At 53.7% G+C, this 115,343-nt stretch carries 74 protein-coding genes and 2 pseudogenes (1 of these 76 only partly in view); 29 read left to right on the plus strand and 47 right to left on the minus strand.

Going from position 1 to position 115,343, the window contains the following annotated elements:
- Positions 1-199: 199 nt before the first annotated feature.
- From F1728_RS22450 to deoC, 3 genes are all read left to right on the plus strand, one after another.
- Positions 200-622: a hypothetical protein gene (locus F1728_RS22450; RefSeq protein WP_155365944.1), complete on the plus strand. Its 423-nt coding sequence runs from the start codon at positions 200-202 to the stop codon at positions 620-622.
- 204 nt (positions 623-826) lie between these two features.
- The gene (locus F1728_RS22455) at positions 827-1,750 is read left to right on the plus strand and encodes a sugar phosphate isomerase/epimerase family protein (RefSeq protein WP_155365945.1); all 924 of its coding nucleotides are present in this window, start codon (positions 827-829) and stop codon (positions 1,748-1,750) included.
- A 5-nt stretch (positions 1,751-1,755) separates the two neighbouring features.
- A complete protein-coding gene (gene deoC, locus F1728_RS22460; RefSeq protein ID WP_155365946.1) occupies positions 1,756-2,454 on the plus strand; it encodes a deoxyribose-phosphate aldolase in 699 nt (232 codons plus the stop codon).
- 25 nt (positions 2,455-2,479) lie between these two features.
- Here deoC and F1728_RS22465 read toward each other — a convergent pair whose 3' ends face one another.
- The 6 genes from F1728_RS22465 to F1728_RS22490 form a co-directional block, all read right to left on the minus strand.
- Positions 2,480-2,647, minus strand: coding sequence for a hypothetical protein (locus F1728_RS22465; protein WP_155365947.1), 168 nt, complete (start codon positions 2,645-2,647; stop codon positions 2,480-2,482).
- 183 nt (positions 2,648-2,830) lie between these two features.
- Positions 2,831-3,757: a DUF1559 family PulG-like putative transporter gene (locus tag F1728_RS22470; protein WP_155365948.1), complete on the minus strand. Its 927-nt coding sequence runs from the start codon at positions 3,755-3,757 to the stop codon at positions 2,831-2,833.
- 604 nt (positions 3,758-4,361) lie between these two features.
- Positions 4,362-4,529, minus strand: coding sequence for a hypothetical protein (locus tag F1728_RS22475; protein ID WP_155365949.1), 168 nt, complete (start codon positions 4,527-4,529; stop codon positions 4,362-4,364).
- Between the two features lie 164 nt (positions 4,530-4,693).
- The gene (locus F1728_RS22480) at positions 4,694-5,635 is read right to left on the minus strand and encodes a DUF1559 family PulG-like putative transporter (protein ID WP_155365950.1); all 942 of its coding nucleotides are present in this window, start codon (positions 5,633-5,635) and stop codon (positions 4,694-4,696) included.
- Positions 5,636-6,180: 545 nt separating this feature from the next.
- On the minus strand, positions 6,181-6,348 hold the full coding sequence (locus F1728_RS22485; RefSeq protein WP_155365951.1) for a hypothetical protein: 168 nt from the start codon (positions 6,346-6,348) through the stop codon (positions 6,181-6,183).
- A gap of 120 nt (positions 6,349-6,468) precedes the next feature.
- The gene (locus tag F1728_RS22490; RefSeq protein ID WP_155365952.1) at positions 6,469-7,434 is read right to left on the minus strand and encodes a DUF1559 domain-containing protein; all 966 of its coding nucleotides are present in this window, start codon (positions 7,432-7,434) and stop codon (positions 6,469-6,471) included.
- A 587-nt stretch (positions 7,435-8,021) separates the two neighbouring features.
- On the opposite strand from F1728_RS22490, the gene F1728_RS22495 reads away from it, so the two are divergent.
- The 3 genes from F1728_RS22495 to F1728_RS22505 all read left to right on the plus strand — a co-directional run bounded on the left by F1728_RS22495 (position 8,022) and on the right by F1728_RS22505 (position 10,861).
- A complete protein-coding gene (locus tag F1728_RS22495) occupies positions 8,022-8,246 on the plus strand; it encodes a FeoA family protein (RefSeq protein WP_145042658.1) in 225 nt (74 codons plus the stop codon).
- Between the two features lie 110 nt (positions 8,247-8,356).
- A complete protein-coding gene (feoB, locus tag F1728_RS22500; protein ID WP_228030295.1) occupies positions 8,357-10,609 on the plus strand; it encodes a ferrous iron transport protein B in 2,253 nt (750 codons plus the stop codon).
- 60 nt (positions 10,610-10,669) lie between these two features.
- Positions 10,670-10,861 carry a hypothetical protein gene (locus tag F1728_RS22505; protein WP_145042654.1) on the plus strand — a complete coding sequence of 64 codons (192 nt, stop codon included), beginning with the start codon at positions 10,670-10,672 and terminating at the stop codon, positions 10,859-10,861.
- A gap of 67 nt (positions 10,862-10,928) precedes the next feature.
- On the opposite strand, the gene F1728_RS31350 is transcribed toward F1728_RS22505, so the two are convergent.
- Both F1728_RS31350 and F1728_RS22515 read right to left on the minus strand, forming a co-directional pair.
- The gene (locus tag F1728_RS31350) at positions 10,929-13,265 is read right to left on the minus strand and encodes an aminotransferase class III-fold pyridoxal phosphate-dependent enzyme (protein ID WP_194242473.1); all 2,337 of its coding nucleotides are present in this window, start codon (positions 13,263-13,265) and stop codon (positions 10,929-10,931) included.
- Positions 13,243-14,091 carry an HpcH/HpaI aldolase family protein gene (locus tag F1728_RS22515; RefSeq protein WP_155365954.1) on the minus strand — a complete coding sequence of 283 codons (849 nt, stop codon included), beginning with the start codon at positions 14,089-14,091 and terminating at the stop codon, positions 13,243-13,245. The genes F1728_RS31350 and F1728_RS22515 overlap by 23 nt, the downstream gene beginning before the upstream one ends.
- Positions 14,092-14,309: 218 nt before the next feature.
- On the opposite strand from F1728_RS22515, the gene F1728_RS22520 reads away from it, so the two are divergent.
- Positions 14,310-14,984, plus strand: coding sequence for a FadR/GntR family transcriptional regulator (locus F1728_RS22520; protein ID WP_145442247.1), 675 nt, complete (start codon positions 14,310-14,312; stop codon positions 14,982-14,984).
- A 300-nt stretch (positions 14,985-15,284) separates the two neighbouring features.
- Here the strand turns inward: F1728_RS22520 and F1728_RS22525 are convergent, their stop codons facing one another.
- Positions 15,285-16,979, minus strand: a complete 1,695-nt coding sequence (locus tag F1728_RS22525) for a FecR family protein (protein WP_155365955.1) — start codon at positions 16,977-16,979, stop codon at positions 15,285-15,287.
- The gene (locus F1728_RS22530) at positions 16,976-17,524 is read right to left on the minus strand and encodes a sigma-70 family RNA polymerase sigma factor (protein WP_145042644.1); all 549 of its coding nucleotides are present in this window, start codon (positions 17,522-17,524) and stop codon (positions 16,976-16,978) included. Before F1728_RS22530 ends, F1728_RS22525 begins: the two co-directional genes overlap by 4 nt.
- A 415-nt stretch (positions 17,525-17,939) precedes the next feature.
- Here F1728_RS22530 and F1728_RS22535 point away from each other — a divergent pair, with 415 nt between their 5' ends.
- Together F1728_RS22535 and F1728_RS22540 are read left to right on the plus strand one after the other, a co-directional pair.
- Positions 17,940-18,554: a hypothetical protein gene (locus F1728_RS22535; RefSeq protein ID WP_155365956.1), complete on the plus strand. Its 615-nt coding sequence runs from the start codon at positions 17,940-17,942 to the stop codon at positions 18,552-18,554.
- Between the two features lie 148 nt (positions 18,555-18,702).
- A complete protein-coding gene (locus tag F1728_RS22540; protein ID WP_155365957.1) occupies positions 18,703-19,047 on the plus strand; it encodes a hypothetical protein in 345 nt (114 codons plus the stop codon).
- Between the two features lie 91 nt (positions 19,048-19,138).
- Here F1728_RS22540 and F1728_RS22545 read toward each other — a convergent pair whose 3' ends face one another.
- The 5 genes from F1728_RS22545 to F1728_RS22565 all read right to left on the minus strand — a co-directional run bounded on the left by F1728_RS22545 (position 19,139) and on the right by F1728_RS22565 (position 26,581).
- Positions 19,139-19,873: a hypothetical protein gene (locus F1728_RS22545; RefSeq protein WP_155365958.1), complete on the minus strand. Its 735-nt coding sequence runs from the start codon at positions 19,871-19,873 to the stop codon at positions 19,139-19,141.
- Positions 19,870-22,689, minus strand: coding sequence for a DUF4175 family protein (locus tag F1728_RS22550; protein WP_315853535.1), 2,820 nt, complete (start codon positions 22,687-22,689; stop codon positions 19,870-19,872). Before F1728_RS22550 ends, F1728_RS22545 begins: the two co-directional genes overlap by 4 nt.
- A complete protein-coding gene (locus F1728_RS22555) occupies positions 22,575-23,594 on the minus strand; it encodes a hypothetical protein (protein WP_155365960.1) in 1,020 nt (339 codons plus the stop codon). The genes F1728_RS22550 and F1728_RS22555 overlap by 115 nt, the downstream gene beginning before the upstream one ends.
- A gap of 44 nt (positions 23,595-23,638) precedes the next feature.
- Complete coding sequence (locus F1728_RS22560) at positions 23,639-26,047, minus strand: hypothetical protein (protein ID WP_155365961.1); 2,409 nt, start codon at positions 26,045-26,047, stop codon at positions 23,639-23,641.
- A gap of 72 nt (positions 26,048-26,119) precedes the next feature.
- Positions 26,120-26,581, minus strand: coding sequence for a hypothetical protein (locus F1728_RS22565; protein ID WP_155365962.1), 462 nt, complete (start codon positions 26,579-26,581; stop codon positions 26,120-26,122).
- Positions 26,582-27,005: 424 nt separating this feature from the next.
- Here F1728_RS22565 and murC point away from each other — a divergent pair, with 424 nt between their 5' ends.
- Positions 27,006-28,457: a UDP-N-acetylmuramate--L-alanine ligase gene (gene murC / locus F1728_RS22570; protein WP_155365963.1), complete on the plus strand. Its 1,452-nt coding sequence runs from the start codon at positions 27,006-27,008 to the stop codon at positions 28,455-28,457.
- Positions 28,423-29,301 carry a UDP-N-acetylmuramate dehydrogenase gene (gene murB, locus F1728_RS22575; protein ID WP_155365964.1) on the plus strand — a complete coding sequence of 293 codons (879 nt, stop codon included), beginning with the start codon at positions 28,423-28,425 and terminating at the stop codon, positions 29,299-29,301. The genes murC and murB overlap by 35 nt, the downstream gene beginning before the upstream one ends.
- A gap of 19 nt (positions 29,302-29,320) precedes the next feature.
- Here murB and F1728_RS22580 read toward each other — a convergent pair whose 3' ends face one another.
- From F1728_RS22580 to F1728_RS22605, 6 genes are all read right to left on the minus strand, one after another.
- The gene (locus F1728_RS22580; RefSeq protein WP_155365965.1) at positions 29,321-30,592 is read right to left on the minus strand and encodes a PQQ-like beta-propeller repeat protein; all 1,272 of its coding nucleotides are present in this window, start codon (positions 30,590-30,592) and stop codon (positions 29,321-29,323) included.
- Positions 30,593-30,638: 46 nt separating this feature from the next.
- Positions 30,639-32,048 carry a DUF1501 domain-containing protein gene (locus F1728_RS22585; RefSeq protein WP_155365966.1) on the minus strand — a complete coding sequence of 470 codons (1,410 nt, stop codon included), beginning with the start codon at positions 32,046-32,048 and terminating at the stop codon, positions 30,639-30,641.
- Between the two features lie 19 nt (positions 32,049-32,067).
- Positions 32,068-35,415 (minus strand): PSD1 and planctomycete cytochrome C domain-containing protein, encoded by a 3,348-nt coding sequence (locus F1728_RS22590; protein ID WP_155365967.1) that lies wholly within the window; start codon positions 35,413-35,415, stop codon positions 32,068-32,070.
- A 197-nt stretch (positions 35,416-35,612) separates the two neighbouring features.
- Entirely contained in the window at positions 35,613-36,977 is a 1,365-nt protein-coding gene (locus tag F1728_RS22595) for a DUF1501 domain-containing protein (RefSeq protein WP_145442220.1), read from the minus strand.
- A 107-nt stretch (positions 36,978-37,084) separates the two neighbouring features.
- Entirely contained in the window at positions 37,085-37,855 is a 771-nt protein-coding gene (locus F1728_RS22600; RefSeq protein WP_145042615.1) for an HpcH/HpaI aldolase family protein, read from the minus strand.
- A 158-nt stretch (positions 37,856-38,013) separates the two neighbouring features.
- On the minus strand, positions 38,014-38,976 hold the full coding sequence (locus F1728_RS22605; RefSeq protein ID WP_145042613.1) for a hypothetical protein: 963 nt from the start codon (positions 38,974-38,976) through the stop codon (positions 38,014-38,016).
- Between the two features lie 524 nt (positions 38,977-39,500).
- On the opposite strand from F1728_RS22605, the gene guaA reads away from it, so the two are divergent.
- Entirely contained in the window at positions 39,501-41,099 is a 1,599-nt protein-coding gene (gene guaA, locus F1728_RS22610) for a glutamine-hydrolyzing GMP synthase (protein WP_194242474.1), read from the plus strand.
- 290 nt (positions 41,100-41,389) lie between these two features.
- Entirely contained in the window at positions 41,390-44,449 is a 3,060-nt protein-coding gene (locus F1728_RS22615) for a PVC-type heme-binding CxxCH protein (RefSeq protein WP_155365968.1), read from the plus strand.
- 96 nt (positions 44,450-44,545) lie between these two features.
- Here the strand turns inward: F1728_RS22615 and F1728_RS22620 are convergent, their stop codons facing one another.
- Positions 44,546-45,808, minus strand: coding sequence for an Lpg1974 family pore-forming outer membrane protein (locus F1728_RS22620; protein ID WP_155365969.1), 1,263 nt, complete (start codon positions 45,806-45,808; stop codon positions 44,546-44,548).
- Positions 45,809-46,635: 827 nt separating this feature from the next.
- On the opposite strand from F1728_RS22620, the gene F1728_RS22625 reads away from it, so the two are divergent.
- The 4 genes from F1728_RS22625 to F1728_RS22640 all read left to right on the plus strand — a co-directional run bounded on the left by F1728_RS22625 (position 46,636) and on the right by F1728_RS22640 (position 65,865).
- The gene (locus F1728_RS22625; protein WP_155365970.1) at positions 46,636-56,502 is read left to right on the plus strand and encodes a beta strand repeat-containing protein; all 9,867 of its coding nucleotides are present in this window, start codon (positions 46,636-46,638) and stop codon (positions 56,500-56,502) included.
- 71 nt (positions 56,503-56,573) lie between these two features.
- Positions 56,574-64,091 carry a choice-of-anchor Q domain-containing protein gene (locus F1728_RS22630; RefSeq protein WP_155365971.1) on the plus strand — a complete coding sequence of 2,506 codons (7,518 nt, stop codon included), beginning with the start codon at positions 56,574-56,576 and terminating at the stop codon, positions 64,089-64,091.
- Positions 64,092-64,316: 225 nt separating this feature from the next.
- On the plus strand, positions 64,317-65,102 hold the full coding sequence (locus F1728_RS22635; RefSeq protein WP_155365972.1) for a hypothetical protein: 786 nt from the start codon (positions 64,317-64,319) through the stop codon (positions 65,100-65,102).
- The gene (locus F1728_RS22640) at positions 65,074-65,865 is read left to right on the plus strand and encodes an endonuclease/exonuclease/phosphatase family protein (RefSeq protein WP_228030296.1); all 792 of its coding nucleotides are present in this window, start codon (positions 65,074-65,076) and stop codon (positions 65,863-65,865) included. The genes F1728_RS22635 and F1728_RS22640 overlap by 29 nt, the downstream gene beginning before the upstream one ends.
- A gap of 90 nt (positions 65,866-65,955) precedes the next feature.
- Here F1728_RS22640 and F1728_RS22645 read toward each other — a convergent pair whose 3' ends face one another.
- Positions 65,956-66,321 (minus strand): hypothetical protein, encoded by a 366-nt coding sequence (locus F1728_RS22645; protein ID WP_155365973.1) that lies wholly within the window; start codon positions 66,319-66,321, stop codon positions 65,956-65,958.
- A gap of 545 nt (positions 66,322-66,866) precedes the next feature.
- Here F1728_RS22645 and F1728_RS22650 point away from each other — a divergent pair.
- Positions 66,867-68,189, plus strand: coding sequence for a sulfatase family protein (locus tag F1728_RS22650; protein ID WP_155365974.1), 1,323 nt, complete (start codon positions 66,867-66,869; stop codon positions 68,187-68,189).
- An 89-nt stretch (positions 68,190-68,278) separates the two neighbouring features.
- Here the strand turns inward: F1728_RS22650 and F1728_RS22655 are convergent, their stop codons facing one another.
- Together F1728_RS22655 and F1728_RS22660 are read right to left on the minus strand one after the other, a co-directional pair.
- Positions 68,279-68,599: a hypothetical protein gene (locus F1728_RS22655; protein ID WP_228030297.1), complete on the minus strand. Its 321-nt coding sequence runs from the start codon at positions 68,597-68,599 to the stop codon at positions 68,279-68,281.
- A gap of 267 nt (positions 68,600-68,866) precedes the next feature.
- On the minus strand, positions 68,867-72,565 hold the full coding sequence (locus tag F1728_RS22660; protein ID WP_228030298.1) for a [protein-PII] uridylyltransferase family protein: 3,699 nt from the start codon (positions 72,563-72,565) through the stop codon (positions 68,867-68,869).
- A gap of 340 nt (positions 72,566-72,905) precedes the next feature.
- Here F1728_RS22660 and F1728_RS22665 point away from each other — a divergent pair, with 340 nt between their 5' ends.
- Positions 72,906-74,192, plus strand: coding sequence for a hypothetical protein (locus F1728_RS22665; protein WP_155365975.1), 1,287 nt, complete (start codon positions 72,906-72,908; stop codon positions 74,190-74,192).
- Positions 74,193-74,208: 16 nt separating this feature from the next.
- On the opposite strand, the gene F1728_RS22670 is transcribed toward F1728_RS22665, so the two are convergent.
- The 5 genes from F1728_RS22670 to F1728_RS22690 all read right to left on the minus strand — a co-directional run bounded on the left by F1728_RS22670 (position 74,209) and on the right by F1728_RS22690 (position 80,018).
- Positions 74,209-76,056 (minus strand): alpha/beta hydrolase family protein, encoded by a 1,848-nt coding sequence (locus tag F1728_RS22670; RefSeq protein ID WP_155365976.1) that lies wholly within the window; start codon positions 76,054-76,056, stop codon positions 74,209-74,211.
- The gene (locus F1728_RS22675; RefSeq protein ID WP_155365977.1) at positions 76,053-76,640 is read right to left on the minus strand and encodes a hypothetical protein; all 588 of its coding nucleotides are present in this window, start codon (positions 76,638-76,640) and stop codon (positions 76,053-76,055) included. Before F1728_RS22675 ends, F1728_RS22670 begins: the two co-directional genes overlap by 4 nt.
- A complete protein-coding gene (locus tag F1728_RS22680) occupies positions 76,637-77,068 on the minus strand; it encodes an MJ0042-type zinc finger domain-containing protein (protein ID WP_155365978.1) in 432 nt (143 codons plus the stop codon). Before F1728_RS22680 ends, F1728_RS22675 begins: the two co-directional genes overlap by 4 nt.
- 139 nt (positions 77,069-77,207) lie before the next feature.
- Entirely contained in the window at positions 77,208-77,780 is a 573-nt protein-coding gene (locus F1728_RS22685) for a hypothetical protein (RefSeq protein ID WP_155365979.1), read from the minus strand.
- A gap of 159 nt (positions 77,781-77,939) precedes the next feature.
- Positions 77,940-80,018 (minus strand): ABC transporter ATP-binding protein, encoded by a 2,079-nt coding sequence (locus F1728_RS22690; protein ID WP_194242475.1) that lies wholly within the window; start codon positions 80,016-80,018, stop codon positions 77,940-77,942.
- Between the two features lie 399 nt (positions 80,019-80,417).
- On the opposite strand from F1728_RS22690, the gene F1728_RS22695 reads away from it, so the two are divergent.
- The gene (locus tag F1728_RS22695; protein ID WP_155365981.1) at positions 80,418-81,872 is read left to right on the plus strand and encodes an MATE family efflux transporter; all 1,455 of its coding nucleotides are present in this window, start codon (positions 80,418-80,420) and stop codon (positions 81,870-81,872) included.
- 12 nt (positions 81,873-81,884) lie between these two features.
- Here F1728_RS22695 and F1728_RS22700 read toward each other — a convergent pair whose 3' ends face one another.
- The 4 genes from F1728_RS22700 to F1728_RS22715 form a co-directional block, all read right to left on the minus strand.
- Complete coding sequence (locus F1728_RS22700; RefSeq protein WP_194242476.1) at positions 81,885-82,622, minus strand: lipoate--protein ligase family protein; 738 nt, start codon at positions 82,620-82,622, stop codon at positions 81,885-81,887.
- Between the two features lies 1 nt (position 82,623).
- Positions 82,624-84,006, minus strand: coding sequence for a dihydrolipoyl dehydrogenase (lpdA, locus tag F1728_RS22705; protein WP_155365983.1), 1,383 nt, complete (start codon positions 84,004-84,006; stop codon positions 82,624-82,626).
- Between the two features lie 65 nt (positions 84,007-84,071).
- The gene (gene odhB / locus F1728_RS22710) at positions 84,072-85,265 is read right to left on the minus strand and encodes a 2-oxoglutarate dehydrogenase complex dihydrolipoyllysine-residue succinyltransferase (RefSeq protein ID WP_155365984.1); all 1,194 of its coding nucleotides are present in this window, start codon (positions 85,263-85,265) and stop codon (positions 84,072-84,074) included.
- Between the two features lie 328 nt (positions 85,266-85,593).
- Entirely contained in the window at positions 85,594-86,523 is a 930-nt protein-coding gene (locus F1728_RS22715) for an SMP-30/gluconolactonase/LRE family protein (RefSeq protein WP_155365985.1), read from the minus strand.
- Between the two features lie 217 nt (positions 86,524-86,740).
- Here F1728_RS22715 and F1728_RS22720 point away from each other — a divergent pair, with 217 nt between their 5' ends.
- The 4 genes from F1728_RS22720 (at position 86,741) to F1728_RS22735 (ending at position 91,530) form a co-directional block, all read left to right on the plus strand.
- Entirely contained in the window at positions 86,741-87,922 is a 1,182-nt protein-coding gene (locus F1728_RS22720; RefSeq protein WP_155365986.1) for a M20 family metallopeptidase, read from the plus strand.
- A 386-nt stretch (positions 87,923-88,308) separates the two neighbouring features.
- Positions 88,309-88,641 carry a PadR family transcriptional regulator gene (locus F1728_RS22725; protein WP_145042579.1) on the plus strand — a complete coding sequence of 111 codons (333 nt, stop codon included), beginning with the start codon at positions 88,309-88,311 and terminating at the stop codon, positions 88,639-88,641.
- A 112-nt stretch (positions 88,642-88,753) separates the two neighbouring features.
- On the plus strand, positions 88,754-90,043 hold the full coding sequence (locus tag F1728_RS22730; protein WP_155365987.1) for a hypothetical protein: 1,290 nt from the start codon (positions 88,754-88,756) through the stop codon (positions 90,041-90,043).
- Between the two features lie 41 nt (positions 90,044-90,084).
- Positions 90,085-91,530, plus strand: a complete 1,446-nt coding sequence (locus F1728_RS22735; protein ID WP_155365988.1) for a hypothetical protein — start codon at positions 90,085-90,087, stop codon at positions 91,528-91,530.
- On the opposite strand, the gene F1728_RS22740 is transcribed toward F1728_RS22735, so the two are convergent.
- The 6 genes from F1728_RS22740 to F1728_RS22765 form a co-directional block, all read right to left on the minus strand.
- Complete coding sequence (locus F1728_RS22740) at positions 91,493-94,813, minus strand: DUF7133 domain-containing protein (protein WP_155365989.1); 3,321 nt, start codon at positions 94,811-94,813, stop codon at positions 91,493-91,495. The genes F1728_RS22735 and F1728_RS22740 overlap by 38 nt on opposite strands.
- Positions 94,813-95,721 carry a PA14 domain-containing protein gene (locus tag F1728_RS22745; RefSeq protein ID WP_155365990.1) on the minus strand — a complete coding sequence of 303 codons (909 nt, stop codon included), beginning with the start codon at positions 95,719-95,721 and terminating at the stop codon, positions 94,813-94,815. The genes F1728_RS22740 and F1728_RS22745 overlap by 1 nt, the downstream gene beginning before the upstream one ends.
- 82 nt (positions 95,722-95,803) lie before the next feature.
- On the minus strand, positions 95,804-96,397 hold the full coding sequence (locus tag F1728_RS22750; RefSeq protein ID WP_145042567.1) for a hypothetical protein: 594 nt from the start codon (positions 96,395-96,397) through the stop codon (positions 95,804-95,806).
- Between the two features lie 374 nt (positions 96,398-96,771).
- The gene (locus tag F1728_RS22755; RefSeq protein WP_155365991.1) at positions 96,772-98,259 is read right to left on the minus strand and encodes an AAA family ATPase; all 1,488 of its coding nucleotides are present in this window, start codon (positions 98,257-98,259) and stop codon (positions 96,772-96,774) included.
- Between the two features lie 69 nt (positions 98,260-98,328).
- Complete coding sequence (gene polX, locus F1728_RS22760; RefSeq protein WP_155365992.1) at positions 98,329-100,050, minus strand: DNA polymerase/3'-5' exonuclease PolX; 1,722 nt, start codon at positions 100,048-100,050, stop codon at positions 98,329-98,331.
- Between the two features lie 144 nt (positions 100,051-100,194).
- Entirely contained in the window at positions 100,195-101,397 is a 1,203-nt protein-coding gene (locus tag F1728_RS22765) for a hypothetical protein (protein WP_155365993.1), read from the minus strand.
- 669 nt (positions 101,398-102,066) lie between these two features.
- Here F1728_RS22765 and F1728_RS22770 point away from each other — a divergent pair.
- The 3 genes from F1728_RS22770 to F1728_RS22780 all read left to right on the plus strand — a co-directional run bounded on the left by F1728_RS22770 (position 102,067) and on the right by F1728_RS22780 (position 105,554).
- Complete coding sequence (locus F1728_RS22770; RefSeq protein WP_187781930.1) at positions 102,067-103,086, plus strand: tetratricopeptide repeat protein; 1,020 nt, start codon at positions 102,067-102,069, stop codon at positions 103,084-103,086.
- A gap of 338 nt (positions 103,087-103,424) precedes the next feature.
- On the plus strand, positions 103,425-104,435 hold the full coding sequence (gene folE2 / locus F1728_RS22775; RefSeq protein ID WP_155365995.1) for a GTP cyclohydrolase FolE2: 1,011 nt from the start codon (positions 103,425-103,427) through the stop codon (positions 104,433-104,435).
- 267 nt (positions 104,436-104,702) lie between these two features.
- Entirely contained in the window at positions 104,703-105,554 is an 852-nt protein-coding gene (locus tag F1728_RS22780) for a 3-keto-disaccharide hydrolase (protein WP_155365996.1), read from the plus strand.
- A 914-nt stretch (positions 105,555-106,468) separates the two neighbouring features.
- Here the strand turns inward: F1728_RS22780 and F1728_RS22785 are convergent.
- The 7 genes and pseudogenes from F1728_RS22785 to nadD all read right to left on the minus strand — a co-directional run bounded on the left by F1728_RS22785 (position 106,469) and on the right by nadD (position 113,206).
- On the minus strand, positions 106,469-107,761 hold the full coding sequence (locus tag F1728_RS22785; protein WP_155365997.1) for an NAD(P)/FAD-dependent oxidoreductase: 1,293 nt from the start codon (positions 107,759-107,761) through the stop codon (positions 106,469-106,471).
- A 55-nt stretch (positions 107,762-107,816) separates the two neighbouring features.
- Positions 107,817-108,353 carry a hypothetical protein gene (locus tag F1728_RS22790; RefSeq protein WP_145189307.1) on the minus strand — a complete coding sequence of 179 codons (537 nt, stop codon included), beginning with the start codon at positions 108,351-108,353 and terminating at the stop codon, positions 107,817-107,819.
- Positions 108,354-108,420: 67 nt separating this feature from the next.
- The gene (locus tag F1728_RS22795; protein ID WP_145189304.1) at positions 108,421-109,731 is read right to left on the minus strand and encodes a coproporphyrinogen-III oxidase family protein; all 1,311 of its coding nucleotides are present in this window, start codon (positions 109,729-109,731) and stop codon (positions 108,421-108,423) included.
- 84 nt (positions 109,732-109,815) lie between these two features.
- Positions 109,816-111,057: an outer membrane protein assembly factor BamB family protein gene (locus tag F1728_RS22800; protein WP_155365998.1), complete on the minus strand. Its 1,242-nt coding sequence runs from the start codon at positions 111,055-111,057 to the stop codon at positions 109,816-109,818.
- Entirely contained in the window at positions 111,045-111,716 is a 672-nt protein-coding gene (locus tag F1728_RS32840) for an iron-containing alcohol dehydrogenase (protein ID WP_449267415.1), read from the minus strand. Before F1728_RS32840 ends, F1728_RS22800 begins: the two co-directional genes overlap by 13 nt.
- Before the next feature lie 3 nt (positions 111,717-111,719).
- A pseudogene (locus F1728_RS32845) lies at positions 111,720-112,243 on the minus strand (iron-containing alcohol dehydrogenase); the annotation flags it as partial.
- A gap of 360 nt (positions 112,244-112,603) precedes the next feature.
- A complete protein-coding gene (gene nadD / locus F1728_RS22810) occupies positions 112,604-113,206 on the minus strand; it encodes a nicotinate-nucleotide adenylyltransferase (RefSeq protein ID WP_155365999.1) in 603 nt (200 codons plus the stop codon).
- A gap of 332 nt (positions 113,207-113,538) precedes the next feature.
- On the opposite strand from nadD, the pseudogene priA reads away from it, so the two are divergent.
- A pseudogene (gene priA, locus F1728_RS22815) lies at positions 113,539-114,972 on the plus strand (replication restart helicase PriA); the annotation flags it as partial.
- Positions 114,945-115,343: the 5' portion of a helicase-related protein gene (locus F1728_RS31815; protein ID WP_261344477.1), read on the plus strand. 372 nt of this gene lie beyond the right edge of the window; only the first 399 of its 771 coding nucleotides appear in the window; its start codon is at positions 114,945-114,947; the stop codon falls past the right edge of the window. The pseudogene priA and the gene F1728_RS31815, both read left to right, overlap by 28 nt.

The raw sequence follows: 115,343 nt of genomic DNA on the forward strand, positions 1-115,343 counted from the left end.
TGTTCTTCGGGCCATTTGAACTGGTTGCCTGGTGCAAGGCACAACATCTGAAGCAGTCAGCATAACGGCACACCGTGAAAGAGCATGGCCTTCACAGTGTGTTAAGATGATTCTTTTGTTGAACTGATGCACTACGAGGAAAGTCGTTACGAATTGAAATAAGAACCGGTTCAAAACTTATTTAGATTGAAATCATTTGATGCCTGCCCCTCCCGACTGGCTGAAAACGATGGCAAATCAGGTTGCTGCATTGATGTACGACGTCGATGTACTGGCACCCATTGGTTGTCATTTCTTTCACCACCACAGCCGTGATGAATGGGAAGTCACACTCTTTGCTTCCAACACTGAGATTGTTGGCGGAGAGTGGGATGGCGTGCTTGCGCCTTCCAAGTTTTGCCTGGATATTCTCAAACTCCGTGAAATCTTCGACGAAATTACTGCTCTCTACTGGCAGGCACTCCCCGTCAGCTATGACGATCAGTTAGGGGCTCATGTCTCCGTTGAGGCTGTCTATGAAGGGCATCAGGTCTGGGTGCGAGTCCTGTCTGAGTCGCCTGAAGAATTTGAACCAGGTCGACGGATTGAAGCTTACGAATTCGATTTAAAAGAAATCTGGTAACCTGCCTGATCCCCCCTGAAACTCTTTCCCCAGCACTGAAACTCCACCTGCTCTCTCCCACACGAAGATTGATTCACTCCTCCTGAGCAGAGATTCTGCCCGCTGTTGTAGACCGGCTGGAACGACTCGTTTATGATTTAGGAGTCGGTTCTGTTTCGTGCCGTAGTACCAATGGAAGTGCGAGTTGAGAAGGAGATCAGAGAGATGCAGCTGGGGTTTGTGACTGCGATTCTGCCGGATTACGATTTGAAGCAGGTCTTTCAGGCCGCGTCTGAGATTGGCTACGACTGTGTGGAAGTCATGTGCTGGCCAGAGGGGAAAGACGCACGGCGTTATGCCGGCATCACGCATATCTCTGCCGAAGCGTTTACCGAATCAGATGTGACTACTGTTCGTCAACTCGCTGATGAATATGATATCTCGGTCAGTGCTTTGGGTTACTATCCCAATCCTCTCACGCCGGATCTGGAAGAGGCCGGTAAATATACAGAGCATATTCAGAAAGTGATCTCCGCTTCCCGCATGCTGGAAATCAACCGCATGAATACTTTCATCGGGCGGGACTGGACAAAGTCGGTTGACGATAACTGGCCGCGCTTTCTGGAAACCTGGCCCGACATCATTCAATTTGCCGAACAGCAACAGGTGCGGGTGGGAATCGAAAACTGTCCGATGTCGTTTACAAAAGACGAATGGCCCGGCGGTAAGAACCTGGCCTGCACGCCGGCGATCTGGAAGCGGATGTATGCTGACATCCCCAGCGAGTACTTCGGGTTAAATTATGATCCCTCGCATCTGGTCTGGATGCACATGGATTATCTCGCACCCATTCGCGATTTCGCCGACCGTATCTTTCATGTGCATGCCAAGGATGTACGCGTGGATCAGCACCGCCTGGATCAGGTCGGTATTCTGGCACATCCTCTGGAATATCATACTCCCAAGCTACCAGGGCTGGGGCAGGTTGAGTGGGGCAGCTTCTTTTCCCAACTGAACGAGATTGGTTATCGGGGGCCCGTGTGTGTCGAAGTTGAAGATCGAGCCTACGAGCACTCAACCGAGGCTTGCCTGGCTGCTTTGCGTCAGTGCCATACCTATTTGCGAAACTTCATTCCCGTTGGAAGGTGATTCTCATGGACGAACAGTACCAGAAGATTGCCAAAATGATCGACCACTCACTGTTGAGTCCGATTCTAACCATCCCCGAGCTGGAAGCAGGCTGTCAGCTGGCGCTGGCATATGATGTTGCCAGTGTGTGTATCATGCCCTGCTATCTCAAACGCTGTGCTGAGATTCTGGAGCATTCGACTGTCGAACCGAGCACGACGGTTGGATTTCCACATGGCGGTCATACGATGCTGGTCAAGCTGCGTGAAGCAGAACAGGCATTGGAAGATGGGTGTACTGAGCTGGATGTGGTTGTGAATCTGTCGCGTGTACTCAGTGAAGACTGGAAGTACGTGGAGACGGAGATTGGTCTCTTGACGCGCACTGCGCATCAGGCAGGGCAGAAAATCAAAGTGATCTTTGAAAACTGTTACCTCGCAGATAAGCACAAAATCGAACTGTGTCGCATCTGCAGTGCTGTCAATGTGGACTGGGTTAAGACTTCAACCGGATATGGTACCGGCGGCGCGACGATAGAAGATTTAAAACTGATGCGGGAGCATACGCCGCGTCAGGTCCAGGTGAAGGCTGCCGGCGGAATCCGCACGCTGGATAAACTGCTCGAAGTTCGCGACCTGGGAGTCAGTCGCGTCGGAGCCAGCGCCACCCGCGACATCCTGGATACCTGCCGCGAGCGGTTGAAACTCCCTGCGATTGATTTTTAAGGGTAGGGGACTTACGCCTGTCTGGTCAGCGCATGTCCTGTTTCGCCTGTTTATCGAGTTCTGCTTCTGCGGCGGGATCAATTTCAACAGAGGTGTCGTATTCCCCTTCAACCATTGGTTTTTCTTCGCCACATCCACTCAGTAACGGAGCCATACTACAAAACAGAATAAAAGATAACAGAATCCTGATCATGATGTTTCTTCTTTCATTAAAATGGAAATCTGTTGACAGCGGTGTCACACAGGCTCGAACTGAATGAGTATCCTGCAGCAGACAGAATCTCATTCATTCGAGAGCTAATGAACCATCGCCATCGGAGATGACGTTCCCAATGGCGATGGCTACTGCTGGATGTTTAACTAAGCGAACTCAGGTTTACCATTCGCCCAGTACATTGCCGTCCTGAGGATGCCCCAGGTCTCTCCAGAGCTGGTTATCAATACTGTCAGAACCAAATCTGACTGCCCCGTCGGCCATGAGTACATGAACACCACCCGTGTGTTTACTTCGAGCTGCCAAAAGTGCAGCAGTTGTGCTGGAACCACCGCCGCAGTCCGGTGTGGAACTGTTAGGTCCATACACGGTTCCATAATAATGGGATTCATAAACCTGAGCCCACATCCAGGAAAATCCCTGTTGTGCCCCACCGGTATAACTGGTGCAGGCTGTCGGGCAGACGCCACCGGAAGGTTGCTCAGAGCATAACCGTGCACTGGCAAACGTTTCCGAGACCATCATGGTGTTGGAAGTACCATCTTCAAGGTCGCGAATTCTCATGTTGCTGTTCTGGGCAAAAACAGAGCCATATCGATTTGAAGTTGATGAGGCTCCCGTTCCTCGGCAGGCCATGTAGTTTGTCGGACCATAGGTGGAGGAAGGTTGCCGCGAAGAGTCACTGGGGCAACGAACTACGGGTAGTTTTTCTCTGCGAAGGCTGTTATTGGGGGCGGCACTCACACCGTGTTCCATTTCCCAGTTGATCTTGTTGTAGAGTGGCGCCTGGTCCAGGAAGGGCAGGATACGGGGAATCCAGCCCAACTGACTGGTCGTCCATGATTGGACGCCGGATCCGTAAGTTCTCCGGACGTCACCTGGAGGGAAGGTCCGGAAGTTATCATGGTAATTGTGGAGTGCCAGACCAATCTGTTTGAGATTGTTCTTACACTGCGAGCGACGGGCGGCTTCACGAGCCTGTTGAACTGCCGGCAAAAGTAGCGCGATTAAGATAGCGATGATAGCAATCACCACCAGCAGTTCAATGAGAGTGAAACCTCGTTTTCTGTTGAGCAACATTTTCCTCATGACTTGAATCTCCTAAAATAAAAGATGATTATGACATCGGCGTAGTTCCTGCTACACGAGTATGTGAAGAAACACGGCAATCAGCGTGACGCTCTGCTGTGATTGAATCTTAAACGATCTGAATATTGATTTAATTTACCGCTTCAAATTCAGGCGAAGCGATGTTGCATGTGAATACTGTGAAAGACGGGAGACTTAAGGAATTCGTCGTGGAGATTCCGACAAATTCCCCACTAAGCCCATTATTTTACTATAACGAATCAGTTCACTATTGCCAGATGATTTTCAAAAAATAGAAAAGTGCACAAGCCTGTTTCTAAATTTAAAATAGCAGTGAAAAGGGTAATCAATCAATCCACACAACGGAATTGTGAACACTCAAGAAAAGCTGGTTCATAGTTGTGAGTTATCGGGTGAACTATATTTGAATTTACAGGGATTTCTGCCTCTGAAGCCTGCACCAGGAGGGAGTGGGCAGATCTTAATGATTGAAATTGCGCAACAACTTACAGTCTGCAGAATCTCTCTGAAATGCAGATGATGAGAGCTGTTTTGGCCTGAACTTACAACCTGCCAGACTGAAGTGATCCCAACAGTGATGCAGTTATGTGTCTTTGTTTGCTTCATTGACGGCTTCAGCTTCTGAAGCAGGGTCCAATTCTTCCACCGGATCTGCATCGGTTGCTGGAGTCATCGGTTCATCGCTGCCACAACCAAAGTGGAACGGAGTGAAACTGAGCATGAATAGCAGGGCATAGAGCGCGCGTGGCATGGTATCAATTCTTCCTTTCAAAAATTAACATTTAACAGGGGAAGGCCATGTTGAAAAAGTTGAGCAGAATCGGAAACGATTCCATTGAGTCGGCTGATTCTATAAAACCTCGTCACCAGAATCCGGTGACGAGGTTGTTGTGAACTGAATCAACTCAGAGAGCCTTACCACTCACCGATGACGTTGCCGTCCTGGTGATTACCGAGCTGTCGCCAGGTATTCAGGTCGATGTTAGAAGAGGCAAAGCGAACAGAACCATCGGCAAGCAGTACATGCACGCCGCCGGTATGTTTACTTCGCGCGGAGACTGTCGCCGTCGTCGAGCCACTGCCCGCACCACAGTCGGGTGTTTGAGGGTTCGGCGTGTAAGTCGTACTGTAGTAGTGTGAATGATACTGCTGAGCCCACATCCAGGAATAACCCTGTTGGGCACCTGAGGTGTTACCACCATAGACAGTGGCGCAGACGGTATTACAGGTACCATTGCTGGCAGGCAATTCACTACACATGGGGGCGCTGGCAAACGTTTCCGAGACCATCATGGTGTTTGAGGTTCCATCTTCGATGTCACGAATTCTGACCTTGCTGTTCATGCTGAAAATGGAGTTGGAAGAGTTATTACCCGCAGTCCGGGATTGTCCCCGACACGCCATGTAGTTGGTGGGGCCATAAGTGCTTGAGGGCTGACGGGAAGAATCGCTGGGACAGCGGACAACCGTCAGTTTTTCCCGGCGGAGACTGTTGTTAGGAGCTGCACTCACTCCGTGTTCCATTTCCCAGTTGATCTGATTGTAGAGCGGAGCCTGGTCCAGGAAGGGCAGGATGCGGGGGATCCAGCCTAACTGACTTGTAACCCAGGACTGAACTCCCGATCCATAGGTTCGACGAACATCACCCGGCGGAAAAGTCCGGAAGTTGTCGTGATAATTGTGCAGCGCCAGGCCAATCTGTTTCAGATTGTTTTTACACTGCGAGCGACGGGCGGCTTCACGAGCCTGTTGAACTGCCGGCAACAATAAAGCAATTAAGATAGCGATGATAGCAATCACTACCAGCAATTCGATGAGAGTGAAACCTCGTTTCCTTTTGAGCAACACACTTTTCATTACTTGAACTCCTACTCCTGAAAAAAGAAATGATTAGGACATCTACGATTCCTTAAACAAAAAATTTGTAATGTCAAGGATAAACAGGTGAGCTGAACCCCACCGTCATCTTTGATTAAAATGTCTGGAGTTTGGGTGAAATCAGACTTGTAAAATGAATAGTAAGCCTGAAGTTCGTGAATACTGATTGAGAAGGGCGGGGATGAGATCCCCTGAATATCTTCGAAAATTAACACGATATTCTTAAATGAATCGACGCTTCAATATAACCAATCGAACTGGAAAATCCAAAAAGTATTCAGGAAAAATGCAGAAAAAAGAAGATCTCAAATTCTTCCAGAGCAAGCGTTTAGGTGTACGATGTGCTTCCTGACACTCGAAGCCCTTTGCAAAGTAGTATGAAATGAAAGAGGGCGGTTCAGGCGGAGAGTGAAACAGACGAATCAGACATTCATAGACAATATCTGATTCGTCTGAAAGTGAATTCAGCAATTGCTTTAAGTTTTAATTATGTCAATGACAATCGATCAGACCCTCTGGTCTGCCTACTTGTTTTTCATCGCATTTTTCTGTGCTTCTGCTTCGACTGACGGATCCAGTTCTTCAACGGGGTCGGCTTCGGTTTCTGGTGTCATGGGAGCACCGCCACCACACCCAAACTGGAATGGTGTCAGACAGATTACGAATAAGAGCGAGCGTAGAATTCTGGTCATCGGTTTTCTTTTTCCAATAAGAACATGAATTGAGTGAGTCAATATCGTCAGAGTAAAAAGACCTCGCCACTTTTGACAAGTGGCGAGGTATCGATCACAGTTAAGAATCAAAAGTTAAGCTTACCATTCACCCAGGACATTACCATCATTGTAATTCCCCAGGTTACGCCAGATGTTGATGTCGACGTTGTCCGAAGCGAAGCGGATTGATCCGTCAGCCAGCAGCACGTGCACGCCACCAACGTGTTTACTGCGGGCAGACAGGAGCGCGTTGGTTGAGCTCGAACCGGCACCGCAGTCAGGAATTTTGGTGTTGGGTGTATACACTGTACAATAATAGTGCGACTGGTACAACGAGGCGTAGAACCAGGAGTAGCCCTGCTGAGCGCCGGTGGTATTACTGCCATAAACGGTGGCACAGGTCGCAGCACAACTGTTGTTGGTCGGCAATTCGCTACACATGGGCGCGCTGGCGAAAGTTTCTGAGACCATCATCGTGTTGGTCGTTCCGTCTTCAACGTCACGGATGCGAACGCTGTTGTTCATGCGGAACATGGAATTGACATCCTGGTTTGATCCCGTGATGTTACTCACGGCGGTATCAGAGGTCAGAGCCAGGCTGCGACAGGCCATGTAGTTTGTCGGGCCATAGTTTCCGTCCGGCTGACGTGATGAGTCACTTGGGCAGCGGAGAACCGGCAGCTTCTCTCTGCGGATACTGTTATTCGGAGCCGCGCTGACGCCATGTTCCATTTCCCAGTTGATCTGGTTATAGAGCGGTGCCTGGTCCAGGAACGGCAGAATACGGGGAATCCAGCCCAACTGACTCGTCGTCCAGGATGTGACGCCGGCTCCGTAGGTTCTACGGATATCACCGGGAGGGAAGCACTGAAAGTTATCGTGATAGTTGTGCAGTGCCAAGCCAATCTGTTTCAGATTGTTTTTACACTGCGAGCGACGCGCTGCTTCGCGTGCCTGCTGAACGGCCGGCAACAGAAGTGCAATCAGAATCGCGATGATTGCAATTACAACCAGCAGTTCGATCAGCGTGAATCCACGCTTCTTTTTGAGCAACACTTTTTCCATAAACTGGAACTCCCTGAAAACGAGTAATGAAAAACAACAAATAAGTTTTGTTGAAGAAAATGTTTCAGATATAGGGACTTTCTTCGCAGTTAATCGTCTGGGAAGAAAGCGGGAGCAGGCCTGAGGGCCCTGATAGATTGATTAAATATACTTGTGTTGAATTAGACAGAATTTAACATCGATTTTACATAAAATAAAAAATTCAGTCTGTGAGCCCTGAGCAGGGTATCGATTGAATCTGATGCCCGCGAATCATCACCCCGCTATTTTAAGGTCAGATGAAGGGGAATCACAATCTTAATACATTAAAAATTGACAGGATAATTTATAAGCTTTGTTGTTGTGTGTGTTTATGTGCACACTTCGTTTTGGCCGCAGTCGAGCCAGGGGACAGATTCGGGAGAGTTTTCCTGTCAGGGCAACAATGAGACTCAGAGGAGTGGCTCGGAGAGCGATCTAAGAACCTTTATTTTCCCTGATTTGGGGAGTTGAAACTGAGTCTCAATTTCCTTATATTAGAATGTTCCGAGTGAATCGCAAATCAATCGCATGTTTCTGTATCCCTTTAAGTTGAGACCAGTAAAGAGATGACGTTAAACGAGATCGTAAAAGGCCAGATCGCACGCATTACCAACATTACCGGTGAGGATGCGATTTCCATCCGACTGATGGAGATGGGTTTGATCGACGGTGAGCAGATCCAGTTGCTGGGAAAAGCGCCACTGGGTGACCCGCTGGAATTTGCGATTCGTGGCTATCGACTTTCTTTACGTCTGAACGAAGCCCGGTGTGTCGAGATTGAACTCGTTTAATTCAAGTCTCCCCGTTTCGACGGAAGGCCACCACTCGATCCCTCCAGCCGAAAGCGTCGCTTTCTGATTTTAAGTTCATGATCAACTCCCCTGCTACCTCACAGAAAAAAATGACGGTTGCCATTATCGGTAATCCGAATACCGGTAAAAGTACTCTGTTTAACCTGCTTTCCGGCGGACACGCTCATATCGGCAACTTTCCCGGAGTGACCGTCGAAAAGAAAGTGGGGCACGTACATTGGGAGGGGCGTGAACTGGATCTGGTTGACCTGCCGGGTACCTACAGTCTGGCTCCCCGTTCCATCGATGAGATGGTCGCTGTTGACGTACTGTTGGGACGACAGAAACAGGTCGATCAGCCCGATGCGATTATCTGTATCGCGGATGCCTCTAATCTGGAACGCAATCTGTATCTCTTCAGCCAGATTATGGATCTGACGATTCCGGTAATCCTCGTACTTAACATGTACGACCTGGCCCGCTCGCGCGGAATTGAGATTGATGCTGCAGGTCTGTCAAAGAAGTTAAATGTTCCCGTCGTCTGCACGGAGGCCCATCATGCTGTCGGCATCGCCGACGTGAAACAGGCAATCCTGCAGATTGAACCCGGTCGCCGTCATACGGCACAGCAACTGTTTCCCGAGAATTTTTATGCAGAGCGGAAACTGTTGCAGGAGAAGCTGAAAAACGAAGAGAATCAGACAACGCCCGATTTTTTAATCGACCGTCTGCTGCTGGATGTCGGTGGCTACGTGGAAGCTTATTTCGAGGATCATACTCAGAACGGCCTGATCGATCAGCTGCATGAATCCCGCACCCGCTTGAAAGAGTCGGGGTGTGTTGTTCCCGCCATGGAAGCCCGTGTGCGGTATGCCTGGGCACGAGAGCAGTTAAACGGCGTACTCACGCATCCCCAGGATCATCAGGAGACAGCATCGGACAAGATCGACCGCTGGCTGACTCACCCGGTCCTCGGATTTATGTTCTTTTTCGTCCTGATGTTCTTTGTGTTTCAGTCAGTCTTCACCTGGGCTGGTCCCGCGATGGATTACATCGAGTCAGGTCAGGGCATTGTGGAAGAGACAGCCCAGGCACTGGTCGGTCCCGGTCCCCTGCGTAGTCTACTGGTCGATGGCGTGATTGCCGGCGTGGGAGGGGTGCTTATCTTTCTGCCGCAGATCGTGATCCTCTATTTCTTCATCGCCGTTCTGGAAGACAGTGGTTACATGGCGCGGGCAGCATACATCATGGACCGCCTGATGCGCAGCCTGGGTCTGAGTGGCAAGTCGTTCATTCCACTGATGTCGTCCTTTGCCTGTGCCGTCCCCGGGATTATGGCGACCCGGGTGATCGAGAACCGCCACGAACGTCTTACGACAATCCTGGTTGCCCCCCTGATGAGTTGCTCGGCCCGCTGGCCCGTTTATACACTGTTCATCGCGGCCTTCATTCCAAATATTGTTTACTTTTCGATCGCAGGCAGTCCTCTTGTCTCATTACAGGGAATCGTGCTGTTCGCGATGTCCTCGATTGGCGCTCTGATCGCGATTCCAGTCGCCTGGTTCCTCAAACGGATCTGCTTCAAAGGAGAAGTCGCTCCCTTCGTGATGGAGCTGCCCGGTTACAAGTGGCCTTCTCCCCGACACGTGTTTTATCGTGTCTATAACCGGGCCAAGTCCTTTGTGGTCAAAGCCGGAACGTTGATTTTTGCTACATCGATTCTGATCTGGGCCGCTGGATATTTTCCAGGCGACCACACCGAACAGTTCAAGGTGGAGACCCGACTGGAAACGATTGACGCTTCACTGGCAGAGCTGGAAACACAGATCGCTGATGCTGAGGAACTGGAGCCGGCTGCCGTCAAAGGTCTGCAGGCACGGCAGGCCGAACTCAGTGCAGAACAGGAAATGCTGGCGGAGAAACAGAATCAGATCAGCAGCCAGCTGGTAGAAAACAGTTTTCTGGGACAGGCAGGACATTTCATCGCACCGGTTGTCAAACCGCTCGGCTGGGACTGGAAAATCGGAGTAGGGGTTATCGCATCCTTCCCCGCGCGTGAAGTGATTATTTCGACTCTGGGGACGATCTACAGTCTGGGGGGGGATGTGGGCGAAGATGACGAAGGGCTGATCGGTTCCATTCGTTCCGCGACCTGGCCGGATGGCAGCAAAGTTTTCAATATTCCGGTGGCGATCTCCATCATGGTCTTCTTTGCTCTGTGTGCGCAGTGTGCAGCGACTTTAATGGTGATGAGACGCGAAACCAACAGCTGGTTCTGGCCGGCCGTCTCCTTTACATATATGACCACGCTGGCCTACCTGGGAGCACTGGTCTGCTATCAGGTGGGGATGTTACTGATCTGACGGTGGTGTCTCCGAGGCTCTGCTAAGGTATCAGGTACTCATTTTGAATGAGGTGAAACAATGAATCAGATCGACTGGCAACTGGTGATCGTATTGCTCTGCGTCGCGACAGCCGGATTGTGCATCTTGCGACGGCTGGTGCATTTTTTCAAGCAACGCCCGGGCTGTGCCGGCGGCTCCTGCAGCGGCTGTCCTTCGAGTTCTCAATCTTCTTCCGCACCGAATTTCATTTCGCTCGACCAGTTGAAGTAGGTGAGTGCTCTGACACAGCAGGGGGATCAACTGTGATCCCTTAACCTCACTGCGTCCAGCGGCTGATTCAGCTTTTCGGGCTGGGGGTCAGCCGGGCAAATCCGGAGTGCCGGACCGGAGTACTCAATCGCGTCGTTAAGTCATCCTGGTCAAGTGCCTGCTTCAGTTCGGCGAACACGACGTCCGCGGCCTGAAAGTATGCGTCGACATGCCGCTGCTCATGGGCGAGTGTCGGATAGAAGCCGCTGCCGGTCAGGAAACCGTGATCCAGCATACGGATTGTAAACAGCGTTCCCAGTTCAGCAGCCTGCGGATGGTCGAACGTATGATGCAGCAGCACCGCATGCCCGAAGACTTTGACGGGCAGTTGATGGCGTGCGCCCAACTCGCTCCAGCCGGCACGAAACGCTTCCCCGATCTGGTCAATGTGCTGACGGACATCGACAGACTGCATTTTTTTGATGGTCGCCAGCGCCGCGGTCGGACCGACGCCTTCGGTCCAGTAGGTGCTGGAGATAAAGGAGTTCTCGGCAGCATCCATGACGTTCCGCCTGCCGATAATGGCTGCAATCGGGTGTCCGTTGCCGAGTGCTTTTGCGAATACGGCGATATCAGGCTCAATCCCGTAATGCAGATGCGCGCCGCCCAGCGTCAACCGCCAGCCAGTTGTGATTTCATCAATCACCAACACCGCCCCGCACTCATCACAGATCTCGCGAACCGCTTCCAGGAAACCTGGTTCGGGGTGCGTGTAGCGCGTGGGTTCCATTACCACTGCAGCCAGTTTTGGACCGCGTTCCTTCACAATCTGTTTCAGGGCATCGATATCGTTATAGGTGAAAGGGTGCGTTGTCTCTGCCAGCCCCATGGGAACGCCCGCCGGTTCCAGGCCGGGCAGCAGGTGCTTGTCGAGTGTTGTTCCCGTTTCGGCTGACTTGCGAGGCAGGTTGGTAGCCAGGTACCAGTCACTCCAGCCATGATAGCCGCATAATGCGACCTCATCGCGGCCGGTCGAAGCGCGGGCAATCCGAACTGCGATAGACATCGATTCGCCGCCTGTGCGACAGAAGCGGGCCTGGTCGGACCAGGGATGCAGTTCCGTCAGTAGTGCAGCGAGTTCGACTTCTTCCGGAGCATTCAGCGAACTCATGGAGCCGAGCTGCACCCGTCGTACGACAGCGTCAGTCACATCGGGGTCGCGATAGCCCAGCAGGCAGGAGCCGATTCCGGACGTCGCCAGATCGTGATACTTTCTACCGTCGAGGTCGATCACTTCGCAGCCGCTGGCTTCTCGGTAATAGCCGGGCCAGCAGTCCGGGGCAAACATTTCGGGACGCTTGCTGAGTAACTGTGTGCCGCCCGGAATCAACTGCTTTGCACGTCGATAGGTTTCCTGAGTCTGATTCTGTGGGGAGGCTGTCTGGATGCCCAGCATCTGCCGTGCGTTAGTGCCGAAAATACGTTCGACGTCGGCATCATTCAGTCTGAGTGTGTGGCAGGCCTGTTTGAGGGCCAGCAGGGATTCGAGTCCCACACGCGCCGGTTGGGCAAACTTGGATGTTTCCCAGTTGACGTTCTGATCCCCCAGCCAGAGAAAGCCATCGCCTATGCTCACGCAGCGTCCCGTTAGTTCGCTGACGGAGAAATCGCTTCCAAACATCAGGCGGGTAGTGCCGAACTCGCGGAGGATGGCTTCGAAAGGTTGCGCTTCACAGACGGCGGAGGTGTCGAAGAAGACGTTATCCAGACCGCGCAGAGAGGCGATGCCTTCGGTGGTGTGATTACCACAGAAGCCACGGGCGGCATGCGCCAGGATCAGTTTTGCGTTGGGGTACTGCAGGCAACGGTTGCGGATATAACTCTGGTTGATCGGATCTGCCACCGCGCGGGCACGTACCATGTGCAGCATGATGGCCAGACTATATTGTTCGGACAGTTCCCAGACCCATTCCGGTATGAATTCCTGGGGCTCCGCTTCCAGGGTGTCTGGGCGGTCGGCGTAGACATGATAGACTTTGAATCCGCTGTAGGGGCCGGCTTTGATTTTGGCTTCGACTTCAGCGGGATCATCTGCCGGGGTGACCAGCAGCAGGGCACGCGAACCGGGCTGATCTTTGATTTCATTGAGGACATACTCGTTGGCCCCGTCCCGTTCCAGTTTGGGATTCGGAATCGCAAAGAACAGGCCGGCAGAGGGGCGGAGCGAGCCCATCCAGGGGTCCTGCTTGTCACAGTATTCCTGCCAGCCGGAGAAACCCTGCGCATTTTCAGCAGAGGAGGGCAGTCCGGCGATGGCGTCCTGGGGGCGATAGAAGTGAGCGTGGGCATCGAAGCTGCCCGAGGGCATAAACTGCTTCAGTTGCTGGTCGAAGAGTGTCTTGTCATCGGGAAGCTTGCTGTTCATCACTCTTGCCCTCCAGGTAGGCTGTGGCTGGTTTGTTGAGCTGATTATCGAACGTGAACCCAATCTGGCTGAACTGCTGCTGCATCAGTTCCAGGCCATTCTTGATGAAAATAATGTCCGCCATGTGGAACAACAGCCGGGCACCTTTGCTGAGCAGCAGCTGCGCGTGTTCGGTGTTAAAGGTTGGCATGCCCCAGTGTTTGCCCTGGTTTGCGGCGGCGGCAGCAATGGCGTCGATGGCCGCCTGGAGGCGTGGATGATCAAACTGTCCGGGGAAGCCTTCCAGGATCGAGAAGTCACCCGGCCCCAGCATCAGTGCATCAACCCCCGGGACCGCTGCAATGGCTTCCGCCTGATCGACCGCTGACTGTTCTTCCAGCTGAATGATGATAAATGTATTTTCGTTTGCCTGCTGAATGTACTCCCCGATCGGCATCGTGCAGTAGGGCATGTCCGGATTGCCGCCGTCGAATCCCCGTTTTCCCAGAGGGGCAAACTTGGACCATTTCACCACTTCAGCGGCCTCTTCCGCGCTGCTGCAACGCGGATACATGATGCCCTGGGCACCCGCTTCCAGCATACGTCCCAGTCGCATGAACTCGCCGTTGGCCGGCCGGGCCAGAATGTCAGAACTTCCGATTCGGGCTGCCCGCATTAACTGGTTGGCGGTCTCCACACTGTAGGTGTGATGTTCCATGTCCATCCAGATGCCATCGAAGCCCATCAGGCTGGTCAGTTCGAAGACGCTGGGGTCTAACAGATGCAGCTGGGTAAAGAGGACCGGTTCATTCTGGTTGAGTTTCTGTTTGACGCGACTGATTCGCATTAAGGATTTCCTTTGTCAACGATGGCACGCGGCGGTGGTGAGAAGCTGACGGTGTTAACAATCATAAAATATTGTAGGATAAAAAAAACTGCAAGGCTCATTAGAGGTGAGTCTAAAATGAGTCTAAAATAACATAAATCTATGTTTTACGGGGAGATAGGCAGATCTCCAGGCTGAGATAATTGACATGCGGGTTTTAATTGTATGATAATATCGTAATGAAAACAGATTCTTCGCAAAATACGATGGCGACCCGACTGGCTGAGCAAATCCGTACGCGCATCGTTGAGGAGCAGCTGCCGGCAGGCCATGTGTTTATGACGGAAGGGCAACTGGCAGAAGAATATCAGGTTTCACGGACGATTGTCCGGGAGGCGGTCAGTCGTCTGCGGGCCCTGGGGATTCTGGATGGGAAGCAGCGCAAAGGGCTGGTCGTGAGGAGGCCGGACCTGGTTCAGCTGTTATCGGAAAGCCTGCCGCTGCTCACTGTCTCTTCGCATGAACGTGATGAACTGAAGTTGCTGCGGTATGTATTAGAAATCGGTGCGATCGAGCTGGCGGTCAAGAATGCGACGGAATCACAGATGGACCAGCTGGATGCGCTGGTGGCTGAGATGCAGTCCTGCCTGGAAGATCAGGAATGGGAGCGATCAGTCGAGCTGGATCTGGCGTTTCACTCCCTGGTGCTGGAGATGACCGGTTCCAAATATGTCGCCGGAATGCAGCAGATCCTCGCGGAATATTTTCACAGTCTGCCGGAAATTGACCGACTAGATTCAGGTAGATCAGCGCGGATCGTCTGGGAGCATGCAGAGCTGGCCAGTGCCATTCGCAGGCAGGATCGGGAGCATGCCAGGGTGCTGATTCGACAGCAGTTTGAGGATCTGATCTGATTCTCAAAATATGCTGTGTATCAAATAAGAAGGGGGCCATGCCGTCACGTGCATGACCCCCGCCGTTCAGGGACTAGTGGGATAGTACGAACTCAAACTACCCTTGGATCCACAAAACATTTGCCTGCTGTCAGGTAATTGTTCTGCCCACTTGGAAACCTACTCGGGAAAACAATCATTTTTTAATTTTTTGTGAAAAGAACTGAGTGAGCACAGTGGGTAGGGGATTTATTGCTCACGTGGACACAGGGATTTCCCTCGGTTCGTGTTCGTTGTAGCAAAGGGACTTGATGGGGGGCTCTATTCAGGCAGCTTGTTGGGGTCCTGGAAATTCACGACGGACTCCCAGGAAGACCCGATTCGTAGTTCATCAAACCGGTATTTACTGGATTTGCCGGCATGAATACGAATATGGGGGTAGATGTTGGAATCTTTGAAGGGCGTGGAGACGCAGGTCCAGATCAGCGGTTCCTGGTCGGGGATGGTTTCATCTTCATAAAAGACACGCAGGAAAATCTGGTCGGGGGCATTCTCGCTGGCCACGATTTTCGCTACATAAAAGTAAGTCGTTTCCGGCAGAAGGGGAGGTGCTTTTTCCTGGGTCTGCCCTTTCAGTAGCAGGGTGGGGTAATTCTGGGAATTCACCCCAAACATGATCTTGTCGCGTTGGCCGGTCAGTTTATCGATCTGATCGGACTGCAGCGAAATATTCCCGTAATGGAGTCCTGCCGCCGTTGGTTCTGCAGCCTGCTGGATAAAGAAGCTGAGGTAGTACAGAGCGTCTGTGTCGAGACGAATCGGTTTTTCCAGGGATCGCCAGGCGGTGTTGCCCCGTTCCAGTTCGATACTACCGGTTTGATCTTTGGATTTCTGATCAGGTTGAAGCGAAAGCTGTGGCAGGCTTTTTCCCGGAGCTTCGCTCAGTTTTTGCGCCCGACTGCGCCAGGGGGTTGTCCAGCCGAAACCGGAATTTCGCCAGTCAGAGAAGCGAGCCGGGTCGGCAATTTTCGGAGGGTGAAAACTGTCATAGGCCAGCAGTTCTTTGCGAACCGCGGTCAGGGCCTTGGGTTGGCCGGGAACTTCCCGTTTGAATCGCGTTGGTTCGAGGTTGATTTCCTTATTGGTTTCAGGTTCGATCAGGCGGGCATTTCCCTCATTGACGACCAGGGGAGCTGAAATCTGAGTCAGCTCAATTTCAGGCTGAACGCGAACCGCTCCCTGGAAAACATGCAGCTCGGTTCCCCCATCCTCAGCGACTTTGGCACCATACTCGGTGCCGATGTCATAGAAGCGAGCCTGCGGGGTCACCAGTTCAAACTCGGGAGAAGATTCGTAACCGTGCAGCACCACCGATCCGTAGGCGATTTTCGCACAGGTCGCAGAATCGATGCTGATCGTCGTCGGGCCTTCCAGTACGAGCCTGACGCCGCTGTCAAAGCGGAATTCCGCGATGCCCTGCAGCAGGGTCAGATTCTTGGAGAGCAGTCTCTGGCCGGAAAAGCGGGGCGGATTATCATTTCCCCACTTGCAGTCAAAGGACCGTGAAAGCGTGGCGACGTAAGAATCGCTTAATGCCAGCGGAGGATCTTCACTGGCTTTATTATCAGGTTGTACGACCTGCTCTGGTTGATTCCAGAAGAAGTGGCCGGTCATGATCCATTCTGTCAGCAGAAGGACTGAAACCGAAGCCGCTGCCACCAGGAGAAACGCGATGGCACGCCCGCCGCCACGACTTGACCGTGAGGTAGAACGTTCTTGAGCCGGCTGAGGTGTCTTGATTCCCTGCAGGATCACTCTGTCAAGATCACGAAGTCGATCTGTACGGTTTCTAGCGATGCCGGAATTGACATCCAGCACGTCGAAATAGTAAGTCCGCGCCTGGGGATTCTCCCGCAAGGTCTTTTCGAAAGCGGCAAACTCGTCTGCAGATAGCTCGTCTTCCAGAAACTGATTCAGGAGTTCGTCAAACTCCGGGGGGATTTCCTGCAGGCTCATCTCAGGCTTCCCTCCTGTTTCAGTTTTCGTTTGACGCATTGCGCCAACTCACGTCTGAGTGCGCTGAGACGGTTGTAGAGTGTCTGCACGGTCTTACCCGCTTTGCAGGCAAACTCCTTGATCGATTGTTTTTCCTGGGTGGAATGGATCAGCAGATCCTGGTCCGCCTGGCTCAAGCTGTAGAAACAGTCTTGCAGGAGCTCCAGCCTGAGATTGTAGTTGCTCAGATGTTGCATTCGCTCCTGTGACATCGTTTCAATTAACTCCTGGCTGAAATAGTGCCGATCACGCTGGTTACTTCTCCGAAAGTTACAGACGGTGAAGTATACAATTCCACAGGCCCAGGCAAAGAAGTCGCGATCCTGATCAAACTCGTCGAATTTATTCCACAGTGTCAGGCATACATGCTGGTATACGTCCTCGGCATCAGAATTGTGGGGTACAAGCGTACGAATATAACCGAATATTCGTAATCGCTCCTGCTCCAGCAATGATGTAAACTTCTCTCCGGAGTTTTGATCCGAAGATGAGGTCGTAATGGACATACCTAAGAGGCGCTCCGTTCAGTTGAGTCTGCAGTTCAGCCAGAAGATTAATATACTCGGAAAAATCTGGCATTAAAACAACTCTTGCAAACTTCAGGTAAGAACGGAAAGCCTGACCTGACTCTGATTAAACTCTGCTTCCTGGAAGTAAGTAGTTCTCCCAGCAGGAAAATACCTCAGGTTGCTTATAGAGAGTTGTTCGATGAGCAGTGAGATCTAATGTCAAATTTTTGAAAAACATTTGTAATTCACCAGATTTGTGGTGAATTACAGTTTGAATCGTATTAAATGTGAGCAGAGGAAGTCTGATCGTCGAGATCCACTTGTGGGGATCAAATCAGTCTTACAGATGTAATAGTCCATTGGAAGCAAAATTAAAGCGGGTTTTTCTGAAATATTGGAAAGAGCGTCATCGATGAATCAAAGTGAACTGAAATCCGGGTTTTTATCGCGAGCAGGCCTGCTGTGTCTGCTTCTGTTCACCGTTGGCCTGGGATGTCAGGATCCGCAGGACATTGCCCGGAAGCAGGGAATGGCCGATGGAAATGAAGCCCAGGGGCAGGCACCCGCGGGAGGAGCTGAAGAGATGCCCGCCGCCGCAGAACAGGCGGCTCCCGAACCAGCAGTCCAACCGGCAGGCGGAGACCAGAAGAAGAGCATTCTGCAGAAGACGACTGCTGTCGTGGTGGATGCGAAGAAAGCATTGGAGAATCCCGAGATTATTGTCGTCGACGGGAAGATCAAAGGCGTCGATCCTTTTTCTCAAGCCGGAAGTGCTTATGTCTCAATGTCGTCCCGCGTGAGTACTCTGGGAATGCAACAGGCGATTAAGGCCCACAAGGCTTTGAATGATCGATTCCCCTCTTACGACGAATACATGCAGATGATGAAAGAGAACCGGGTCGAGTTTGCGGCACTGCCCCCCTATAAAATGTACGGCTACGATGCTGAATCCGGGAACATCCTCGTCTTAGAGGATAAAAAGAAAAAAGCAGAGCTCTACAAGGAAGCGGGAATTCCGCTCGACTGATCTCTGTTCGGCATGGGATCTGCGTCTTACCTCTTCTATCCCCCAATTGAAGAGTGAATGTTGATTTAGAGCAACATTCGTTTCAAAACAGAATCAGCGTGTTGATGTTTCGCAACATGCTGATTCAGTGGAGAAAGAGGTAAGTCTCATGAAACACACAGAATCAGTCAGCATCAGAAGACTGGCCGCGAAGTCAATCCTGTTGATTGTTGTCGCCAGTGGCGCTGCCGGATTCAGTCTGAATCCTCAACAGGTTCGTGCTGAAAGCTGGATGTATAATCGATCCTATTACAGCCACCAGCTGCCACCGGAAGTCGCTGCCCGTTATCCACGACCTCAGAGCCGCTCTGCCTATCGAGTGCCTGAACTGGCAACTACACCTGGGTTTGCACTACGGGGCGCACGTCGCTGGAACTATGTGCGACTTTACAGCGGGAACAGCTACGATACGACAATCTTTCGTAGTGATACCTTTAATGTTGTCCCCCCCTAAGATTGGTTAATTCAACGAAAAATAAGCGGCCTTCGATCGACGATCTGAGGCCGCTTTTTTTATGGGGAGGAGCATCAATAGACGAACAGACTCAGCGCTGTTGCCTGTTCTTCTCGGCCAACGCTTCATAATAGCGCTTGACCTGATCCTCGTAGCGGGGAAGAAATTTTTCCGTGTAGATATTTAAGAGCTGCTGCCGCATCGCGGGAGGCAAGTGTCCCCAGGCATCTTTGATATACGCGTTCCGGTCCGCGAGTTGACCTGAGGTCGCTTTTCCCTGATTCTGTCGGTCAGTCGATTTCTTTGCCGGCCCCTGAGAGAGCTGTTCCCCGTTCTGCTGGTTCTTGCCCTGCTGGTCTTTCTGTGCCTGTTTCTGCTCGGATTGTTGAGAGGATTCCGATTCTTTCCGCGAACTCATGCGTTGGATGGTTTTGCCGGGGCTCGACTCGATCAGTTGAATCAGCTCTTCCAGGTTCCGCACCACCTCGCGCTGAATCTGCTGGGTTTCTTTTCCGGTCTTCTGTTCGGAAATCAATTTGCTGGCCCGTTGCATTTCCTTGATGATTGGTTCAACAGGCAACTGGTTTCCGGGTTTGGCTTTGGGGAGCTTATCCGGGTCGGGGAGTTCCAGCTTCGTCTCCGGAAGTTTGAGCTTATTCTCTTTTGGTTTATCCGGAGTTTCTGTCTCAGCCGGTTGAGGTTTGGTTTTCTTTTTTAGTAGTTCATCTGCTGCGTGCAGTTTCGGAGAGTATAGAAAAACGGCGAATCCGGCCAAAGAGAGCAGGCACAGCGTGCGAATTGTCTGTGAAAAGGCAACGCGTTTCATGGGATGGTCTCGGGTAATGGTTCTGTTTCGTCAGACTGGGAGCCTGTGAAAAGTGACATCAGTTCCTGCGACAGCTCTGCCAGGTCGGCCTGATCCTGGGAGAGACGTTTACGCAGTTCCTGTTGCTCGGGTGTCAGCTCTTTCTGCTGATCGACGGATTCATTAAAGCGAGTCGTCTGCTGCAGCAGCTCTTCCTGAAGCAGTTTGAGCAGCCGCAGCTGGGCCACCAGTGGAATCTGATCGGTGGGCATTTGTTGTTGTGACGGTGAGCCGTCGCCTGATTCCTGGTTCGGTGTACTTTTGCGATATTTGAGGATCGCCAGAATTTCCTTCAGCCTGTCCTGGGCACCGGTTTCTGCAGCCAGGGTTTCCTCGTCCGTGAGTCGCTCTTCCAGTCGGATCACTGCGATTTCCAGTTGATCCCGAACTTTGCGAATCGCCAGTCCAAAAACCGGAGCCGCTGCCATTTTATCGACGAAAGTTTGTGTCTGGTTCTGTAAATCGCGCTCAGCTTCCGCGAGCTGTCTGAGTGACTTGAGTTGCCCCCGTGACCAGCGGCCACGCTCTTTACGCACTGTTTCGAGGCGGTTGGTTTCTGTAATCACCGCCTGTTGACGTTCGATCAGAGACTCGATTTCCGACTCGAGTTTCGTGAACTCCTCGAATGCGAGGGTTTCTTCCAGTTCCTGTCTGCGTGAAGCCAGTTCGCGCTGAGCCTGTTCGAGGTCATCCAGTGATTCGCGCATTTCCTGTTCGGCCTGACCTGTCTGTCCCTGGCTCAGGGAGTCATTGACTTTAGACAGTCGCTGGCTGGCACGGCGGACAGAATCGGAGGCCCGGTGCAGGCTCAGTTTCTGCAACTCGTTTTCCAACTGGTCCAGTTGCTGCTTGAGTGCCTGCTCCTGTTTGGCGAGTTGCTCCAGCTCTTTTTTCAGCTCCGACTTGTTCGTGTCCTGTGAAGCCGTCTTTAGTTTCTGCAGCAGATCCTGTTGTTTCTGCTTCAACTGGCTGAGTTCCTGCTCAGACTGTTTCAGCTTCTTGATCAGCTGATCGGGAGATTCCTCTGCCTGGTTCTCAAAGATGTCTTTGAGTTTCTGCATCGACTCCTGAATCTGCTGCTGCTCCTGGATCGCCTGTCCGACCTGGTTCTGCTTGAGTCGGTCTGCCGTTTGTCGCATTTTTTCGGGTAACGACTGTTTCCGCAGGAAATCAAGGGCCGCCTGCTTCTCAAACTGGTCGGTCTGGGAATTCGCCTTTGATTCCGCCTGGATGTTATCCAGCAGGTCACGGAAGGATTTGAACTGATCTGACTGACGTTCCTGGCGGCTGGCCAGTTTTTCGAGGTCGGCCTGATCCTGCAGATTCAGGTTGGAAAACGAACGGGTGATCGTGCGTTTGGCCAGTTCCGTGGTCTGTTCCTGGATTTCGGATTGTTGTGCGATCTGTTCGTCCAGTTCGGAGACCAGGTCCCGGGTCTTCTGCCACTGTGAGAGTGACTGCAGCATCGTACCCAGCCGGTCGATCACCTGTCGCTGTCCCTGTTCGGCTCTGGTCAGGGCTTCCAGCGGTTCTGTATCACGGTCTGGTTTCTTCGCGGGAGCCTGGTCCGTTGATTTCTGTTTTCCGGCAGCCGGTTTCTGGTCATCCTTTGATTCGGGGGCCTGATCGACAGAGGACTGCAGTTTCTTACGGGCCTGCGTCATCTGTTCCTGGATCTGCGGAAAGAGTTCCTGGTTCAGCCGGGAGAGTTCGGTGCTCAATTCTGACAGACGCTGCTGCATGCCTGGGTCCTGGATGCGGTTCCATTCCAGTTCCTGCAGCAGTTCTTTTGCGCGCGGTTCCAGGCCGGTACGCGGGCTGGCCAGCTGGGAAGCGACTCGCTTCTGGTCCATCTCGACCTGCTTGATGGTGTCGAGCTCCTGGGTTCGTGCCTGACCGACGCGTTCCAGTTGATGCTGCACATCCTTGATTTCCGTATTGAGCAGTCGCTGGTCTTTGAGCACACGCGTCAGTTCTTCCAGCAACTGTGCATGACGGTTGACGAGCTCGTTTGATTTATAGTCGGGGCTGACAATCGTCAGTACACGCGAAATACTGCTGCCGGTATGCGGGTCTGTTTTGACACCACTTTCGGTTTCCCCGGATATAATTGGTTGAAAGAAGTCGGTGGCTTCCGCGCGGAAAATGATACGGTCGCCTTCTTTCAGAGAGAGCTCAGCCAGATTCCAGTTCTCATTGATGATCACATCCGTAGCCGGCTGCTGCGACTGGAATCCGAGGGGAAACGTTTCCGTGGGACGATCTGTGCGGAGTGCCCGTGAGAGTGATTCTTCGCGTGACGATTTCTGATAGCGAATCAAAGCACTGGCGATGCCCAGATCATCGCGGATGGCGATCACTAATGGGATCTGTGCGTCAGGCGTGACCTGCAGATCGGTATCGGGTTTTTCCAGAAAGACCTCGGGCAGCGCGTCGAGGACTGCCGTGATTTCATATCGATCGGGCGAGGGAGGCCGGAATCCCTGGTCGTTCTCGATGTCGAACCAGTAGGAATAGGTGCCTGGCTCCGTCACGGTAAATTCTGTCGCGAAATGCCTGCGGTCCTGGTCCAGTTGCACAGGTTTCGGCGGCTGATCTTTCACACGTAGCGCGACCGATTTAAGCAGCTTATTCGAACTGGCTGCGATCTGGACCCTGGTTCCTACGAGCGCTTTGAAATGACCAATGCCCGTGGGCAGGCTGGTTTCCTGCTGTTGCGAATATTCCGGGGGAGTGAGTGTGACCTTCTCGAGCTTGATGGTGGTCGGGGGACCGATTCAATCGTCAGCCAGGGCATGCTGGTATCATCGCCGCCGACTGCCCTCAGTTTGAGAGTTTTGCTGGAGACCACGAGTGAACCGGTTCCCAGGTCGCGCTCCACGCCGGTGGCGGTGTCGGGGACCGAAACAATTCGCAGCGGTTCGGAATAGATCTGTGGGCGGAGTTGGGACTGCTGGCTGTTCTGATACTCAAGCATCAGGTCTTCGGGCGGCGCGCCTTTGCGGTTTTCGACAAAGAACTGAAATGTCTGTCCTTCCACAACCTGATACGGATTGCCGGGACTGGTTTCAATGGGCACCAGATTCTCATCCAGAATCAGCAGTTCCACACTCTGGGGCCACTCCGGAGCGGAGAAGGGGAGTATCAGACGCTGAAAGCCCAGCATGACCTGCCGGGGATGCAGGATCGCGAGGCCCGACACCAGCAGGCAGAGCAGGGCTGCCGAGATCATGACTTTACGAATCGGGTGGGTATCAATCAGTTCCAGAAAATTGATCTGGGATGCCCGCTGGTAGGATTCTTGAATGACGGCCTGTCGCATCTGGGCAGAGCCCGCGTAATGCGCAGCCGGTTGGTCTTCGAACTCGATACTGCTCGAAAAACTGTCTTTCAGAACCGGATAGCGTTTTTCAATCTTAAGTGCCAGATCCAGATCGGTGATGGGGGTCTTTAAGGGGATCAGCAGTCGTTTCCAGACCGTCGAAACCAGGGCCGCCCCGATGCCTAGACCCAGGATGAGCCGAATCGCGGGGTCGGTAATATCCAGACTCCAGTCCAGTGCGACGGCGAGCAATCCCAGGGCGAGCAGGATCGTCAGCCCCCAGCAGACCCCGTTCAGCCAGATCAGCTGTCGGATCTTCTGGTGCAGATGCTCGAGTTGTGCTCGAATAGAATGAGTCATGTTTATGGATTCAGGCAATCAGGACACAGAACGCTAAAGGATTATTATACCAGTCGAAAACGTTTTCTTAAGAGCCATTCTACTGAGATCAGCAAAGTGAAGAGAATCAGGAATTCCCAGCGATTCCAAAGCGGGATCGGTTCTTCATTTTCCAGTGGAATCGGATGGCCGGCGGGAACCGCTTTCGGCAGTTGTTCCGCATCCAGGATATGAAAATACGTTCCGCGGGTTTCGCGGGCTGTTTTCTGCAGATCGCTGCGGTCCATATCCCGGTTCAACAGTTCCTGCTGGGAAATTTCGACGCGAAAATCGTCTGAGGGGGGCGTCCCTTCCAGGATGGGATGTGCGACCCAAGTATGATAGGCTCCTTCCGGGATATTCGAATAACTGCCCTCGAATATATTAGGGGCGGTTTCCCGGGGTGTCAGCTGTACGGGCCGCGACGCCTCCCCTTTGCGCTCGAGCATGACCGTGACCGGTTCAGAGTCGCCCGGGATCAGTCGTTCGTCGAGAAACTTGACGCGAAACTGGACCGTATCTCCCTGCTGGTATGTTTTGCGATCCAGTGTGAGTTCGATGGCCTGTTCCTGGTTGAGCAGCTTCGAACGACTCAGGTAGCGAATAGCCTGAACCCAGTAGCGGGAATAGTATAAGTCTCCTACCAGGTCCCGCCACCGCCAGAGATCGTCGGTGGCGTTGAAAATCACCTTACCGGCTCCCACTCGCTGCGTTGAGATAATGGGGATCGGCTTTCCGTCCTTGCCCTTCTGGGTGGGATGGATAGCGAAGACCGTTGCACCAGGTTTGACGTCGTCAGCGGTGAAGAACCAGTAGAGTTCCGGAAGCCTGTTCCAGATTTGCTGGCTCTCTTCAGCACTGTCGGCAAAGCGGAAGATGGATGTGCTGAACTGCCCTTCGGTGGTCAGCTCTGGTTGAAAACCTTCGATCACAGGGGCATATTCCGCGTTGGGAGCGGCCTTGGATATCTCGACCGGCAGCAGACCCTGCAAGGGTGTGTTGAAGTACGCTTGCGGGGAAAACCGGGGGCCGGCTACGACGATCAGTCCGCCCCCTTTTTCTCTAACGAACTGATCGAGGTTTTCGAAGACGGCCTGGCTGAAGTAAGCCGGATCGGCGTCTCCCAGAATCACGACATCATACTGGTAGAGGTCTTCTTTTTTGACCGGGAAGTAATCGAGTGCCGTGGTGTCTTCCGACGAGTATTCCAGATCCGATTCCTGCAGGATGCTGCGGAGTTCAATGGTTTTATCCCGTTCGAGCAGATGTTTCAGGTAACGATATTCATAACGTGGAACCGAATCGACGAGCAGCACCCGGATCTTCTGATCCAGGACCGAGACCTGTCCGCTCTGCTGATTGTTTTTCTGATTGACTTCCCCATCGACCGGCTCGACTTCGAATTCGTATTCAAACAGTCCTGGTGTCGTGGGAGTAAAGGTGAGCTCAATCTTTTGAAACTCTTTGCGGGAATTGACCGGAATCTGGCGCGTGGCCAATGGACTGCCGGTCTTGGCATCCTTCAATACCAGGGAGAGCGTACCGGAATTGATGCCGAACGTTTTGACTTTGGCAGACAGATTGACCGGGTCGTTCACAAAGGCCACATCGTCCACGAGCAGATCGTATAGCTGCAGATCACGTACGGGTTGCTCGCTGCCAATGCCAACCGGAAAGATGGGAACCAGCTTTGACTTGGCCAGAGGAGCGGCGCGGGACAGGCGATCCAACTCTCCCGCACTGGAGATGCCGTCACTCAGGACAATGATCGCCGTTGGTGGGGTGCCACGAAAATCGTTGAGAACTTTCTGCACCGCATGGTAAGGCCGCGTCTCTTTACCGGTAGGAACCAGTTGTTTGAGTGTTTCCTGTGTGGACTGCTGGTTGGTCTGATCGAGAAAATCCGGATCCCCCAGGGGGAGGCAGTCTTCGGAAAAGTGATAGAGTCGCAGTTTATGTTTCCGCTGCAGTTCAGTGAGGAAGCGGGCGTCGTCTTTCAACAGCAGGTCTCGAGCGAGCGAGAGCCGCGGTTTGCCTTCAAACTCTTTCAGGTTGGCGGGGCTCATCTCCGGCGTGCCTGTGTAATTGTCTTCGAGTCCCATGCTGGCGGAATCATCAATCAACAGGGCCACGAAAGGCAGACCCGTGCGATGAATCGTGAGCGTAAAGCGGGTGAGGAACAATACGACTATCAGAAAGACGATCAGTCGAATGCCGATCAGCAGGCTTTTCTTTTTCAGATCGAGGTGGGCTGTATCTTTGAGGTAGGCGTAGATCAGCAGGAATACAATGCCTGAGGCCAGCAGCAGTACGATCCAGTCGGGCATCCAGCCTGGCCAGGGAGTATTCCAGTGGAAATTCCAGGCAGAACCCTGACCCGGCCCGGCAGCGGGGATATCAAAATAGGCTTCCAGGGCTCGTTTCAGCGTTTGCATAAGTGCTGTCTAAGAATGGAAAAACAATAGGACGTGTCTGCTGAAATCCTCACGAGAGAGAGGGCTTATCTCTTATATTGTATTCAGATCATCCAGCAATTGCTGTTTTTCATCTCCTTCGAGGTCCGATTCCGCAATATTTTTTGCCTGCTGTTTGTATGTTTCCACTTCTTCGGGCTTATTAGCGACGGAAGCGGCCCGGGCGAGGGCTTCATAGGCGTAGGCCAGGCAAAACGGCTTAAGATGTTTGTCCTGCGTGACTTTCAGGCAGAGCATGGCGTAGCTGAACGCATTGCTGGGTTGATTGGTGACCGCATAGACCCGGGCCAGCTGCCAGTAAGCGATCGAAATGTTCTCCGGCGTATGTTCCTCGTATTGCGCCCAGTGCCAGTGCGAAGCGTGGCAGGCAGAAATCATGGTCAGATTTTCAGCAGCGGTGCGATCTGCCTTGTCCAGATAATCCCAGGTTTTATTGAAACAGCTTGCTGCAAAGTGGCGATGGGCCTGTTGCGGATCAAAAGCGGGGCTCTGCATTGGTAACTCCTTTCAGGGATATTCTGTTGAACAGCAGACCGTCGAGACTGCGGACCTGGAAATTGCTCTTCAGACAGAATCCATTTCGAGGCATAATGCATTGTATCGCAGCCGGTAAAGAATTATAAGATCCTGGAAAAATTGTGCAGAAATCAGGGAAATGGAACGGATTTCAGTAAAACCCAGCCATAGCTGTCTATCCTCTCAATTTTCTCCAGATGACCGGCTTGATGCAACAGGATCCTGTTATTCGATAATGTTTATCCAGTCGAAACAAATGTCATAACCAATGGATTCCGCACGCAGTGATTCCCGATAGAGAGAGTCGTGGGATTTCGGAGTGATTCTACCGAGATCAAAACCCGCCGGTACTGATGCCAGCGGGAATAACCTGTCGGGGCCTCAGATAGACATTAAGGCGACTATGATCCTGTCAAAAACGAATACGCAACAACAGGGAATCTTGAATCAGGATTTTCGGCTCGACTCTGCCGGATTACCTGCCTCTGCGCACCTGGTCGGCATTTGTGGATCCGGGATGAAAGCACTCGCGGAATACCTGGCCAGCGCCGGTTGCCGCGTGACCGGCTCTGACCTGAGTCCTGCGCTGCCGACGGATCAGGCCTTACAGGCAGGCGGCTACCGGGTTCATCAGGGGCATGACAAACGTTTCGTTCCGGAAGGGACCAACGTGCTGATCTACAGCCCTGCGATTGGACTGGCAAACCCTGAACGGCGTTTCGCGCAGCGCATGGGAATTCCTCAGCTCTCCTACACTCAGATGCTGGGCAACCTGATGCGGCAGAAGCAGGGGGTCTGTATCGCAGGAACCCACGGAAAAAGCACCACTACCGCACTGACTGCGTTTGTACTGGAGAATGCCGGCGTTTCTCCTTCGGCCGTAATTGGAGCCGAACTCTGTAACCAGAACCTGAATGGCTGGGCAGGAGAAGGTCCTTTATTTGTAGCGGAAAGCTGTGAATACCAGCGGAGTTTTCTGAATCTCTACCCCTATTATGCTGCCATTACCAACATTGAGCCCGATCATTTCGATTACTTTAAGAATCAGGATGATATGACCTCCGCGTACGCCGAATTCGTAGCCCGGATTCCGGCTGACGGAACATTGATCATGCCGGCAGCCTGTCGCGGAGCCGTGGAAATTCGCACAGCCTGTCTGGCAAAAATCGCAACGTTTTCACTGGAAGAGGAAGCAGACTGGTGGGCCACAGACATCAAGCAGACCACCTACGGTCAGCGCTTCCGACTGTTCTACAAGGGTGAGTACTTTTCCGAGATTTCCCTGCAGAAACGGGGCCGTCACAATGTGAGTAACGCGATGGTCGCCGCAATTCTCTGTCACTCGGCGGGCGTCCCTGCTGAAGATATTCGCGAAGGAATCTACCAGTTTCCGGGAATTCGTCGTCGCTACGAGCAGCGAGGCTCTTATAAGGGCATCACTCTGATCGACGATTATGCACACCATCCAACGGCGATTCAGGCCACCCTCAACCTGTTGAGACAGGAATACCCGGATCGCAAGGTCTGGTGTGTTTATGAACCGCATCAGGTCTCGCGGACGCAGGCCATGATGGATTCTTACTCCCGCAGTTTTCGACTGGCGGACGAAGTACTGATTGCTCCGGTGTATGCAGCCCGGGAAAAGCTGGGAACGGAGCCCGTTGATACGTCAAAAGAGCTTGTTCAGCGAATTCTTCTGCATAATGCTGCGGTCAGATTCGGCAGTTCCCTTGACCAGATCGTCTCAACTTTAGAGACTGAGGCTCAATCTGGTGATATCATCATAACTATGGGTGCTGGCGAAATAAATCGGATCCATCATGAGTTCAATCGAAGACTTCAAAGACATTCTTAAACATTCCGAACCCCTGGCGAAATACTCGTGGTTCAAAATCGGCGGTCCGGCCCAGTTCTTTCTGGAGCCACGGAACGCAGATGAACTGCAGGCGGTCGTCAAATGCTGTGCAGAAAATGAAATTCCTGTACGCGTCTTTGGGGGCGGATCCAATATTCTGATCAAGGATTCCGGCGTACAAGGTGCCGTGATCCGTATTCATGATCAGGAATTCGCCCAGATCAGCATCGAGGGGACAACCGTCACCGCGGGCGCGGGGGCACTGCTCTCGAACCTGGTCTCACAGACCGTCAAAGAGGGACTGGCCGGTCTGGAAGGGCTGGTGGGGATTCCCGGTACGGTTGGTGGTGCACTGCACGGCAATGCCGGCGGTCACAACGGTGACATCGGCCAGTTCGCCAAATCCGTTTCAGTGCTGACCGCCCGGGGTGAAAAGTTCGTGCGGACAGCGGATGAACTCAGCTTCAGCTACCGGGAAAGCAGCATCAATGAACTGGCGATTCTGGAGGCGACCTTCGAGTTGCAGCAGGCTGACACAGATGAGCTGACTGAACGCATGAAAAAGAACTGGATCATGAAGAAGGCGAACCAGCCTCTCACACACCAGTCTGCCGGCTGTATCTTCAAAAATCCGCGTGGGATGCACGCCGGGGCTCTGATTGAACAGGCGGGCCTCAAAGGGACCCGCATCGGGGGAGCCGAAATCAGCGACCGTCACGCGAACTTTATCATCAATGATGAGAGTGCGACGACGGAGAATGTGCTCGATCTGATCAACCTCGCACAGAATACCGTGTCTGAAAAGTTCGGCGTCGATCTCGAACTGGAAATCGAGCTCTGGTAATCAGCCGCTCGCTGCTGCTTCAGTTGCCGATACAATACAGATGCTGGAACGTACGGATGAAGATCTGCCCGTCTGAGAACGCGGGTGTGGAATTACTGCGTTCGCCCAGTTTGTTCTGAGCGACCGTTTCAAAGCGTTCCGTGTTCGGCTTGAAGACATGCGTTGTTCCCTGTTGGTCGGTGATGAACAGGTGACCGTCAGCCAGGATCAGAGATCCCCAGCAGGCGGCACCACCGGAACGTTCCTGCCAGACGATCTCGCCGGTTTGCGGATTGATGCATTGCACAATATTCGGTCCGGCGTTGGCCATGAAGATGTGGCCTGCAGTAAACACGCCTGTGGAGATGCGTTGCGGATTCGGTTCCTTACGCCAGAGTCGAGCGGACTCAGTAATGTCACCCGTCCCCTGCATGCGGAAGCCGATCGCGGGGCCGTTGAAGCCACCCATGGCGACGCAGATCTGATCTGCCAGCACGGGAGAGGTATAGCATAAGTCCCCTTTCTGTCCCCGGAGTCCGTAACAGCTCCAGACGATGTCACCCGTTTCAGGATCATAGGCGTTCACGCGGAGTGACATGCTGCAGATGACCAGGCTGCGATCGTTAATGCGGGCAATCACAGGAGTGCTCCAGGAACCCATGTATTTGCGATCGTTATTTCGCTCGCCGTTATTTTCGACCGGTTCATCGGTTTCCCAGATCGTTTTGCCACTCTCCAGATCGACGGCGGTCATGAAGACCCGCTTCCCGGGACCACAGTGCAGAATGATTTTTCCTTCATGCAGGACCGGAGAGACACCGTAGCCCCACATGTGATCGAACTCACCCAGATCGCGGTGCCAGACCTCGTTGCCGTCAAAGTCGTAACAGTACAGACCGGCTGAGCTGTGCCAGACCACGACACGTTTGCCATTCGCGACGGGAGTCGAACCGCAGTAATTATTGGTTTTGTGGGTGGGCTTCACCTTGTCAAAGTTGACGGTCCGCATCCAGAGCTGCTTGCCGTTCTTGCGGTCAAAACAGTAAAGGCTCCGCTGGCGACCCTCATTCTCGGCACAGGTAATGAATACGCGTCCGTTGGAGACGATGGGGCTGCTGTTACCCGCTGCAGGCAGGGGCACTTTCCAGAGGATGCTCTCGGTCTGACTCCATTTGAGGGGGACACCCGTTTCCTGTGAAATACCATTTCCCTGGGGACCACGAAAGGCGGGCCAGTCCTCGGCAGATGCCACTGAGAGAGCCACACAGAGTAGAACCAGGATTGAACAGAACGGGCGCAGGAACTGTTTCATCGGAGTGCCTTTCGAAACGGATACAGATTAGATTGTTGCAACACTCTCAGGCAATGACATCGTGCACGACGTGTCCATGGACGTCAGTCAGACGCATGTCCCGTCCACCGAAGCGGAACGTGGATCTGGTATGATCCAGTCCGAGCAGGTGCAGCATCGTGGCATGAATGTCATGGATCTCAACGCGATTTTCGACAACTTTATAACCCCATTCATCGGTCGTTCCGTATGTGGTGCCCCCTTTGACGCCTCCGCCGGCCATCCACATGGTAAAACCGAATGGATTGTGATCGCGACCGTTGGTTCCCTGGGCAAAGGGGGTGCGACCGAACTCACCTCCCCAGATGACCAGCGTGGAATCGAGCAGCCCGCGCTGTTTGAGATCTTTGAGCAGCCCCGCGATGGGCTGGTCGACCGCCCGGGCATTGTTGGCGTGATGGAGTTTCAGATTGCTGTGCTGATCCCAGCGGTCGCCCTTGACGTTGGGGCAGGTCAGTTCGACGAACCGCACGCCTCGCTCGACCAGCCGGCGTGCGAGCAGACACTCGGCTGCGAAAGTGCGCGTGGGCTCGTATTCCTCGTTGAATCCGTAGAGTTCAAGTGTCGGCTTGCTTTCACTTTCGAACGACATCAGATCGGGAATCGCCATCTGCATTTTGTAGGCGAGTTCATAATTGGAGATCGCGGAGTCAATTTCGTCGTGCCTGCCGGTCACCTGTTGTTTGAACCGGTCCAGCTGCTGCATCAGTTTGAGTTTTTCCACCTGGGTGCGGCTGGTCTTTTCCTGGCGTTCCACGTTGGCAATACCGCTGCCTCCCGGCTTGAAGACTGAGCCCTGGAAGCTGGCGGGGAGAAAACCGCTGTTGAAGCAGTCGAGACCGCCGGGAGGAATCAGTCCGCCGTTGATGACCACAAAGCCGGGCAGGTTCTGGCATTCACTGCCCAGACCGTAGTTGACCCAGGCACCCATACTGGGACGCCCCTGCAGACCACTGCCCGTGTGCAGGAAGTAATTGGCGAAGGTATGCTCGGGAAAGTTAGAGACGACTGAGCGAATGACGGCGATGTCATCGATACAGGAACCGACCTGCGGGAAGAGATCGCTGACGGGAATCCCGCTTTCGCCGTAGGGTTTGAATTTCCAGGGACTCTCCAGCACTTTACCGACGTTGTCGAACTGGGTGTCTTCGACTTTGAAAAAATCGCCCGGGCTTTTCCCATTGTATTTGGAAAGCATTGGTTTGGGGTCGAAGGTGTCGACCTGCGAAGGTCCGCCGTCCATATAGAGGAAGATGACGTTTTTCGCTTTGGCTGGAAAGTGGGTTCTCTCCGCTGTCACTCCGGAGAACGCGCGGTCCTGCAGCAGGGCCGTCAGGGCGGCGGCGCCGAAGCCGTTCGCGCACTGCTGGAGCATTTGACGGCGAGTGAACTGGTATCGAAATTGGCCACAATGCATGCTGCCGACTTTCCTGATATTAGAAGACGTAGATAAATTCTTTGAGATTAAAGATGACATGTCCCAGCTCCCCCCAGGTTTCTGCGGGTTGTGCTGCCGGGTTTGTCGTTCTCTGAGCCTGCAGGAACTGCTCCGCGGCCTGTAACTCGGCCTGCGCCGGTGGGCGCCCCAGGGCCGATTCATACATCCAGCGGATACGTTCCTGATCTGATGTCAATTTGGGATTCTTGGTGATATGTTCTCCCCAGAGGCGAGCCTGCTGAATCACGAACGGATCGTTCATCATGATCAGAGCCTGAGCGGGAACGTTGGAGACGTTGCGGCGGCCCATCGTGCTGAAGGGGCTGGGAGTATCATAAGCGAGCATCATCGGCGAGAGAAAATTACGACGGACCTGGATATAGATGGAACGTCTGCCGTCTCCATCCAGGGGGCCGTTAACCGGTGGCTTGCCGCGTCCATCCATGAACTTCGTGAGATGGATGGGAACCGAGGGGCCGAACAGTTCAGGTTGCAGTCTTCCCGAGATACTGAGCAGGGCGTCGCGGATCGCTTCACCTTCGAGTCGCTTCAGCGGCATTTTGTAAAGCAGAACATTGTCCGGATCGATCTCGGCGACATCCAGGGATGTCTGACTGGCCTGCTGGTAAGTTTTCGAGAGGACCAGGTACTTGATCATCTGTTTGATCGAACGGTCCTGCTCCAGGAATTTCAGTGCCAGGAAGTCGAGCAGTTCCGGATGCGAAGGACGCTCGCCCAAAACGCCGAAGTTATCGACACTGGGGACGATTCCCCGTCCAAACAGATGTGCCCAGATGCGGTTGACAATCACGCGGTGTGTCAGCGGATTGGCGGGATCGTTGATTTCCCGGGCCAGTTCCAGACGTCCGCTGCCGGTAACCTGGGGACTGGTTCCTTCGAGGGCTTCCAGGAAGCGACGTTCCACAACAGGGCCCTGATTCTGGTGGCTGCCCCGAATCAGGACGTGGTCGTTCTCAGCACTGCCATCCATGATGGCCATCGCGGTGCGGGATTTGTTTTGAATCCGTTTCTGCAGTTGATCGCGCTCGGACTGATAATCGCGGATCGACTGCTGCAGGGCTTTCCTGTCGGAATCTTCCGGATCGGAGAACAGATCGGGATGGGCGAGAATCCAGTTGATCAATGCAGTCGTCTGAGAAGAAGGTTTGTCCGTCGTGTCACAGAATTCCTGAAACGCGTCTGTGAAGGCCTGTTGCACCTGGGGCGTCTGGAGACTGATCGAGGTCAGATCGGGCTCAGGGAACTTGGCTGCATATTTGACCTGATAGACTTCGAGTGGCTCTTTGCCGATGGGCGTGAACTCGAGGTGCACGCGATGTCCGTTATAGCGGGAGAGATCATGGAAGACCCACAAAGGCTTACCGGCCTTGTCAGCGTCAACTTTTTTCAGAGTGGACCCGTGCAGGGGACCAAAGAGCAGGCGGTGTGAATCAACACAGGCATAGACCCAACAGGAACCCTTGACGCGGTACGCGACGGAACCTTTGACTTCGAACGTGGGAGTCCGGAGTGTCCGGCCGGCACGGGGATAAGAACGCAGTCTGTTTTTCTGGATCATCTGTGGCGTTTTTACGTCTTCCAGATTGTTCCAGAGGGGATCGCGGATCGCGGCACCTTCAGTCTGAACTTTGAGCGACAGTGCTTTGCTGTCGGGATCGAGCAGCAGCGTTCCCCGGGGACGCGGTGCCAGTCCAAAGGTGAAGCCGTCAACGATGAAGTCTTCCGGCGAACAGGTGTCATAATTGACGATAGTCCGCTCGGGTGATTCCGGTTTGCCCGGTCCAAAGGGACTGGCGGGAGCCAATGAAGCGGGGACGCCCGCCTCCAGCATGATGGCGGCCTTCAGTTCCTCTTCCGCGGTTTTGTTGTTCTGCAGGAAAGCGACCCAGCGTTTGAGGATCGCCGGGTTGAGCTCCTGTTTTTCAGCTTTTGACTGCAGCAGTTGTTCGCTTTCGGGAGACTTTGTCTGCCGGACCAGTTCGGATGCACTCTCGTAATAACGGGAGAAGTTCTGGACTTCGTCCTGAAATGCGGCTTTGAGTTTCACTTTGAGCAGCGCCTGTTGACGTTGATGTAACTGTTCTGCCTTCGCGGCGATGGAACGATTGTGCTCCATCGACTCAAAGCGGACCTGGTGATAATTGCTGCTCTGCAGATAGCCGTAGAGAGCGTAATAGTCACGGGTGGAGATTGCATCGAATTTATGATCGTGACAGCGGGCACAGGCCACGGTCATGCCCAGGAAAGATTTGGTCATGACATCAATGGCATTGTCGAAGCGATCGGTTTCGTCTTTGCGGATATCGACCGGAGAGTGCACCCATTCGCCCAGGAACCAGAAGGCGGTCGCAAGGACCGATTCGTTGAAACCACTCTCCGGGTTCAGACGTGGTTCGGGTAACAGGTCGCCGGCGATATGTTCCGTGACAAATTGATCGTAGGGCAGATCGGAATTCAGAGCCCGGATCACATAGTCGCGGTACTGCCAGGCGTTGGGGGCGTCGTTATCGAACTCGTGGCCCCGGGATTCAGCATAACGCATCAGGTCGAGCCAGTGACGGGCCCAGCGTTCCCCAAAGTGCGGGGACGCGAGCAGCTGATCGACTACTTTCGCGGTTGCATTGGGAGATTTGTCATTCAGGTATTCATCAATCTGCGCGGGAGTCGGGGGCAGGCCGATCAGGTCGAAGTAGAGTCTCCGGAGCAGAGTCCGTTTATCGGCAGCCGCGGCGGGGGCGAGTTCCTTTGCTTCCAGGCCGGCTAGGATGAAATGATCGACGGGATGAGCGGACCAGCCCTGATTTCGAACGGCAGGAAGAGGGACTGGCTTCAGGTCTTTCCAGGCCCAGTGTGTCTGGCGGCGCTGCTGAAGATCGAAGGCTTCAGTCTGTGTGTTATCTTCAGGGGCTTTCTCTTCGGGCCAGGGGAGGCCCATTTCAACCCAGCGGGTCAGCGCGTCGATCTGTGCCTGTTTCAATCGAGTGTTGGGGGGCATTTCAAAGGATTCATAACGCACCGCTTCCAGCAGCAGGCTGTCGTGGGGCGTTTTGAGTTGAATCGAAGAACCTGAGTCGCCTCCCTTCATCACCAGAGCACGCGAATCGAGGCGCAGTCCCCCTTCAAGGCGTTTGGCCTGCCCACTGTGGCATTCATAACAATGTTCGGCGAGCAGGGGGCGAATTGATTTTTCGAAGAACTCCAGCTGTTCGGGAGAGAACTGTGGTTTCTTCGTGGCGTTGGTGGTTGGTTCTTCTGCGGAAGTCGAGAAACAGGCGAGGCAGACCAGCAGCAGGCAGGCAAAGGTAATTCGAAAAAGTTGCTTCATGCTCGCGGAGTTCCTGGTCGGAGTTCTGGTGTTGATTCAGCTGAGGCCAGCGGGCGCCACGAAATTCATACGCAGCACCGAATTCAGGAGGGAGCGACAGAAGTCGCCGCTACGTCTTATATTAACGCGTTTTGATGCGGCGATTCAAGTTTTAATCGGGCTCGTGAGCAAAGAGAGCCGGTTTCCCGGGCCAGTCCTCAGATGAGTTCAGGCAGTGGTCGGGCGTGATCTTCGACCAGGTACTGCGGTCGGCCGCTGAAATCGAGGAGCGTGGTATGCTCTGTGTCGATACCCAGATTGTGATACAGAGTGGCAAACAGCTCGGGGAACGTGACCGGGCGGTCGACGGCTTCGCCTCCCAGGCGATCGGTGGCGCCAATCACCTGACCGGTTTGCATCCCGCCGCCGAACAGGATGGCGGAATTGACGCGTGGCCAGTGATCACGGCCGACCTGCGTACTGATTTTGGGAGTCCGTCCGAATTCGCCCCAGATGGCAACGGTGCAGTCATCAGACAACCCGCGCTGGTGCAGGTCTTCGAGCAGGGCACTCACGCATTGATCGAAGATGGGGAAGTCTTCTGCTTCGCGTTTGAAGATGGAGTTATTCTTGCCGCCGTGCCAGTCCCATTTACTGTAATTGAGTGTCACAACGCGGGCGCCAGCTTCGATCAGGCGGCGGGCTACCAGCATACTTTGTGGCACACGCGGTGCACCGTTGCTGTCGATAAAGACGGTGGGATCTCCCGTGCCGTATCGTTTGACGGTTTCCGGATCTTCCTGTGACAGGTCCAGCGCTTCCGCCAACTGGGAAGAGGTGAGAACGCCCATTGCCTGTTCGGTAAAGGTGTCGAGGCCGGTCATCATGCCTGAGGCATCAGCTTCGCGTTTGAAGTTATCGATGCTCTGCAGCAGTTGTTTGCGATCAGCGAGACGTTCCAGAGAGATGCCGTTGAGCACCATGTCGTGTCGCGTCGGGCCCATGGGACGGAAAGGAGACTCCGAAAGTCCCAGGAAGCCGGGACCGGGTTCGTTGTAAGGTCCGTGGGTGCAGGGATAGCAGAGACTGATGAAGGGGGGCGCAGATTCAACATAAGGTCCCTGGATCTTGGCGACAGTCGAACCGAACTGAGGCCAGCCTCCCTGGGGAGTCAGCTTGCGGGGGTTGTGTCCGTTGAAGCACTGGATGGCGTCATGTCCGCTCTGGGAGCCGACGATGGAACGGACGAGGACCATTTTATCCATCATCCGGGCCATGCGGGGAAACGCTTCACAGATTTCAATGCCGGGAACATTGGTGGCGATGGGACGCCAGGGGCCGGCGATTTCTTTGGGGGCCTCTGGTTTGAGGTCGATCATATCCTGGTGGGGCGGTCCGCCGACCAGGTAAATCATGATGACCGACTTCTGACGTTTCGGTTTCTCAGACTGGGATTCGGCCTGCAGCAGGCGAGGAAGTGTCAGGCCGGACAGCCCGAGACTGCCGATCTGCAGAAAGTTGCGCCTGGATAAACGATCGCAAAAGGAACCGCGTGCCTGGTCTTTTCCCAGCAGTGTCAGCATCTTGATGTCTCTCCCGGTGTGGTGAAGGCAGGAGTGCCATAGTCGGAAACGGGGCAAGGACCAGATTGTATCAAATGCTGTTTATGTGTTCCAGAGGAGTCCGAAGATTATTTTCGAACCCGCTCGCGAAGTTCGGGCAGGACGGCGCGGATGCCGATTCCACCCAGGCTGGCGATTGAGCCGATATTGACGAATCGATAACCCTGGTCGATCGCTTCGCGGCAGCGGTCGAGGTCGGCGAAGGTGATGCCGGCGGGTTTATTTGCCTTGGCTGCCCGCGCGGGGATCTCGGCAAGCAGTTTGAGCAGGTCGGGATGTTGAATCTGACCGATGACACCCAGTGAAGCAGAGAGGTCCATCGGGCCGGCGAAAATCACATCAATGCCGTCGACGGCCGCGATTTCTTCAATGTTTTCGATCCCCTCGGGAGATTCGATCTGCGCAACGATGGCGGTTTCTTCATTCGCATGTGGCAGGTAGTCATCGAAGGAGAAGTCCATGAACATGGTCCAGTCGGGAGAGACGCCCCGGGTTCCTTCGGGTGGATACTTGGCGTATTGGACAGCCAGGCGGGCTTCTTCCGCATTATTGATCTGCGGGACCATGATCGTGTTTGCGCCGATATCGAGCGCTTTCTTGAAGTAGATCGGATCGAGACCGGGGACACGGATCATCGGCATACAGCCGGCGCGGCGGGCGATGATCGGGAGGTGTTTGACTTCGTTGACGCTGTAGGGACGGTGCTCCAGATCGATCCAGAGGAAATCGACTCCTGTGTCGACGGAGAGCTTTGCGAGAATTTCCGAAGCATCGGGCATGCCGACTCCCAGTGCGACTTCACCCTGGGAAAGCAGTGTTTTGATCTTGTTTTCAAACATCTCAGAGGGTCCTGCAATAGATGGTCAACGGTCGAAACCGCGACTGACAGAAGTCAGCGCCAGCACCCATGATACGTATAAAACAGACGACGGCATACCCTCACGAGAGTATGCCGTCGTTGAAATCAGTTATTATTTCGTCTTACCGGACTAAGTTCTCAGCGAGCCAGATAGTACATGGCGGGGTCGTCGATGATCCACTCGGTCGACCAGGTACGACCGTTGTCCTGGTTACAGACGTTGAAGAACGCCGTGTGGAAGGACTGGATCCGAGTGCCGTAGGGAGCATGTGAAGCAAAGCGGTCAGCCGGTGTCAGTGGATCGACGCCCGGGCTGGCGTAGTAGTGAACCCGTCCGTCTGGAGTGAAGGACATACCCAGTGTCCACCAGCCGGTCTGTTTGATTTCGGGACCAATGAAGTCCTGGCCGCTGGTATCAGCACGAACTACGAATACAGCGGAATCTTCACCGCTGGCTGAGTCGGTCTTGCTGTTGAACTGAATGAACATCCCGAGGTAAATGGTTTCAATTTTGGTTGAAGAACCGATTGTGCGGAAGAAGCGACGACGGCTGGGAGTGCTGGACTTCATGGGGGCTTTTACAGCAGCACGGAAGCCAAATGAAGTACCGGTTTTGTCTTCCCATTCTTCGAAGGGGGGCAGATAAACGCGAGTGATCACACTGGGGGATAAACCGACAGAAACCATAGTTCCGTTCATGATCAGGTCATCCTGGTTGCTGCTCCGGCTGCCATGACCGGGAACGCCGGTATGCAGAGTTTTCAGCAGCAGTGCCCCTTTGCTACCGGGCAGACCGCCAGCGGGAGTTGGGACGCGTTGAATGACATCCATCTGGCCGCGCTTGGCACTTTCCGTCCAGACGCCGTTGGTCGACTGGCCCAGCGGGTAGCGGGTCTGTTTGTCGACGTTGGTACTGCTTTTCGGCAGATTGGGCACGTATTCCCAGGATTCATCTTCGAAGTCGTCCCAGGAACCATCGATACGAGTCCCTGTGCCGGGGATGACCTGTGCCTGTAATTCGGCTCCTGCCATGAGCATTGAGGTCCCTGCGACCAGAGCCAGACAGTGTCTGGTGAAAAAACGATTCCATTGGAGAAGCATGATTATCTATTCCTGGCAATATTTGTTTGAAGGAGTGGAAACGGTTCCGATTCCCTGAGGCTTGGAAGAAATCGATCAGGACCCCTGTGCACTGGCTCATTCCGTCAAACGGGATTTTCCCTCAGGAGTCGGATTACTGGAATTATCGGACAGATCGATAGAAATGATTCAAAGGGTTCCGATCTGTTAGTTTTGCTGTAAGTTCCCTTGAGCATGATCTTTGCGGGAATTATGTACTCGATCTGGGGGTCGGGAAATCGCTGAAAACCGGGGCTGGTAAACCTACATCTTTTGTATCTTTCTTATTTTGACTGGTCTGCAAAGATTCCTGCTTTCCTGACTGGAAAGGCCTGTGCAGAATTGGATTTCGCGGGGTGAATCGCTAAGATGGCGGCTTGCTTTTCAGCCCTCCTCTCTTTCGAGACGTGGGGACTGAATCTGAGAACAGTGGAACGCAGCAGAGGCCTTGAGCGCCCCGGCCGCTGATGCCCTTTCTATCACCGATTGCCCTATCAGAGAACGTAATGACTGAATCCCATGTCTCCGAGCTGGATGCTCCCTCTCAGAGTTTACTGAATACCCGTCAGGAAGAGTTGATTCTGGTTCTGGATTTCGGATCCCAGACCGCTCAGCTGATTACGCGGCGTGTACGTGAACAGAATGTTTTCAGTCTGCTGACACGAGCTGATCTGTCTGCAGAACGGATTAAAGAACTGAATCCAAAGGGGATTATTCTTTCGGGCGGTCCTGCCAGCGTGTATGGCGAAGGGGCTCCGCAGCCCGATCCGGCGATCTTTGACCTGGGTATTCCGATTCTGGGAATTTGCTACGGTATGCAGCTGGTCTGTGCCTCGCAGGGGTGTGAAGTACGGGGCGGAGAGTCCCGCGAATTTGGTCGGACGCCTTGTACGGTCAGCGATCATAAGAATCTCTTTTCCGGCGTACCCACCGAATTCATCGCCTGGATGAGCCACGGCGACCAGGTACAGAATCTGAGTGAGCACTTCGATTCGCTGGCCTCGACCGAAACCTGTCAGTTTGCTGCGGTCAAGCATCACGACAAACCTTTATACGGTTTGCAGTTCCACCCGGAAGTGACACATACCGAATTCGGGGGGATGCTGCTTTCGAATTTCGTACAGAAAGTGTGTGGCTGTCAGGGGACCTGGAAGATCTCGAACCTGATCGAGCAGGAAATCGAAAACATCCGGGCCCGCGTCGGAGACAAACAGGTGATCTGCGGTCTGTCGGGGGGCGTTGATTCCTCCGTCGTTGCCGCATTGTTGTACCGGGCCATCGGATCGCAGCTTTCCTGTATTTTCGTCGATAACGGTCTGCTCCGAAAAGGGGAAGCAGATGAAGTCGAACATCGCTTTGGTGAGCACTTCAAAACCGACCTGCACGTGGTGGATGCGAAAGATCTGTTCCTCTCGGAACTCAAAGGTGTGGTCGATCCCCAGGAAAAACGTAAGATCATCGGCCGCCTGTTTATCGAAGTCTTCCAGGAGGAAGCCAAGTCGATCAAAAACGCCCACTTCCTGGCTCAGGGAACATTGTATCCCGACGTGATTGAGTCAGGGGCCAATAAGGACGGCCAGGCAGCAACTATCAAATTGCACCATAACGTCGGCGGACTGCCTGAAAAACTGGGCTTTGAGCTGATCGAGCCGCTGCGGGAACTGTTCAAGGACGAAGTCCGTCAGATGGGGCACGAACTGGGCCTGCCTGACGAACTGATCTACCGCCATCCCTTCCCCGGTCCCGGACTGGCGGTTCGCTGCCTGGGTGAAGTGACCGAAGAACGTCTCAAGGTTCTGCGTGAAGCTGATGTGATTGTGATCGAAGAACTGCACAAGGCGAATCTCTATCGCAAGACCAAGCAGGCTTTCGCAGTGCTTCTGCCGATTCGTTCTGTGGGCGTGATGGGAGATGGCCGGACCTACGAAGATGTCGCTGCGATTCGTGCCGTCGAGACGGACGATTTCATGACAGCGAACTGGTCTCCGCTGCCTCACGAAGTGCTGGAACGGATGTCGACCCGGATCACCAACAACGTACGGGGGATCAACCGGGTCGTGTATGACATCAGCTCCAAGCCACCCAGCACAATTGAATGGGAATAATTTCCCGATTCCCTGCCATTTCTCTCTGTCGGCAGGTTTAAGTCAGGCGTAATAATCGAAGCTGCAAGCGCTCGCCTTCTACTTTTCGCGCGAACTGGACTTGATTTCCCAGTCAATCCGGGTAAGGTAGAATACATTCGTTAATGTTCTTTATAATTTATCGCGCCTGGCAGTCTGACTGGTGTTGAACCTGTTGAAGCTCGGGGAACCCCTGCCTGTTTCCCGGTCTGTTTACGCCTCGGAATGCCTGAGTCCCACTTAACGCATTTCTGACAGAGAAAGTCGAATTTATGGTTTCCAAGAGAAACATGTTCTATCTGGCAGCGGTCTGTTGTTCCGGTCTGGTACTGGCGGCGGGCGGCTTTTATTCCGCGGCGACGGCACAGAAGCCCCTGGCCGACGAAGGAGATCTCTCCAAACGCCTGAAGCGGATTCCCGCCACCACTCCTAAAGACAGTTTGAACGGGTTCAAGCTGGAGCACGATTTCAAACTGGACCTCGTGGCTGCGGAACCGGATGTCATGGACCCGGTCGATGCCTGCTTTGATGAAAACGGACAGATGTTCGTTGCAGAAATGCGGGGCTATCCTTATCTGCCGGATCAGGTTCCCGATTATTTCGATCGCCCCGTCAGAAAGGAAGCGGGTGTAATTCGACTGCTGAAAGATACCACTGGTGACGGCAAAATGGACAAAAGCTTTGTCTTCGCCGACAAGATCACCTGGCCGACTTCCGTCTGCTGTTATGACGGAGGCGTGTATGTGATCGCGCCGCCGAATATCTACTATTTCAAAGATACCGACGGAGACAACAAAGCGGATATCCGCAAGACCATCTTCACCGGCCTGCGGACCAACAACGTTCAGGGACTGGCCAACAACATGAAATGGAGCCTGGACAACCACATCTATTTCGCCGGGGGAACCAATGGCGGTTCGATCCTGAAAGATGGGAAAGAAGTCATTCCCGCCGGTCGTCGTGACCTGAAACTCAATCCGAAAACTCAGGAACTGGAGCCGGTGTCTGGTGGATCTCAGTTCGGCCACTCCATGGACGACTGGGGCAACCGGTTTGTCTGCAGTAACAGCAACCACATTCAGCACGTCGTCTATCCGAGTCATTACCTGAAGCGGAATGCCTATCTGGCTGTCCCGGGCGTGCTGCGTACCGCTGCCCGCAAAGGGGCGGCTGCTCCCGTTTATCGCCAGAGCCCTCCGGAACCTTATCGTGTTGTGCGGACCGCCCGTCGGGCCGCCGATCCGAATTTCCGCAAACGTCTGTCTCCGACCGAACTGGTGGCAACCGGTTTCTTCACCTCGGCGACAGGGGTAACTATTTACCGGGGTGGCGCGTATCCGGAAAAATATCAGGGGAATGCTTTTATCGGTGATGTGGGCGGCAACCTGATTCACCGCAAGACGATGGGCTCTCAAGGCGCCACTTATGTCGCTTCCCGTGCGGATGAAAATACTGAATTTGTGACCTCTCCGGATAACTGGTTCCGTCCTGTGAACTTTGTCAACGCTCCGGATGGAACGCTGTGGGTACTGGACATGTACCGCGAAACCATCGAGCATCCGTTCTCGATTCCTGAAGATATCAAACGGCATCTCGACCTGGAAAGCGGACACGATCGCGGCCGCATTTATCGTCTGCTGGGACCCAATGGTAAGGTCTTCCCCGTTCAGAAACTGGGTAAGCTGCCCGTCGATCAGCTGGTGCTGCAGATGGAATCTCCCAACAGCTGGAACCGGGAAACCGCGCAGCGGCTGATCTGGGAGCGTCAGGATAAAGCAGCCGTTCCGCACCTGGTGAAACTGTTCAAGACCTCTGACAAGCCACTGGCACGTCTGCATGCATTGTGGACGCTGGACGGGCTGAACGCTCTGGACGCTGAGCTGTTGTTGACGGCCCTGAAAGATCCGGAGCCAGGCATCCGTGAGCATGCAATTCGTCTGTCTGAAAAACAGGCTCAGGAAAACCCGCAACTGGCGGAAGCCGTACTGGCGCTGGTGGACGATCCGGAATACCGGGTGCAGTTACAACTGGCATTCTCACTGGGAGAATTCGACAAACAGACCGCGATTACCGGTCTGACAAAACTGGTCAATTCACCGGTCTACGATGGTGATATGCAGGTGGCAGTTCTGACCTCTTCCGCGGACATTGCTGGTCCTCTGGCGGTCAACTTCCTCAAAGCGGCCAAGAACAATCCCTCTGGCAGTAAGCAGTCTCTGGTAACAGAGTTGCTGCGAATTGCAGGGGCGAAAAAAGAGACTGCAGATGCAGTAGCAGTGCTGGAATATGTCTCCGATGATTCCGTACCCCTGGCTCAGAAACAGCTGGTGCTGGGAGCTCTGGGTGAAGGTCTGGGACGTCGTGGTGCTTCGCTGGCAACCCTGATCAAAGACAAGCAGCTCGACCCGGCTGTGAAAGCACGCTTCGACAAGATGGTCGAAGATGCTGTTGCGATCGCAGAAGACGAAGAGAAGCCTGTTGCCGATCGGGTCGCTGCCGTGCGACTGCTGGGATTCTTTGATTTCAGTGCCGGCGGTGAAGTGCTTTCCGAAGTCCTGAATCCACGGTCTTCTCCCAAAATTCAGCTGGCAGCAGTTGAGGCTTTGTCACGGATGGAGCACGAAGACGTGAGTGATGCTCTACTGGCCAACTGGTCTGGTTTCAGCCCGGCTGTACGGATCGAAGTCATTGATGCCCTGCTGGGTTCTACGGGGCGGATCGACAGTCTGCTGAAGGCGATTCAGAACAAGCAGGTCAGGCTGAACGAGATTGCCCGCGACAAGAAGGACCTGCTGATGAATCACCCCAATAAGACGATTCGCAAGCAGGCTCAGAAGGTACTGGGCAGCGATGTAAACAGCGACCGTGCTAAAATCGTGAAGAGTTACGAACCTGCCCTGGAAATGGACGGGGATGCCGAGCGTGGTCTGGCGATCTATAAGAAGAACTGTGCCGGCTGCCACAAGGTAGGGGACATGGGGCATAACGTTGGACCAAACATGGCAACGACCAAGAACAAGTCCGATCACGACCTGTTGATCGCCATTCTGGATCCGAGTCGGGAAGCCCAGTCGAACTATAACACCTACACGGTTGTGACCGAGCAGGGGAAACTGTTCACGGGGATTATCGCCGCGGAAACAGCCACCAGCTACACGATTCGTCGTGCGGAAGGCAAGGAAGATATTATTCTGCGGAACAATATCGATACCCTGCTGTCCAATGGTGTATCACTAATGCCGAATGGTCTGGAAAAAGAGATCACTCCGCAACAGATGGCTGATCTGCTGAAATTTATCAAGACTCTGGAAGCACCTGCTGAGAAGAAGTAGCAGAGCCTTGCAGAACAGATAATGTTAACGAAAACAGCCCCGTCAGATTGATCTGGCGGGGCTGTTTGACTGTTGTCTTACGAAAGTGGGAGTGGTTTACCAGTCCATCCCGAGGCTGATTGAACCACCGAGCAGGCTCAGGTCGCCTGATTCAGAAGCAGCTGAACCGGCACCGTTCCACCAGATACCATCCCAGGCGGCACGCACCCAGACCAGAGCACCGGTCTGCAGAACGAAGTCAGCCTGCATACCAACCTGGATTTCAGCGATGCTCAGAGATTTGTTTTCACTGGTCTGAGCAATGGCATTAACCGGACCGGGGTTGGTGTCCACGGCGGAGTATTTCGATTTACCCCACAGAGCCGAGTATTTGGCACTGGAGATCAGCGAGAGGCTGGAAGTTCCTTTGGTACGACGATCCCATAATCCGAGGGGACGACGTGCTTCACCGAAGACGACGATACCGTTACCGTCGAAGCGATGTCCTACATCTGAAGCGACTGCGGCACCACTGGCGGTACCGTAGGCCTGGTAAGCCTGGCTGACCGATGCATGACGGTAACCACCACCGAATGTGGTTTGCCAGCGTTCGAAGTTCAGTTCCTGGCTCAGATCGACATCGATTGTGTACAGTTTCATCTGGCTGGCAGCGACGACGAAGTCACCAGCCTGACCACCGGCTCGCAGACCACCGATGGCAGTCTTGGTCGGCAGACCGTTGAAGAAGGTAAAGTTGTTGCCGGCAATGGCACTGGCACCAGAGTTATCTTCCAGCTGGAACCAGCGAACCTGGGCACTGAGGCCTTCGTTGTCGATCAGTCCCAGGTTGATACGGGGAGCTGTCTGGTAGCTGTATCCGAAGTCATTGGATGTTGTAATGGTGGCAGGTCCGGTCTGATCTTCCGTGGTGAAAGCTGTATCTGTGTCGAAGCCTGGCTTCAGGAAGACAGCAGCAGCACCGAAGACGAGCCCCAGACGTTCGTAGGAACCTTCTTCCAGGTAAGGATCTTCGATCCAGTCGCCCTGGCTGTATTGTTCTACGGGACCGTAATATTCACCTTCAGCGGGGGTATAGTATTCGCCACCCCCGTAGTAGTCACTCGAAACCATGGCACCGCCTTCGGGCATGGCGATCGGTGACAGATCGGAGGTCCGTGGAGAGGAAGGGGCAAACGAGACGGCATCGACGGCGGCCGGCTCATATTCTTCATACTGGTAGTCTGAAGTATTGGATATTCTGAAGACCCCTTCAGATTCATTAGATGGTTCGACCGGGTAATCTGCCTGCGCAAACAGGGATGGTGAAGATATGCAGCAGATTCCCGCAATTATCAAGCCAACGAATCCGTTCGTTCTCATAGCTTAATCTCTCCATTTCAGTTCAGTCCTGATGGTTCTGGTTCAGGCTGACTGAAAGATGCTAATTAAAAACTAACCGCTCCGACAAAACACGAAATTGTGATCTCAGAGTATTTTTTGTGCGTAAGTACAGCAGCAACCGGGGCTATGTAGACAACCCGTTGTCATAATTGATCGGCTCAGCATTGCCACGAAGACCATTAAAAACGGTATATCTTGAAAAAACAGTACGATTTTTCGCGAAGAAAGTTTCAAATGTATACTTTTGCCTGTCATTACAAACTTCCCAAATTGCCAGGCTGTCAAAAATCTCGTGGGGCTAAAACCTTTATATCAATCGGTTTGTGATAATGGAAAAAATTAAGAAATGGTGGCGAGACAAAGTGAATACTGGTTAGTTTTATTCAGGACACTCGTCTGTATGGTGTAGATTCCAGCTCCTGGCAGCAGGCCGGTTGTGCCGTTTGTTTCAAATAAGCGGTCTGCAATCCTGCCTCAAACCCCGATTTTGGACGCTGTCATGATTGTTATAAGTGGAATCCACCAATTATATTTTACCTATTTTGTGCAAATTTCTTTGACATCGGTTCAGACTAGTTTTTAGCATCAAAGTCTGGATTTCTGTAATTACGTAAAAATAGTGAAAATTGTTGGCCTGGGAAGAAAAACAGGCGGTTTTTGCAGAAGTCTGAGTCAAAGAAGAAGCTACCAAACATTACAAAACAGACTGGCATAAAGGTCGTACTGAAATCGAGTGAATAGAGAAGCATTCTTACACCATTCACAGTACAATGCCTTGGTAAATTAGAGTTTATGGGAGACAGCAGATGTTACTGACATCTTGGGTTGAGTCGATGCGAGTTGCTTTCGAAAAAAGCCGTAAGGCGACCTTAAATCCTCGTCGTCGACTTCAACTGAGAAGTGGTCCTTCAATGGCGCGTCAGCGGATTCAGCGTCGAGTTGCCATTGAGCAGTTGGAAGACCGGACCCTTCTGACCTCGTTGATCATCAATCAGATCACTCCGGGGTTGGGCGTGACTCTCAATAACTCGGTACTGGACCCTGATGCTGATGGTATCTCCAACTACGACACGATCCTGTTCGAGGGGCTGAACATTGATGCCTCTACAGGCTCCGCGGTCTCCATCGATCTGGACAACCTGACGTTCGCTGAACCGTTCCAGGTTCTGTTCGACAACGTATCAATCAACGCGGATGCGGGTGTCGGAATCGACATCGAACTGTCCAATCTGCTGGCTGATACCATCGCCATCGACAGCTCTACAATCACAGGTGGTCTCGGAAACGCATTCAACCTTGATCTGACCAACGTCATCCTGAACGAGTTCAACATTATCGATTCAGGTCTTACCAGCCAGGCCGGTGCTGGTGTGACGGTTGCCATGAGTGCTTCGACCCTCGAAGAGACTTCACTGCGTCGTTCTACCATCGATGGTGTCTCAATCGATGTGGCTGATGGATCTGTTCTGCGTCACACCACCATGGCCGACAATACGATCGCCGGTACCTCCGGTAATGATGGCGTGAATGTCAACATCGTGGATTCGATTGCTGAAGAACTGCGGTTAACAAACAACAACAACATTCAGGGTGTGCACATCAATGTTGATGATACCGCAGCCGGTGGTGCAGCACTCCTGACCGAACTGTTCATCAAGACCAACCAGATCAGCGGTAACACCGCTGGCGACGGGATTCGTCTGGATCTGAATAACGTCGATCAGTTTGTTTCGATCACCGGCAACACCATCTCTTCCAACTCAGGACACGGGATTGTCTTCGATCAGACAGACGGCGACCTGAGCGGTGATATTTCCGGAAACAGTATTTCTGCCAACACCGGACACGGGATCTACTTCACACCTTCTACCACCAATCCGGTACCAACCGGAGATGGAGCACCCGGCGTGCCAGCCTATGCGGGAATTCCGGGAGCGACTGACAAAATTGACTTCTCATCCGCACGGAACGAAGTTCAGCTGATTACTTTTAGTGGTGTTCCCACCGGCGGTACCTTTACTCTCTCCTACACCGGCGGGGATGGTATCACAGAAACCACGGCGGGAATTCTCCCCACTGCGACGGCGTCCCAGGTCAAACTCGCGATGGTTAACGCCTTCAGTGGAATTCACTTCGATGACGTTCTGGTTAACGGTAACTTCCAGGATGGCTACGAAGTGGAGTTTGTCAACGCTACCGGTGGTCAGAACCAGAATCTGCTGACTGTGGATGCCAGCGGTTTCAACAGCACGCCGGCCAGTGTTTCTGTCACTCAGGATACCTCCGGCAACGTGAGTGAAGTACAGAATCTGGAAATCACAGGTACACCGGCTTTTGGTACCTTCCAACTGAACTTCCTGGGTAGCTCGGTAGTATTGCCCTATACTTCGCTGAATGCAGCCGACCTGCAGACGCAACTGAACCTGATCGCACTGACGTTTGATGATGGCAATGGAAATATGCCATTCCAGGACAATCCGATTCAGGTTGATCCGACTGCCACCGGGTTCGACATCATCTTCCTGGACGGAAGGAGTATGCACGATCTGAATGTTCCGCAGATTACAGTCGATACATCAGGTTTGAACCTTTTCGTGAATGTGGCGCAGGGACCAGCTGAACTCAACCCCAATAAGCCAGTCGACCAGATCATTACCTTCCAGGATGTTGACGGTAACATTATCACTCCATCTGGCGGATCCTTCACTCTGACTTTCCAGGGCGAGACTACAAACGCAATCGCGATCGACGCCAACCCGGCAACGATGATTGCAAATATCGATGCCGCTCTGGAAGCATTATTCTCTTCCACAAATATTACCGGGACCGTGGGGGACTTCATCGTTTCCGGTGATTTTGCAACCGGCTTTACCGTCGAATTCAATGAATATCAGCACCTGGGTATGCTGGGCTTCAATGATCCGACATTTGGATCTTTTCAGCTGACTTTTCTGGGACAGAACGTCACCCTGCCTTATACCGATTCCATTCCCAGTGCGGCTGGTGCACTTAACATTCAAAATGCACTGAATGGTATCGCGAACGCTCAGTCTTATGGCGGAAGCCCCGTCAGCGTTGTCGTCAGCGGTAATGGTTACGATATCATCTTCCTGGATTCAGGCACTCTGGCAAACGTAGACATTGGTCAAATTGCCACCAACGCGGACCGGATGCGGTTTGACATTATTATGTCCAACCTGATTCAGGGGAATGCCTCTACGAATGAGCAGCAGACTCTGGAGTTCCAGAACTCTCAGGGAGTATTTCCGTTTAACTTCGCAGGGAACGGGGTCGACATTACGAATCCGCCGACTGGTGCTGCTTTCACCCTGACATTCCAGGGGGAGGAGACAGGTGGAATCGTCATTGACACGGACCCGGCTGTGACCGCAGCGAATATCGATGCCGCTCTGGAAGCACTGAGTATTGCAACCAGCGGAGATGATTTCGATGTGACCGGAGACTATGTCAATGGATTCACAATTGAATTCCAGGGTGACTTCGAGAATGCCAACGTTCCGCTGATCGTGGCTAACGTCTATCCCCTGGATGTGGTCCCCAGTACTTCCGTTGGTAATTTTAACCTGACGACAATCAATCCCATGACTGGTGATCCGGCTGCTCTGCTGCCGAACGTTTCCATCGCCGCTACGACCACCACCCAGGGGATCGGTCTGAATGAGATCCAGACGATTTCGATTCCTAATCCACCTGGAGGGGGAACATTCACATTAGATACCGTTAACAGCACAAACGGTCCTGTCGTGCTCGACTTTGACGCAACGGCCGCTGACGTACAGGCTGCCCTGGAAAGTCTGGATGCCGTTGGTGCCGGTAACGTTCTGGTAACCGGATCTGCTTTAACCGGCGGGTTTACCGTCGAATTCATTGGCGACTTTCGTGCGGAATCTCCCGGCGACACGATCCTGATTGATGACAGTGGTATTCTGATCGTCGTGCCTGAAGTGACGACCATTGCCGAAGGGACGACAATTAACGAAGTCCAGGAAATCAGCGTCGATGCAACGCCGACAGCGGGTGACTTTACCCTGACATTCGATGGCGCGACTACAGGTCCGATCGCCTATAACGCTGATGCCGCTGCTATTATTGCTGCCCTGGTGGCACTCCCGACTTTGAATCCCGGCGACGTACTGGTGCGGGGAACCGCCGACACCGGTTTCGAAATCGAGTTTGTGGGAAGTCTGGCTACGATTAACACCCCGCAGGTGATTGTTGATGCGACCAACCTGACCGGGGCCGAAATGACCGTGAAAACCACGAGTGTGGGCGGATACCTGCGTGGTATTCGTGGCAACCTGATTACAGGAAACACTGGTGCCGGTATTGAAATCGATCTGGAGATGTATACCTCATTCTATGGGGAAATCGTCGGCAACACGATCAACTCCAATGAGACCCAGGGGATTAACCTGGTGGCCGCTGATCCGACCATTCTCAAGAGTGTTGATTTCAGTCTGACTGTCGACGGCAACAGCATGGACAATAACCGAGGTGCCGGTGTCGCCGTGAGCATGCAGGACACAGCAACTGGTGATGTCAGTATTACGGGCAACACAATTACCAGCACCCGCAATGATGCAAACTCAAGCACTCCCTTTGCCGGAGATGCGATTTATATTGATTTGATTGGTACCGATGTCAGCTTTGAGGCATTTAACCAGTTACGCGATCTGACGATTGATGGCAACTTCCTGGGTACCGACGCAAACAACACCGGCGGGCTGGGGAATATTGGTCACGGGATCGGGATCCATATCGAAGAATCGACGATCATCGACCGCACCGAAATCTCTAACAACGTGATTACGAACAACTCCGGCGACGGTGTCAACTTCCACCGGGAAGACGATGCCCGCGTGGGACGTGCGGTAATCGATCCGATTGTGGGTGAAGAACGAGCCGTGATGATTCACGATAACACCATCACCGGCAATAGCGATGGTGTGGACATCCTGGCTCAAAACGGAAACCTGACAACAACCGACTTCGAGATTAAAGACAATACAATTTCGTCCAACTCACGGGATGGTGTCAGCCTGCATGCCGAAGCAGATGCGACACTTTATGTCGATATCATCAACAACGAAATCAACTCAAACAATCTGAACGGTATCGAGTCCACGACCCGGACCACCAGTTATTTCGGAACGGACCGGCGTGATGTATCCGGTACCTGGATTCAGAATACGCTCAGTAATAACGGCAACCATGGTGTTCGGATTTCCGGTCGCATCGGTAACCGCAACATGCTCTTCATCGGTCTGGATGGCGTCGACCCGGTAACGGGAGAAGACCGTGGGAACGTGATTGAAGGAAATAGCCGTGACGGGATCCAGATTGCCGCGCACCTGGACCGCATTCAGGGTAACGTGAAAATTGCCAATAACTCGATTCTTTCGAACGCGACCGGTGGAATTGAGCTGTTGGGTGAAGGTTTGAATTCAGCGATTGATGAAAACCTGATCGCGTTCAACACCGGTAAAGGGGTGGATATCAACTCCAATGGTCAGACCGTCTTCATGCGTAATAACATCATTACGGAAAATACGGCAGATGGTCTTGAGATTCTGGCTGCCAACAGTATCTCGCATAGTGAAAATAACGTTTTCTGGAATATCGCACTTGGTGGCAGTGTTCGTACCAGCGTGACGGCGATTGGGAACTTTATCGACAACAATGGCGGTCGCGGGGTGGACCTGCAGACCGAAGGGCAGGCCGACTCGGACGTCATCTTTGGTGATGGCACGGAGACGGGAGCCAACCGGATCGTGTCAAACGCGCTGGAAGGCTTCTATGTTGTGACTACTGCTTCACAGGGCCAGGACCAGGATGCCAACAGCACCGCAGCCCTGGATGCCACCGGATCGGTTGAAAATTCTCATGCAGACATGGTATTGAATATCAATACCAACTACATCCAGGATAACGGTGTCAGCAGTGGTTTCTCTTCCAACGGTCTGATCCTGCGGATCGGTACCATGGCTGGAGAGCACTCTGATTTCAGAGGTCATGATCCCGGTACTGATGAAGGTACAGGAGCAGAGGGGAGTGATGAGTTCTTTGATTTCGGAGACGGACGCTCCAATGTCTCTGTGACCAACAACGAATTCGAGGGTAACTTCGGTGAAGATGTCTATATTGAATCATTCACATCAACCGTTGATCCCAATACCACGACGGACAACTGGGATATCAACGCAACCCCACCTTTCCGTGTTACCAGTTCCTATCAAGGTGATCCACTTGCTCGACTGAATCTGGTGTTCGAAGGAAATACTGGTAACGGCCTGGATGTGACCAATGTCGGTGGTTTCTATAACAACTCCGAACCGGTCTTTAAATCAAGGCTCAATAATGGTGCACCCGCCCCCAACCCCGATGGTCCCTTCAATTCGGCCACCCGTCGGCGTAATGCACAGCGAGTCGGCTCGCGTACCAATCTGGCGCCGTTCAGTGGTCCCAACGAAGCTCCTACGGCTGTCGGTACAGTTGCAACGGCATTTTTGACCTCTGCGGGGGGGCCAATCCAGGTTACTACGACTACAGCACACGGTTTGACTTCAGGCAGCGTGGTTGAAATCACCGGGGTTTTTTCCAACGAAGTTGATGGATTCTATCGAGATATGAGTCCGGTCAACGGTGTGTTCTTCATTGATGTGGTGGATGCTTTCAATTTTACGCTGCGTAGCACAGAAGGGGCGATCCTGGGGGATGTAATCTCCAACTTCGGAACCTGGTCTTTCAATGATACGGGCGCCTTCCTGTATCCCGGTATGGGGGTCAGTACCTTCCGTATCGCCCAGGGATTTGATGGTGTCGGCAGCGGTTTCCAGTCCGGGGATTCCTTCCTGAACCAGATCAGCCTCCCGGGAACCATTTTCGGTGAGCTGTCCTACGGTTGGGATGCCTGGATTCCTGATGATGACAGCTTCCTCGTACCGAATACGAGAACATTCCTGACGGCAGATATTTCTGTTGCCGTTCCCGACCCGACGACAGGTGCGATTACCGATCCGTTGATCATCTCCTTCACAGAAGATGTGAATGGCGTAGATATCAGCGATTTTGTCCTGTTGCGGGACAATTTGGCTGTAGCCCTGAATGCTTCCATGCTGACTCAGCTTACTTCCCGGACCTTTGCCCTGGATCTCAGTTCGGTAACCGGAGTGCAAGGTGAATATCAACTGCAACTGGTCAACAACGGGACGATCACGGATGCTAAGTACATCAGTCCTGCTTCACCCATCACCGGCAATTCGCCCGCTAACTTCCTGATGTTCGGGGATGTTGAACGTTTCACCGTCGACACGACTGCTCCCACAGCAGACATCGTCGATGTTTCACCCGATCCGCGAAGCGAAGCGGCTGGCGAAGTCGTGATCAACTTTTCTGAGGATGTACAGGGAGTTGACCTGAGCGATTTCACCATCACTGTTGATGGGGGAACACCAATCAACCTGGCATCCACACCTGCTACATTGACGCAGGTTACCGGTAGCCAGTTCATTCTGGATATCAGCAAAGTGACCAGTCTGTCTGGAGACTATGTTTTAACCCTGAATGCGGCAGGCTCATCCATTACCGACCTGGCTGGCAACGATCTGGCTGCCAACGCAAGTGACACCTGGCTGAACGATACGCTGTCTCCGATCGCTCAGTTTGTGAACGTCACAGATCCGGTGCCATCAGGGACCGATCCTGCTTTTGCTGTCACTCTGAATTTCTCAGAAGATGTAACCGGACTGGCCTTGTCCGATTTTACACTGACTGATCCCGCTGGCAATGTAATCGATCTCTCGACCACTTCAGCGACTTTGGTTCCCGTGACCGCTTCGCAGTACAATATCGTGCTGGGAACGCTGGCTGATGACAACGGTATCTACACCCTGACGTATCACTCCGAAGGTTCTGCCGTTCAGGATATCGCCGGTAACGAAGCTTCCGGACCTGCTTCCGAGACCTGGCAGAAAGGTGTTGAAGTCATTGCTCCGACGGCTGGTATCCAGGACATTACTCCGGATCCACGTCCTTCCGGCTCTGCGGTAGGCGTCGTGACAATTAACTTCTCAGAAGATGTGACCGGCGTCGATATCACCGACTTTGAACTGTTGCTCGACGATGGCAGCGGTCAGGTACCGATTTCATTAGCATCTCTGTCTGTGTCACAGATTAACGGTTCGACTTACCAGATCGATTTAAGTACCGTGACGACACAAGATGGGGATTACGTTCTGAATCTGCTGGCCGATGGTACAATTGAGGACCTGGCTGGTAATAAATTTACCGCTGTTGCTTCCGACAGCTGGCGTACCGGCGGTATTGGACCGGTTGCAACCATCGAAGATCTCCCGCCGATTCTGGTTACTAATGCCGGGGTGGTGACAGTCACCTTCGATGAAGCGGTTACCGGTGTTGATATCTCCGATTTCAGCCTGAAACTGGATGGACAGGAAGTCTCGCTGGCCGGTCTGACCGTCACTCCAGTGAGCGGCAGCCAGTACCAGATTGACCTCAGCTCGGTGACTGGAATTTACGGTAATTACACACTGACCCTGGTTGCTGAAGGTTCCAATATTCGCAGCTTCACCACACTCGATCCGATGCTGGATAACGCATCGGAATCGTGGATTGCCAGCGATACTATTGATCTGACAGGTGGAACTCCCGTCTTTACTGACGGAGTTGATTCCGTCGCTGGTGACGGGATCGTGGGTGATGGTACCACAGGTACCCAGACACTGCGTGCAGCCATTCAGGAAGCGAATGCCCTGGCTGGTTCAAACGTCATCGAACTGGCAGCTGGTACTTATGTACTGAGCATCGCTGGTTTTGACGAAGATCTGTCAGCGACCGGCGACCTCGACATCCGGGACAACCTGACTATTCGCGGTCAGGGAGTTGGAGTCACTGTGATCGATGCAGGAGCCCTGGATCGTATCTTCCAGGTATTCGCCGGCGTCACGCTGAACCTCGAAAATCTGACAATCACGAACGGTGCATTGACCGGTAGTGCCGACGGTGCTGGTATCCGCAACAGTGGTACAACAACGCTGTCTCATGTTGAAGTAACCGGAAACGTCTCTGAAGACAGTGCCGGCGGTATCAACAATACCGGGGTGATGATCATCGTCGACAGTACGATTTCAAATAACAGTGCCGGCGGTAGCGGTGGTGGTATCCGCAATACCGGTTCACTGCAGATTTCTCGCAGTACCCTGTATGGAAACACCACAGAACGTGATGGTGGTGCCCTCTTCAATGCGGCAGCCGGTGATGTAGAGCTCTCTAACAGCACATTCTCAGGCAACCAGGCTGACCGCAGCGGTGGTGCAATTCGTAACACCGCAACATTGAGTGCCGTGAATAACACGATGACTCAAAACGATGCAGGAACCACTGGTGGTGCAATCTCGAATACCGGAACTGCAATTATGCAGAACGATCTGATTCTGGACAACACCGCTGCCAGTGATGCCGACCTGCAGGGTGCTTATAACAGCCTGGGTGGAAACCTGGTCGGTGTGGTCGGAACTGCGACCGGACTGGGAGCCTTGGACATCCAGGGTGTCATTGATCTGACGGTCGTGCTGGATTCCAATCTGGCCGATAACGGCGGACCGACTCTGACCCATGCCCTGTTGCTGGGAAGTGTCGCCATCAATGCAGGTATCAACACAGACGTCGATGCCCTGGAACAGCGTGGTTCACAGCGGGTGCTGGGATCAGCCGTAGACATCGGTGCTGTTGAATTCGGAACCTTCTTCGTTAACAGCGATCTGGATACCGTCGATGCCAACCTTGGTGATGGTATCGCCGCGGATGCAGACGGGAATATCACCCTGCGTGCAGCGATCATGGAAGCCAACGCTCTGGCAGGTGACTCACTGATCATTCTGGGGTCCGGAACCTACGCTCTGACGCTGACAGGTGCTGGTGAAAACAATGCCTTTACAGGTGACCTGGACGTAACCGATACCAGTGGTTCATTGACCATCCTGGGATCTGGCAGCGGACAGACTATTATTGACGCTACCGGGCTGGACGATCGAGTCTTCGATGTCTTCAGCGGTGCCGATCTGACATTGCAGGGATTGACTGTGACCGGCGGTAATGCTGTCGGAACCAGCGGTGGTGGTATTCGCAACATTGGTACCCTCTCGCTCGTGAATACTTCTGTCGAAGGTAACACCGCTGAACTCAACGGTGGTGGTATCCTCAACGGAGAACTGGGACAGCAGGGGACTTTGAATCTCTCCAACAGTCAGGTCTCGGGTAACAGCGCCGTTGACGGTGGTGGTATCTACAACAACGACCAGTCACAGGTCACGATTGTCGATTCTGCAATAACCGGCAACACAGCCAGTGGCGATGGTGCCGGTCTTTACAATGACCTGCAGGCCACAATTGGAATTACCCGTAGTGATATCTCCGGTAACACAGCAACGCTGGACGGTGGTGGTATCTACAACAACGATCTGGCCAGCCTGACCATTAATGATAGTAAGGTCAATAACAATACGGCTAACCAGGGTGGTGGTATCTTCAATGAAGAGGCAGCATCGCTGACCATCTCCCGGACAACTGTTTCCGGAAACACGACCACTCTGGGGGGGGCGGTATCTACAACGATGGTGGTATCGCAACTCTGACAGATGTCTCAATCCTGACGAATACCGCTCACCTTGACGGGGGTGGTCTGTATAATGCGACCGCTGGCGAAGTGACGATTACAGATGGTTTCTTCGATGATAACTCGGCCGATCGTGATGGTGGTGCGATTGCCAACTTTGGTGTCTCCCTGATCCTGAGCGGTACGACCGTTCGCGACAGTGAAGCCCAGCAGTTTGGTGGCGGTCTCTATAACGATCAGGAAGAAGGAACCGTTTCGATCAGCCAGAGCTCCTTCATTAACAACGTCGCCGTTTCCGGTGCTGGGATCTACAACCAGGAACTGGGGGTCATCAATCTGGATCTCTCAGATGTCCTGCAGAACACTGCCAGCAGCGACGGTGGTGGTATCTATAATACCTCCAGTGCCATTATTAACGTTCAACGGACAACCGTTGACGGAAACCGTGCTCTGAATGGGGCCGGTATCTTTAACGATGATGTTGCCCAGCTGAATCTGTTCGACAGCACCATTTCCAACAACATTGCTGTCGGTGATGGCGGTGGTCTGTATAACAACTCTTTTGAAGCGTCCAGCGTTGTGAATGCCACGATTTCAGGCAACGAAGCTGGTAACAATGGTGGCGGTATCTTCAACAGTGATGAAGGTAGTATCGAAGTCACCAACGCGACGATCTTCAATAACTCCTCTATCGCCGGTGGTGGTATCTTCAATGCCCTTGATGGTTATGTGACTGTGGCTAATACCATCGTTGCCGGTAATTCGACAACTTCACCCGGTCCAGATGTGACCGGCGATTTTGATTCACGGGGTAACAACCTGATTGGTGTCGGCGGTATTTCAACCGGCTTCACCGACGGAGTTAACGGTGATATTGTGGGTACCTTCGCGACTCCGGTCAGCCCGGGACTGGGAGCACTGCAGGATAACGGTGGTGCCACCTTTACTCACGAGCTGCTCGGCGGAAGTCTGGCCCGCGATGCAGGTAATAACTTCTACGCTCCCACCGACGATCAGCGGGGCTTCGCCCGCCTGTTTGACGGGGACGGCAATGGTTCACTCATCGTGGACATCGGAGCTTTCGAGTCTGGTTACATTGTAACCGGCTTCGGAGACTCGGTAGATGCGAACCCCGGCGATGGCGTGAGCGTCGATGTCAACGGACAGAGTACTCTGCGGGCAGCTATTATTGAATCCAACACGCGTGCTGGTGCTGACACGATTCTGTTGGGAACCGGAGTCTATACCCTCTCGCTGTTCGGTCTGGGTGAAGACAGCGCCTACTGGGGTGACCTGGATATTACCGATGACCTGACCATCATTGGTGCCGGTTCCGGTAAAACTGTGATTGATGCAGATTACCTGGATCGAATCTTCGAGATCTTCGCAGGTGTCAGCGTTTCGATTCGCGGGGTCACGCTCGTAAATGGAGATGTCACCCGGGTCGAAGACGGAGGTGCCATCCTGAACTTCGGTAATCTGACTCTAGAAGATGTCGAAATTAAGGACAGCCTGGCGAACCGTGGTGGAGCACTGTTCAACAATGGTAGCGTGATCATGACAGACAGCTACTTCCACAACAACACTGCGATCGCCGATGGTGGTGCCATCTTTAACAACGATCCCGGTACCATCAGTATCGACTTGAGTGAGATTTCTTTCAACGATGCTGAAAACGGTGGTGGTATCTACAACTCCACAGGGGGTACCCTGCAGGTAAATGACACGACGATCGACAGCAATACTGCAACGGTCGCCGGTGGTGGTGTCTTCGTTTCGGATCAGGCTTCTGTGGGGAATGGCGAAGGTGGTGACGGAGTAAATGTGCCAGCCGTCAACAATGGAATCGTAGGATCTGATCCAGATCAGGAACCTGACGGAGATTATCCGGTCTATAATGATGGATATGTGGAAACTGTTCTTCCTAACTACGATTATGGTGATGCAGAAACTGCTGTCTTGAGCGAAGTTCCTCCGTTCCCCGTTGCGGATACATTTAATCTGAGTTCGCTGCCCGGGGCCAGTCATACGATTTATCTCGATTTCAATGGCCACACAACAACGGGAACCCAGTGGAATTCCGCATTTGGTACCATTGTCACACCTGCTTATGACACTGATGGCGACACCAGTACATTCAGCCTGGCTGAAATCGAAGTGATTCAGCGTACCTGGCTGCGGGTTGTCGAGGACTTCGCGCCGTTCAATGTCAATGTGACGACTGCGGAACCACCCGTCAGCGACCTGATCAGAACCGATGCTTCCGATACCCGCTGGGGTATCCGTGTTGTGATTGGTGCGAACACCTGGTACAGCAATGCCGGGGGCGTGGCTTATGTTGGTTCCTTCAACGACAACGTCGATACTCCAACTTATGTGTTTAACACAGGTCTGATTGGTGTTTCCGAGGCTGTCAGCCACGAAGTCGGACACACCCTCGGGTTGGTTCACGATGGTACATCAACCCTGGAGTACTACGATGGTCATGGCAGCGGTGCAAACGGCTGGGCTCCGATCATGGGCGTTGGTTATTACCAGAACCTGGTTCAGTGGAGTCAGGGTGAGTACAACGATGCCAACAACAACGAAGACGACCTGAGTATCATTACAACTCAGAATGGATTTGGTTACCGGGCCGATGATCACGCCAGCACGATTGGTTTTGCGTCTGTGATCGTCAATGGTTCCGCTTCCGGTATCGTCGAGCGAAACACCGATGTGGACTATTTCCAGTTCTCAACCACGGGTGGCGATGTCACCATCGATCCATTCTTCGAGAGCCCCAACCTGGATATTCTTGCCACCCTGTATGATTCCAGTGGAACTCAAATTGCAACGAGTAACCCCATTGGTGCTCTGAATGCCTCATTCACCGGACTGGCTGCAGGCACCTACTACGTCTCTATCGAAGGGACAGGTGAAGGTGACGTACTGGGAACAGGTTACTCAGATTACGGTAGCCTGGGACAGTACACAATTTCTGTGACTGGCCAGCCTCAAATTGTGGAAGCCGGCGATGTGTCGATTTCCAACAGCACGATTTCCAACAACTTTGCCGGAACTCGTGGTGGTGGCGTGCTGAATGAAGATACCATCGAACTGTCCAACGTGACGATTTCCGGAAACGAAGCCGGTAAAGAAGGGGGTGGTATCCACAATACTGGTGAACTCACCATCAACAATACCACCATCTACAACAACACGACTGAAGGTTCAGGTGGTGGTATTTACTCTGTTGCTACTACCGCTTCCGTGGAAGTGAAAAACACAATCATCGCCGGAAACGATTCGCTGGTGAGCGGAGACGACGTTGAGGGTACCTTCACCTCTCAGGGACACAACCTGATTGGTACCCGCGGTACTTCAGTCGGCTTTATCAACGGATTCAACGATGATATTGTCGGTTCGAACGCACAACACATCGATCCGTTCCTGAGTCCGCTGCAGGACAATGGCGGCCCCACATTCACCCACGCTCTACTGCCAGGCAGTCTGGCCATTGATGCGGGTGATAACACTGACGGTGTGACTATCGATCAGCGTGGTGCTCTGCGTCCGACAGACACAACCAGCGATATCGGTGCTTTCGAAATCGTCACCCCGACGATCAGCATCACTGATGTCAGTCAGGTTGAAACGAACGCTGGCACCACTGAGTTTGAATTTGTGGTCTCGCTGTCGAATGCAAACGTGGACGAAGTGACTGTTGACTTCGAAACATCCAACGGCACCGCAGTCGCCGGTATTGACTATGCCTTTACGACCGGAAGAGTCACATTCTCTGCTGGAGAAACGACCCAGGTTGTCCGGGTGCTTGTGAATGGTGATACACTTGTCGAAGATCACGAAACCTTCTTCGTCAATCTCTTCAATGCCCAGGGGGCAGCGATTGCAGATGACCAGGGACTGGGGACGATCCTGAACGATGAGGCATCTATCTCGATCGACGACGTCTCCCTGGAAGAAGGTCCGGTTGGAACGACAACCAACTTCAACTTCACCGTTTCGCTGTTGACACCTGTTGCCGGTGTAGTAACGGTCGATCTGGAAACGGCTGACATCTCCGCAACCCTGGCAGATTCGGACTATGTCCAGCTTCTGCCACAGACGATCACATTCGATCCGGGAGAAACCGAAAAGACAATTACGGTTGTCGTAAATGGTGACACCGCGATTGAAGCAGATGAAACCTTCGGTGTGAATCTGTCGAATGCCAGCAGTAATGCTACCATCGCTGATGCGACCGGTATCGGGACCATCGAAAATGATGACTTTGCCCTGCTGTCAATCAGTGACGTCACCTTGACGGAAGACTACGACGGAGGAGCAACGACCATATTCACATTTACTGTGACGGTGTCGCAGGCGACCAGTGCCGATGTTACTTTTGACATCACAACTGTCGACGGAACAGCTCTGGCTGGTAGTGACTATGTGGCCAATGCCATTAACGGTCTGGTGATTCCGGCTGGTATGACTGAAGTGACATTCGATGTCGTTGTGAATAACGATGCTCTGACCGAGCCTAATGAATACTTCACGGTTGAAATCGATGATACCTTTAATCCTCCGTTGAACGCGAATGTTCTGGATGGGGTTGGTGTTGGTACTATCGTAGACAACGGGATCGTAGTCGACACGACAGACGATATCGTCGATCCTGGTGATGGTCTGACCTCGCTGCGTGAAGCCATCAATACTGCCAATGCGTCACCAGGTGTTGATAACATTATCCTCCTGCCGGGAATTTACGATATCTCAATCGCAGGGGCTGGTGAAAACAATAATGCCACCGGTGACTTCGATATTTCTGAATCAGTGAATATCTTCGGTCAGGGATCGGGTACCACAATCATTGATGCCCATCAGCTGGATCGCATCTTCGAAACTTCGGGTGGAGTCACTCTGAACCTGTCCAATATGGAACTGCGAAACGGTGATGCCGATGATGGTGGTGCACTCCTGGCTCAGGGGCCAACCACACTGAATCAGATCATCTTCCGTGACAACAACTCGGACTTCCTGGGTGGTGCAATCGTGAGTGCCTCCAGCCTGGATATCTCCGATGCCTTGTTTATCAACAACCATGCTGGATTCCAGGGTGGTGCGATCTATCAGTATACGAATACGGCAACTGTGTCTCGCACAACCTTCGAAGCTAATACATCCGATGCTCGTGCGGGGGCTGTCTATGTTGCCTCCGGTGCCACATTCGATGTATCACAGTCTCTGTTCTACATGAACGAGTCCGGCAGTCGTGGTGGTGCGATCTTTAATGAAGGGACTGTTATTTCAACCAACACGACCTTCTCGGCCAACCATTCCGGTTCACGTGGTGGTGCGATCCTGAACGAGGGAACTCTGACAGTCGTAAACAACACGCTGACCGATAATACGGCTGACCAGACCGGTGGTGGTATATCCAACAGTGCCGGCGGTTTTGTGACCCTGGTTAACACAATCGTCGCTGGTAACAGTGGAGCACAGGGGAATCCCGATCTGGGCGGTGTCTACGACTCTGCCACCAGCTTCAATAACCTGGTCGGCGACATTGGAGGAGCCACTGGACTGACCGATGCTGTGAATGGAAACATTATCGGTTCACTGCTCTCACCCGTTGATCCTAAGCTGGGAATCCTGCTGGATAATGGTGGTCCTACCCGGACTCACACACTGCTGTTCGGCAGTGCGGCGATTGACGCCGGTCGAAACAATGGTGCCCCACTGGTCGATCAGCGTGGCGAACTCCGTCCAGTCGATGGCGACAATGATTCCGTTGCGATTACCGACATCGGTGCCGTCGAACTGAAAGATCCACCAGCAGCTCCGCTGTTCGGTTCAGGTGGTGATTCAAGCGTTGTTGACGAACAGACCAACATTCAGATTTCGGTTGTCAAAGACCGGACCGTCGTCTCCAGTAACGGACATACCTTTGCCCTGCCGGGCAATGCTGACTGGCTCGATGAATGGGATTCATTCTGGGTTGAAGTCTGGGTCGATACTGCCAGTGGCTTCGGAATCTCCGATGTGCTGACGAATATCGCTTATAACACAGCCTACTTCTCAGCCACTTCGGTCGAATTTGGTTCGAACTTCAACTTCAACCGGACTGTGATTATTGACGATGAAGCCGGCGTTGTTCGCAACCTGGGCGGTAGCACTAACCAGGCAAACGTTGGTGGTACCGGTTACGCTCTGCTGGCTCGAATCAAGTTCGAGTCTCTGGCAGGTGACCAGGTTGAAGTAGATCCCACCGATCTGACTCTGGAACCGCTCTCTCTGGGACTGGATATCCAGAACACCGAAATCAGCATTGCTGGAGTTGGTGAAGCTGTTGTGACTGTCGGGGCTCTGCCGGAAACCGATCTGTATCCTGTGATCTACGATATCAACAACAATGATAAAATCGATTTCAAGGATCTGGTCTTCTTCACCTCTGCTTATAACCAGACTGTGATCAATGCCTCTTCCAGCTTTGCCGCGGCATTGGACTTCGATAAGAGTGGTCGGGTTGACTATCGTGACCTGACATACCTGGCATCGAACTACAACAAGCGGAAGGGTGGAAACTCGGAAGTGATCTTCCCGACCAACTTCGGTCAGAAGTGGATCGGAACCCAACTCGAAGTCAACAGCGGTGATGACACCATCGACGAAGTTGTGGAAGCAGCCGTAAATACCTGGGAAGCAGCACTGGGGCTGGATGAGCCTCTGGAAGTTCAGATCATCGTTCAGGACTTCGGTACTGCCCAGCTGGGTTCTGGCCAGACAACCGAATACAACGTTGACGGTGTTCCGGTTGCCGGTCGGGTGGTGATTGACAACGATGCCAACGGCTTAGGCTGGCACGTCGATGTTACCGATGCACCCACGGGTGGCAGCTACGACCTGTTTACCGTACTGCTGCACGAAATCGGACACGTTCTCGGGTTCACCCGCTACTACAGCGGATTCAATAATCTGGTCGATGACGATGGTATGGGTGGGCTGACATTCGTCGGTTCTGACTTCACCGTCGAACTGGATCCAACAGGTCTGCACATCGAAGATCCTGCCGTTGGTGATGATCTGATGAATGACACGCTCGATCCAGGTGTCCGTAAGGCAATCTCTGATCTGGACGTCAAGATGCTGCTTGAATCGTATGCAAATGCATCCGGTGGTTCCGGCAGCGGATCTTCCAGCCCGATCTTCGGTACAAACGGTACACCGACTTCAGAGCCTGTCGAACCGATGCTGATTCAGAGTACGGAAGCTGCTCAGACCTTCGCTGCGGAATCAACCGTCAGCCTGGCTGCACCAGTTGTGATTGCTCCGGTGAAGGAAGAAAGCACCGAAGAGAGTGGTCTTTCTCAGACCGTCTCCTACGATGCGATTCAGCCTTCACTCTACGATCAGGACCTGCTGGTAGATCGGAAGACTCTGGACGGCAGTCTGGTTGATGATCTGTATGATTCAGAATACTTTGAGAACGAATTCCAGGATATCGATGATCGGGAACTGGTCTTCGCTCATGCTGACGATGATCTGGATCTGGTCGGTGATGCTCAACTGGACGAGGACATGATGGATGATGCCTTCACCAACTGGGAAGGTCCTCTGTTATAAAAGACAGTTTTCAATCGTTCCTCAGGGAGTGAAATGAAACTTTGAGATATGCCCCTTTGCAGCAGATGACTGTTGCGGAGGGGCATTTTTTATTTCTGGAGTAGTCCGCCGGCGCATCTTTCCTCCAGGGGGCAGGGCGGTAAGATATGAAGTGTGAGTTCCCTGTACGCCGGTGCCGCGTTCGGGGTACTGTCAGACCTTTCCGCTTGAGAGGAGATGTAGATCTTGAATCGTACGAAACTGGTCATTGCAGGCTGCCTGCTGGGGTTGAGTCTCGCCTCAAGCGCTATGGAACAGCTGCAGGCAGCAGAATGGGGGAACTTAACCGGGCAGTTCAAGTTTACCGGCGAGCGACAGACACCTGCGAAACTCGATATTAACCGGGATCAGGAGATCTGTGGTAAATTCGACGAGCTGATTGTCGATCAGAGTCTGGTCACCGGGAAAGACGGAGGGCTGGCGAATGTATTTATCTACCTGCGGGAATCCCGTATGCAGGAAGCACAGATCCATTCATCCTATGACAAGCTGCCTGCGTCGGTCACCATCGAAAACAAAAGTTGCATCTTTCAGCCGCATGTCGCAGGGCTGTGGGTCAAACGTCAGAAGCTGCAGGCCGTCAATAAAGATCTGTGTGCGCACGGCTTTCAGGTGAAGGCTTATCGTAATATGAGCCTGAATCAACTCTTGCCCCCCGGAGAAAAACTCGACCATCAGTTCGAGCATGGTGAGAAGCTCCCGCTGCGGATGAGCTGCAGCATTCATCCCTGGCAGGAAGGCTGGCTGGTGGCTTTGGATCATCCTTACTTTGCGACTTCAGATGATTCGGGACGATTCCAGATTCAGAATCTGCCTGTGGGCGAATGGGAGTTCCAGCTCTGGCATGAAAAAGCAGGATATCTGGCCGCCCGGGATGATTGGAAACGGGGACGCTTCAAGCTTAAAATTAAACCCGGTACGACAGACCTGGGAGTGATCCCGGTTGCGCCCGCATTACTCACTGGCAAGTAAAATCAAATCAAACATGCGACTGTTGAGCTATAACATTCATAAAGGGATCGGCGGGCGTGACCGTCGATATCAACTGGAACGGGTGATCGGTGTCATCGAGCAGGAAAATCCGGATATCATCTGCCTGCACGAGGTCGACCGGAATGTGAAACGTTCCCGCTTTAATAATCAGCCAAAGATCTTTGCTGATTACTTCAATATGCCGGAATCGCTGTATCAGCTGAATGTCAAGCTGAAGACAGGGGGCTACGGCAATCTGATCCTTTCCCGCTGGTCGTTCCTGTCACAGCATCAGATCTCGCTGACCAATAAGTGGCGGAAAGCGCGCGGTGCCCAGATTGTGTTGATCGACTCTCCTGAGGGGCCCTTTCAACTGGTGAACTTCCACCTCGGACTGGCTGAAAAAGAGCGGCACTGGCAGATCAATCATCTGCTGACGCATCGACTGTTTCGGGAAGGGAACGATCATCCTTCGCTGATCGTGGGAGACACCAACGACTGGCGGAATACTCTGGCGAATGGAAAGTTCTCTGAATATGAATATCAGGAAGTGACGAGCCCGCCGTCCCGCTTTCGGTCGTTTCCTGCGTATATGCCTGTGGGGACGCTGGATAAAGCGTTTATTCGCGGTGAGATCGGTGTAAAGCAGGCCAGACTGGCGCGGTCTCAACTTTCACGACAGGCTTCCGATCATCTGCCCCTGGTGATTGACTTTCATTTGAATGAGCATGCCAGCGAATGGATAAAAAAAGCAGGGCAATGACCATTGTCATTACCCTGCTTTTAATATTTGAACTTCAGTCATTCCGACTCAATGTTGGAAAAACTGCGGTCAGCAACTCCGTGGAGTGAATTACTCTTTTACTTCTCCAACGGGAGGCAGTTCGTCTTTTTCGATGTAGTCACCAAAAGTTTTACCTTCGGTGGGGCTGGGCATCTTTTCAGCATCTTTGAGTGCTTTGACGATCTTGTCTTTGTCAGTTTCTTTCCGCTTTGACAGACCTTTACCAACGGCCTGACCGTAGGCACTCTTTTCTTTCTTGGTCTTGCCAGGGTGGCAGATGCCGCATTTCTTGTCGATCAGCATTTTGGAGTCAGGGTATGTTTCTGCCCAGATTTTTTTGAAGTTAGGACGAGCTTCAACCTGCTTTTCACCACAGATCAGAGTCAGTCCGGCGATCGCCAGGCCAAACATCAATGCTACTTTTACGTTCATCATTTTCCGCATAAAATTCCTCATATTCTTCTAAAAAGTAAGTGACAGTTAACTTAAGAAGCTCCCGGCTTGAGCCAGCCAGAAACCTCGGTCAGTGGTTGCCCCGTATCACAAGAAGTTCGAGTTTTTCAAATCACAACAAATTGTGTAACTACATTAGAATACTCATTTTCCACGCTGTCAACGCACTCAAGGAAATCGAATCAAGAATGTCTCATTTGAAAAATTCTGATTTATCAATCTTTTTATCTCCGGCAAAAACGTGTTTATCCTGAATGAATCAGGTCTTCAGTGGGATACCGGGGATCAGGAGTGGTAAGGTTGTAAGTTGTTTTAGGTGTTGATCTTAGTGAAGTAGTTGGTAGGATGGATTGAACTTGGTTGGGATCTGTGTGTATGTCTTCTGCAGTTCCATACGTCATTATAAGGTTCAGCGTTGGGGATTTTAAAGAATTTTTTTCGAATAATTGTCCCGCCTGATTCATTCCCCTGGCGGCGTTCATTCGAATTGAGGCCATTGATCGCACTCGTATCAAAAGGAGTTCATCGTGAAGCTGTGTAGAAACCTGTTGCTGGTGGTACTGGTGGTCTGGGGGGCTTGCGCTGCTCCGCGGAATGTCCTGGCTGAAGCCGCGTCCCGTCCGAATATTGTGATGATCATTTCCGATGATCAGGCCTGGAACGATTACGGTTTCATGGGGCATGAAAAGATTAAAACCCCGAATCTGGACAAGCTGGCGGCGGAGAGTGCCGTCTTCAAGCGTGGTTATGTTCCGACCAGCCTGTGTCGCCCCAGTCTGATGACGATGATTACCGGTCTGTATCCGCATCAGAATATGATTACGGGGAATGATCCTCCCAAAGGCATGGATCGCCAGAAACTGCTGAAACATGTTCGCGCTGTTGACTGCCTGCCTCAAATGCTGGGCAAACTGGGATACAAGAGTTATCAGTGTGGCAAATGGTGGGAAGGCAATCCCAGTCTGGCCGGCTTCACTTCGGCGATGACACATGGCGACCCCAAACGGGGAGGACGTCATGGTGACCTGGGTTTGAAGATCGGTCGGGAGGGGATGAAACCCGTTTATCAGTTCATTGATGAATGCAAAGATGATCCTTTCTTTCTGTGGTATGCCCCCTTCCTGCCCCACACTCCTCACAATCCACCTCAGCGGATTCTGAAGAAATACCTTAATCCGGAAACTCCAGTAGAGCTGTCCTATTATTACGCGATGGTTGAGTGGTTCGACGAAACCTGCGGACAACTGCTGGACTACCTGGATCAGAAACAGCTGTCGGACAACACAATAGTTGTCTACGTGACGGACAACGGCTGGATCCAGTATGTGCCTGAATCCGAGGCGGAACGCAAGAAAATGAAACGTCGTTTCCGTTATGCCCCCAAGTCGAAGCGGAGTCCCTATGATGGCGGTCTCAGGACACCCATCCTGCTTCGCTGGCCGGGGAAAATCAAACCGGCAGAGTATGATACGTTGGTGAGCAGCATCGATCTGGCACCAACAATTCTGGATGCCGTCGGTTTAAAACCGACCAAAGCCATGGAAGGGATCAATCTGCTGCAGGTGATTCAGAACGGTGGCAAGACTGACCGCAAAGCGATTTTCGGCGAGATCTTCGAGCACGATATGGTCGACATTGATGCTCCCGTCACGAGTCTGAAATATCGCTGGTGTATCGAAGGGGAATGGAAAGCGATCTTCCCCGGACCCCGGCTGAGTGAAGAAAAGCCCGAGTTATATAACCTGGCGCAGGATCCGTTTGAGCAGCACAATGCCGCGGCTGCGCATCCGGAACTGGTTCAACAGCTGTTGAAGCAGACCAATGCCTGGTGGAATGTTCCCGCAAATTAAGCGATGAACTAAAACGATTACCCGGGCAGATCGAGGGTTCGATCTGTCCGGGTTTCTCACGCCACTTTTAAAGAACAGGAGATACGGGATTAGTGATGATCCCAGTGTCCTGACTGATGATAGTCGTAGTGACCGGGCTGGTAGTGGTAATGATTTCGATGACGGTAGAATCCACCGGGATGATAGTCGTAATGACTGGTATCATGCCAGTAAGAGTGGCGTCGGCCGTGATAGTAGGGACGAACGTTATGTGAGCGATACCGGCCGCGGTATCCACCGTAATTACTGTAGCCGTATCCGTTACCCAGATTCAGGCTGAAATTAACTCCCCCCGCTTCCGCTGTGGAGGCACTGCCGAGCATTGCAAATCCGCCAGCCAGAGCAACGCAAACGATCATGAACTTTTTCATCTTTCCATTCCTTAAAAGAGATTACGGTTGTTTTTGAATCTGCGACCGCGTCTAAGGAATGTTAAAAAGCATCGATTGTGCCAATTAAACTGATTGGGTTGTAAGTGGCTTCTATAATTGACTTTAATGGGATGCGGACGCGTCGGAGCGATTTACGGTCTGTGATCATTATGATAAAAGCGCCCTCAGAGTGACCCCAGAAATGGGAACGTACCGGCAGATCCTGCCTGTGAACTTAAGCAGCGAATCGCAAATCTGCGCCTGAATTTATCCGTTGGTGCGGATGGTCATTGCTTTGATGGGGGCGAGCAGGCGACTGAAGTCACGGACGCAGTCCATGGTGGAAGAGATTTCTTCCTGGAGCTTCTCGGTATGCGAACCGTAGCCGAGCCGCCGGGCGAGGAATTCGAACTCTTCCTGATCCTGAGGGGGAACCGTCAGGTCCCTGGCGTTGCCGCGCACCATGCGCAGAGCATCAATGAGCCTGCGGAGAAAGATGTAGGCGTCGCGAAGTTTGTAGAAGTCGTCGGGACTGATCAGCCCCAGTTTTTTAAGGGACTCAATGCCTTCGAGAGTGTTTGTGGTTCGCAGTCCGGGATTGCGGTGCCCGTATGTGATCTGCATACCCTGGATCAGGTATTCACAATCAACGAGTCCACCGTCCCCGAGCTTGGCGTTGATGGTTCCCCCTTTGACGAGCTGCTGAATCTGCTTTTCCCGCATGGCGAGCATGGCAGCGACGTCGAACGGTTTGCCGGAGTAGATAATTTCATCCCTGACGCGGACGATCTGGTTTCCAAATTCCACATCGCCTGAGATCGGGCGGAGTTTGACCAGTGCCTGACGTTCATAAGGCCAGGCAGCTCCTTCGTGAGAGAAATAGCTTTGGAAGGCTTCAGCTGAGACAGCCAGACTGCCCGCCTGTCCGTACGGACGTAACCGCAGGTCGATCTGGAAAATACCTTCGCTGCGGGTTTTAATCATCTTGGTGAATTTTTCCACCAGCTTCAGGTAGTATTCATTATTCGTGATGACTTCGGCTCCATCCGTCTGCCCGGCACCTTCGTAAATAAACATCAGCTCAATGTCAGAGGCGAAGCCGAGTTCGCGTCCGCCACACTTTCCGAGTGCACAGATCGAAAGATGGCAGGGGCCACCCGATTCCAGTTGCGGCTCGCCATAGCGTTCCTGTAACTGTTGATGGCAGACTTCGTATGCGCCTTCCACCACAACCTCTGCGACATCGGTTAATTCGTCTGAGAACTGGCCGAATTCAGAGATGTGACCCAGTATATGCCGCATGTCGGTACGCAGCATGGCTCGATCTTTGAAGGCGTTTAGCCGTTCCTGCTGTTCTTCAGGAGTCGATGCCTCAGCGAGCTCTTCGGTGAGTTCGGCCTGGAGTTCCTCCAGGGGAATCCGGTTTTTCAATTCTTCCACATTGGCAACAACGGGGAACAGATTGGAATGCTGCAAGCGGAGGAAGTCTTCCCAGAGGAAGTCACTGACCCCCAGCAGACGTGCCAGGGCACTGAGCACGCTGGTACGCTCCAGTGAGGAAATTTCTTCGACCCAGTTGGGTTGCTTGAAAAGATGCTCCAGGAACTCGCGGAAGTGCAGCAGTGCCGATTCCGGATTGGGAGAGCGGGGGAGCAGGTGTGTGAAGTGTTTAATCAAGACGATCGCGGCACGCAGTCCCTGTTGCTGGGCTTCCGCACTGATTTTTTCCCCTTTATCATCGGTGACATACAGCACATCGCTGACGCGGGTTCCTTCCGAATCGATTACCATGCGGGCGATATCGATGCCGCTCATCGAGAGGGCGTTGGTCAACTCATACAGGAAGCCGGTGGTATCTTCAGACTGGATGCGGAGAATGGTGTGCCGACTGTCAGTCTCGTTGTCGACTTCAATTTCAACCGGGTACAGCACCTGGCTGGCCTGTGCGAGATCATGCAGGCCGGCGGCGACGCGTTTGGCAAGTTCTCCCACAGCTTCCTGGGGATTCCCCGATTCGACTTTGTGCAGCAACTGGGAAAGGTCGTTACGGTAGTCGGTCCAGATATTCGGTTCCACGGCAGGGCCGGAGGCTTTAACATCCAGCACGATGACGAACTTGCGGGTGTTTTTGGTCTTCTCACTCGGTTTGGTAGACCGCCCGGAAGCGGGAGCCGGTTTGACCTTCTGGTTGGTAAACAGGTGCCCTTTCTCAATGTCGAATCCGTAGACAAACAGCAGACCGCAAATCAGGGACAGGTCGCCGGTCTGGTCAAAGCCGACCATGGTCAGACGCAATTGATTGTTAGGGCGCTTTTCCGTTTCGAACTCAACGATGTTGGTCTCGCTCAGTTTGCGAGCCATCTGGCTGTGCTGCTCGGTCTCTTGTTCATTAAAGACTTTGGTATAAGAGGCCGCCATCATTCCGATGGGATTGCTGTCCTGCTCGGAATGCGTGGAGTGTTTTCCTGTTTTGTTTTCAGCGGGATCGTAGATGTATTTTCTGTAGATGCTGCGAACCGCTTTGCGGTGTTGTTCATAATACTGCACCAGCTGTTTGCCGTCCTGGAAATCAAGCCGCCGGGCGAGGTAAGCCAGTTCCCGCTCATCGGTGGGCATGTGATGCTCCTGGTTATAGTGCATCAGCTGCAGCGCGTGTTCAATTTTTCGAAAGAAGACATAGCCGCTGGTCAGGTGGCGATATTCATCCGCCTGGATGAGGCCGTGATCGACGAGTCGCACAAGCCCGTCCAGCGTATTGATGCTGCGAATCGAGGGGTATTTCGCACCGTTGGCCATCTGCAGGTACTGAGTCGTGAACTCCACATCGCGGATAGAGCCTTTGCCAGATTTGACTTCGCCCCATTCCTTGCCTTTTTTCTTCAGGGTCTCTTCAATCCGTTGTTTCATCTCCAGCACATTTTTGCGGACTTCTTCTGAATCGCAGTTGAAGATCTGTGGTTCGATGCGGCGGAAGAACTCCATGCCCAGTTTCTGATTGCCGGCGATCACGCGGGCTTTCAGCATCGCCTGCTTTTCCCAGAGGCGACCATGTTTGGCGAAGTAATCGACGTAAGCGTCGACCGTGGTCACCAGCGCACCAGAGCGTCCCCAGGGACGAAGACGCATATCAACGCGGTACAGGAAGCCTTCAGCCGTCGATTCCATCAGGGACTTGATGAGTTTCTGGCCGAGCTGCCAGTATTTGGTGGAGTCCTGTCCGGAGATGAAGACGAGGTCGATGTCCGAACTGTAGTTCAATTCTTCCCCACCCAGTTTACCAAAGGCCAGGACGGCGAAGTCATCCAGGGGCAGATCCATGTCTTCTGAGAGAACGGTCAAACAGGATTGCACCAGTCCGTCAGCCAGTAGCGAAAGCTGGACAGTGATGTTTTTGAGGTCCATCAGGCCGAAGGTGTCACAAGCACCGATGCGGAGCAGTTCCCAGCGCTGGAAACGACGAACGGCATCGAATTTTTCGGCGACACTGCCGGTCTCCTGCCGCATGATGGCCATTGCTTCTGAGAAGAACTGCTGCTGACTTTTGAATTCGGCAATCCGGTTGTAGCGGGTCAATCGTTCGAGGTAGTCGGGGTTCTTGAGGAGAATTTCCGTGAGGAACTGACTGCCGACGAAGAGCCGGACCAGAATTTCGACGGCTCGTGGATTCTGTGTAAGGAACTCGAGCATCGTTTCGGGTTCCGAAACGCTGTTCATGAACCGTTCGAAGTTGATCAGGGAGCCATCTGGAGTTGCGGCATCGGTCAGTGCCTGGAGCAGGGTTGGCAGAATCTGGGTTAATTCTTTACGAATCTGGGGCGTTGTGCACAGCTCCCGCAGTCGAATCAGCGCACGTTCCTGATCGCTAAATCCGATGCTGGCCAGGATGTCTCTGACTTCGGGATCGCTGACGGTATATTTCTGATCCAGAAGAATTTCCGGGTTGTCATAGATGACGGGGCTATTCATATAATTAACAGAACCTGTAGGTCGTGAATTCTGAGATTCAGGATATCGAAAATCCGGTCGCGTTGGTCGAGGAACACTCTACTGATGTGGTTCTCCTGTCCTCGTGGAGCGATGGGAGCCTGTCTGGTTCAAGTGCTGTGAAGTGTCACCACATTATAGGGTGATATCGAGTGTAAAAGAAGTTACTCTCCGTTTGAAGTGCAACTAATTCGAAGCTGTTTTCAGGGAAGCCTTTGCAGTTGCTTTTCTCCGATCAGTCATCTAGTCTGGAATGATTAAATAAAGGTCATTTACTGCGTCGTTTTCCCAAACCGCGGTACTCAAAACAGAGAGAAAACTGATGTCGAACTATTCCTGCAGTCGTCGTGAATTTGTATCTCGGGTCATGTGTGGTGTGGGTGCTTCGGCTCTGGGTAGCCTCTCATTCGGAGCCGAACAGAAGAGTGGTGCAGAACAGAAGTTCCCTCCGATGCGGGTGATTACCAAAGGCCCCCGGCATCACTGGTTCGGCTATTATGACAAGCTGCAGTTTGACCCCACCAGCCGCTATGTGCTGGGAATGGAAGTGGCTTTCGAACATCGTTCGCCCCGGGCCGATGATGTAATCAAAATCGGCATGGTCGACCTGGAAGACGGCGATCGCTGGATTGAGCTGGGAGAATCGACCGCCTGGAACTGGCAGCAGGGATGTATGCTGCAGTGGCTGCCCGGTTCTGCTTCGGAAATTATCTGGAATGATCGGCAGGATGGTCAGTTTGTCAGTCGAATTCTGGATTTAAAATCTGGAAAGGGACGCACCATTCCCTCCCCCATCTATTCGGTCAGTCCGGATGGGAAGACCGCTGTCACGCCTGATTTCCGACGGATTCAGGATGTGCGACCCGGCTATGGATATCCCGGTTTCCCCGATCCCAATTTCAAGGATCTGGCTCCCCAAGACTCCGGGATTTTCCGGGTGGATCTGGAGACCGGTAAATCCACGCTGATTCTGTCACTGGAGGAAATTTCCCAGACGGGGACCATCCCCAAGAATCAGAAAGATATCAAGCATTACTTTAACCACCTGTTATTCAGCCCGGATGGATCCCGGTTCATTACGCTGCATCGCTGGCAGTATCCGAATGGCAAACGCCTCTCTCGGATGGTCACGGCCCGTCCGGATGGCAGCGATGTGCGGGTGGTGATCGATAACGGGTTTGTCTCGCATTTCATCTGGCGTGATCCCGAACACATCCTGGCCCAGTCCAAGGCGACTGCTGACAGCCCGTCTTGGGGTGATTTCCTGGTCAAAGATGAAACCGGTGCCGAACTCAAAGAAGTGGGTAAAGGCGTGCTGGATAATGGAGGACATCTGACTTACCTTCCGGGGAATGAGTGGATTCTGAACGATACCTACCCCAAAGGCAAAGAGCGGATGCAGACGCCGCACCTGTATCATGTCGCTTCCGGGAAGCGAATCGATCTGGGGCACTTCCACTCACCAAAACTCTACACCGGTGAGTGGCGGGTTGACACGCATCCCCGTTACAGCCCCAATTCCCGGTATGTCTGTATCGACAGTCCCTATCAGGACCAGGGGCGTCAGTTGCATCTGATTGATATCAGTGAAATCACTGGTGCGTCGTAGGACGCAGCATGACGGATTATTCGGTCCCTGCGCCGACCCTGTCTGAGGTTTTCTCTGCGGGAGATTCGGGGAGCACTTCCCGGGTAATCATGACCTGATAGAATTTATTCCGTTTGAGTGCACGGTCCAGCGCTCCCTGGTCGACAGCACTGCGATTTTCGAATGTGATCTCTTTCTTATCGGGATTGAAGTGCACCGTTTCCTGATCGACCCAGACAAACCCTTTCAGTAAGCGGCGTGCTGAGTCGGTAACGTTGTCACCGCCGTAAACGCCATAGTGGATGATATATTTCTGCTTTTCCGTGGCAGCGGGGGGCATGTTACCTGGTGAAGACGGCGTGGCATCCGGGGACGAATTCCCCAAATTCTGTGCTAGGTTCAGATCCTCTTCCTTGAGTTTGATCCATTCCGAATCAACTCGGATCCCTGCGCTGGATAACGCACTCTCAGCCCTAATCTCAATTCCGAATTTACCGTCATTGGCTTTGACTTTGATGGCCGCCCACTTCTGGTCATAATTCATCACCAGGGAGTCGGGGATGTATTCTTTAATACCTCTAAGTGATCTTTCAGCCATGCGCTGGGCCGCGATGGGATTAAATGTGTCACCAGGAAAGCGTAGGCGGTTTATACTTTCAATTCGGAATGTCATGAGATCAATATTCTGATCGTCCTCAGCTGACTCGTTATCGATTGGTAAGATTTTGAGGGGCGCGTCAGACAGCAGCATGACTTTAGTCGATTTCTGGTTGGCAATTTTATCCCTGAGGTTCTGCGGAAGTTCGCCGGCATAATCGAAGGTAATTGTCATCTCGTAAAAATTGATGATGACGTTGTCGCCTTTCGTCCCGAGGATGGCGACGTCGAATGAGGACTCAAGCGAATTCAGAAAAAAGGGCGCTTGTTTTTTCAGCTTTTGTTCAAACTCGGGAGTGAAACCAGCGATTTGAAACCGGTATCTCCGAGTTTCTCCGTCCCGGGCGATTCTCACTTTCTCCAGCGACGCGCGCATCTTTTCAAGATGAGCGGACGCCGAACTGCCTGAGTCAATATTTCGTTTTGTCTGGCGGGTCTTATCGATACGCGACTGGGCCGCCTGTTTCATCGCAGCCAGTTGTGGATCAAGTCCGGGAGAACCATCTTCCTGAGGTTGTGAAGGTTGTGCCTTTAGTTGATCCTGAATCCACTTGATTCCCTGGGGAACTCCTTCATCGACCATGGTCTGATAATGGTCGCTGCCGTTACTCGCCACGAACTTCACATCGACTCCCTGTGCTTTCAACTGTTCTGCGAACTGTCGCGATGCCACGAAGGAGGTCACCTGATCTCCGCGTGCATGGAACAGGAAAACGGGGCACTGGATTGTCTGAGCATGTTCTTTGGGAGAACTGAGGCGGATGAATTCTTCGACATCGGGAATCAACGGTTTGATTTCACCGAGATGGTTTGCAAAGAACTTCTGGGGATCGACAGAGGGGGCATAGGCGAGGCAGCCTTTGATCGTGTCAGGATCCCAGAAATGCTGATAACTGTGTTCCGCAAACAGTAGCGAGAGGGTGGCGGCTGAACTGTGGCCGGCCAGGAAGATGTTGCTGGTGTCAATTTCCGGTATAGTTGACTTAGCCAGCGAGAGGGCCTGGGCATAGTTCAACATGCCGGCTTTACTTCTACGAAAGGCCTCATGTGCCTTGATGAACTCGGCATTGCTGGTCTGATCGCCAGCACCGAGGTCACCGTCGATGGAAAAGGTGATCACAGCGAAGCCGGCTTTGACGTAAGGTTCGTGTTCCGGGTTCTGCGTGTTAACGGTATCGTCGATTTCCATGCCTGTCAGCAGTGTAGAGCCGGCCGGGGGAACAATCACGCAGGGGAATTTCTCTCCTTGTCCTTTCGGGGGAGGAAAACACGAAACTTCATCCGGCTGGCAGGCGCATCTGGCTGATCGGGATCAGGGGAACTGGTCACTTCAAACATCCTGCCGATGGAGGCAGAAGGTCGTTCCTGAAAAACGTTGGCCGAGGTATTTCCGGGTTCCGCCCATTCCAGAGGCAGGGGAGTATGTATCTGGATGTGAAATTCCTTCAGGTCCTCGAGGTCAACATCCGCATCCGGATCGACCTGAGCGACGTTGTTCTGTGCGCGTCCGCCCGGACCAACTTTCGCGAAGGGACCGGATTGCGTTTCTTTCGCGATGATCAGGGACAGGCCCACAACCAGGTAGACTACTACTCCGCTGAAGATCGCGGCAAAGGGCCCTTTGGTTCGCTCAAAACGGGTGATGGCATAAAAGAGCGAATACAGGGGCACGAAGAAACAGAGCAGAAATTCACCAAAGCTCTCCTCCGCTGCCAGAATCAGCAGTCCGATGCCGCCGACGGCCGTACACCCCATGGCGAAGAAAACGACGATGAACATCACAATCGTTGTACTGACAGTATTACCTGTCACAAAAAAGAAGCTGTACAGGCAGAGCAGTATGGCCAGGGGAAAGACGACAAACGGGAGAAGCCATATTTGCGCAGCGCGCCCAGAAAGCTCTGCTGCGATTTCGACTTTTTACGGGTCGGTTTTGGTTTCTGCCGGGGCTGTTTCGCAGGTCTGACGGCGGGACCATCACTCAGGTCGTCTTCCCAGTCAGTTTCATCCTCTTCCAGGAACAGGGGTTCGTCTGACTCGTCTTCAAAACCAAACTCATCATCCTGCGGGGAGCGACGACTCGGCTGCTTGCGTGGACCGGACGATTTCCGGGCCGGTTTTTCAATGACAAATGGCGTCTCACATTTCGGGCATTTGACTTTCTTCCCGAAAGCAGCCTGGGACTTGATATTGAAACTCGCTGCGCAATGGGGGCAGGAAATCGATGCAGGGGAGGCCATCTTAATGATCCGGACTTTCAATCAGTAGAATGTAGACAGAACGCATGAGTACAGGTCTGCATTATTCTACTGACTGGCAGTACACGAATCAATTCGTGTTTCTCAGGTGTTCTCAACCGGAAATCAGCCGTTTGAGGTATTATTTGGCCTGACTGGCGACCGTTTCTCGGAGCTCACGGACTTCGCGTTTGAGTTCGTGGACTTCATTGCGAAGCTGCTTGAGCAGTTCATGCACCTCAGGGCCGGCATGGGGTGGCCGATGTTCGGCATGCTGATGTCGTTCGAGGCGTTCGCGGAGGTGCTGTTCGTTTTCTTTGGCTTCCTGATGGATTCGATGAGCCAGATCGTGCATACCCGCCTGTTCGAGGTGCTCGGCTGCCACGTGCATGTTTTGAATCCGGTGACGATGTTCGTCCATCTCCCGTTCAATGTTTCGATGTTCTGCTTCAGCATGGGCCCGATGCCGCTCGTGTTCCGGATGATGTTCTCGCGGATGACGGTCCCGCGGATGAGGCGGATGTTCGGGACGTCGATCCCGTTCTCTCTCATCGGACTGAGCAAGGAAGAAATCTCGCTCCGCAGGATCTGCTGCTTCGTTTTCGATGCCGGGACGCATTGCTCTGACCGGTTTCTCTGATGACAGGGTGATGCCGGCACCTAAGAGGACGACAGCCAGCAGGACGAGCAGTGCGGTGACGATCATTGATCTCATGATATTAATTCCCGGATTGAGCAGATAAGAAAAAATAGACGGGCAGGAACGACTCACTCAAGTAGATATGATATCGATTCCCACCTGATGCGTCGAGTTTTTTAATCTGACTTCGAGGGGAATACCACACGGAACCAGTGTTCCGTATTCTGGGACCTGTCAGGCTGTGCGCTGTCTGACCTGGGCGCTGAGCAGGTTCTGGTACTGCGGACAGGTGTCGACCAGGGTATTGTGGGGGCCGGTGGCAACGACTTTCCCCGAATCCATAACGACGACGCGGGTCGCAAATTCGAGCAGGCTCTGCCCGACCGAGTGCGTAATAATGAATACGGTCCGTCCGGGAGCGAATTCCTTGAGCGCCTTGTGGATCAGGATTTCACTCTGCGAGTCGATGGCCGAGGTGGCTTCGTCCAGGATCAGAATGTTCGGATCACGCAGGAAGGCCCGTGCCAGGGCAATGCGCTGGCGCTGTCCGCCGGAAAGCTCGTGCCCTTTCTCGCCGACGCCATAGTGCAGTCCATCAGGCAGCTGTTCTGCAAACTGGGAGACGTGTGCTTTTTTGGCGACGACTTCAATTTCGTGGCGGCTGGCGGACGGGCGTCCGTAGCGGATGTTTTCCAGAATCGTATCGTCGAAGAGCATGGTTTCCTGCGAGACGACGCCGATATGGTTGCGCAGGTCTCTCAAGCGGATGTCGCGGATATCGACTTCATTGATAAAGATATTACCTTTATCCGGATCGTAGAACCGGGGGAGCAGATTCACGAGTGTGGATTTACCGGAACCGTTTTCACCCACCACCAGTACAACCTCTCCTGCGGCCACTTCCAGATTGACGCCGTCCAGGATCGGTTCGTTATTGCGAGTGGACTCTTTCCGCTGAGCATAAGTGAAATCGATTTTATTGAAGCGAACCGATTCCACTTTCTGCGGGAATGGTTCTGGATCAGTCGTTTCTTTAACGAGCGATTCGCGATCCATGACCGTAAAGATGCGTTCGGCGGCAGCAGCGGTTCGTTTCAGTTTTGAGTAGACCGAGGACATTTTTCGTGCCGGGTCGGTGATGCCTGCCAGCAGGGCGTACATCATCGACAGGGTGGCGATGTCCATCGGGGCAGACGCGAGTTGAATGCCCCAGATTTCCGTTTTGCCCCGCAGGACGAGATAGGAACCGGGAATCAGGGCAATAAAGATCGCCATCAGCCCCAGCATTTCGGTGGTGGGGCTGGTGAGAGAGTCGATCCGGACGATGCGGAGTGCTTTCTTGAAGTACTCCTTATTTTCGTGATGGAAGCGACTGCGGTGTTTGCGTGCACCGTTGAAGGCGATAATGACCTTCGAGCTTTCGAAGGATTCTTCCAGTGTTTTATAGATGCGGGACATGCTTTCCATCATCCGCTGGCTGGCATGCTTCAGTGTTTTACCAATTTTATAGAAGACGATCGCGATCAGTGGAGCGAAGACGAATGAAAGCAGAGTCAAACGCCAGTTGACCATGAAAGCGAATACGACGCAGGCCAGCGCTTTGAGGGGTTCACGGATAATTTTCCCCCCCATGAGTGTCAGGCCCTGGGAGAGTTGCTGCATATCAAACGTGAAGCGGGACATCAGGGAGGCGGTCCCTTCATCCGAGAGACTCTGGTAGTCCAGGTCCAGTGCTTTGCGGAAACACTCCTTGCGAATCGACATCGTGGCCAGTTCGACCACGCCTCCCACGATGACATCCTGCGTAAAGATACAGACGCCTTTGATCATTGTCGTGACCAGGAGCAGTCCCAGGATCATCGCAAACGTATCGAACTGGTCGTCGGGGACCCAGGGGAGGATGTTGGATTCAATCCACTTCAGGGCAAACAGCTTGCGGGAGGCGATGCTCATATCCTCCTGCTGTCTTGAATGTTCGCTGAGCAGTTTCACCGGGGCATCGGCAAACTTGGTGGCATCGGCCTCGGCTGTGGAGAGATCTTCAACGGAATGATCGATCTGATACGCCTGGAGTTTACCAGAGATTTCTTTGAGGACCCGTTCCTTGTCTTTGATCGTATCCTCGGTCTCGACGATCTGTGTCTGCACGTACTGATCGATGCGTTCACCCTGCAGGAGTACCTTGACCACCAGGAAGGTGACGGACAGATTCGCCCCCCAGAGAATGGCGACCAGGACGGCAAAAAAGAATGCGGTAATCAGTCGACGGCGGAAAGGCCAGACGTAATGCAGAATTCTGGTAAAGCTGTTCACGGTAGACACTCTGGAATTCGAGATCAGTATGTTGTTTGTAAGTCTATTCATATCTATGGGTTATGCTCGGTGGTGACTGTCGAAATGATATAAATCACTCGGCTGAAGTCCGGAACTGGCCCGTATAGATCGCGAATTAAACTAGGAATCGCCAATCAGGTCCAGATGAAATTGGAAATGCTGCGAAAATGAACACATAATCGGCCTGGTTTTTCCAGGGAGGCGACGCTGTGTTTCCTTTGAATTGCGAACTTCTGCTGCAACGAGCGTGTCGTGGAGAGGTCAGTTTATGAAATTTGTGATATGCTGATGGACCGGCTTCGCCGATTCTGTTTCTCTTCACTACAATCCTCTCGATTGTAAGTCAGCGCTCTCTTTATCGTGATCGGATTGTTCCGGATGGAAGATTCTGCCCTCAACCAGCACAACTCCACTGTGACGCCGGGGAGCCTGCGCGAACTGACTAATGTGGCAGTGCCCCTGGTGCTGAGCTGCGGGTCGCTGTCGATCATGCATGTGGTGGACCGGATCTTTCTGACCTGGTGGTCGACGGATGCGGTAGCTGCGGCGTTGCCTGCGGGCATGATCCAATGGACGATCATGTCGATCGCGATGGGAAAAGCCATGTATGTGAATACATTCGTGGCACAGTACGAGGGAGCGAATCAGAGGCAGCGGGTTTCCGAATCGGTCTGGCAGGGCGTTTACCTGGCGCTGATTTGGGGCGGTCTGCTGCTGTTAGGCGTCCCTTTCGCGGGAACCTTCTTTCACTGGATCGGCCATACGCCCGAAGTCCAGGCGCTGGAAGCAGAGTACTTTTCGATTCTATGTCTGGGATCGGGGCCCGCGCTGTTGTCGACGGTGCTCTCCTGTTTTTATACGGGGCGCAGTCAGACCATGGTGGTGATGTGGGTTAACCTGGTGAGCGTGCTCGTGAATATGTTGCTGGATTACTGGCTGATTTTCGGAGTCGGACCGATACCGGCACTGGGAATCCGCGGCGCCGCGATTGCTACGGTAGCTGCGAATGTGGTGACACTGTTGCTGTATCTGTTTATCATTCTGGCCAAGCATGAGGCCCGTCTGTATGGACTGTTCAATCACTGGCAGTTTAATCGGGAACTGTTTGTGCGTCTGATCCGTTACGGATTTCCCAACGGGCTGCTGTATTTCATCGACATCATCGGCTTCACGCTGTTTATCGTACTGGTGGGCCGGATTGGTAAGATCGAGCTGGCAGCGACGACAATTGCCTTTAACCTGAACTCGCTGGCCTTCGTGCCTATGATGGGGGTCGGGACCGCGGTGATGACCCTGGTGGGCAAGCGGATTGGTGAAGGACGTCCGCAACTGGCGGTCAGAACCACCTGGAAAGCGTTTGCGGCCTCAGCGGCGTATATGCTGCTGTTTGCAGTGATATACATCGGCTTTCCCGATCTTTTACTGCGCCCCTACGAGCCGGATGTCATTACGGAAGACTTTCTGAAGGTCAAACAGGCGACGGTGATTTTACTGCGATTTGCGGCTCTGTTCTCATTCTTCGATGCCCTGGTGGTCGTCTTTGGGTCGGCCATCCGTGGTGCCGGCGATACGCGTTTCTGTATGTTCTTCTCGCTATTGACCGGCTGGGCGGTAATGGTAATTCCTACGTTCCTGATCTGGATGTATGCGGACGCCGACGAAAAGCTGTTTGGCAGCTGGGTGGCCTGTACTTCCTATATCTCGATCATGGGAGTCGGTTATCTGATTCGGTTCCAGGCGGGACGCTGGAAAGAGATGCGGGTGATCGAAGATCATTTTACGGAGCCGAGTGCGGAAGACAGCGAACAGCCCATGCAGGGCGCTTTGACTTAACGGAATTCGCTCTCAGCGGCGGAGATTCCATTTCTCCGTCGCGTATTTTTCCGTGACCAGCTGCTGGACGCGCTCGGCGGGCAGCGCGGGTTCTCCCTGGTCTGCCTGCCAGGTGTCGATCAATGCCTGCCTGAGTTCAGCGGCTGTTGCCGGGTAGTTGGTGACGAACTCAAGGTGACTGCGGTGCGAACGGTATTCAGGTTCCCGCTCCGGGCTGGTCAGGTAGCGGGGAATCAGGTCGAGATCGAAGTCATAGAGAATCGTGCCGTGATGCAGCAGGGTGCGCGTCAGCCATCTTTGGGAATTGCCTGAGAATTTGTGGCCCTCAATCGTCAAGTCGCTGATTCCCTGCAGGTCGATGTAATGTTTCGGGAAACGCGTGTTGAAGGTACCACGGATGCGGTCCAGGATGTCACGGGTGGTGGCTTCGATGCCTGCCAGATGCTGATCCGGGGAGATCCGCAGGAACAGGGAGAAGATAAAACACCCGGGGCCGAGCAACACGGTTCCCCCGCCGGTACAACGACGGAGGACCGGAATCTGATCCCGTCGGCAGGCTTCGAGATCCACGTTACAAGACGTCTGATTCGAGCTGCCCATGATGACCGTGTACTGGTCGACTTCCCAGAGCCTCAGGCAGCCGGCGGAATCCTGTTCGTTGATCTGGTAGAGCAGGCTTTCCTCCAGCGCCAGATTTTCTTCCGGCGTGGGGAAAACGGTTTCTGAAAGCTGACAGGCCTGCGGTTGCATTTCAGAAGTTGAGGGTACGTTTATCGACGGCCAGTGCTGCTTCCTTGATGGCTTCTGCCAGGGTCGGATGGGCATGGCAGCAACGGGCGATGTCTTCGCTGCTGGCACCAAATTCCATGGCGACGGCACATTCGGCGATCAGATCCCCGGCACGCGGTCCCAGAATGTGCACGCCCAGGACGCGGTCGGTCTTGGCATCGGCCAGCATTTTGACGCGTCCTTCTGTCTGTCCCATCGCGCGGGCCCGGCCGTTGGCCAGGAAGGGGAAGGAACCTTTGCGATAATCGATCCCGGCTTCTTTGAGCTGTTCTTCGGTCTTACCGACGGCAGCGATTTCCGGGTTGGTGTAGGCGACACTCGGGATGGTGTCGTAGTTGATGTGTCCATAACCGGTGACGAGGTACTCGGCGAAGGCAACCCCTTCGTCTTCCGCTTTGTGGGCCAGCATGGCCCCGCCGATGACATCGCCGATGGCGTAAACGCCTTTAGCAGAAGTTTCGAAGTGCGAGTTCACGGGAATGAATCCCCGTTGATCGACTTCGATACCGACGTTTTCGAGTCCCAGGTTTTCGGTGTTAGGACGTCTGCCGACGGCGACCAGCACGCGATCACAGCGGATTGACTTGCTGTCAGCGATTTCCACGTCGCAGGTTTTCTTGTTGACTTTCACGCCGGTTACGCGGCAACCCAGCTGGAATTCGAGTCCCTGTTTTTCGAAGATCTTCTGTGCTTCTTTAGCGATCTCGGTATCGGTCGTGGGGAGAATCCGGTCAAGGTATTCCAGTACGGTAACCTTGGCGCCCAGGCGGTTCCAGACAGCGCCCAATTCGAGACCAATCACACCACCGCCGATCACCACCAGGTGTTTAGGGACCTCATCGTAAGCGAGGGCTTCGGTGCTGGTGCCGACTTTGTCGCCATCGAGTTCGATGCCGGGCAGAGTGGAAGGTTCGCTGCCGGTGGCGATCAGAATGTTTTTGGCGTCGAGTTCGGTCTGTTCATTGCCGTCATCGACGACTACCTTTCCCGGTGCCGTGATGGTAGCGTGACCGCTGTAGCGGGTGATTTTGTTCTTTTTGAACAGTGAGTCGATGCCGCCACCCATGGTTTTGACGGTGCGGTCTTTCTGGCTGAGCATCTTTGCCAGGTCGAGTTCGAGGTCGCCGACGTTGATGCCACGATCTTTGAAGGTGTGCTCAGCTTCGCGGTAAAGCTCGCTGGATTCCAGCAGGGCTTTACTGGGGATACAACCCACCCGCAGACAGGTGCCGCCCAGCATACGTTCTTTTTCGATACAGGCGACGTTGAGACCGAGCTGTGCAGCACGGATGGCTGCGATGTATCCTCCGGGACCAGCACCGATAATAACCAGATCGTGGTTCATTTTCTCTTTTTCCTGCAGCGACAGGAAACCTTTCCAAACCTCTTAGATGCGCGTTTTGACTGTTATCAGATTTCCATCAGCATGCGAGCGGGTTCTTCGAGTGCTTCTTTGACCCGCTTGAGGAAGACGACTGCTTCCCGGCCGTCGACGACACGATGATCGTAGGTGAGCGCGATGTACATCATGGGCCGAATCACAACCTGACCATTCACGGCGATAGGCCGTTCCTGGATGCCGTGCATACCGAGCACGCCGCTCTGCGGCGGATTGACGATCGGTGTGGAGAGCAGCGAGCCATAAACACCACCGTTGGTGATGGTGAAGGTACCGCCCTGGAGTTCATCCAGGCTGATTTTGTTAGCCCGGGCTCGCTGGCCGAAGTCGTTGATCTTGAGTTCGATTTCAGCGAAGCTGAGACGTTCTGCGTTCCGCATGACGGGAACGACCAAGCCTTTTCCACCGCCGACAGCAATTCCGATGTCGTAATAGTTGCGGAAGACCAGGTCGGTACCGCGGATCTCAGCATTGATCTGCGGGAACTGGCTCAGGCCGTCGACGACTGCTTTGACGAAGAAGGACATGAAGCCGAGCTTCACGTCGTATTTCTTGAGGAACAGGTCTTTGTATTGTGACCGCAGTTCCATGACGGAAGACATGTCGACTTCGTTGAAGGTCGTCAGCAGGGCTGCGTTGGTCTGGGCTTCGACGAGCCGTTCCGCGATCTTCTTGCGGATGGGGCTCATGGGGACGATTTCTTCTTCGCGGAAGGCACCGTTGCCGGAGGCAGCACCACCCTGGTGAGCGAGGACATCTTCTTTCAGAATCCGGCCACCTGGTCCGGTGCCGGTGACGTCTGCCGGGGAGAGTCCCTTTTCTGCCATGACGCGGGCGGCTGCCGGCATGACCCGATCATCCGAACCGCCGCCGGCGTGTGCAGGGGCTTCCGCTTTGGGGGCGGGAGCGGCGGCTGCTTTCTCGGGGCTCTTTTCGGGAGCAGGAGCGGCCTGGTCTGCAGGGCGTTCGGCTTCTTCGAGGTAGCCGATGACTTCGCCTACGGAAGCCATCTCGCCGGTTTTCTTCAGGATTTCGACGATGATCCCATCGAGGGGGGCCGGCACATCGAAGGTGGCTTTATCGGTTTCGAGCTCAACGATTTCACTGTCTTGAGCGACCCATTTGCCTTGTTCCGCATGCCAGGCACCAATCTGGACTTCGGTGATGGATTCCCCGACTGAGGGGACCTTAATTTCAACAGACATCGGACACTAATCTCCAACCGAGTCATGAGGGGAAAATTGTATTTTTCAGAGTAAATTCCGTTAATCTGGTCATTTTTGAGCAGCAATTTTGATTATGACTTGTTGAGAAAGCCAGCACAATTCCCGCACGCCGGGAAGATGATAATCGGGAAAAATTATTTGGGTTCAGGCGGGTCAACGGTAAAAAGTTGCATGAGGCTCACATGACATGAAAAAACGCTGGTCTTTTTATCGGCGTTTCAGCCAGACCAGCGTGCGGATTATTCCAGTTCAGGCATTATCGAAACAGGTGCGACAATGCGTATCAGTTGTCAGATCGGCCTGAGAATTATTTTCCCGGGAACCGGTGCCCCTGGGCCTGTGTATCGACCCGGTACAGCGAAGTGCGTGCGGTAATGAACAGGCTTGAGTTGTCTTTGCCGCCGAAAGTGACGTTGGCCGGCTTTTCCGGGACATCGATGATGCCCAGCAGTTTCCCCTCTGGTGAGAAGACCTGCAGGCCCAGACCGGTTGTGATATAAAGATTCCCGTTGGTATCGATGGTCAGGCCATCACCTCCACTGCCCGGTTCTTTGTAGCCTTCGGCCTGCTTCAGCGTGCAGAATACGCGGCCTTTGCCAATTTTGCCGGGAGCGGTCACGGGGTACGCCATCATCTCCTTCTGCATACTGGGGATGATATATAGCGTTTTTTCATCCGGAGAGAGAATCACGCCGTTAGGGGCTTTGATATCGTCGATGATCCGACTCACCTTGCCGTCAGCGGAACGATAGTAGACGGCGACGGTTCCCTGTGGCAGGGGTTCGGGGGCGCGGAAATGCGGGTCGGTGAAGTAGATACCACCTGTACTGTCTACCACGACATCATTCGGTGCGTTGAAGCGTTTGCCTTCATATTCGGAGACCAGCGGCGTCACTTTCTTGTTTTTCAGATTAATGCTGACCAGGCGGCCATCCATTTCACAGGCCAGCAGTTTGCCGGAGCCATCGAGCATCAGGCCGTTGCAGTGATTGGAGGGTTCCAGAAAGACGCTGAGTTTGCCATCGGTATCGACTTTGTAGATCCGGTTGGCGGGGATATCGGTGAAGTAGAGGTTGCCTTTGAGGTCGAAGGCGGGACCTTCGGTGAATTTGAAATCAGAAAAGACTTTGACGGGGTCGCTTACCGGACCGACGCCGGGGATCGGATCGGCCTGCAGAGGGGCTGCGGTGATGATCAACGCGAGCAGAGCGGCGGACCAGTTCAGTATGTTTCTCATGTAAGGCTCCTTGGAGTTTGTGGTCAGCGTGATTTGGGTAAAACGCGGTCTACTGATATTAGAGTCGGTCCGGGCTGTAAAATTCAACCAACTTAAGAAACTGAATGCGTTATCAGTAGAAATCGGGCTGCAGTTGAGGGACACTGGCTGTGGAAAACTACAAAAAAATTCAGCGCGAGAGTATTCAAAAGCGGGCTCGAGAAAAGGTTATTTTTTGATGGATGTCGTCCAGCTGTTAAAACAACTGATTGCCATTCCCAGCGTGAATCCCATGGGCCGCGCTGTTTCCGGTGATATCTATTTTGAAGGCAGACTGACCCAGTTCCTGTGTGACTATTTCGAAGAACTGGGAGTCGAATACGAATCAATCGAAGTGGTTCCCGGGCGGAATAATGTGATCGCCCGCACGCCGGTTAAAGAGGGTGTGCCCACGATTCTGATGGACGTGCACCAGGATACGGTTCCCGCGGAAGGGATGATCGTCCCCCCCTTTGAAGGGACCGAGAAAGACGGCCGGATTTACGGTCGCGGTGCCTGTGATGTCAAGGGCAGCATGGCGGCGATGCTGATGGCCTTCACGCGGCTCATTAAAGACAATCCTCCCGATGCGGCGAATGTAATTCTCTCCTGTACCTGCGATGAAGAAGCAACCGTGCAGGGCATCAATCACCTGGTGCAGCTCTGGGAGAATCCCAGTGGACTGAGCCAGATTCTGACCACGCCCCCCGATCTGGGACTCGTGGCCGAACCGACGATGCTGGATATCGTGGTGGCTCATCGGGGCGCGACCCGCTGGAAAATCAAGACGACCGGAAAGGCCTGTCACAGCTCACAACCCAATGATGGCGTGAATGCCATCTACCGGATGGCCGATGTGATCAAGGCGCTGCAGGTCTACGCGGATGAGCTGACGAAACGGGAAGCACATCCATTATGCGGTCCACCGACCTTGAGTGTCGGCGTGATCGAAGGGGGCGACAGCGTCAATATTGTGCCGGACTGGTGCACAATTGAAATTGACCGCCGCGTCATTCCTGGCGAAGACGGCATCGATGTGATGAACCAGGTGGAAGACTACCTCAAAGAACAGCTGCCTTTTGAGTTCGAAATGCTGCCGCCGTGGATTACCGGCGTTTCTCTCTCCGATCACAATAATGGTGCATGGAGCGATCAACTGCTGAAGGTGATCGACACCATGGAGCCCGGTCACAAAAAAGTGGGCGTCCCCTATGGTACACACGCAGCCCGTGTGAATCAGAGCGGTGTGCCTTCAATGGTCTTCGGCCCCGGTTCTATCGCCCAGGCTCACACGGTGGATGAGTGGGTCGAAATCGATGAGCTCGTGAAATCGGAAGAGGTATATTACCAGTTCTGTGCCAACGCGGGACGGGCTGTTTAACAGTCCGTCTGTGCTTACTTCAACTGGCGTAGGGTGCGGACCCATGTGTCCGCCCGCCTGGTGAAGTACGATTGGTGTCCGCTTTCAATGGCCTCTGAATAATCAGGGTGGTACCGGATAAAATCCGGTATTGCCGCAGGCAACAGGAGGTCGCGGTGCAGACGATGTGAAGTGTGCGAGCGCCTCAAGCCCGCTTATTCGAACGAATGGGTTTCTCTGTTGTGAATTGATCCCGTAGGCTGGGACCCTCCTGCTCGCTGCGCTCGCCCCGAATTGCATTCGGGCTCCCCCCCTCGTGATTTCTTTTCAAAAAACTGCTTGACAGTGTATACCTAGAGCGGCTATATATTGGATATGTAGTCATCCTAGGTATGGGAGAAAGAAAGATGAATCCTCAGTTATTTGCAGGCACGCTGGAGATGCTCATTCTGGAACTGGTTTCCGAGGGGCCCACGTATGGTTACGAAATTACGCAACAGGTGACGAATCGATCGGCTCAGGAGTTTGAGCTGAAAGAGGGGAGCCTGTATCCAGCGTTGCACAAGTTGCAGCGGAAGAAGCTGCTGAAATCATTCTGGCGTGAAGTCGATGGTCGTCGGCGCAAGTATTACGAGCTGACGACGCAGGGGCAGAAGGTTCTGAACGAGAAGCGTCAGGAGTGGAAACAGTTCTCATCCGCCGTAGACCGGATTCTGGGAGCAGAAAGTGGCCTGGCCTGAGCTTAGTATCGAAGACTTTCCGCCGCGACGCGATGATGAACCGTCGTCGCTCCGGCAGGATATTATCGACGAACTCAGCGACCATTTTGCGTGTGCTCTGAATCGGGAGCTGTTGAAAAATCCGAATGAAAAGATCGCCAGACAGCGTGTGTTGAATCAGTTTGGCGATCCAATCAAAATTGCCCGCCAGCTCTGGCTGGAAGCGATGAAGGAGAGAATTATGTCACAACGAATTCTGACGGGAGTTTCAGTGGTGATGGCCGCCTGCGGCTTCATCGTCGTCGGACTGGTCTGGTCCATGATGAAGGAGAGCCAGGCTTTCAATTCCCGGATGATCGCCCAGATGGAAGAATTTGCAGATCGACCTGTTCCCGAAGTTCGGACTGATTCTGCTACCGGTGAAATGAACCAGGTTTCTTTCCAGCTGTTTCAAGGGAAAGCAGGGGGAACACCAGCGGTCGGCTTTGAGGGGAAGTTAACTAAAATCGGGGATAACACGGATTCTTTCACACTCACTGAAAAGAGTAATGCTGAGGGAAAACTGGATTTTGGAAAGCTGCCCTGGGGAGGATATTCGTTAAACGTCACCGCACCCTGGGGAGAAGCTTATCACAAGTCTTTGACGGTATTGCCGGGTCGGAATTATTCCCAGAGCATCGTCTGTCCTGATATGGCTCCTGTGGAAGTCCCGGTCCGGTTTGAGGTGCAATGGCCTGAAGAGTTGAAGTCAGATGACTGGCTGTTGCTGTGTGACTTTCGTCCGCGATCAATTGACAGAGGCGCATCTGCATTGTCCCGTAATATTGGAACCGAGCTTTGGACCAGACCGTACCCCAATCCGTTGGACGGAACATGGGATTATCCGATGGTCTGTCTGATCAATCATGAGAACCAGGTCTTCCGTTGTCCGTTGGATCAAAATCGGATGTTCAAAAAGATCGATTATGGGGAGTTAGAAGCCAGACAAACGATTAACATGATTGAAGGAGATCAGTATTTTCTGCCGGTGATGTATCTGCTCAGGAAAAAGGAGTTGGCACATCTACCCGACTTAGAGAGCGATATCCCGTTTTCTATACTTAACAGTAAAAGAACGCAATTGTCTCTTTTTAATCCTGCGAGAATCAATCTCTCTAACAGTAACTTTGGCGGTCCAGCGAATTACAAGCCGACAAGACTCATTGTTCCTTTTGGAATGTCAGCTTCAGTGACTGGACTTGTAGAAGATGGTGCAGCTACAGGTTACGCCAGAGGAATTCAATTACCAGAGCTGCTTAAATTTACTGCAGCCCCAGACCGGAAAAATGTCTGGAAAATAGATCTGCCGAAACTGAATCAACTGGTAGTTCCAGAGGGCGTCGAAACGGTTAACGAAAATGGTTCAGGCAGGGGCTTCTTCTAAGCTGGTTGTCACTGTTGCCAATAACATCAGAGGGGAACCACATGACCTGGCCTGAGCTCAGCATTGACGATTTTCCGCCGCGACGGGATGACGAACCGTCGTCGCTCCGGCAGGATATTATCGACGAACTCAGCGACCATTTTGCATGTGCTTTAAATCGGGAGCTGTTGAAAAATCCGAATGAAAAGATCGCCAGACAGCGTGTGTTAAATCAGTTCGGCGATCCAATCAAAATTGCCCGCCAGCTCTGGCTGGAAGCGATGAAGGAGAGAATCATGTCACAACGTATTCTTGTCGGCGTTTCCGCGGTGATGGCGGTCTGCTGTATTGCCGTGGTGGGGATTGCCTGGTCGATGATGAAACAGAATGAAAACCTGAATCTGAAAATGCTGGAGCAGTTGACGGCGTTGGCGAATCGACCGCAGCCTGATACAGGGGCGGAAGTCGATCAGCATATTCTGAAACAATTGGAAAAGTTAAACGAGAGGCAGACCGGTCAGGCGGGGGCAATATCGGATCTATTGAGCCCTATTACATTCGAACTTGTGCAGGAGGGAGCAGGTGGAACGCCGGCAAGAGGGTTTACAGGAACATTGCTGAAACGCGGTAGTCAGACCGACACGTTCAAGGTTGAGGCAGTCAGTGATGAAACGGGAACACTCAATTTTAAACGGCTGCCCTGGGGGCAATATCAGTTATCATTAACGGCTCCCTGGGGAGAGACACTCAAATCAAGAATGATCTCCACGATCCCTGGACGTCCGTATCAGGATACGATTGTCTGCCCCGCTCACTCGCCGCCTGAAGTTTCTGTCTCATTTGCAGTAGAAAGACCCAGGCAGAGTGAACAGCAGTCGGACTACCTGCTATGCGATTTCCGAAACCGGAATTTTTCCGGGGAGCAGGATACATTCAGTCTGGTCACCCCACGAGACGTCAACGGTTCCAACTGGTATTTCTCTCATGACCTGGCCGATCACCCTGCGCAGGGCGTCTACCTGATTGATTTAAATACGAATCAGGTTATGAATTGCCCACTGGATGAGCAGGGGCTGTTTGTCGATCTGAATCAGGAACAACTGAAAGCGAATGACTCGGTCAAAATGGCTGAGGGGATATACGGGGATCCTGCCTGTTATCTGTTACAGAAAGAGGACCTGACGAAACTGTCTGAGCTCAATCTGCTGGACAACTTTGGTGTCGTCTATTTCGATTTCAATAATTCCAACGATATGAGAATTCTGGTCGCCCGCAATGCAGGTTCAAGGATGCTGATCCGCCCCTTCGGGACGCTGAAAATGGAACCGCAGACAAGAAAGTCGATAGAACAGAGACACGGTATCGTGAAGAACAGCCTGAAAGGAGTCAAGTTCCCGGATGCGATTCGCTTTGCGGCGTCAGAAGCACAGGCGAACCTGTGGGAAATCACGATCCCCAACCTGTTCCCGATTACTCGGGAATCCGGTTCATTGAGTAGTGTCCGGTGACTGGGAAGAGTTTTTCGTCTCCGGTGCCGATCTGCTGGCAGTTGACTTCGTAGACGAATTTTTCCTTGAGTTCGTTGACCTTGAGGCGGACCGTTTTGTGATCGTCGGAGAGGGTGACTCCTTCGACTTCCACTTTGTACCGGCCGCTGTCGGGGCTGGCGTAGCTGCCGCTCCAGACGCGCGTGTAGCCGGCGATGGTGTAGGCCTCTTTATCGGCGGCTTTTTTCGCATCAACGGGGGAGAAGAATTCGAGTTCAAAGCCGTCGGCAGTCGCACGGAGTTCCTTGATGCCGTTCGGCAGATTGCCGTTCGGAGTTAGCTTGACGATCGAACCGGTGTTGCGTCCGCCCAGCCAGCCGCTGTCGTGGATGGAACCGACGTAGATATCCCCCTGGGGGCTGACGGCGACCGACATCGGTCCGGTGAAGTTGAACTCATCAGGAGGGATATCGGCGCGGGTGAAGTAGTAGGTGGCTCCCTGAACGGAGTCGCCGACTTTCTGTTGCGTAAAGCGGATCAGGAAGCGGTTGTTGTATTCGCAGCCCAGTCCATGGTCGAACAGGCTGGCGTAGGAGAACTGCTTCGGAATACAGGTCAGACCGTTCACACTGCGGGTCCAGGGGTGAGGAACCTGGATCGCGGCACGGGTTTCTTCGAGGTTTTCCTTGTTCCGCAGGTCGGACTGGCTGGGAACGCCGTACGCTTTGCCGGGGATCAGGAAGTTGATTTCGTTGAAGGTATTCTGCACGCCCTGCTGGTCGGAGATAAAGATTTCATCTTTGGAGTTGATGGCGAGGCCCGTGGGGTAGCGGAAGGCGTGCCCCAGGACTTCGATGTTGCCGTTATAGGTGATCTTGAGGATCTTGCCCCGCCAGTGAATCTGATCGTCGGGGCGTTTCATCTGGGCGTAATCGCTGCCCAGACCGATGTAGAGATTGCCTTTGCTGTCGCGAATACAGCCGGAGGCCCAGTCGTGGTAGTTGTCGTTGAAGCCCCAACCGGAGGCGACGATGGTCCGTTTGTCGGCGCGACCGTCTCCATCGGTATCGGAAAGCCGGAGGACTTCGGGTTTGTGTGAAACGATAATGTCGCTGCCATCCGCGACGATGCCGAACGGAGCGGAGAGGCCTTCTTCGAAGAGGGTCATCTCATCTTCCACGCCGTCGCCGTTGGTGTCTTTCGCGAGATAGACGTCCCCTTTGAGAGAGGTGAAGATCAGCGTTCCATCGTTGCGCCAGGCCATCGCGGTTGGCATGATGCCCCGATCGAGGGGGAGTCGCACGCCGTCGAAGCCGGGAGCGCTGGTAACTTTTTCCAGCGTCTGGTTGGGTTCGGGTTTGATTTTGACGTCGAGGCCGTCGACTTTGAGTTCGCAGAGGTAGTTGAGTGTCAGCGCAACGCGGTCCTGTTTTCCGCCGGTCGCTTTGATATATTCGTGCGAATAATTATCGGAGATGTGCAGCCACTTCTCATCGGGGCGGGTGAGATCGCTGATGGTCGGGCTGCCGATACTTTTCGAGAAGCGGGGACGACCGACGTAAAGATCATAACCGGTGGGCAGGTTCGTGGCTTTAATGTCCCGTTGCCAGCCGGATCCCTTGTCCTGTCCGCGGAGCGGCTCGAAGGTTTCGGTGACGGCGACCGTCTGGATCTGGTCACCGATTTTGAAATTGAGTTCGTAGTTGAGCGTGATCCGGTTACCCTGCGAGTCATAGCTGCGGAGGGTGCCGGCACTGCCGTTTTCGAGATGCGGGTAGACGACCTGCAGCGGTTCCTTGCCGGCTTTGGCGAGGACGAATTCGAATCCGCGGTTATAGCCGGTGACAATCGGTGTGCCTGCCATGTCCCAGTACCAGCTTTTGCCTTCGGTGCGCTGGCGGGCCAGATCGCCGAGCGTCCATTGGACAAGCGAGAACTGATCGAGGTCGAACAGCATGTTATGGCCGTTGTCAAAGCCGACTGCAAAGGCGCGGGGCACGTATCCGCCGCCGGTCTCTTTGGGATTGGTGAAGACATCGCGGACGATCCGTGCGGGCTCGCCGGCAGCGACGGTAAAGAACTGTTCCACGACGGAGGGGTTCGTGGGCACTTTGAATTGAGGATCATTCAAGCCAAGCCAGATGGCGTCCAGCTGACGGTTGATGTCACCGCCCAGGACTTTGGGGACGCTCTTCTTGAGGGCGGGCATTTCCATGCCGGGGACGATACGCAGCGGGTTGTGGACCCAGCGGAGGAAGTATTCTTTCCGCATGCGTTTGCCCAGCATGAGCAGGTTCGAACCGCGGGTTCCCAGGGCCACGTTGCGGGGTTTGTAGTCGCCCAGTTCGTGACAGGAGATACAGCTGAAGCCTTTGGCGCCGGTGATGGTCTGACCGGCGATCAGGAGTTGTGCACGGTCCTTTTCTAACGATTCGACCATGAATCCGGGCTGCCGGGGGCCATCGTCGGGAACACGGTCGTGCGAGACCAGGTAGCCGAGCAGGGCCTGTTTGTCGGCCTCGGTATGTTCGAAACGGGGCATGCGAACGCGGAGCCAGGGCATGCGGAGCGTCTTCTGTTGACCGCTGACCGCTTCGGCCAGGGCTTCATGTTTGAGTTTATCGCCGACTGCAGTCAGGGCGGGGGGAATCATGGCTTCGCTCTGTCCGGCCAGGGCAGGATCGAACTTGGCCATCTGACCGGCGATCTGGGTGATGCCTTCGTGCCGGTCCCGTTCGTGACAATAGATGCAGTTCCGCTGTTCGAGAACGTAGCGACCGCGATCGAATTCATTCTCCGGCGAGGGAGAATTATAGCTGGCGGCGAGATAGGCTTTGACGGCGTCACGATCGATGGTGCGGTAAGCGGGGCGTCCCTGTTTGAGATCGGGTGTTTCGGCCAGGCAGCTGTTGTTCCAGTTGGTGACCGGTTTGGTGAGATCGGAAATCTGCAGGTTCGGTTTTTCGATGCCGGGGATCGTGTGGCAGGCGGCGCAGCGGGCCTGGGCGATCAGTTTCTGACCCGCGGCGATGCTTTGTTTATCGCTGGTCGGTTTTTGGCCCGTGGACAGCTTGGCCTGTTTGAGGGCCGCGAGGGCGTATGCGAGCTGTCGGCGTTCGTCGGTACTGAGTTTGACGACCGGCATGCGATGATCTTTGTTGAGCTTCGCGGGATCGGAGAGCCAGTTGAAGAGCCAGGTTTCGTTACGTTTATCGCCGATGCTGCTCAAGTCGCCGCCACTGAAGGGCTGCTGATTGCCTTTGCCGTCAATGGTGTGGCAGGCCAGACAGCCGACTGAATGCATCAGGATTTCGCCGGCCCGCTGTTCTTCATCGCGGGTGGGCGCTTTCTTTGTTTTTTATCTTTCTTCGGAGCCGGAATCTTTTTCAGCGACGCGTTTTTCGCATTCGCATAAAGATAGGCGGCGATGGATTCGGCTTCTTGCTGGTTGAAGCCGAAGAAAGGCATTTTGGCATGGGCAGCGATGGCATCGTCGTTTTGAATTTTGCGGACGAGCCATTCGGGATTGAGGGCGGTGGTGACGTGCGTCAGATCGGGGGCAGCGGGGCTGGTGGCCTGACCTGAGCGCTGGTGACAGCGGTTGCAGCGATGCGCGTCGAAGTGCGTGCGTCCCCGCCAGATCTGTGCGACCTCGGGGCTGCCTGCTTCCCGGTAAAGAATGTTGGACTGAATCGGTTCGAGACCAAACAGGTTCGAAGACCAGAACAGTTGCAGGCGGGCCTCGGGAGCCGTTTTTTTATAGGAGACCTGCAGTTCGAATTCGCCGAAGTTCTGCTCGTATTTGGGACCGACAATCCAGCCGGGTGTTTCGCGTTTGCCTTCCAGGACGGTCTTTCCGTCGATTTCAACTTTGACTTCGCCGACGAGGTACGCGGAGAGCTGATATTCGCCGGGTTGCTTGACCAGGATCAGACTGGTCCAGTCAGCAGTGAAGTTTCCATCTGGCAGTTGTGGCAGCGGCGCCTGTTTGCCCCAGTCGAAGGCGATATCCGCATCGATCCGTTGAATCTCTTTTCCGCCGGCTTTGTAGGTGGCCAGCAACCCGGGCGGGTAGTCGTCTTCTTCGGGATCAATTTCTTCTGCGACCAGACGTGTCTGACTGAGCGAGCAGAAAAAGATGAGGGATAGAAATGCCAACAGGGGCAGAATGCCCCTGATCCAGGATGAAGGGATGCGCTGGCTGAGCTTCATGTTTTCAGATAATTCAATGGGGCAGAGGGTTTGTTAAGAACCCGAATTAAGTCGCGGGTGAAATAAAAAAATCAGCCATTCGTTATTGTTCGAATGGCTTTTCATCTTTGGCGCTGGCACCGAATGAGGTACGGAGTGCGTCTGCAGCTTCCGCGACAGTTTTGTCGGGACCAGTCAGCTTGAGGAAGTAGTACGCTTTCCCTTCAACGGCGAGGATGACACCCAGCATGCGGGAGTTGGGAACAGCTTCGGTTTTACGTAGAATTGGCGGACCGATGGATTTGTTGTAGGTTCCCGAGATATCAACGAAGACATACTTGCCTTGTTCTGATTCACCCTGAGTGACTTTCGCTTTGCGACCATCGCTGTTGAACTGACCAATCCAGCGGGAGACGTTGGCTGCGATACCACCGCCGGTTCCACCGAAGGATGAGATCACCAGCTCAGCAGGTTCTTTGTCCCCTTTGACGGCGGGGATTTCGAACTGAGCCAGACGGAGTCGGTTGGATGGTGGTGCATTTTTCCAGTCGGCGGGCACTTTGAGAGTGATGTCGTTGACTTTGACTTCGTTGGTTTTTTCGGAAGTCTCGGCTGCATCGGCTGTGCAGGCGTAGATCGCCAGACAAATTCCCAGGACGGAATATAACACTCTGCGGTAGGTGGTGGGTGAAATCATAAAATTCCTCAGATTGAATTAAGGAGCTTGAGCTTACGACGTTGTTAATTGTCCCGCATTTCCCGCTGATTTTCAACTCGGCATCGCAAGAAATGGCGGCCGAGCCTGTTTTTTTGAAATCCTCAGCGATGTTGTGACACGATGTTGCTAAAAATCAACACGGTTGAGTGGTTGTGGCAACTTTGTGGAGGGGAATGCTTGAGGGGGGAGTGAACCGGCGGTAATGGAATACTATTCAGTATCTGGGGCTGATTTTGTATTCGACTTTTTTTATGTGTAGTACGCGTGAGCTGCGACCTCGTGTTCGCTGCGCTCGGCCCGAATTGCATTCGGGCCTACCCGGGATTGAAATATTGATATGCATTCGGGCGGGCTCAGTCTGCGGGGACGCAGCGGTTGTTGGCCCAGTGGCGGAGTTCGGCGATGCGTTCGCGCATGACGACGGCCAGGGGACGGGTTTTCTGAATTTCGGAGGCGATGTGGCGGTCTTCCAGTTCCGCGTTTTCGGAGAACGCGGCGAAGAGGCCCGACATCACTGCCTGTTCCAGTTCCGAGCCGGTAAAGTCGTCGGCCATTGCGGCCAGGGAGCGGAGGTCGTACTGGTCCGAGTCTCGCTTGCGGCGTTGTATGTGGATCTTGAGAATCTGTTCCCGGGAGGCCGCGTTAGGGAGATCGACGAAGAAGACTTCATCGAAGCGGCCTTTGCGCATCAGTTCGGGAGGCAGCGCCGAGATGTCGTTCGCGGTGGCGATGATGAAAATCGGATGGCGATGGTCCTGCATCCAGGCGAGCAGGGTGCCGAACATACGTTTGGACAGGCCGCCATCGGATGAGGAGGCCGATGCGGAAGCGAACGCTTTCTCAATCTCATCGATCCAGAGAATTACGGGGGCCATTGATTCGGCCTGCGAGAGTGCCTGCCGGAGCTGGCTTTCACTTTCGCCGATGAATTTCTGATAGAGCATGCCCGGATCGAGTCGGAGCAGGGGCATGTTCCAGTCGGAAGCGACCATTTTGGCGCAGAGACTTTTGCCGGAACCGGGGACGCCGAGCATAAGCACGCCGCGGGGAGGTTCGATGCCGAACTCCTGTGCCTGGCGGGTGAAGCCGCCGCGACGCAGTTTGAGCCAGTCCTTGAGTTTGCTGAGACCGCCAACTTCTTCCGGTTTGACATCGACGGCGATTGCTTCCAGGCAGCCTGTGGAGCCGAGGAGTGTGCGTTTGGCTTCGATGACATGTGGCAGATCGTTGGCGTTGAGGTCGTTGTCCTGCAGGATGGCGGAACTGATGACCCGTTCGACTTCGCTGCAACTGAGCCCGCGGAGTGTGAGCACCAGTTGTTCCATTTCATGGCGGGTCAGGCGGGCCGTGATTTCGGAATCGCTCTCGCGCTTGATGCGGTTATAGGTCTGCTTGATGACTGCGGAGAGTTCGTCGGCGTCGGGCCAGCCGATTTCGTAGCGGACGGTGAAGCGTTTAATTTCATCGGGGAGTGGGAAGGCATCGACGAGGATGAATGTCGATTTTTTGTCGTGGCAGGTCTGCATCAGGTCGCGGAGCATGCGGTTGACGACGCTGTCACGACAGTAGGCGCCGAGGTCTTTGAAGAGGATGATGTCGGCATCGGTGTTCTGGTGGATGAAGCTCAGTGCCTGTTCCGGTTTCCCGCCGGGGACGAGTGCCGGCTTCAGTTTGCCATGATCCGATTTGCAGAGCCCGCTGGTGGCAGACCATTCGTAGAGTGTCATCTTCAGACCGCGGGCGACTTTCTGGACGACTTCCAGAGCCCGTTGTTCATCCAGCGTTTCGATGGAGATGAAAGGATTTCCCGAACGGATTAGCAGTTCCAGCGTGTTCGACATGTGATTGCTTCCTCTGCAGACTGATGACCTGGGCGTAGTAACGGTATCCCGGCAGCTTTGGATCAATGTTTAACGCGACTTTTTGAGGAGTTTCTCAAACTGTTTCCAGGTTTTCGTATTGGCGACATCTTTTTTCGTCAGTCCGGCACGGCGGGCCTGGTAGACGCCGTACTGCATCACATCCAGTCCGCCGACGCTGTGGGCATCGGTGTTGATAACAATCGGAATTCCGAGTTCTTTGGCGCGGGCGGCGTGAATGTCGTCGATATCGAGTCGCATGGGATGGGCATTGATCTCCAGCATGACGCCGTGGTCAGCGGCGGCTTTGAGGATCTCGCCGTAGTTGAGGTCGGCTCCCGGGCGTTTGCCGATCAGGCGACCGGAGAGATGCCCCAGAATGGAGACATGCGGATTTTGAATCGCGTTGAGCAGGCGTTTGTTAATCTGGTCCTGTGGCTGTTTGAGTCCATAGTGCAGGACGGCGATGACCCAGTCGGCTTCACTGAGCACGTCATCGGGGAGGTCCATGGTGCCGTCTTCGAGGATGTCGCATTCGATGCCTTTCAGGATCTGAATGTCGGGGACCTTCTGCTGAACCTTGTCGATTTCTTTCCAGTGGGCCCGCAGCCGCTTCGCATCAAGGCCGTTGGCCATCGTGACCCGCTTGGAGTGATCGGTGATGGCGATGTACTGATAGCCTTTGGCGAGCGCTCCCTCTGCCATTTCCTGAATCGAGGCTTTGCCGTCCGTGGCGGTGGTGTGCATGTGCAGATCGCCGCGGATCTGTTTGAGTTCGATCAACTCGGGCAGTTCGTTGTTTTCGGCTGCGGTGAACTCCATGCGATTCTCGCGGATTTCGGGCGGGATCCAGGGGAGGTCGAGCGATTTGTAAACCTCTTCCTCGGTTTTGCCCGAGACGAGTTTGTCTTTTTTGAAGAGCCCGTATTCGTTGAGTTTGAGCCCGCGATCCTGGGAGCGGCGGCGGAGGACGATGTTGTGTTCCTTGGAGCCCGTGAAGTAGAGCAGGGCGGCGCCGTAGGATTCCTCGGGGACCACACGCAGGTCGAGCTCCAGTCCGGAATTAAGCCGCACACGCTGCTTGGTATCACCGCGAGCGAGGACCTTGCTGACCAGTTCATGATCGGCGAGGGCATCCATGACTTCGTCTGGTTCGCTGGACGTGACGAGAATATCGAGATCACCCACGGTCTCCTTGCGACGACGACAGCTGCCTGCTTCAGAGATGTGCTGTACGGAGTCGAGCTGGCCGAGATCGGCGATGATCGCGTCGGACTGAGCCTTGGCTTCCGCGAGCCGGACGCGGTCACCGATCTGGTTCAGCTGTTCCAGACCTTCGAGGATGATCTGTTCCGTTTTCTTGCCGAAGCCTTTCTGTTCGGCGATGACGCCGTTCTCGGCAGCCGCCTTGAGATCGTCGAGCGAATGGATGTTGAGTTCGGAAAAGAGGAAGGCGACTTTCTTGGGACCGATGCCGGGGATATCCAGCATGCGGACGACGTCCGGGGGAATCTGTTCTTTGAGCTCTTCGAGTTGCGGCAGTGTGGATGATTCCACGATGGTCTGAATTTTTTCGGCGAGGTCTTTGCCGATGCCCGGGAGTTCCTGCAGTTCTTTGGGATCGTTGTGGACGATCTCCTGGATCGAGTCGGGCAGGCCGGAGATGGTGCGGGCTGCATTACGATAGGCCCGGAGGCGAAAGGGGTTGGCTCCCTGAATTTCCAGGAGGTCGGCAAGTTCCTCAAACTGACGGGCGATTTCAGCGTTTTGCATGTTCCGAATCCGGATGAAGGTCGTAAATGATGTGCGGGTTTCTCTCCTGTTACAATAACGTGACCGGCGCATAAAAAAAGTGCAAGGCGGTGAAGCACTTGCACTTTGTAAAAGTCGGTTGATGTCAGCCGTTATTTGCCGGTGTTAGTTGCTGGCAACTTTGGCGGTGTCATCGATGGCATACCAGCCTGAGTTCGAAGGAACATCCTGCTTGGCGATCTTTGGTGCAGAGAAGTGAGCACGGATTGTCAGGCGATCTGCCCGTGGTGCTGACTCCCAGGTGATCTTCTGATCGAGATTCAGAGGACGCACACGCAGAGGAGGCAGGTGGTTGGTTTCCTGTTCCGCTTTCGGGGCTTTCTTCTCCGGCTGAGTTGTCGGAGCGGCCTGTTTCTGCGGGATAGTTGTTTTGGGCAGTTTGCCATCCGGAGTCGGCTTGAAGGCCTTGTTGTCCGGAGAACCGAACAGATCGTCGTCCGATTTTTTCTCAGGGCCAAAGCCGGGCTGAGAAGGCTCGGTACCGAAATTCGGCTGTGCGGGAGGATTGCTGCTGCCCGGCATGGGAGACTCAGTGGCGTCCCGTTTCAGCGGTTCTTTGAAGAGGTCTTCTGCTTCATTGCCCGGCATGGGAGTATCCATGGGAGTTTTACGATCGTAACGACGTTCACCGAAGCCGGAATCTTCCACGTTGCCGCCGGGGTTGCCAGGATTCATGGGCTCTTCGGCGTAGGTTTTGGGTGAGGTGCTTTCAATTTCACGGGGTTCCGGAACCTTGGCACCGTTGGTGTTATTGTTGGGTTCAGGAGTCGGTGTGCTGGCACTGGCCGGAGGATAGGAGACGCCACAGTTGCCTGTGCTGCATCCGCCCATGCCACAGGCGCCGGTTGAGCAGCCACCCATTCCACAAGGGGAACAGCAGCCTGCAGCAGGACCGTAGCCGACAGTGGACGCATACATGTTGCCGCCGCCATTAAAGTTGCGGTAGCTGACGCCGACAGCCTGCGGGTTGTTGATCAGGTACCAGCGATAAGCGGCGCGCGAGCTGCGACGTGCTGCAGCACGGCTGGTGCCGCCGTAGTAGCTGGTGTAACCGTAACCGGCGTTGGGGGCACAGCTGTTGCAGGAACCCGTCATGCCGTAACCGCCGTAATTGGTCGTGTAAGGAGCGGGTGCATATCCGGCTCCGTAGTACATCGGACCATTGCGGCTGGGACCAAAAATGGCGTTGTAGGTCCAGGGAATAATCCCGGCAGAAGATTCAGGAATAGAAACCAGACTGACCGCCAGCAGACAGCCGGCCGTCAGACACACTTTTTTCAGATTCACTTTTTTGGAAAGACTCATCATCCATTCGACCTTTTTAAAATCGAGCCACACTGTTGCACGACCAGGGGCAGAAAGCCATGCCGAAAGAAGACGTAGTCCATCACGCCAGTTTCTCTAAAGTTCCAATTGTATCGAAAGTTTCGAGTAGCTAATCCTTTAGTTACCCTGTTGTACCCTGCCAATCGTGCCGATGTCAATGATTGTGATCGCTACGCGGGTCGGATCAACTAAGTTTTTGCGCGATGATTTATAATGATTCGCGAATGTCACTATTTTATCTAAACTGCAAAGTTGCGTGATCAAACATGTTCCGTAGGAGATAACGCGCTCAGGGGTCTTCTGAAGCGTGTCTGGCATTAACGGATTTGGATAAGTTGATGTGAGAAAAAAACTTATCGAAATCTCGGTTCCCTCCTTACTGGAGCAGTGAGCGGAGAGGAACCTTTCCGGCGCGCCGGTGCCGTTTCGAGGTGAGTTCCTCTACCCGGAATCGGCGGAAAATGGTAACTTGCGCAGTCGGCGACCGGTCGAGGCAGGGGTTATGGGCTGATTCCTGTTTGCGAAACTGGATGTGATGTACTGGTCCGTCGGTCAACGAGTGAAATGGATTTCATGCGTGGCTTTTCTGAAAACCTGTTCTCACTGGGCAGAGCGTTGTCGTCTCTGAGTCAGAGAGGGTGCGTCCCGGGAATGTGCTGCTGGTTGTGTCTCTTGATGCTGACCGGTCCGGGTTGCTCTTCCTGGAAACAGAAGATGGCGATGCGGGATTCGGAATCGCAGGAGCTGGTGGAACAGGTTCGCGTGGCGACCGAGAGTGGTCGCCAGGAGCAGGCAGCGGAGCTGTTGAAACGGGCGGTGGCCAACAACCCGAACAATGCGGCAGTGCGACAGCAGCTCTCCGAGTTTCTGATTGCCAACGGTTATTCGGAAGAAGCCATCCAGCAGTTGCAGCGGACGACTGTGCTGGACCCCGACGATCCCCGGCCTTACATCGATCTGTCATATCTGCTGTATGAGAAGAAGCAGTATACCGACGCGCTCAAGAACCTGGAGCTGGGGCTGAACCTGGATCCGACCAACATCCGGGCCCTGATTTTAAAGGGCGAACTGGAAGAGCTGGCCGGTCTGAACGGGACGGCGATCGAGACTTATCACCGTGTATTACAGGTCGATCCTTACAACATCGTTTCCCGTTTGAAGCTGGCGTCGCTGGAAATCAAGATGGGCGAGCATAACCGGGCAACACCAATCCTGCGGCCGATCTGTCATAACAACAGTGCGACCATCGATCAACGGGCCGAGGCGCAATGGCTGCTGGGGATTGCTTATGGAGCCGACCGTCGGTGGAGTGATTCGGTCGCTTCGCTGGAGGAGTCACTAAAGAATCGTAAGGATGTCACTGCCGATGACTGGTATCGCGTGGCTTATGCCTGTCTGCAGGACGGCCAGATGGAGAAGGTGTATCCGGCCGTGACGCAGGCGTTGACCCTGAATCCGATGCATACCGAGACCAATCGCCTGTCACATTTTCTGACCCAGCAGAATCAGCCTACGCAGATCCAGCAGGCCTCTATGTATACACCTCTGCAACAGCCGGGCTTCATTCGCCAGGCACCACAGCCAATTCCCATTCAAACCCTGACGCCTCCTCAAGGCTGGGAGTGGGCTGCGCGCGGACCTGAAGCGTCGGATCTGCTGCCACTGCAATAGACGGGCGGCGTATGGGTGACGCTGTGAATGCATGGCAGAGGGCACCCTGTTCAGTGTGATACGTCAACTGTCGGCCTGATCCGCGTTGATGGGGTGAGAAATGGCCCGGAGTGTCTGGAAATGGTTTTCGCCGTAAAATCAGTAGGAATCAGCATCTAAAGCGATAAAACAGGTCCGTTTATCGAATTTTGACACTTGAAAAAAGAATCAGGCGGACTAAATGATATAATGGCAAGGTTTTGCTATAGTAATCGGCAGCACCTGAATCCCATTAAGAACAGAATAATCTTTAGTGAACTCGACGTTTCACCTGAGACTGGATGATGAAAGACGTTTGCATGTTTGAATTTGTATCCGATGTACTGAACCTCAAGCAGATGGATTCTGCAGAGCAAGGCAGACAACCGCTTTCTTCTGCTGGTGCAGGTGTGGTACCCATCTCTCGAGTTTTACCTGACATTGCCAACGAATCGGAACCGCATATCGGGGGGACCCTGGATCGGGTGGGGATGTCGGGCGTCGAACTGGTGCTGCGTCTGCGGGATGCCGCCGGTGAAGTCTTCCGGACCCCGGCACGGGCCGATGCCGCCGTCAGTCTGGACAACGAACGTGTGAAAGGCATTCACATGTCGCGTCTGTTCCTGAGCCTGAACAATCGGCTGGCAGATGCGGAACTGTCGATGCCTGTGGTCAACGAGATCCTGCAGGACTTCGTCAAGACGCACGCCGACATGAGTTCAAACAGTTACCTGACCCTCAAGTACGAGCATTCGATGAGGCGACCCGCGCTGCTTTCCGATCATGCCGGCTGGCGGGCGTATCCGGTGACGATTCAGAGTGCTTACCAGCAGGGCAAATTCCGCCATCAACTGACGGTGCAGCTGACTTACTCCAGTGCCTGCCCCTGTTCGGCCGCGCTGTCACGTCAGCTGATCCAGCAGGCGTTCGAACGGTCCTTCGGCGACCGGAGCGAGTTGTCGCACGATGAGATCTTCGAATGGCTGGGCACGCCGGACGCGATTCTGGCAGTTCCTCACAGCCAGCGCAGTCATGCTGACGTGACTGTGGAACTGGAAGAGGGAGTGGACGATTTCCCGATCGAAACGCTGATCGATTACCTGGAACGGGTGATTGCGACTCCGGTGCAGACCGCAGTCAAACGCGAAGACGAGCAGGAGTTCGCGCGACTGAATGGTGCGAACCTGATGTTCTGCGAAGATGCGGCCCGCAAACTGAAAGCGGCATTGAATGAGTACGAAGGCGTGAAAGACTTCCGCGTGGAGATCAATCACCTGGAGAGCCTGCATCCGCACGATGCTTCGGCTGTGGCGAGTGGATCGCGGTCCTGATTCCACTGGATGATCCTGTTGCGTTCAGGCCCGCTCAGCAAGCGGGCCTTTTTTACATAGACAGCCATATCTGCTGGTGGCGAGGGCTTTTCTATTTTCGCGAGAGTGCCGACTTTTTTGCGCTTCCTTCTTGCGTCTGGTCACGGCATTCAATAACTTAATTTTATTAAAGAAAATACTTTTGTCAGGCCCGTACGCGGGCTGTGAGCAGCACATGGCCGGGGCTCGGGGCTTTGGAAATGTGCTCCAGTTCAGGAAAGCGCAAACATGGTTTTGAAACGACTCCTCTCGATCACCTGTGTCTGTCTGGCTGCTGTCTGTACCGTGGGAGCAGAGGCAGGGGACAAAGTGGTCACGCCGAAAGATGGTGTGATTCATCTGTTTAACGGCAAGAACCTGGACGGACTGTATGTCTGGAACCGGGGAACCGAATATGAAGATCCCAAGAACATTTTCACGGTCAAAGACGGCATGCTGCACATTCTGGGTGACGGCTATGGCGGCCTGATCACCAAGAAAGATTACCGCGATTACCATATGGTCATCGAATTCAAATGGGGCGGTAAGACCTGGGGTAAACGGGAAGACCGTGCCCGCGATTCCGGCGTGCTGATTCACTGTCATGGTCCGGACGGTGGTTATGGCAATACCTGGATGGCATCCATCGAAGCCCAGATCATCGAAGGTGGCGTGGGCGATATCCTGGTGCTGACCGGTAAAGATCCCAAGACAGGCGAAACACTGCCGACTTCGCTGACGACCAGGATCAAAAAAGACCGTGACGGCGAAAAGGTCTGGGACAAAGATGGCGAAGAGATCACCCTCAGCTCCGGCCGGATCAACTGGTGGGGCCGTGACCCTGACTGGGCTGACAAAGTCGGTTTCCGTGGTAAAGACGACGTCGAAAGCGAATTCGGCGAATGGACCCGGATGGACGTCATCTGCGACGGCGGCAAGATCAAGTACCTGGTCAACGGTGTGGTCGTGAATGCCGGCTACAATGCCAAGCCCGATCATGGCAAGCTGCTGGTGCAGACCGAAATGGCGGAAATGTGGGTTCGTAAATGGGACCTGTATCCGCTGGGTAAAGCACCCGCGTATAAGAAAGACAAGAAATAAGTTCACTCACTAGTGAATTGAGCCCTGCTCTGGGGATGACCGGAGCAGGGCTTTTTTTGTGCGCTGGTGAGAAGTGAGTGGTTCCGGATTTTCATCTGCAGGTGGCGGGTGAATATGCGTATGATGCGCTGGTGATCATAGCTGGTTTCCTGGTGGTCAGGTCAGGTGTGGTCCCTGCATGTTTACTTTATTGCTGTATTGAATGGGGGCGCTGTCGAACCGGATTTACTTTGATGAACGCAACACTGTCCGTTTCCTGCTCGCTGCGCTCGGCCCGAATTACATTCGGGCCCACCCGGCATTTTGAGGGGAAGGGAGATCGTGGCTGGAACTGGGATCGGAGTCGACCTTTATTACCTGCGGCTTGCGTCTTGCCGCTCAGGGGGAGGATGTATATGGGAATCCATGGGAAGCAGAAAGGCGTGGATTGTCGCCAGGCAGTAGGACACATGAGTCTGACCCTACATCTATTTTTATATCTCGGTTTGATACATCTTCGTGATTGGCAGCTGGAGGACAAGACAGAATTTTGTCCCGATGTGACCGGATTTTGTCCTGGTGTGTCCGGGATTTTGTCCTTATTCGGCCGGGGTTTGTCCTGGTCTGCCCTGAACAGGGGAGGGAGAACATGGCGAACTGGTGCGATGGGTTTCGGTGAACAGCCGGTGAAAAGCGACGGGGATTCAGGTGGAATTGCGTCAGTGGTTCGGGCTGTTCCAGTGCACGCAGACCCGCCTCGCGCGCGAGCCAGAAGGGAACCAGCATACGATTCGGGGCGGGTGAATCAAGTTCAGTTTATTCAGGTAGCAGGGCCGCAGGGAGGGGATATGATCAGTGTCGGGATCAGCAGGGATAGATGGCAGGCGCATAAAAAACGCCGGTCTGTGTTGTTGTGTGACAGACCGGCGGGGGAATTATTTCTTCATAGCGACTTCGGAGTCGTCGGTCATGGCGAGTTCGGGGATTTCGTCCTGCATGACAGTAAACATCTCGGCGACTTCGGGTTTGAAGACGTCGCCGATGAGGATGTCGACGAGGTTGGTTTTGAACTGCGGGTATTGTCTGAGGAAGCTACCGAAACTGAAGCCGGGGGTGTAGAAGGCATAAACCAGTTTACGGAAGTTCTCGACACCGGCGCGATAGCCGGGGTACCACTGGCTGAGTCGTTCTACGGAGAAGTCGTCGGCTTCGAAGGCTTCGTTAATGGTGTCGGCGACGAGTTCACCCGATTTGAGGGCCAGGAAGACGCCGCTGGAGTAGACAGGATCGATGAAGCCGAGCGCGTCGCCGGCGAGCATCCAACCCGGTCCAACCGGTTGCGAAGAATGGTAGGAGAAATCCTTCGTCGTCATGAATTCGGTGTCGGGTTGGGCATTCTCCAAGCGACGTTTGATGGCCGAGCAGCGTTCGACTTCCTGCCAGAAGATGTCTTCACTGGTGCCCCGATCTTTGGCGAACATGTAGTTCATATCGCCGGTACAGCCGACGCTGACGACGTTGTCGGGGAGCGGAATATACCAGAACCAGGAGTGTTTGCCTTCGGTCTGCAGGATGATGGTGGCGCCTTCGTCGATGCCTTCATCCCGGTGGGCATTCTTGAAGTGAGCCCAGACGGTTCCCTTGCGGAGTACTGGATCAGCCTGCTTGAGCTTGAGCCGGTTGACGATGAAGGCGGACTGTCCGCTGGTATCGACGACGAGTTTGGCTTTGATCTCGCGGGTTTCCTGGTTGGGGAACTTCACCCGGACGCCGGTAACCTGTTCGCCTTCGGTGAGCAGATCCAGAACCTGGGTGCCGGTGCGAATGGTGGCTCCCTGTTTCTGTGCATTGTCGGCGAGCATCTGATCGAACTCGGCGCGGAGGACCTGCCAGGTCTGCGAGCTTTCGTGGTCTTTGTATTCGTGGAAGTAGAAGGGCATGGTTTCGACACCTTCATCGGTGACGAACTGCACGCTGAATTTTTTGGGGAAAGCGGTCTGCTTGAGTTGTTCGATCAGCCCCAGTCGTTTGAGGGACCAGTAGGTCTCCGGAATAAGCGATTCGCCGACGTGAAAGCGGGGGAAGTGAGCACGGTCGACGATCAGAGTTTTACGCCCCTGTTCGGCGAGCAGGGCTCCTGTACCGGTGCCGGCAGGGCCGGCCCCGATGATGATCACGTCATATTCGGTTTCGATTTCAGGCTGTTCTGTTGTACTCGAATCAATCATGGAAAGCCTTTGTCTCTACAGTTGAAAGGACCGTCTTGTGTTGTGAGCTAAGGAGTTATAGCAGTGGAGCCGAAACTTCCAAGAGGTCAATTGCGGGTTGCTGATTACAAAAAATGGTCGCCAGGCGTCCATAGGTTACCTGGCCGGGTTCAATGTGCATGACATTGGCGAGCCCCGGTCCGGCGGTGATACGGAGGACGGCACCTAAGTCTACGTGTCGTAATACATTATGATTGATCAATACGCGTCCCAGAGGGATCTGGCCTGCGAGGATTTCGTCCTTTACGGCCTGGGTGACATAGTCGAAATTGAACCGCACGATGCCGAACTGGACCACCTGTTCGGTGCCTGTTTTGACGAGCAGGATTTTGCGGCTGTATACATTTTCATCGAGTCTCTGATCCAGCACGATGACGTCGACGGGGGATTTGTGATATTCCTCCATGGAGATGGTCATGTGGTGGTAATGAGCGAGCAGGGACTTGTAAGGCTCAGGAGTGGTCGCGGAAGAAACGTGTTCGGCCCGTTCGAACAATCGTTGTTCGTTCGGGAACAGTTTAACAAGTGCATCGAGTTCGTCTTGTGGGTTCACTTGGTCATAACTTCTTTAATTCAGGGGAGGGTCAGTGTGAGAGAACAGGGATCCGGAGATCCGCTGCTTAGGTGTATCTTACCATGCGGTGTTCCGGTTCGAAATACTCCGTCAGCAGGCTGTCGACCTGCAGGATGCCTTTGCGGGTCAGTTCGACCTGGGAATCATCATAATTCAGGTAGCCCGCTTTCTGCTGGTTCTGGAGTGCTTCGGAGAATTCTTCCGTGAGATTGACGCCGAACTTGTCCATGAAGGGTTGGGTACGGACGCGTCCTTCTTTGAGTTGCAGGATGAATTCGCGGATGAGCCGCTGGTGTTCGGTGGGTTCCAATGCGCGGTTCACGGGAAGCTTGCCGCTTTCCACGGTTTCGAGATAGTCTTCCAGTCGATCGAGGTTCTGATAATGTACGCCCTGCATGTGACCGAACGAAGAGACCCCGGTGGCGATGATGTCGTTGCCGCGGAACAGATTGTCGCGGTAGACGAAGCGATCTGTTTCGGGGTTTTTGACGAGTTCGTTTCCGCTGGCGAGGTGGTAGCCTTTACCCTGCAGGGTTTCGATGGCCTCGTTCATCCAGCGTCGTTTGGTTTTCCAGTCGGCGATGGGGGAGTCGATGCCCATCTCTTTCATCTCTTTGGAGATGATTGTGTTGTGAGGGAGTTCCATCTGGTAGATGGTGATGTTATCCGGATTGAACTCAGCGGCTTTTTCGACGGCGTCCGACCAGTTGTCATCGGTCTCACCCATCATGCCGGCGATGAGGTCGATGTTGACCTGGGGGAAGCCAACCTGCTGGATCCAGTCATAAGCTTTATAGACTTCCGGGGTAAGGTGCGCACGACCGTTGGCTTCGAGCAGTTTGTCGTTGAAGCTCTCGACGCCGAGCGAGATGCGGGTGATGCCGATTTCTTTGAGGGTTTTAACTTTTTCCAGGTTGAGGGTTCCCGGTTCGCATTCGAAGGTGACTTCCTGAGCGGTTTCCCAGTTGAGCAGGCTGGAGAGGCGATCGCGGACCGAGAGGAGTTGTTTGGAACTCAGGTAAGACGGAGTTCCACCTCCGAAGTAGGTGAAGTCGAGGGTGCGACCCTTGATGGCTTCGACCTGGCTGAGCATTTCGAACTCGTTCTGCAGTGCCTGAACGTAGCGTTCGATGGTTTTGGCATTCTGTTTTTCGTAGACGCGGAAGTAGCAGAATTTACAGCGTTTACGACAGAAGGGGATATGGATATAGAGCCCCATGGGAATGCTGGTATCGGGGGGCTGGTGCAGGACTTCCTGGATACGGGTAACGTATTCCTGCCTCCACTGCGAAAAAGGGGGATAGTTGGAGATAAAGTAACTGCCGATTTCGGTAGTGCCTGTTGTTTCCAGATCCATAATGCTCTCAACGTGTTTTCTGTGTCGTTCAGCAAACCGATGTTGCCACCGGTTTTGATGATAATTGACGGGTATTTCTTATTGTCACTTCTTTCCGAAACAATACAAGGCGCCATTTCGGGATTCTGTGCCGATGATCAGATGTCCCTGGCCAATGGCCGGGGAAGCTGTGATATCGTCTCCTAAGTTCTTTTTCCAGAGGTTCTTACCATTTTTCAGATCGAACTCATACAGGTTACCATCCGAAGAACCGACGAAGACGCGGTCGCCGACAATTACCGGAGAACTGTCGACACGTCCCCGTGTCATGAATTTCCAGATGGGTTTTCCGGTTTTGCGTTCGACGCAGTGAACCTGTTTATCGCGGCCCCCGGCGACGACGTGCGTCTCGGTGATGGCGGCGGAGGAGTGGTAGGGATACTCTTTTTTGGGATCTTTATAACGCCAGTCGACTTTCGAGTCTTTCCAGTCGACGGCGATGATCTCGCTGGCATAGGTGCCGACGTAGAGGTCATCTTCCCAGATCGCAGGCGAGGCAATCAGGTAGGTCATCAATGGCATCTGGCTGTGCTGCTTGCCGGTATCAATATCGATCACGCGGAGCTGTTCGTCACAGCCGGTGACGAAGGTGAAGTGATCGACAATCGCGGGGGAGCAGTTCACGTAGCCGTCGGTCTCAAATTTCCAGGCGAGGGAACCATCTTTGACGTTGAGGCAGTAGAGGAAATTATCGTAGCTGCCGAACAGAATTTTATCGCCGGTGATGTTGGCGCTGCTGATGATTTCGGCGTCGGTTTTGAAGGTCCAGAGTTGTTTGCCTGTCGCGGGGTGGAGGGCGTGAAAGACGCCGTCTTCATCGCCGATGTAAACACCGTCGGCGGTGACCAGGGGCGAGGACTTGAAACCCGGGGCGAATTTTTTCGGGTCGCGATCTTCAATCGAACGATATTTCCAGACCGGCTTTCCGGTTTTGAGTTCGAGGCATTCCACGAAGCCGTTGAGGCCGGCCATGTAGACTTTGTCGCCCACGATGGCAGCGGTGGAAGCGATGCCGTCGGACGAGGGGTATTCCCAGAGCAGTTCGAGTTTCTCGGGGAGCGTGGTTTTCGCGACGCCCTGCTGCAGGTTCCCGTTACGGAACGAGGGCCAGTCTTCCGGGTTGGCCTGTGGCGCAGGAACCGCGGAGGCATCTGCTTTGGCGGCCGGTTTGTTTTCCGCGGGTTTCTCAGCAGCAGACAGAGACAGACTGAATGCGAACAGACAGAGTGCTGCGGCTGCGATCCGGGAAGGGAGGTGTTTCGATTGATTTCGCTTTAGTACGCGCATTCATACAATTCCCGTAAAGAGGACTGATCGACGGGGCGGGGGTTGAAGTTCCCTGTCCACTGCCGGGAGGCTTCTTCGGCCAGCTGATCGAACAGGCCGGTGTCGACTTCACATTCAGTGAGTGTGGTCGGGGCTCCGGCTAATGAAACAAGGGACTGGATGTGTTCGGCCAGCAGACCCGGGCCCGCTGGATCGTGTGGGTCACAGAGACCGATGTCGGATGCGAGCTGCGAGTAATGCTCGCCGACCAGTTCCGCATTGAAACGGATTACATGAGGGAGCATGATGCCGATGGCGACGCCGTGTGTGAGACCAAAATGTGCTGAGAGAGGGTTCGCGAGTGCGTGTGTGGCACCGAGCATCGAATTTTCGATGGCGGCTCCGGCGAAGTGGGCTCCCAGCTGCATATTGCCGCGGGCGGTGAGGTCATCAGGGGTATTGAGAACCTGGGGGAAACTATGAGCGAGCAGAGACCAGGCGCGACGGCTGAAGAGTCGCGAGATTTCATTGCGGGGTTTGGTGACGTATGTTTCGAGTGCGTGGCTCAGGGCATCGATGCCGGTGACGTGGGTGACCGAGCGGGGCATGGTCAGCGTGAGTTCGGGATCGAGGATGGCGACTCGGCAGGCGGCCTTTTTGTCGCCGCAGGCCATCTTCATGTGTGTTTCGGGATGGGCGATGACGGCGAACGACTGGGCTTCACTGCCTGTACCGGCGGTAGTGGGGACTGCGATCAGGGGAGCATTGGTTTCGAGGCTTTGCCGACTCCCCAGTAGTCTTCCATTTTGCCGCCGTTGGTGAGCAGGAAGTTAATGCCCTTGGCACAATCCATACTGCTGCCGCCTCCGAGGCCGACGATCAGATCGATGGGTTGCTGACGGGCGACGGCCAGTCCGCGTTCGACGTCTTCGGTAGTAGGGTTGGCGTGAACGTCGTCGAAGATGGTGATTTTGACGCCTGCCTGTTCGAGCGAGGCGACGCCGCGGGCTTCGTGTCCGGCTTCCGCGAGACCTTTATCGGTGACCAGCAGCACATGTTTTGCGCCCTGTTCGACGGCGAGTTCCCCCAACCGGCTCAGAGTTCCCCCACCAAAGACGATTCTGGTGCGGGGCTGATAGTCAAAGGCAGAAAGTGAGGCTCCTTCTCCCTGATCCGTTTTCAGTTTGGTTGAAGATTTCGAATCCATGACGCCGAGGTTTTCCTTACTCTTTCGATCCGTTGATCAGGCTGAATGATGATTCACGCTGGCGGGTGTTCCAGTTCGAATCCGTTTTGCTGTGCGGGGACAGGCATGCGAAGTCGTCTGTTTCGTCTGGTGAGATAAATCAGGCAGGTTTGATTGGGGCGCGCAATATCCAACGCTGGTAATCCATTCCCTTCCGTAATAAACACCGTAGAGCGCTCACTGGCATCGTTCCATTTCAACACCGTACGTGTCTACTGTTCTAATTCTGATCAAACTGACCGGGAATTTCCAGTAGTCAGCACTGATTTATAGGCGGTTCGCCCGTCTTAAGCGATGTTTAAATCCCAGTTTAGGGAAATCTCAGTCTAAATACAGCCTGTTATTATGGATATAAACTTCGACGGCCCGCGGGGTCATGTAGCGGACACTTTTGTTTTCGCGAACCCGCTGACGGATGTCGGTAGAGGAGAGATCGATGCCGGGCATGGTGACCCAGGAGATTTTGGTGATGACCGTCTCGCCGAGCTTGTCTGTCAGATTGCCGAGGTCTGGTAAACTAATGTTAGGGCGATTGACGCCGATCAGGTGTGCCTGCTCCAGAATCGCTTCCGGCTCGCGCCAGGTATGGAAGTCGCGAACAGAGTCGGCTCCGATGATCAGGAAAAAGTCGTTTGTGGGGTGGGATTCCTTGAGTTGTTGTAGCGTATCGACTGTGTAGCTGGGACCGTCGCGGTGCAGTTCGAGATCCTGAATGACGAAGCTGGGGTTGCCGGCGATCGCGAACTCCAGCATTTCGCGACGCTGTTTCCCGGCTGTGATGCCGGTTGTTTCCTTGTGTGGGGGAGAACCGGCGGGGATCAGCCAGACTTCATCCAGGGCAGCCTGTTCGCGGCACTGTTCAGCGAGGAGCAGGTGACCGTTATGGATGGGATCGAAGGTTCCTCCAAAAATTCCAATACGCATCTGTGAATCATTTCTATCTATCAGCGGAGGCTTTCAGCAGAGGAGCTGAGTGAGCAGGGGGCATCACTGAAAGAATCTTTTGTATCGAATGCTCGATAGTCGAGTTTGTTTGTTGAGTTACTGCTGTCAAAGAGTTACAAAACGATTTGACCTTTTCCCTAGTATATCCTGCTGGCTGTATGAGTAAACCGAAGCAACAGAGCCTGTTTGAAGATGAAGAGCTCCCCGAAAACCCGATGCCCTGGGAGCGGAATTCACAGAATCTGTATCTGGCACAAATCGTTCTGAATCGACCGGTGGACCGCGTGTTTCATTACCTGGTGCCGGAGCCGATGCGCCCATTACTCAAGCCCGGACATCGGGTGCAGGTCCCCTTTGGTCGGGGTAATCAACTTTCCCCCGGCTATTGTGTCGGCGTGGGACCGGCGGATGAAGATCAGCCCAGTGTGCGTCTGAAGTCGGTCGATGCCATTCTGGACAGCCGCCCCTTGTTCAGCGCCAAGATGCTGAAGCTGACCCGCTGGATTGCCGACCGCTACCTGTGCAGCTGGGGGCAGGTGCTGGACTGTGTGGTTCCTGCCGGTGTCAAGAATCAGGCGGGCACCCGGATGATTTCGGTGTTTGAACTGACCGATCCGCGTGCAGTACAGGGGAGAAACATTCCAGAAGAAGTCGAACGGCTGCCGGCCAAACAGCGGGCCGTCTACGATACACTCAAATCTGCCGACCAGCCACTGACGATGGATCAAATCATGGCCGCCGCCGGCTGTGGTTCTGGCCCGGTTCAGACTCTGAAAAAGAAGACGTTGATTCGCAGTCATCAGAAACGGGTACAGCATTTCGAAAATGGCGACGATGCGGCTTACGCACACATCACCAAGCAGGACGATCTGCAACTGAACCGGGATCAGCGGATGGCGCTGGATCAGATTCTGTCCGCGATCCGGGGGCAGCGGAGCGAAACGTTCGTCCTGCAGGGCGTGACAGGCAGTGGTAAGACCGAAGTTTATATCCAGGCGATCCGCGAAGTCGTCAGTTACGGTCAGCAGGCGATTGTCCTGGTTCCCGAAATCAGTCTGACCCCGCAGGCCATTCAGCGGTTTCGCTCCCGTTTCGATTCGGTGGCGGTGCTGCACAGTCATTTGAGCGACAGCGACCGTCATTACCACTGGCAGAATATCGCGGCCGGTAAGGTGCAGGTGATTGTGGGAGCCCGGAGTGCCGTGTTCGCTCCCGCACCACATCTGGGGCTGATCATCATTGATGAAGAGCACGAGACCAGTTTCAAGCAGGAGACAGCGCCCCGTTATCATGCCCGCGAAGTGGCACGAAAACGTTCCGAACTTGAGAATGTTCCTTTAATTCTGGGATCGGCGACACCCACGTTGAATTCCTGGTTGCGGGTCATTGAGAAGAAAGACACGCTGATCTCGATGCCCAAGCGAGTGAATAATCTGCCAATGCCCGGTGTGAACATCATCGATGTTCGCAATGATGTGCAGGTCAGACGAAACGAATCGCTCGGGCGTGTGCTCTTCACGGGTATGCAGCACGCTCTCGAAGCGGGTGGGCAGGTGATTCTGTTCCTGAATCTCCGCGGCTATTCGCCGGCACTGTGGTGCAAGGGGTGTGGGAACTCTGTGAAATGCCCGCACTGTGAGATCTCACTGACCTGGCATCGGGATAAGAGCCTCGCGGTCTGTCACAGCTGTGATTTTTCCAGTAAACCGCCAACGCAATGTCCCAGTTGTGGGGCACCGGGACTGCGGTATGTGGGAACGGGACACAACGACTGGAGGAAGAGGTCAAAGCGAAGTTTCCCAATTACACCTGCAAGCGAATGGACAGCGATACCATGCGGGGTGTCGGCAGTCATGCGAAGGTGCTTAATGCCTTCGCTGCGGGTGAGGTCGATATCCTGTTGGGAACACAGATGATTGCGAAAGGGCTCGACTTCCCGAACGTAACGCTGGTGGGCGTGATCGACGCGGATACGATGCTGCATCAACCCGATCTGTTTGCCTCGGAGCGGACGTTTCAGTTGATTGCGCAGGTCGCCGGACGTACGGGGCGGGGCATGCAGGGGGGACGTGTGTTTGTGCAGACAACTTCGCCGGCCGAGCCCGCCATCGTGAAA

The sequence above is a fragment of the Gimesia benthica genome (genome assembly GCF_009720525.1).
GTDB classification, from domain to species: Bacteria; Planctomycetota; Planctomycetia; order Planctomycetales; family Planctomycetaceae; genus Gimesia; species Gimesia benthica.

Bases quoted from the DNA above. Each gene is read 5' to 3' on its own strand.
- F1728_RS22450 (WP_155365944.1), top strand. From the start codon at position 200: ATGCCTGCCCCTCCCGACTGGCTGAAAACGATGGCAAATCAGGTTGCT.
- F1728_RS22455 (WP_155365945.1), top strand. From the start codon at position 827: ATGCAGCTGGGGTTTGTGACTGCGATTCTGCCGGATTACGATTTGAAG.
- deoC (WP_155365946.1), top strand. From the start codon at position 1,756: ATGGACGAACAGTACCAGAAGATTGCCAAAATGATCGACCACTCACTG.
- F1728_RS22465 (WP_155365947.1), bottom strand. From the start codon at position 2,647: ATGATCAGGATTCTGTTATCTTTTATTCTGTTTTGTAGTATGGCTCCG.
- F1728_RS22470 (WP_155365948.1), bottom strand. From the start codon at position 3,757: ATGAGGAAAATGTTGCTCAACAGAAAACGAGGTTTCACTCTCATTGAA.
- F1728_RS22475 (WP_155365949.1), bottom strand. From the start codon at position 4,529: ATGCCACGCGCGCTCTATGCCCTGCTATTCATGCTCAGTTTCACTCCG.
- F1728_RS22480 (WP_155365950.1), bottom strand. From the start codon at position 5,635: ATGAAAAGTGTGTTGCTCAAAAGGAAACGAGGTTTCACTCTCATCGAA.
- F1728_RS22485 (WP_155365951.1), bottom strand. From the start codon at position 6,348: ATGACCAGAATTCTACGCTCGCTCTTATTCGTAATCTGTCTGACACCA.
- F1728_RS22490 (WP_155365952.1), bottom strand. From the start codon at position 7,434: ATGGAAAAAGTGTTGCTCAAAAAGAAGCGTGGATTCACGCTGATCGAA.
- F1728_RS22495 (WP_145042658.1), top strand. From the start codon at position 8,022: ATGACGTTAAACGAGATCGTAAAAGGCCAGATCGCACGCATTACCAAC.
- feoB (WP_228030295.1), top strand. From the start codon at position 8,357: ATGACGGTTGCCATTATCGGTAATCCGAATACCGGTAAAAGTACTCTG.
- F1728_RS22505 (WP_145042654.1), top strand. From the start codon at position 10,670: ATGAATCAGATCGACTGGCAACTGGTGATCGTATTGCTCTGCGTCGCG.
- F1728_RS31350 (WP_194242473.1), bottom strand. From the start codon at position 13,265: ATGAACAGCAAGCTTCCCGATGACAAGACACTCTTCGACCAGCAACTG.
- F1728_RS22515 (WP_155365954.1), bottom strand. From the start codon at position 14,091: ATGCGAATCAGTCGCGTCAAACAGAAACTCAACCAGAATGAACCGGTC.
- F1728_RS22520 (WP_145442247.1), top strand. From the start codon at position 14,310: ATGAAAACAGATTCTTCGCAAAATACGATGGCGACCCGACTGGCTGAG.
- F1728_RS22525 (WP_155365955.1), bottom strand. From the start codon at position 16,979: ATGAGCCTGCAGGAAATCCCCCCGGAGTTTGACGAACTCCTGAATCAG.
- F1728_RS22530 (WP_145042644.1), bottom strand. From the start codon at position 17,524: ATGTCCATTACGACCTCATCTTCGGATCAAAACTCCGGAGAGAAGTTT.
- F1728_RS22535 (WP_155365956.1), top strand. From the start codon at position 17,940: ATGAATCAAAGTGAACTGAAATCCGGGTTTTTATCGCGAGCAGGCCTG.
- F1728_RS22540 (WP_155365957.1), top strand. From the start codon at position 18,703: ATGAAACACACAGAATCAGTCAGCATCAGAAGACTGGCCGCGAAGTCA.
- F1728_RS22545 (WP_155365958.1), bottom strand. From the start codon at position 19,873: ATGAAACGCGTTGCCTTTTCACAGACAATTCGCACGCTGTGCCTGCTC.
- F1728_RS22555 (WP_155365960.1), bottom strand. From the start codon at position 23,594: ATGACTCATTCTATTCGAGCACAACTCGAGCATCTGCACCAGAAGATC.
- F1728_RS22560 (WP_155365961.1), bottom strand. From the start codon at position 26,047: ATGCAAACGCTGAAACGAGCCCTGGAAGCCTATTTTGATATCCCCGCT.
- F1728_RS22565 (WP_155365962.1), bottom strand. From the start codon at position 26,581: ATGCAGAGCCCCGCTTTTGATCCGCAACAGGCCCATCGCCACTTTGCA.
- murC (WP_155365963.1), top strand. From the start codon at position 27,006: ATGATCCTGTCAAAAACGAATACGCAACAACAGGGAATCTTGAATCAG.
- murB (WP_155365964.1), top strand. From the start codon at position 28,423: ATGAGTTCAATCGAAGACTTCAAAGACATTCTTAAACATTCCGAACCC.
- F1728_RS22580 (WP_155365965.1), bottom strand. From the start codon at position 30,592: ATGAAACAGTTCCTGCGCCCGTTCTGTTCAATCCTGGTTCTACTCTGT.
- F1728_RS22585 (WP_155365966.1), bottom strand. From the start codon at position 32,048: ATGCATTGTGGCCAATTTCGATACCAGTTCACTCGCCGTCAAATGCTC.
- F1728_RS22590 (WP_155365967.1), bottom strand. From the start codon at position 35,415: ATGAAGCAACTTTTTCGAATTACCTTTGCCTGCCTGCTGCTGGTCTGC.
- F1728_RS22595 (WP_145442220.1), bottom strand. From the start codon at position 36,977: ATGCTGACACTGCTGGGAAAAGACCAGGCACGCGGTTCCTTTTGCGAT.
- F1728_RS22600 (WP_145042615.1), bottom strand. From the start codon at position 37,855: ATGTTTGAAAACAAGATCAAAACACTGCTTTCCCAGGGTGAAGTCGCA.
- F1728_RS22605 (WP_145042613.1), bottom strand. From the start codon at position 38,976: ATGCTTCTCCAATGGAATCGTTTTTTCACCAGACACTGTCTGGCTCTG.
- guaA (WP_194242474.1), top strand. From the start codon at position 39,501: ATGACTGAATCCCATGTCTCCGAGCTGGATGCTCCCTCTCAGAGTTTA.
- F1728_RS22615 (WP_155365968.1), top strand. From the start codon at position 41,390: ATGGTTTCCAAGAGAAACATGTTCTATCTGGCAGCGGTCTGTTGTTCC.
- F1728_RS22620 (WP_155365969.1), bottom strand. From the start codon at position 45,808: ATGAGAACGAACGGATTCGTTGGCTTGATAATTGCGGGAATCTGCTGC.
- F1728_RS22625 (WP_155365970.1), top strand. From the start codon at position 46,636: ATGTTACTGACATCTTGGGTTGAGTCGATGCGAGTTGCTTTCGAAAAA.
- F1728_RS22645 (WP_155365973.1), bottom strand. From the start codon at position 66,321: ATGATGAACGTAAAAGTAGCATTGATGTTTGGCCTGGCGATCGCCGGA.
- F1728_RS22655 (WP_228030297.1), bottom strand. From the start codon at position 68,599: ATGAAAAAGTTCATGATCGTTTGCGTTGCTCTGGCTGGCGGATTTGCA.
- F1728_RS22660 (WP_228030298.1), bottom strand. From the start codon at position 72,565: ATGAATAGCCCCGTCATCTATGACAACCCGGAAATTCTTCTGGATCAG.
- F1728_RS22665 (WP_155365975.1), top strand. From the start codon at position 72,906: ATGTCGAACTATTCCTGCAGTCGTCGTGAATTTGTATCTCGGGTCATG.
- F1728_RS22680 (WP_155365978.1), bottom strand. From the start codon at position 77,068: ATGGCCTCCCCTGCATCGATTTCCTGCCCCCATTGCGCAGCGAGTTTC.
- F1728_RS22685 (WP_155365979.1), bottom strand. From the start codon at position 77,780: ATGAGATCAATGATCGTCACCGCACTGCTCGTCCTGCTGGCTGTCGTC.
- F1728_RS22695 (WP_155365981.1), top strand. From the start codon at position 80,418: ATGGAAGATTCTGCCCTCAACCAGCACAACTCCACTGTGACGCCGGGG.
- F1728_RS22700 (WP_194242476.1), bottom strand. From the start codon at position 82,622: ATGCAACCGCAGGCCTGTCAGCTTTCAGAAACCGTTTTCCCCACGCCG.
- lpdA (WP_155365983.1), bottom strand. From the start codon at position 84,006: ATGAACCACGATCTGGTTATTATCGGTGCTGGTCCCGGAGGATACATC.
- odhB (WP_155365984.1), bottom strand. From the start codon at position 85,265: ATGTCTGTTGAAATTAAGGTCCCCTCAGTCGGGGAATCCATCACCGAA.
- F1728_RS22715 (WP_155365985.1), bottom strand. From the start codon at position 86,523: ATGAGAAACATACTGAACTGGTCCGCCGCTCTGCTCGCGTTGATCATC.
- F1728_RS22720 (WP_155365986.1), top strand. From the start codon at position 86,741: ATGGATGTCGTCCAGCTGTTAAAACAACTGATTGCCATTCCCAGCGTG.
- F1728_RS22725 (WP_145042579.1), top strand. From the start codon at position 88,309: ATGAATCCTCAGTTATTTGCAGGCACGCTGGAGATGCTCATTCTGGAA.
- F1728_RS22735 (WP_155365988.1), top strand. From the start codon at position 90,085: ATGACCTGGCCTGAGCTCAGCATTGACGATTTTCCGCCGCGACGGGAT.
- F1728_RS22740 (WP_155365989.1), bottom strand. From the start codon at position 94,813: ATGCATTCAGTCGGCTGTCTGGCCTGCCACACCATTGACGGCAAAGGC.
- F1728_RS22745 (WP_155365990.1), bottom strand. From the start codon at position 95,721: ATGAAGCTCAGCCAGCGCATCCCTTCATCCTGGATCAGGGGCATTCTG.
- F1728_RS22750 (WP_145042567.1), bottom strand. From the start codon at position 96,397: ATGATTTCACCCACCACCTACCGCAGAGTGTTATATTCCGTCCTGGGA.
- F1728_RS22755 (WP_155365991.1), bottom strand. From the start codon at position 98,259: ATGTCGAACACGCTGGAACTGCTAATCCGTTCGGGAAATCCTTTCATC.
- polX (WP_155365992.1), bottom strand. From the start codon at position 100,050: ATGCAAAACGCTGAAATCGCCCGTCAGTTTGAGGAACTTGCCGACCTC.
- F1728_RS22765 (WP_155365993.1), bottom strand. From the start codon at position 101,397: ATGATGAGTCTTTCCAAAAAAGTGAATCTGAAAAAAGTGTGTCTGACG.
- F1728_RS22770 (WP_187781930.1), top strand. From the start codon at position 102,067: ATGTGCTGCTGGTTGTGTCTCTTGATGCTGACCGGTCCGGGTTGCTCT.
- folE2 (WP_155365995.1), top strand. From the start codon at position 103,425: ATGTTTGAATTTGTATCCGATGTACTGAACCTCAAGCAGATGGATTCT.
- F1728_RS22780 (WP_155365996.1), top strand. From the start codon at position 104,703: ATGGTTTTGAAACGACTCCTCTCGATCACCTGTGTCTGTCTGGCTGCT.
- F1728_RS22785 (WP_155365997.1), bottom strand. From the start codon at position 107,761: ATGATTGATTCGAGTACAACAGAACAGCCTGAAATCGAAACCGAATAT.
- F1728_RS22795 (WP_145189304.1), bottom strand. From the start codon at position 109,731: ATGGATCTGGAAACAACAGGCACTACCGAAATCGGCAGTTACTTTATC.
- F1728_RS22800 (WP_155365998.1), bottom strand. From the start codon at position 111,057: ATGCGCGTACTAAAGCGAAATCAATCGAAACACCTCCCTTCCCGGATC.
- F1728_RS32840 (WP_449267415.1), bottom strand. From the start codon at position 111,716: ATGAAGATGGCCTGCGGCGACAAAAAGGCCGCCTGCCGAGTCGCCATC.
- nadD (WP_155365999.1), bottom strand. From the start codon at position 113,206: ATGCGTATTGGAATTTTTGGAGGAACCTTCGATCCCATCCATAACGGT.